118 protein-coding genes, 8 tRNA genes and 1 pseudogene (1 of these 127 running past the window's edge) are annotated in these 115,343 nt (G+C 29.9%); 74 read left to right on the forward strand and 53 right to left on the reverse strand.

Features of this window, described 5'->3' with window-relative positions:
* Positions 1–323 precede the first annotated feature (323 nt).
* Positions 324–737, forward strand: coding sequence for a hypothetical protein (locus CC87_RS02320; protein WP_156955564.1), 414 nt, complete (start codon positions 324–326; stop codon positions 735–737).
* Positions 718–1,395, forward strand: a complete 678-nt coding sequence (rpe, locus tag CC87_RS02325; protein WP_038055751.1) for a ribulose-phosphate 3-epimerase — start codon at positions 718–720, stop codon at positions 1,393–1,395. The genes CC87_RS02320 and rpe overlap by 20 nt, the downstream gene beginning before the upstream one ends.
* Here the strand turns inward: rpe and pgsA are convergent.
* Positions 1,361–2,224 carry a CDP-diacylglycerol--glycerol-3-phosphate 3-phosphatidyltransferase gene (gene pgsA, locus CC87_RS08560; protein ID WP_051920452.1) on the reverse strand — a complete coding sequence of 288 codons (864 nt, stop codon included), beginning with the start codon at positions 2,222–2,224 and terminating at the stop codon, positions 1,361–1,363. The two genes, rpe and pgsA, sit on opposite strands and share 35 nt — an antisense overlap.
* A gap of 81 nt (positions 2,225–2,305) precedes the next feature.
* On the opposite strand from pgsA, the gene CC87_RS02335 reads away from it, so the two are divergent.
* Genes CC87_RS02335 through hisH form a run of 4 tightly spaced genes read left to right on the forward strand, consistent with a single transcriptional unit; the run spans position 2,306 to position 4,873 of the window.
* Positions 2,306–3,250, forward strand: coding sequence for a radical SAM protein (locus CC87_RS02335; protein WP_038055754.1), 945 nt, complete (start codon positions 2,306–2,308; stop codon positions 3,248–3,250).
* A gap of 2 nt (positions 3,251–3,252) precedes the next feature.
* On the forward strand, positions 3,253–3,789 hold the full coding sequence (scpB, locus tag CC87_RS02340; RefSeq protein ID WP_038055760.1) for an SMC-Scp complex subunit ScpB: 537 nt from the start codon (positions 3,253–3,255) through the stop codon (positions 3,787–3,789).
* Entirely contained in the window at positions 3,789–4,250 is a 462-nt protein-coding gene (locus CC87_RS08565) for a hypothetical protein (RefSeq protein ID WP_051920454.1), read from the forward strand. The genes scpB and CC87_RS08565 overlap by 1 nt, the downstream gene beginning before the upstream one ends.
* The gene (gene hisH, locus CC87_RS02350; RefSeq protein ID WP_038055762.1) at positions 4,247–4,873 is read left to right on the forward strand and encodes an imidazole glycerol phosphate synthase subunit HisH; all 627 of its coding nucleotides are present in this window, start codon (positions 4,247–4,249) and stop codon (positions 4,871–4,873) included. The genes CC87_RS08565 and hisH overlap by 4 nt, the downstream gene beginning before the upstream one ends.
* 2 nt (positions 4,874–4,875) lie before the next feature.
* Here the strand turns inward: hisH and infC are convergent, their stop codons facing one another.
* The 3 genes from infC to CC87_RS02365 form a co-directional block, all read right to left on the reverse strand.
* Positions 4,876–5,403: a translation initiation factor IF-3 gene (infC, locus tag CC87_RS02355; protein WP_038055764.1), complete on the reverse strand. Its 528-nt coding sequence runs from the start codon at positions 5,401–5,403 to the stop codon at positions 4,876–4,878.
* A gap of 88 nt (positions 5,404–5,491) precedes the next feature.
* Positions 5,492–7,423 carry a threonine--tRNA ligase gene (gene thrS, locus CC87_RS02360; protein ID WP_084222166.1) on the reverse strand — a complete coding sequence of 644 codons (1,932 nt, stop codon included), beginning with the start codon at positions 7,421–7,423 and terminating at the stop codon, positions 5,492–5,494.
* A gap of 33 nt (positions 7,424–7,456) precedes the next feature.
* A tRNA-Val gene (locus CC87_RS02365) sits at positions 7,457–7,531 on the reverse strand.
* A 104-nt stretch (positions 7,532–7,635) separates the two neighbouring features.
* Between CC87_RS02365 and polA the strand changes: the two genes are divergently transcribed.
* Positions 7,636–10,227 (forward strand): DNA polymerase I, encoded by a 2,592-nt coding sequence (gene polA, locus CC87_RS02370; RefSeq protein ID WP_038055770.1) that lies wholly within the window; start codon positions 7,636–7,638, stop codon positions 10,225–10,227.
* Positions 10,228–10,233: 6 nt separating this feature from the next.
* Positions 10,234–10,950, forward strand: coding sequence for a pseudouridine synthase (locus CC87_RS02375; protein ID WP_038055771.1), 717 nt, complete (start codon positions 10,234–10,236; stop codon positions 10,948–10,950).
* A 9-nt stretch (positions 10,951–10,959) separates the two neighbouring features.
* Here CC87_RS02375 and CC87_RS02380 read toward each other — a convergent pair whose 3' ends face one another.
* From CC87_RS02380 to CC87_RS02395, 4 genes are all read right to left on the reverse strand, one after another.
* The gene (locus tag CC87_RS02380) at positions 10,960–12,840 is read right to left on the reverse strand and encodes a sensor histidine kinase (protein ID WP_169740253.1); all 1,881 of its coding nucleotides are present in this window, start codon (positions 12,838–12,840) and stop codon (positions 10,960–10,962) included.
* 187 nt (positions 12,841–13,027) lie between these two features.
* On the reverse strand, positions 13,028–13,588 hold the full coding sequence (locus tag CC87_RS02385; protein WP_156955565.1) for a hypothetical protein: 561 nt from the start codon (positions 13,586–13,588) through the stop codon (positions 13,028–13,030).
* Between the two features lie 37 nt (positions 13,589–13,625).
* Positions 13,626–14,099, reverse strand: a complete 474-nt coding sequence (gene ahbB / locus CC87_RS02390) for a siroheme decarboxylase subunit beta (protein WP_038055776.1) — start codon at positions 14,097–14,099, stop codon at positions 13,626–13,628.
* A 3-nt stretch (positions 14,100–14,102) separates the two neighbouring features.
* Complete coding sequence (locus CC87_RS02395) at positions 14,103–14,756, reverse strand: MarC family protein (RefSeq protein WP_038056251.1); 654 nt, start codon at positions 14,754–14,756, stop codon at positions 14,103–14,105.
* 125 nt (positions 14,757–14,881) lie between these two features.
* On the opposite strand from CC87_RS02395, the gene rpsU reads away from it, so the two are divergent.
* The 5 genes from rpsU (at position 14,882) to ahbA (ending at position 21,915) form a co-directional block, all read left to right on the forward strand.
* Positions 14,882–15,094, forward strand: coding sequence for a 30S ribosomal protein S21 (gene rpsU / locus CC87_RS02400; protein WP_038055786.1), 213 nt, complete (start codon positions 14,882–14,884; stop codon positions 15,092–15,094).
* A gap of 28 nt (positions 15,095–15,122) precedes the next feature.
* Positions 15,123–17,432 carry an endonuclease MutS2 gene (locus CC87_RS02405; RefSeq protein ID WP_038055790.1) on the forward strand — a complete coding sequence of 770 codons (2,310 nt, stop codon included), beginning with the start codon at positions 15,123–15,125 and terminating at the stop codon, positions 17,430–17,432.
* A gap of 174 nt (positions 17,433–17,606) precedes the next feature.
* Positions 17,607–19,358 carry a DNA primase gene (gene dnaG / locus CC87_RS08570; RefSeq protein ID WP_051920456.1) on the forward strand — a complete coding sequence of 584 codons (1,752 nt, stop codon included), beginning with the start codon at positions 17,607–17,609 and terminating at the stop codon, positions 19,356–19,358.
* Positions 19,359–19,370: 12 nt separating this feature from the next.
* Positions 19,371–20,912: a sigma-70 family RNA polymerase sigma factor gene (locus CC87_RS02415; RefSeq protein WP_051920458.1), complete on the forward strand. Its 1,542-nt coding sequence runs from the start codon at positions 19,371–19,373 to the stop codon at positions 20,910–20,912.
* Positions 20,902–21,915 (forward strand): siroheme decarboxylase subunit alpha, encoded by a 1,014-nt coding sequence (gene ahbA, locus CC87_RS02420; RefSeq protein WP_038055794.1) that lies wholly within the window; start codon positions 20,902–20,904, stop codon positions 21,913–21,915. The genes CC87_RS02415 and ahbA overlap by 11 nt, the downstream gene beginning before the upstream one ends.
* On the opposite strand, the gene CC87_RS02425 is transcribed toward ahbA, so the two are convergent.
* Together CC87_RS02425 and CC87_RS02430 are read right to left on the reverse strand one after the other, a co-directional pair.
* Positions 21,888–22,763 carry a sulfite exporter TauE/SafE family protein gene (locus tag CC87_RS02425; RefSeq protein ID WP_038055797.1) on the reverse strand — a complete coding sequence of 292 codons (876 nt, stop codon included), beginning with the start codon at positions 22,761–22,763 and terminating at the stop codon, positions 21,888–21,890. The two genes, ahbA and CC87_RS02425, sit on opposite strands and share 28 nt — an antisense overlap.
* 28 nt (positions 22,764–22,791) lie before the next feature.
* Positions 22,792–24,072 carry a beta-barrel assembly-enhancing protease gene (locus CC87_RS02430; protein WP_038055799.1) on the reverse strand — a complete coding sequence of 427 codons (1,281 nt, stop codon included), beginning with the start codon at positions 24,070–24,072 and terminating at the stop codon, positions 22,792–22,794.
* A 225-nt stretch (positions 24,073–24,297) separates the two neighbouring features.
* On the opposite strand from CC87_RS02430, the gene speD reads away from it, so the two are divergent.
* The 21 genes from speD to holB are packed head-to-tail and all read left to right on the forward strand — an operon-like array spanning position 24,298 to position 43,968.
* The gene (gene speD, locus CC87_RS02435; RefSeq protein WP_038055801.1) at positions 24,298–24,744 is read left to right on the forward strand and encodes an adenosylmethionine decarboxylase; all 447 of its coding nucleotides are present in this window, start codon (positions 24,298–24,300) and stop codon (positions 24,742–24,744) included.
* 7 nt (positions 24,745–24,751) lie between these two features.
* Positions 24,752–25,615, forward strand: coding sequence for an agmatinase (speB, locus tag CC87_RS02440; RefSeq protein ID WP_038055803.1), 864 nt, complete (start codon positions 24,752–24,754; stop codon positions 25,613–25,615).
* Positions 25,602–26,198, forward strand: a complete 597-nt coding sequence (locus tag CC87_RS02445; RefSeq protein WP_038055805.1) for an HD domain-containing protein — start codon at positions 25,602–25,604, stop codon at positions 26,196–26,198. Before speB ends, CC87_RS02445 begins: the two co-directional genes overlap by 14 nt.
* The gene (locus CC87_RS02450) at positions 26,167–27,213 is read left to right on the forward strand and encodes a (Fe-S)-binding protein (RefSeq protein WP_038055807.1); all 1,047 of its coding nucleotides are present in this window, start codon (positions 26,167–26,169) and stop codon (positions 27,211–27,213) included. Before CC87_RS02445 ends, CC87_RS02450 begins: the two co-directional genes overlap by 32 nt.
* Positions 27,210–28,133 (forward strand): radical SAM protein, encoded by a 924-nt coding sequence (locus tag CC87_RS02455; RefSeq protein WP_038055809.1) that lies wholly within the window; start codon positions 27,210–27,212, stop codon positions 28,131–28,133. Before CC87_RS02450 ends, CC87_RS02455 begins: the two co-directional genes overlap by 4 nt.
* A complete protein-coding gene (locus CC87_RS02460) occupies positions 28,108–28,773 on the forward strand; it encodes a metallophosphoesterase family protein (protein WP_038055812.1) in 666 nt (221 codons plus the stop codon). Before CC87_RS02455 ends, CC87_RS02460 begins: the two co-directional genes overlap by 26 nt.
* Entirely contained in the window at positions 28,773–29,267 is a 495-nt protein-coding gene (locus CC87_RS02465; RefSeq protein ID WP_038055814.1) for a hypothetical protein, read from the forward strand. Before CC87_RS02460 ends, CC87_RS02465 begins: the two co-directional genes overlap by 1 nt.
* A 31-nt stretch (positions 29,268–29,298) precedes the next feature.
* Complete coding sequence (locus CC87_RS02470; RefSeq protein WP_038055817.1) at positions 29,299–29,823, forward strand: ferritin; 525 nt, start codon at positions 29,299–29,301, stop codon at positions 29,821–29,823.
* 21 nt (positions 29,824–29,844) lie between these two features.
* Positions 29,845–30,726 carry a site-specific tyrosine recombinase XerD gene (gene xerD / locus CC87_RS02475; RefSeq protein WP_038055822.1) on the forward strand — a complete coding sequence of 294 codons (882 nt, stop codon included), beginning with the start codon at positions 29,845–29,847 and terminating at the stop codon, positions 30,724–30,726.
* Positions 30,701–32,014, forward strand: a complete 1,314-nt coding sequence (locus CC87_RS02480; RefSeq protein ID WP_038055825.1) for a tRNA nucleotidyltransferase/poly(A) polymerase family protein — start codon at positions 30,701–30,703, stop codon at positions 32,012–32,014. The genes xerD and CC87_RS02480 overlap by 26 nt, the downstream gene beginning before the upstream one ends.
* Positions 32,015–32,063: 49 nt before the next feature.
* Positions 32,064–33,752 carry a S1 RNA-binding domain-containing protein gene (locus CC87_RS02485; protein WP_038055827.1) on the forward strand — a complete coding sequence of 563 codons (1,689 nt, stop codon included), beginning with the start codon at positions 32,064–32,066 and terminating at the stop codon, positions 33,750–33,752.
* Positions 33,753–33,761: 9 nt separating this feature from the next.
* A complete protein-coding gene (gene sppA / locus CC87_RS02490; RefSeq protein WP_038055829.1) occupies positions 33,762–34,625 on the forward strand; it encodes a signal peptide peptidase SppA in 864 nt (287 codons plus the stop codon).
* A gap of 6 nt (positions 34,626–34,631) precedes the next feature.
* A complete protein-coding gene (locus tag CC87_RS02495) occupies positions 34,632–35,831 on the forward strand; it encodes a Ppx/GppA phosphatase family protein (protein ID WP_038055831.1) in 1,200 nt (399 codons plus the stop codon).
* 35 nt (positions 35,832–35,866) lie between these two features.
* Complete coding sequence (gene guaB, locus CC87_RS02500) at positions 35,867–37,336, forward strand: IMP dehydrogenase (RefSeq protein WP_038055833.1); 1,470 nt, start codon at positions 35,867–35,869, stop codon at positions 37,334–37,336.
* Position 37,337: 1 nt separating this feature from the next.
* The gene (locus CC87_RS02505; RefSeq protein WP_038055836.1) at positions 37,338–38,549 is read left to right on the forward strand and encodes a type II secretion system F family protein; all 1,212 of its coding nucleotides are present in this window, start codon (positions 37,338–37,340) and stop codon (positions 38,547–38,549) included.
* Between the two features lie 19 nt (positions 38,550–38,568).
* Entirely contained in the window at positions 38,569–39,525 is a 957-nt protein-coding gene (locus CC87_RS02510) for a magnesium transporter CorA family protein (protein WP_038055838.1), read from the forward strand.
* Between the two features lie 11 nt (positions 39,526–39,536).
* Entirely contained in the window at positions 39,537–40,280 is a 744-nt protein-coding gene (locus tag CC87_RS02515; RefSeq protein ID WP_038055844.1) for an undecaprenyl-diphosphate phosphatase, read from the forward strand.
* A 19-nt stretch (positions 40,281–40,299) separates the two neighbouring features.
* The gene (locus tag CC87_RS02520) at positions 40,300–40,944 is read left to right on the forward strand and encodes a class I SAM-dependent methyltransferase (RefSeq protein ID WP_051920460.1); all 645 of its coding nucleotides are present in this window, start codon (positions 40,300–40,302) and stop codon (positions 40,942–40,944) included.
* Complete coding sequence (gene prmC, locus CC87_RS02525; protein WP_038055846.1) at positions 40,944–41,783, forward strand: peptide chain release factor N(5)-glutamine methyltransferase; 840 nt, start codon at positions 40,944–40,946, stop codon at positions 41,781–41,783. Before CC87_RS02520 ends, prmC begins: the two co-directional genes overlap by 1 nt.
* Positions 41,765–43,027, forward strand: a complete 1,263-nt coding sequence (gene murA / locus CC87_RS02530; RefSeq protein WP_038055849.1) for a UDP-N-acetylglucosamine 1-carboxyvinyltransferase — start codon at positions 41,765–41,767, stop codon at positions 43,025–43,027. The genes prmC and murA overlap by 19 nt, the downstream gene beginning before the upstream one ends.
* Entirely contained in the window at positions 43,024–43,968 is a 945-nt protein-coding gene (gene holB, locus CC87_RS02535) for a DNA polymerase III subunit delta' (protein WP_051920462.1), read from the forward strand. The genes murA and holB overlap by 4 nt, the downstream gene beginning before the upstream one ends.
* Here the strand turns inward: holB and CC87_RS02540 are convergent.
* Positions 43,960–44,343, reverse strand: a complete 384-nt coding sequence (locus CC87_RS02540; protein ID WP_038055851.1) for a CGGC domain-containing protein — start codon at positions 44,341–44,343, stop codon at positions 43,960–43,962. The genes holB and CC87_RS02540 overlap by 9 nt on opposite strands.
* 262 nt (positions 44,344–44,605) lie before the next feature.
* Here CC87_RS02540 and exbB point away from each other — a divergent pair, with 262 nt between their 5' ends.
* Genes exbB through CC87_RS08575 form a run of 3 tightly spaced genes read left to right on the forward strand, consistent with a single transcriptional unit; the run spans position 44,606 to position 46,180 of the window.
* The gene (gene exbB / locus CC87_RS02545) at positions 44,606–45,040 is read left to right on the forward strand and encodes a TonB-system energizer ExbB (protein ID WP_038055853.1); all 435 of its coding nucleotides are present in this window, start codon (positions 44,606–44,608) and stop codon (positions 45,038–45,040) included.
* Positions 45,021–45,401, forward strand: a complete 381-nt coding sequence (locus CC87_RS02550; protein ID WP_038055855.1) for an ExbD/TolR family protein — start codon at positions 45,021–45,023, stop codon at positions 45,399–45,401. Before exbB ends, CC87_RS02550 begins: the two co-directional genes overlap by 20 nt.
* Entirely contained in the window at positions 45,398–46,180 is a 783-nt protein-coding gene (locus CC87_RS08575) for an energy transducer TonB (protein WP_051920464.1), read from the forward strand. Before CC87_RS02550 ends, CC87_RS08575 begins: the two co-directional genes overlap by 4 nt.
* A gap of 5 nt (positions 46,181–46,185) precedes the next feature.
* On the opposite strand, the gene rho is transcribed toward CC87_RS08575, so the two are convergent.
* Positions 46,186–47,520, reverse strand: coding sequence for a transcription termination factor Rho (gene rho / locus CC87_RS02560; protein WP_038055857.1), 1,335 nt, complete (start codon positions 47,518–47,520; stop codon positions 46,186–46,188).
* A gap of 124 nt (positions 47,521–47,644) precedes the next feature.
* Positions 47,645–47,717, reverse strand: a tRNA-Asn gene (locus CC87_RS02565).
* A 243-nt stretch (positions 47,718–47,960) separates the two neighbouring features.
* On the opposite strand from CC87_RS02565, the gene CC87_RS02570 reads away from it, so the two are divergent.
* The 4 genes from CC87_RS02570 to CC87_RS02585 all read left to right on the forward strand — a co-directional run bounded on the left by CC87_RS02570 (position 47,961) and on the right by CC87_RS02585 (position 51,345).
* Entirely contained in the window at positions 47,961–48,416 is a 456-nt protein-coding gene (locus tag CC87_RS02570) for an RrF2 family transcriptional regulator (RefSeq protein WP_038055859.1), read from the forward strand.
* Complete coding sequence (locus CC87_RS02575; protein WP_038055861.1) at positions 48,416–48,976, forward strand: FumA C-terminus/TtdB family hydratase beta subunit; 561 nt, start codon at positions 48,416–48,418, stop codon at positions 48,974–48,976. The genes CC87_RS02570 and CC87_RS02575 overlap by 1 nt, the downstream gene beginning before the upstream one ends.
* Positions 48,977–48,982: 6 nt before the next feature.
* Positions 48,983–49,723, forward strand: a complete 741-nt coding sequence (locus CC87_RS02580; RefSeq protein ID WP_051920466.1) for a UPF0280 family protein — start codon at positions 48,983–48,985, stop codon at positions 49,721–49,723.
* 311 nt (positions 49,724–50,034) lie between these two features.
* The gene (locus tag CC87_RS02585; protein WP_038055863.1) at positions 50,035–51,345 is read left to right on the forward strand and encodes a hypothetical protein; all 1,311 of its coding nucleotides are present in this window, start codon (positions 50,035–50,037) and stop codon (positions 51,343–51,345) included.
* A gap of 75 nt (positions 51,346–51,420) precedes the next feature.
* On the opposite strand, the gene CC87_RS02590 is transcribed toward CC87_RS02585, so the two are convergent.
* A complete protein-coding gene (locus tag CC87_RS02590; RefSeq protein ID WP_038055865.1) occupies positions 51,421–52,056 on the reverse strand; it encodes a transposase in 636 nt (211 codons plus the stop codon).
* A 109-nt stretch (positions 52,057–52,165) separates the two neighbouring features.
* Here CC87_RS02590 and argH point away from each other — a divergent pair, with 109 nt between their 5' ends.
* The 10 genes from argH (at position 52,166) to CC87_RS02640 (ending at position 60,900) form a co-directional block, all read left to right on the forward strand.
* Entirely contained in the window at positions 52,166–53,554 is a 1,389-nt protein-coding gene (gene argH, locus CC87_RS02595) for an argininosuccinate lyase (protein ID WP_038055866.1), read from the forward strand.
* On the forward strand, positions 53,544–54,476 hold the full coding sequence (locus tag CC87_RS02600) for a universal stress protein (RefSeq protein ID WP_038055869.1): 933 nt from the start codon (positions 53,544–53,546) through the stop codon (positions 54,474–54,476). The genes argH and CC87_RS02600 overlap by 11 nt, the downstream gene beginning before the upstream one ends.
* A complete protein-coding gene (locus CC87_RS02605) occupies positions 54,461–54,655 on the forward strand; it encodes a DNA gyrase inhibitor YacG (protein ID WP_038055871.1) in 195 nt (64 codons plus the stop codon). Before CC87_RS02600 ends, CC87_RS02605 begins: the two co-directional genes overlap by 16 nt.
* Positions 54,652–55,554 (forward strand): NAD(P)/FAD-dependent oxidoreductase, encoded by a 903-nt coding sequence (locus tag CC87_RS02610; protein ID WP_038055873.1) that lies wholly within the window; start codon positions 54,652–54,654, stop codon positions 55,552–55,554. Before CC87_RS02605 ends, CC87_RS02610 begins: the two co-directional genes overlap by 4 nt.
* A gap of 39 nt (positions 55,555–55,593) precedes the next feature.
* Positions 55,594–56,682, forward strand: a complete 1,089-nt coding sequence (alr, locus tag CC87_RS02615; RefSeq protein ID WP_245605485.1) for an alanine racemase — start codon at positions 55,594–55,596, stop codon at positions 56,680–56,682.
* The gene (gene tatB, locus CC87_RS02620; RefSeq protein ID WP_038055877.1) at positions 56,675–56,965 is read left to right on the forward strand and encodes a Sec-independent protein translocase protein TatB; all 291 of its coding nucleotides are present in this window, start codon (positions 56,675–56,677) and stop codon (positions 56,963–56,965) included. Before alr ends, tatB begins: the two co-directional genes overlap by 8 nt.
* Complete coding sequence (locus CC87_RS02625) at positions 56,943–57,656, forward strand: twin-arginine translocase subunit TatC (RefSeq protein ID WP_038055879.1); 714 nt, start codon at positions 56,943–56,945, stop codon at positions 57,654–57,656. Before tatB ends, CC87_RS02625 begins: the two co-directional genes overlap by 23 nt.
* Positions 57,657–57,668: 12 nt before the next feature.
* Positions 57,669–58,988 carry a cofactor-independent phosphoglycerate mutase gene (locus tag CC87_RS02630; RefSeq protein WP_051920468.1) on the forward strand — a complete coding sequence of 440 codons (1,320 nt, stop codon included), beginning with the start codon at positions 57,669–57,671 and terminating at the stop codon, positions 58,986–58,988.
* 19 nt (positions 58,989–59,007) lie between these two features.
* Complete coding sequence (nadB, locus tag CC87_RS02635) at positions 59,008–60,609, forward strand: L-aspartate oxidase (protein WP_038055881.1); 1,602 nt, start codon at positions 59,008–59,010, stop codon at positions 60,607–60,609.
* Positions 60,610–60,696: 87 nt separating this feature from the next.
* Positions 60,697–60,900 (forward strand): hypothetical protein, encoded by a 204-nt coding sequence (locus tag CC87_RS02640; protein WP_038055883.1) that lies wholly within the window; start codon positions 60,697–60,699, stop codon positions 60,898–60,900.
* 5 nt (positions 60,901–60,905) lie between these two features.
* Here the strand turns inward: CC87_RS02640 and CC87_RS02645 are convergent, their stop codons facing one another.
* From CC87_RS02645 to CC87_RS02720, 16 genes are all read right to left on the reverse strand, one after another.
* The gene (locus tag CC87_RS02645; RefSeq protein WP_051920470.1) at positions 60,906–61,535 is read right to left on the reverse strand and encodes an L-threonylcarbamoyladenylate synthase; all 630 of its coding nucleotides are present in this window, start codon (positions 61,533–61,535) and stop codon (positions 60,906–60,908) included.
* Positions 61,536–61,553: 18 nt separating this feature from the next.
* Positions 61,554–62,339 carry a zinc ribbon domain-containing protein gene (locus CC87_RS02650; protein ID WP_038055885.1) on the reverse strand — a complete coding sequence of 262 codons (786 nt, stop codon included), beginning with the start codon at positions 62,337–62,339 and terminating at the stop codon, positions 61,554–61,556.
* A complete protein-coding gene (locus CC87_RS08845; protein WP_084222169.1) occupies positions 62,340–63,158 on the reverse strand; it encodes a Nif3-like dinuclear metal center hexameric protein in 819 nt (272 codons plus the stop codon).
* Positions 63,159–63,169: 11 nt separating this feature from the next.
* A tRNA-Ile gene (locus CC87_RS02660) sits at positions 63,170–63,243 on the reverse strand.
* Between the two features lie 63 nt (positions 63,244–63,306).
* Entirely contained in the window at positions 63,307–63,717 is a 411-nt protein-coding gene (locus CC87_RS02665; RefSeq protein WP_038055889.1) for a Fur family transcriptional regulator, read from the reverse strand.
* A gap of 33 nt (positions 63,718–63,750) precedes the next feature.
* Positions 63,751–64,146, reverse strand: coding sequence for a YkgJ family cysteine cluster protein (locus tag CC87_RS02670; protein ID WP_038055891.1), 396 nt, complete (start codon positions 64,144–64,146; stop codon positions 63,751–63,753).
* Positions 64,133–64,801, reverse strand: coding sequence for a 7-cyano-7-deazaguanine synthase QueC (gene queC, locus CC87_RS02675; protein WP_038056270.1), 669 nt, complete (start codon positions 64,799–64,801; stop codon positions 64,133–64,135). Before queC ends, CC87_RS02670 begins: the two co-directional genes overlap by 14 nt.
* Before the next feature lie 40 nt (positions 64,802–64,841).
* Positions 64,842–64,916 (reverse strand) — tRNA-Glu (locus CC87_RS02680).
* Positions 64,917–64,928: 12 nt separating this feature from the next.
* Positions 64,929–65,001, reverse strand: a tRNA-Lys gene (locus CC87_RS02685).
* A gap of 30 nt (positions 65,002–65,031) precedes the next feature.
* A complete protein-coding gene (locus tag CC87_RS02690; RefSeq protein WP_038055893.1) occupies positions 65,032–65,742 on the reverse strand; it encodes a molybdopterin-guanine dinucleotide biosynthesis protein B in 711 nt (236 codons plus the stop codon).
* A 10-nt stretch (positions 65,743–65,752) separates the two neighbouring features.
* A complete protein-coding gene (locus tag CC87_RS02695; RefSeq protein WP_038056272.1) occupies positions 65,753–66,439 on the reverse strand; it encodes a metal-dependent hydrolase in 687 nt (228 codons plus the stop codon).
* A 27-nt stretch (positions 66,440–66,466) separates the two neighbouring features.
* A tRNA-Gly gene (locus CC87_RS02700) sits at positions 66,467–66,540 on the reverse strand.
* Between the two features lie 64 nt (positions 66,541–66,604).
* The gene (porB, locus tag CC87_RS02705; RefSeq protein WP_038055896.1) at positions 66,605–67,555 is read right to left on the reverse strand and encodes a pyruvate synthase subunit PorB; all 951 of its coding nucleotides are present in this window, start codon (positions 67,553–67,555) and stop codon (positions 66,605–66,607) included.
* A 4-nt stretch (positions 67,556–67,559) separates the two neighbouring features.
* A complete protein-coding gene (gene porA, locus CC87_RS02710; RefSeq protein WP_038055899.1) occupies positions 67,560–68,729 on the reverse strand; it encodes a pyruvate ferredoxin oxidoreductase in 1,170 nt (389 codons plus the stop codon).
* 1 nt (position 68,730) lies between these two features.
* Positions 68,731–69,024: a 4Fe-4S binding protein gene (locus tag CC87_RS02715; RefSeq protein WP_038055901.1), complete on the reverse strand. Its 294-nt coding sequence runs from the start codon at positions 69,022–69,024 to the stop codon at positions 68,731–68,733.
* An 11-nt stretch (positions 69,025–69,035) separates the two neighbouring features.
* On the reverse strand, positions 69,036–69,587 hold the full coding sequence (locus CC87_RS02720) for a pyruvate ferredoxin oxidoreductase subunit gamma (RefSeq protein WP_038055903.1): 552 nt from the start codon (positions 69,585–69,587) through the stop codon (positions 69,036–69,038).
* A 136-nt stretch (positions 69,588–69,723) separates the two neighbouring features.
* Between CC87_RS02720 and fabG the strand changes: the two genes are divergently transcribed.
* Positions 69,724–70,473, forward strand: a complete 750-nt coding sequence (gene fabG, locus CC87_RS02725) for a 3-oxoacyl-[acyl-carrier-protein] reductase (protein WP_038055909.1) — start codon at positions 69,724–69,726, stop codon at positions 70,471–70,473.
* 42 nt (positions 70,474–70,515) lie between these two features.
* Here the strand turns inward: fabG and CC87_RS02730 are convergent, their stop codons facing one another.
* Entirely contained in the window at positions 70,516–72,279 is a 1,764-nt protein-coding gene (locus CC87_RS02730; protein WP_038055911.1) for a TonB-dependent receptor plug domain-containing protein, read from the reverse strand.
* Between the two features lie 299 nt (positions 72,280–72,578).
* Here CC87_RS02730 and CC87_RS02735 point away from each other — a divergent pair, with 299 nt between their 5' ends.
* Complete coding sequence (locus CC87_RS02735) at positions 72,579–73,961, forward strand: sigma-54-dependent transcriptional regulator (RefSeq protein WP_038055914.1); 1,383 nt, start codon at positions 72,579–72,581, stop codon at positions 73,959–73,961.
* Here the strand turns inward: CC87_RS02735 and tsaD are convergent.
* From tsaD to CC87_RS02755, 4 genes are all read right to left on the reverse strand, one after another.
* Complete coding sequence (gene tsaD / locus CC87_RS02740; RefSeq protein WP_038055916.1) at positions 73,958–74,959, reverse strand: tRNA (adenosine(37)-N6)-threonylcarbamoyltransferase complex transferase subunit TsaD; 1,002 nt, start codon at positions 74,957–74,959, stop codon at positions 73,958–73,960. The two genes, CC87_RS02735 and tsaD, sit on opposite strands and share 4 nt — an antisense overlap.
* A 2-nt stretch (positions 74,960–74,961) precedes the next feature.
* Positions 74,962–75,543 (reverse strand): D-sedoheptulose-7-phosphate isomerase, encoded by a 582-nt coding sequence (locus CC87_RS02745; protein ID WP_156955566.1) that lies wholly within the window; start codon positions 75,541–75,543, stop codon positions 74,962–74,964.
* Between the two features lie 10 nt (positions 75,544–75,553).
* Positions 75,554–76,348, reverse strand: a complete 795-nt coding sequence (locus CC87_RS02750) for a YdcF family protein (protein WP_038055918.1) — start codon at positions 76,346–76,348, stop codon at positions 75,554–75,556.
* A gap of 14 nt (positions 76,349–76,362) precedes the next feature.
* Positions 76,363–76,440: transfer RNA gene (locus CC87_RS02755), tRNA-Asp, on the reverse strand.
* A gap of 240 nt (positions 76,441–76,680) precedes the next feature.
* Between CC87_RS02755 and CC87_RS02760 the strand changes: the two genes are divergently transcribed.
* From CC87_RS02760 to CC87_RS02775, 4 genes are read left to right on the forward strand one after another with little or no spacing between them, the layout of a single operon-like run.
* Complete coding sequence (locus tag CC87_RS02760) at positions 76,681–77,847, forward strand: ABC transporter substrate-binding protein (protein ID WP_169740254.1); 1,167 nt, start codon at positions 76,681–76,683, stop codon at positions 77,845–77,847.
* Complete coding sequence (locus CC87_RS08580) at positions 77,831–80,914, forward strand: PAS domain-containing hybrid sensor histidine kinase/response regulator (RefSeq protein ID WP_051920473.1); 3,084 nt, start codon at positions 77,831–77,833, stop codon at positions 80,912–80,914. Before CC87_RS02760 ends, CC87_RS08580 begins: the two co-directional genes overlap by 17 nt.
* A gap of 17 nt (positions 80,915–80,931) precedes the next feature.
* A complete protein-coding gene (locus CC87_RS02770; protein ID WP_038055920.1) occupies positions 80,932–81,258 on the forward strand; it encodes an Hpt domain-containing protein in 327 nt (108 codons plus the stop codon).
* Between the two features lie 36 nt (positions 81,259–81,294).
* Positions 81,295–82,281 (forward strand): GGDEF domain-containing response regulator, encoded by a 987-nt coding sequence (locus CC87_RS02775; RefSeq protein WP_051920475.1) that lies wholly within the window; start codon positions 81,295–81,297, stop codon positions 82,279–82,281.
* Between the two features lie 9 nt (positions 82,282–82,290).
* On the opposite strand, the gene CC87_RS02780 is transcribed toward CC87_RS02775, so the two are convergent.
* From CC87_RS02780 to CC87_RS09180, 3 genes are all read right to left on the reverse strand, one after another.
* Positions 82,291–82,362: transfer RNA gene (locus tag CC87_RS02780), tRNA-Val, on the reverse strand.
* A 71-nt stretch (positions 82,363–82,433) separates the two neighbouring features.
* On the reverse strand, positions 82,434–82,751 hold the full coding sequence (locus CC87_RS09175) for a hypothetical protein (protein ID WP_211248384.1): 318 nt from the start codon (positions 82,749–82,751) through the stop codon (positions 82,434–82,436).
* An 83-nt stretch (positions 82,752–82,834) separates the two neighbouring features.
* Positions 82,835–82,978 carry a hypothetical protein gene (locus CC87_RS09180; RefSeq protein ID WP_211248385.1) on the reverse strand — a complete coding sequence of 48 codons (144 nt, stop codon included), beginning with the start codon at positions 82,976–82,978 and terminating at the stop codon, positions 82,835–82,837.
* Positions 82,979–83,167: 189 nt separating this feature from the next.
* On the opposite strand from CC87_RS09180, the gene def reads away from it, so the two are divergent.
* The gene (gene def / locus CC87_RS02790; RefSeq protein WP_211248386.1) at positions 83,168–83,674 is read left to right on the forward strand and encodes a peptide deformylase; all 507 of its coding nucleotides are present in this window, start codon (positions 83,168–83,170) and stop codon (positions 83,672–83,674) included.
* 2 nt (positions 83,675–83,676) lie between these two features.
* Here the strand turns inward: def and CC87_RS02795 are convergent, their stop codons facing one another.
* The 12 genes from CC87_RS02795 to ispD all read right to left on the reverse strand — a co-directional run bounded on the left by CC87_RS02795 (position 83,677) and on the right by ispD (position 95,898).
* A complete protein-coding gene (locus tag CC87_RS02795; RefSeq protein WP_038056282.1) occupies positions 83,677–84,453 on the reverse strand; it encodes a TIGR00282 family metallophosphoesterase in 777 nt (258 codons plus the stop codon).
* A gap of 23 nt (positions 84,454–84,476) precedes the next feature.
* A complete protein-coding gene (rny, locus tag CC87_RS02800) occupies positions 84,477–86,081 on the reverse strand; it encodes a ribonuclease Y (RefSeq protein WP_038055924.1) in 1,605 nt (534 codons plus the stop codon).
* A 234-nt stretch (positions 86,082–86,315) separates the two neighbouring features.
* Positions 86,316–86,624: a cell division protein ZapA gene (locus CC87_RS02805; protein WP_038055925.1), complete on the reverse strand. Its 309-nt coding sequence runs from the start codon at positions 86,622–86,624 to the stop codon at positions 86,316–86,318.
* A gap of 17 nt (positions 86,625–86,641) precedes the next feature.
* On the reverse strand, positions 86,642–86,860 hold the full coding sequence (gene zapB, locus CC87_RS02810; protein WP_038055927.1) for a cell division protein ZapB: 219 nt from the start codon (positions 86,858–86,860) through the stop codon (positions 86,642–86,644).
* A gap of 109 nt (positions 86,861–86,969) precedes the next feature.
* On the reverse strand, positions 86,970–87,884 hold the full coding sequence (gene nadA, locus CC87_RS02815; protein WP_038055929.1) for a quinolinate synthase NadA: 915 nt from the start codon (positions 87,882–87,884) through the stop codon (positions 86,970–86,972).
* 21 nt (positions 87,885–87,905) lie between these two features.
* On the reverse strand, positions 87,906–88,751 hold the full coding sequence (locus CC87_RS02820; protein ID WP_038055931.1) for a PHP domain-containing protein: 846 nt from the start codon (positions 88,749–88,751) through the stop codon (positions 87,906–87,908).
* 2 nt (positions 88,752–88,753) lie between these two features.
* Positions 88,754–90,424, reverse strand: a complete 1,671-nt coding sequence (locus CC87_RS02825) for a CTP synthase (protein ID WP_038056284.1) — start codon at positions 90,422–90,424, stop codon at positions 88,754–88,756.
* Positions 90,425–90,440: 16 nt separating this feature from the next.
* Positions 90,441–91,604, reverse strand: coding sequence for a M24 family metallopeptidase (locus CC87_RS02830; RefSeq protein ID WP_038055933.1), 1,164 nt, complete (start codon positions 91,602–91,604; stop codon positions 90,441–90,443).
* 16 nt (positions 91,605–91,620) lie between these two features.
* Positions 91,621–92,595, reverse strand: coding sequence for a lytic murein transglycosylase (locus CC87_RS02835; protein ID WP_245605483.1), 975 nt, complete (start codon positions 92,593–92,595; stop codon positions 91,621–91,623).
* The gene (locus CC87_RS02840; RefSeq protein WP_038055935.1) at positions 92,550–94,490 is read right to left on the reverse strand and encodes an aconitate hydratase; all 1,941 of its coding nucleotides are present in this window, start codon (positions 94,488–94,490) and stop codon (positions 92,550–92,552) included. Before CC87_RS02840 ends, CC87_RS02835 begins: the two co-directional genes overlap by 46 nt.
* A gap of 21 nt (positions 94,491–94,511) precedes the next feature.
* Positions 94,512–95,186 (reverse strand): hypothetical protein, encoded by a 675-nt coding sequence (locus tag CC87_RS02845; RefSeq protein ID WP_038055937.1) that lies wholly within the window; start codon positions 95,184–95,186, stop codon positions 94,512–94,514.
* A 13-nt stretch (positions 95,187–95,199) separates the two neighbouring features.
* On the reverse strand, positions 95,200–95,898 hold the full coding sequence (gene ispD, locus CC87_RS02850; protein WP_038055939.1) for a 2-C-methyl-D-erythritol 4-phosphate cytidylyltransferase: 699 nt from the start codon (positions 95,896–95,898) through the stop codon (positions 95,200–95,202).
* A gap of 155 nt (positions 95,899–96,053) precedes the next feature.
* Between ispD and aroC the strand changes: the two genes are divergently transcribed.
* Positions 96,054–97,154 (forward strand): chorismate synthase, encoded by a 1,101-nt coding sequence (aroC, locus tag CC87_RS02855; protein ID WP_038055941.1) that lies wholly within the window; start codon positions 96,054–96,056, stop codon positions 97,152–97,154.
* Here the strand turns inward: aroC and ppcA are convergent.
* From ppcA to CC87_RS02870, 3 genes and pseudogenes are all read right to left on the reverse strand, one after another.
* Positions 97,146–98,626, reverse strand: a pseudogene (ppcA, locus tag CC87_RS09405) (phosphoenolpyruvate carboxylase). The gene aroC and the pseudogene ppcA overlap by 9 nt on opposite strands.
* 48 nt (positions 98,627–98,674) lie before the next feature.
* Positions 98,675–98,899 carry a DUF4911 domain-containing protein gene (locus tag CC87_RS02865; protein WP_038055943.1) on the reverse strand — a complete coding sequence of 75 codons (225 nt, stop codon included), beginning with the start codon at positions 98,897–98,899 and terminating at the stop codon, positions 98,675–98,677.
* A 60-nt stretch (positions 98,900–98,959) separates the two neighbouring features.
* Complete coding sequence (locus tag CC87_RS02870; protein ID WP_038055945.1) at positions 98,960–99,202, reverse strand: cold-shock protein; 243 nt, start codon at positions 99,200–99,202, stop codon at positions 98,960–98,962.
* Positions 99,203–99,440: 238 nt separating this feature from the next.
* Here CC87_RS02870 and CC87_RS02875 point away from each other — a divergent pair, with 238 nt between their 5' ends.
* The 15 genes from CC87_RS02875 to flgK all read left to right on the forward strand — a co-directional run.
* Positions 99,441–100,682, forward strand: a complete 1,242-nt coding sequence (locus tag CC87_RS02875; RefSeq protein WP_038055947.1) for an MFS transporter — start codon at positions 99,441–99,443, stop codon at positions 100,680–100,682.
* 39 nt (positions 100,683–100,721) lie between these two features.
* A complete protein-coding gene (locus CC87_RS02880; RefSeq protein ID WP_038055950.1) occupies positions 100,722–102,476 on the forward strand; it encodes an ATP-binding protein in 1,755 nt (584 codons plus the stop codon).
* Positions 102,473–103,369, forward strand: a complete 897-nt coding sequence (xerC, locus tag CC87_RS02885; protein WP_038055953.1) for a tyrosine recombinase XerC — start codon at positions 102,473–102,475, stop codon at positions 103,367–103,369. The genes CC87_RS02880 and xerC overlap by 4 nt, the downstream gene beginning before the upstream one ends.
* A gap of 69 nt (positions 103,370–103,438) precedes the next feature.
* The gene (gene lysS / locus CC87_RS02890) at positions 103,439–104,932 is read left to right on the forward strand and encodes a lysine--tRNA ligase (protein WP_038055955.1); all 1,494 of its coding nucleotides are present in this window, start codon (positions 103,439–103,441) and stop codon (positions 104,930–104,932) included.
* Entirely contained in the window at positions 104,933–106,171 is a 1,239-nt protein-coding gene (locus CC87_RS02895; RefSeq protein WP_038055957.1) for an FtsX-like permease family protein, read from the forward strand. It begins immediately after the preceding gene.
* Complete coding sequence (locus tag CC87_RS02900; RefSeq protein WP_038055959.1) at positions 106,164–106,856, forward strand: ABC transporter ATP-binding protein; 693 nt, start codon at positions 106,164–106,166, stop codon at positions 106,854–106,856. The genes CC87_RS02895 and CC87_RS02900 overlap by 8 nt, the downstream gene beginning before the upstream one ends.
* A gap of 21 nt (positions 106,857–106,877) precedes the next feature.
* Positions 106,878–109,526 carry an outer membrane protein assembly factor BamA gene (gene bamA, locus CC87_RS02905; RefSeq protein ID WP_038055961.1) on the forward strand — a complete coding sequence of 883 codons (2,649 nt, stop codon included), beginning with the start codon at positions 106,878–106,880 and terminating at the stop codon, positions 109,524–109,526.
* A gap of 192 nt (positions 109,527–109,718) precedes the next feature.
* Positions 109,719–110,483 (forward strand): flagellar basal-body rod protein FlgF, encoded by a 765-nt coding sequence (flgF, locus tag CC87_RS02910; protein ID WP_038055968.1) that lies wholly within the window; start codon positions 109,719–109,721, stop codon positions 110,481–110,483.
* 11 nt (positions 110,484–110,494) lie between these two features.
* A complete protein-coding gene (gene flgG, locus CC87_RS02915; protein ID WP_038055969.1) occupies positions 110,495–111,277 on the forward strand; it encodes a flagellar basal-body rod protein FlgG in 783 nt (260 codons plus the stop codon).
* Positions 111,278–111,289: 12 nt separating this feature from the next.
* Positions 111,290–111,994, forward strand: coding sequence for a flagellar basal body P-ring formation chaperone FlgA (flgA, locus tag CC87_RS08585; protein ID WP_051920477.1), 705 nt, complete (start codon positions 111,290–111,292; stop codon positions 111,992–111,994).
* Positions 111,994–112,692, forward strand: coding sequence for a flagellar basal body L-ring protein FlgH (locus CC87_RS02925; protein WP_051920479.1), 699 nt, complete (start codon positions 111,994–111,996; stop codon positions 112,690–112,692). The genes flgA and CC87_RS02925 overlap by 1 nt, the downstream gene beginning before the upstream one ends.
* Before the next feature lie 10 nt (positions 112,693–112,702).
* Complete coding sequence (locus tag CC87_RS02930; RefSeq protein ID WP_084222172.1) at positions 112,703–113,797, forward strand: flagellar basal body P-ring protein FlgI; 1,095 nt, start codon at positions 112,703–112,705, stop codon at positions 113,795–113,797.
* A gap of 11 nt (positions 113,798–113,808) precedes the next feature.
* Entirely contained in the window at positions 113,809–114,138 is a 330-nt protein-coding gene (locus CC87_RS02935; RefSeq protein WP_038055970.1) for a rod-binding protein, read from the forward strand.
* 20 nt (positions 114,139–114,158) lie between these two features.
* Complete coding sequence (locus tag CC87_RS02940) at positions 114,159–114,485, forward strand: hypothetical protein (RefSeq protein ID WP_038055973.1); 327 nt, start codon at positions 114,159–114,161, stop codon at positions 114,483–114,485.
* Between the two features lie 12 nt (positions 114,486–114,497).
* Positions 114,498–115,343, forward strand: partial view of a flagellar hook-associated protein FlgK gene (gene flgK / locus CC87_RS02945; RefSeq protein ID WP_038055976.1) — the 5' end (the start) only. Its footprint extends 2,457 nt past the window's final position; the window shows 846 of its 3,303 coding nt (coding positions 1–846); the start codon lies at positions 114,498–114,500; the stop codon falls past the right edge of the window.

Below are 115,343 nucleotides of genomic sequence, written 5' to 3' on the forward strand. Positions count from 1 at the left end.
GAGATAGTGAGAATCAGAAGGACCTCTATTGCGTTGTTTGAGCTTTATGTTTTGATCGAGGAGTTTGGGGAGACCGAGATATGAAGCGAAACGAGCGAGAAAAGTAATGCCACCTTTTGAGGTAAGAAGTTCATCAGTGAAGTCAATTTCAGGTTTTGGTGGTATAATATTCATAGGGGCACCTCCTGGGTGAAAGGTGTTATTTGGCTATATAATAATTTATACCCCAGGTTTGGTGCCCTTCCAACCTATTTTATCAGGGAATTTTGGATAATATCTAACAAGACTTGAGAAAAAAGAAAAAAAGACTAAAATTTAAAGATATGAGTGAACAACCTATTGCTAAAAAACCTGTTTTATTTCAAACCCATACAGGTCTTTTTATAGGTTTGGTTTGTTTTAATCCTTTATATGAAACCTTAAAATTTGTTTTAGAAAAAAGAGAATTTTTTGAAGTGGAATGGCCTGCTTTAGTCAGTTTTGAAGAAAAAGGTTTAATTCCTATTTTACTAGGTTTACCTTATTTTACTGTTCAAAGACTACAAATTATATGGTACACTTTACAGATTCCAGAAAATTTATTAAAACATTATCAAAGCTTTATACCTCATATATTTAATAATATTCCTTTACATGATACACCTTCTCAAGGTAAAATGTCTTCTCAAAGCACTTCTAAAACTGATAAAAAAATAATACCTTTTCCCTTTAAAAGAGATGATACCCAAGGTAAATAAAGAAATTTTAATAGCTCCTTCTTTGCTTTCTGCAGATTTTTCATGTTTAGCAGAGGAGGTAAAAGCTGTAGAAAAAGCAGGAGCAGATCTTTTACATTTAGATGTAATGGATGGTATATTTGTTCCTAATATAACTTTTGGACCTTTAGTCATTTCTGCTCTGCGTCCTCATTCTAATTTAATATTTGATGTGCATTTAATGATAGAAGCTCCTGAGAGATATATTAAAGAATTTGCAGAAGCAGGAGCTGATTGGATTTCTATTCATGCTGAAGCTACCAAGCATTTACACAGAGCTGTCTGGAAAATAAAAGAATTTAATAAAAAAGCAGGTGTAGCCTTAAATCCTCATACTCCTGTAGAAATAATAGAATATATTTTAGAAGACCTTGATTTTGTGCTGATTATGACAGTTAATCCAGGTTTTGGTGGACAGAAGTTTATCAAAAATTGTCTTCCTAAAATAAAAAAACTAAAGGATATGATTGAAAATAAAGGTTTAGAAGTGTTGATTGAGGTAGATGGAGGTATAAATAAAGATACTGCACCCTTAGTTGTTTCTGAAGGAGCTCAGGTTTTGGTAGCTGGTTCTGCTGTGTTTGGTAAAGATGATTATAAAAGAGCTATTGAAATCTTAAAATTTTCCAGGCAAGCTTAAGACTTCTAATCCCGTCTGTAACAAAGCTAAAAACTAAAACACTCCACAAAGAAAAATAAAGTTTTTTAAAAAAATAAAATTCTAATATAAGCCCTAAAATAATTAATAAATGTATTAAAGATTTTTTGTGAGCCCATTTAGGAGAACTTTTAGCAAGCCCTTTTCTAAAAAAGAAAAAGCAAAGAGCTATAATATTTATCCAGAACAAATTTCCTGCTAAAGGAAAAATTAGAATTAAACTTACAGCATATCCCAAGGAATATAAAGATTCAAAAAAATAACCTAAATTGGTTTTAAATTTTTTAATAGTTTTAAATACTTTATAAAAATAATTAAAAGCGCTTAAATAAGAAAAAATAGCTACAAACCAGAGAAAATAATTTATAAAATAAAAGGTTTTCTGAAAGAAAATGTCAAAAATAATCACCAAGATTGCCAAGCTCATTTGAAGCAAAGTTTTAAGTTTGGCGATTTTTTGAACTTTTGTTTCTTCAGGGAACCAGGCTCTTAAATAGGATATTAAGATTTCTCTTAATATAATAAAAAATACAGGCCAAAAGGCAAAATATTTTAAATAAACTAAAGTTAAATATATAGACACAACGAAAATTTTATCTGCTACAGGATCTAATATAGTTCCTAAGGAAGAAACTTTTTTATACTTTCTTGCTAAGATTCCATCTAAATAGTCTGTTAAAGCTAAAGAGCTCAAGATAAATAAAGCTATAATTTTAGCAGATAAAGAATTCAAAAAAAGAAGAGCACAGGGAAAAGGTAAGAAAAGGATTCTTAAAAGTGTTAAGAAATTAGGGCTTATTTTTTCTGTCATAAAAATAAAAGGCTCTTTTTATTTAAACAAACAATATTATACTATTTTTATCCCAAAAATCCAAATAATTTGGAGGAGAAAATGAGAAAGACTTTACTTTTTGGGCCTGTAAAATCAAGAAGATTGAGAAGATCTTTGGGAATTGAAATGGTTCCCAGAAAGGTATGCACCATGGATTGTATTTATTGTGAGGTTGGAAAAACCATTTTACATACTTCAGAAAGAAAGGATTATTATACTTGGGATTTAATAGAAAAGTCCATTCTTGAAGCTAAAGAAAAAGAGGAAATTTTTGATGTATTTACTTTTACAGGAAGTGGAGAGCCTACTCTTAATATTCATTTTGAAAAAGCAGTAGAACTTTCTAAAAAGATAATTAATAAACCCATAGCAGTTTTAACTAATAGTACTTTATTATATATAGAATCTATTAGAAAAGCTTTGGCAAAGGTTGATATTGTTCTCCCTTCTCTTGATGCTGTAAAAGAAGGATCCTTTAGAAAAATAAACCGAGCCTTACCGGAATTCAAACCAGAGGAAATAGTTAAAAATCTAAAAAAACTTAGAGAGGAAATGCAAGGAGAAATGTGGTTAGAAGTTCTTATAGTAGAAGGAATAAATGATAATAAAGAGGATTTAGAAGCTTTAAAAAAGGCTATAGAAGAGATCAACCCCCACAAAGTTCAGCTTAATACTGTAGTAAGGCCTGCTGCTTATAGCATTGCTAAACCTGTATCTTTTAAAAAATTGCAAGAAATAGCTAAATTTTGGGGAAATAAAGTTGAGATTATTGTAAATAAAGAAAGACTTGATAAAATAATAGCAATAAAACAAACTCTTGAAAAAGAAAAATTAGAAGAGGAAGTTATAAATTATGTAAAAAGAAGACCAGCAACTTTAGAAGAATTATCTCAAGCTTTTGTTTTAGATGAAAAAGCCTTTCAGATGCTTTTGGATGAACTGTTATCTCAAGGTAAAATCCAAACCACTATACATGAAAATAAGGTCTATTATATAGCAAATTAAACATGCAAAAAGATGATGTATTTTATAAAAAAGTTATAGAGGCACTTTTGTTTTGTGCTGGAAAGTCTTTAAAGCCAAAAGAAATTTCCAAAATATGTGATAATATTCCCACTTTCAAAATAAAAGAAATTATAGAAGAATTAAAGAAAGAATACAAAAATAGAGGTATTAGAATAGCAGAGGTAGGAGAAGGTTATAGAATAGAGACTATACCTGAGGTAGCAGAATATTTAAAAAAATTTTTTAAACCAAGAGGATTTAGATGGACTAAAGCTCTTTTAGAGACCCTTGCTATTGTAGCTTATTTTCAACCTATTACCAGAGCGGAGATTTCTGCTAAAAGAGGAGGAATAGATGTAAGTGGAACTCTTAAAGTTCTTTTAGAAAATGGTTTTATAGAAGTAATAGGAAGAAAAGAAGTTCCAGGACGTCCTCTTTTATATGGAACTTCTCAATTTTTTTTAGAATATTTTGGATTAAAGTCCATAAAAGATTTACCCCCCTTAGATGAAATTAAAAATTTGGCAGGGAAAGTTTAATGGATGCAAAGGGTATTAAAAAGGAAGTTTTACAGGAAGTAGAGTTTATTTTATATGAAGGTGGAGAAATTCCAGAAGTTCGTTTCTGGAATAGCTATTTTTATTTAACTTCATCTCCTCCTGATGGTTTAGGATTATCTTTAACAGAAGAGGATTTAAATTCATTAAAAAAAGCAGTAATAGATAGATATCTTTTAATTATTGAAAGAGATTTAACTTCAGATTTTATAGATAAACCATTTTATAGAGGAATTTCCAGAGCTATTGTAAATGTAAAAAGATTAAATAAATTTTTAGAAAATACAGGGTTAAAAGAAAGATATGCTAATATTATAAAAAGAAAAATAAAAAGAATGTTTAAAAAATTTCAAGAGGAGCTAAAAAAGCAGGGTAGGGATATAAATGAATTAGCAAGTAAAGAGGAATTAAAAGAATTTAAAAAGACACTGGAGGAGCTATGATAGGGATTATTGATTATTTGGCTGGAAATCTTACAAGTGTAGCCAGAGCCTTGTCTTATTTTGGGTATAAATGGATTATTTCTTCTGATATCTCTGAACTAAAAAAAGCAGAAAGGATTATTTTTCCAGGAGTAGGTGCAGCTAAAAGCGCTATGGAAAGCTTAAAAAAATTCGGTTTAGATGAGTTTTTGAAAGAGTCCTTTTTAAAAGGTACCCCTATTTTAGGAATATGTCTGGGAACTCAGATTATTTTTGAAGAAAGTAAAGAAGACGGAGGCACTAAAACCTTAGGAATTTTAAAAGGTAAAGTGGTTAGATTTCCAGATCCTTTAATCTCTAATGGAGAAAAGTTAAAAGTTCCTCATATGGGATGGAATAAAGTAATATGGAAAAAAAGTCATCCTGTCTTTGCTAATCTTGATCCAGATTATGAATATTATTTTGTGCATAGTTATTATGTTTTACCTGAAGATAAAGAAATTATCTTGGGAACCACTTTTTATGGTATAGAATTTTCTTCAGTTATAGGGTATAAAAATTTAGTAGCTGTCCAATTCCATCCAGAAAAAAGCGGTAAACCAGGACTTCAGATTTTAAAACAATTTTGTGAATGGAAACCTTAAAATTATTTCTTGGTGATAGGAGCTAAAATAGTAATTAATTGTCTTCCTTCCATCTTAGGAGCTAATTCTATATGAGCTTTATCTTTTACAGCTTCAAATATGGGTTGAAGAACTCTATCTGCTAATTCAGGATGAGCAAGTTCTCTTCCTTTAAAAACAATCCTTATTTTAACCTTATTTTTATCCTCTAAAAATCTTAAAATATGTTTAATTTTTACTTCCAAATCATGTTTATCTGTTTTTGGACTTAATTTAATTTCCTTAAGTTCAACTTGAGCCTGTTTTTTCTTGGCCTCCTTAGCTTTTTTGGCTTGCTGATATAAAAATTCTCCAAAATCCATAATTTTACACACAGGAGGTTTAGCAGTAGGAGCTATTTCTACCAAATCCAAACCATAATCTTCTGCATATCTTAAAGCTTCAGACAAAGGAACTATACCTATTTGTTTTCCATCTGGACTTATTAGTCTTACTTCTTTAGCCCTAATTTGTTCATTAATTCTGTATTTTTTCTTAAAATCCTTTTGCATTGATTAGACTCCTCCTTTGTTTAAAATTATTAAAGATGAAAATAGATTCAAAAAGAAAAAATTGCAGAAAATTGCTTTGAATTTAAGATCACTCATTCAATAAAAAATCTGGTTGATTTTCTTTTTTAAGTTGATTAACAAAATCTCTTAATTTGATATTATTTAAAACTTCACCCTTTCTTGTTCTTACACTTATGACTTCTTCTTGTTCCTCTTTATCTCCAAGAATTACCATATAAGGAACTTTCTCTTGCTGAGCTATTCTTATTTTATAATTAAGCTTTTCATTTCTAAAATCAGTTTCCACTCTAAAACCTTCTTTTATAAGTGCCTGAGCAATTTTTTCTCCATAAGAAACAGTTCTATCAGTAATGGTAAGGACTTTTATCTGCACAGGAGAGATCCAGAAAGGAAAAGCTCCTGCATAGTTTTCAATAAGAACACCTAAGAACCTTTCTAAAGAGCCAAGTAAAGCTCTGTGAATCATGATAGGTCTATAAAATTTGTTATCTTCTCCTACATATACAATGTTAAATCTTTCAGGAAGATTAAAATCTACCTGAATAGTTGAACATTGCCAGAATCGCCCTAAAACATCTTTAATTTTCAAATCAATTTTAGGGCCATAAAAAACACCTTCTCCTGGATCTATTTCATATTCTAAACCTTTATTTTCCAAAGCTTTTTTAAGAGCATCTTCAGCTTTGTCCCAGATTTCAGGTGAACCTACAAATTTATCAGGCCTGGTTGAGACAAAAATTTTATATTCGTTAAATCCAAAAACTTTTAAAAAATAAATAACCAAATCTAAAACCTTAGTTAATTCATCTTCTAATTGATCTTCTCTGCAAAATATATGGGCATCATCCTGAGTAAAACCTCTCACTCTTAAAAGGCCATGTAAAACACCACTTCTTTCAAAGCGGTAAACTGTTCCAAGTTCACAATATCTTATAGGAAGTTCTCTATAACTTCTTCTTTTTTGATTGTAAACATAGATATGGAAAGGACAATTCATAGGTTTTAATTGATAAACTCTATTTTCAAGTTCCATAGGAGGAAACATATTTTCTGCATAAAAATCTAAATGACCTGAAATTCTCCAAAGATCTCTTAAGGCTATATGAGGAGTATAAACTAATTGATAACCATATTTATTATGTTGCTCTATCCAAAAATTTTCAATAATATTTCTTATTATTGCACCCTTAGGGAGCCAAATTACTAATCCTGGACCTATACCTTCCTCTATAGTAAAAAGTTCTAATTCTTTACCTAATTTTCTATGATCTCTTTTTTTAATTTCTTCCAGTCTATCCAGATATGCCTTAAGTTCCTCCTTAGAGAAAAAGGCAGTACCATATATACGCCATAGCATAGGATTTTTTTCATTACCCTTCCAATAGGCACCAGAAATAGAAAGAAGTTTAATAGCCTTTATATCACCAGTAGAAAGAACATGAGGACCTTTACAGAGATCTATGAAATTTCCCTGTTTATAAATGGAAACTTTTTCATCTGGTATTTCATTTAGAAGTTCTAATTTAAAATCCTCTTTTAATTCTTGAAAAAGCTTTTTAGCTTCTTCTTTAGAAAGTTTTTCTCTTTCTAAGGGAAGTTTCTTTTTTATGATTTCTTTAATTTTCTTTTCAATTTTTTGTAGATCTTCCTCAGTAAAAGGGTGTTTATAATAGATATCATAATAAAAACCTTCTTCAGTAGCAGGACCTATTCCTAATTTTGCTTCAGGAAAAAGCTCTTTTACTGCCTGAGCTAAAACATGGGCAGCAGTATGACGTAAAAAATAAAGAGCTTCTTTGTTCTTTTTAAAAATAGGTTCTAATTCTATACTTTCAGAATTCAAATTACTAAAGCTGTGATGCCAGTCTATTAATTCGTTATTGTATTTAAAACCTATAGGAATTTCCTTAAAGCTTTTTTTGATTTCTGGAATAAGAGATTTTAAAGATAAAGAAGGATCTAATTCAAACTCTCCAATATTTTTGATTTTTATTTTCAAAATTTAACCCTATATCTCCTGATAAAATAAAAATGGTAGGCGCGGGCGGGATCGAACCGCCGACCTCTTGCGCGTCAAGCAAGCGCTCTCCCACTGAGCTACGCGCCTATATTCCTATTTATCATTAAAATAACAAAATTTTTAGTTATGTCAAGGGATAATCTTGAAGAAATGCTCCTTGATTTTTTTAAGTTTTGTTTTAAAAAAGAGATATGCTCAAAAAACTTATAGATAAAAACTGGATATTTCTTATTGATGGATCTTCTTTTGTTTATAGAGCCTATTTTGCTATTCCTGGATATTTAGCTACTACTAAGGGATTTCCTACTAAAGCTATTTTTGGTGTTACTCAAATGATCCTAAAAATTCTAAAAGAATGGGATCCAGAATATATTATCTGGTTTATGGATGAAAAAGAACCTACTTTTAGACATATAGCCTATGAAAATTATAAAGCTACCCGTCCAGGAATGCCAGAGGATCTGAAAATCCAGATTCCTTATATTAAAAAAATTATACCAGCCCTCGGAATACCTGTTATTTCCTGCCCCGGATATGAGGCAGATGATCTTATTGCAACTTTTGTCCATAAAATAATTAAAAAATTAGATAAATCGGCTATTATTGTGGCAGGAGATAAAGATCTTTATTCTCTTGTTTCAGAAAAGGTTTGTATTTATGATCCTGTTAGAGAGAAACTTTTAGATAAAGAAGCTTTTTTTAAAAAATATGGTTTTGATCCTACTATTTTTCCAGAATTCCGTGCTTTGACCGGAGATAAAAGTGATAATATTCCTGGTGTCCCGGGAGTGGGAGAAAAAACCGCTAAAAATCTTATTGGAAAATTTAAGAATCTGAATAATCTTTATGCTAATATTTCAAAACTAACCCCTTTAAAACTTAGAGAAAACCTTTTAAAATACAAAGAACAGGTTTTAAATAATGTAGCTCTCCTTACTCTTAATTTTAATGCTCCCCTCCCTTCAGAAAGTCTTGAATACTACGAAAGAAAAGATCCGGATTACAATTTTCTAAAAAAACTTTTTAAAGAATTGGAATTTAGAAAATTTTTAACAGAATTAAAAATTCCTTCTGCAGAACTTAAAGCAAGATTAGTTGAAGAAAAAATAGATCTTGAAAAGCTTAAAAAAGCAGAAATTTTAAGTATTTTACCTTTTAAAATTCAGGGAAACCTCTTTTCCTTAACCAATCCTGAAGAATTAACAGTTGCCTCTGATGAAAAAGAGGCTTATAAACTTTCTGTTGAAGTTTTTAAAAATCTAAAGAAAAATACTAAGTCTGAATTTATTCTTCATGATTATAAAAGTTTTCTAAAAAATTACGAAATTTTTTTAGATTTTCTTTTTGATACCAAATTAGCAGCTTATCTTCTTAATCCATCTCTTAAGAATTATGATTTAGATTTTCTTTTGCAGGAGCATTTAGATATTAATTTAAACTCTTTAAAAGCCTCTAAAAATGAATTGCAGGCTATAAAAACATGCGGGCTTTATTTGTTAGGAAAGGATTTAAAGAAAAAAGTGGAAGAAGAGAATTTAACCACTTGGCTTAAAAAAGTAGAGATTCCTTTGAGTGAAGTCCTTTTTGAGATGGAAAAAAAGGGTTTTAAAATTGACATAGAATATGTAAGAGAACTTAACCAGAGATATCAGAAAAGACTAAAAGAAATAGAAGAAAAGCTTTTTGAAATAGCAGGTTTTAGATTTAATCCTCGTTCCAGTAGAGAGGTAGGAGTTATTCTTTTTGAAAAACTTAAACTCCCTATGATAAAAAAAACACCCAAAAGTTCTTTACCCTCTACAGATGCAGAAGTTTTGGAAGAACTTGCTCCTCTTCATCCCTTTGTAAAGCTCCTTCTTCAATATAGGACTTTATATAAAATAAAAAGCACTTATTTAGAAGCTTTTTTAAAATATGTTTCTTCTTCTGATTGGCGTTTACATACTGAATTCAATCAAACTGGAACAGCCACAGGGAGGCTTAGTTCTCAAAATCCTAATTTACAAAATATTCCTATAAAAGGTGATGAAGGATTAGCTATAAGAAGGGTTTTTATCTCAGAAGAAGGGTATTTACTGTGTAGTTTGGATTATTCACAAATAGAATTAAGAATTCTTGCTCATTTCTCAGAAGATGAGAATCTTATTAGAGCTTTTGAAAGAGGGGAGGATATTCATACTTTTACTGCTTGTGAGGTTTTTGGTGTGCCCCTTGAAAAGGTTACTCCAGAAATGAGAAGAATGAGTAAGGCTATTAATTTTGGCATAGCCTATGGAATGAGTGCTTATGGTTTAAGTAAAGAATTAAGAATAAGTGTAAAAGAAGCAGAGGCTATAATTAACAGATATTTTAGCAGATATCCTAAAATTAAAGAGTATATAGAGAAAACTATAGAATTTGCCAGAGAAAATGGTTATGTGAAAACTCTGGCAGGAAGAAAGCGTTATATTCCTGAAATATTTAGTCCTAATAAAACTGTAAAGGAGCTGGGGCAGAGAATAGCAGTAAATACACCTATTCAGGGCTCAGCCTCTGATCTTATAAAGTGTGCTATGGTGGCTCTTTATAAAGAACTTAAAAAACAAAATCTAAAAACCTCTATTATATTACAAATTCATGATGAACTTATTCTGGAGGTTCCTAAGGAGGAAGTTGAAATTGTAAAAGAAGTTGCACCTAAAATAATGGAAAGTCCCTTTAAATATTTAGGGTTTGATTATAAACTCAAAGTTCCTATTAAAGTTAATATGACCTTTGGTAAAAACTGGGCAGAATGCAAGTAAATTTTTATGAGATTAGACAAATTTTTAAGTCAAGCAGGATTAGGATCTCGTAGACAAACATGGAAACTTGTTAGAAAGGGAAAGGTAAAAGTTAATTCTCGGATAATAAAAGACCCTGCTTTTAAAATAGATCCTGAAAAAGATTTGATAGAAATAAATAATCAAATTTTATATTTAACATCTCAGTTTTATTATTATAAATTTTACAAACCCAAGGGTTATATAACTTCAACTAAGGATTTACAGCCTACTGTTATGGATCTAATTCCCAAAGAGTTACCAGGTTTTTCAAAAATTTTTCCTGTAGGAAGACTTGATAAAGATGCAGAGGGTCTTTTAATTTTAACCAATGATGGAAGTTTAGCCCACAGATTGCTTCATCCTAAATGGAAATTATCCAAAACTTATGAGTTAAAAATAACTCCAAGACTTAAGGAAGAGGATAAAGAGTTTTTGGAAAAGGGGATAGAACTTTCAGAAGGGAAAACCAAACCCTGCCAAATTGAATTTCTAAACAAAGATAAAGATTTTTTAAAAATCACGGTTTTTGAAGGAAGATATCATCTTTTAAAAAGAATGTTTGGTAAATTAGGATACAAGGTTTTACATATCAGAAGAATTGCCATCGGTCCAGTAAAATTAGAAAACTTAAAACCTGGAGAAATTAGAAAGCTTTCTCACAGCGAAATAGAGGCTATAAAAAGCCTTTTAAAATGCCTTTAATTTCCAAAATTAAACTTTATTAGGTTTGCAGGGTAAAGTGATAATAAAATGAGTTCCCTTAGGATGGTTTTTTTTCACTTGAAATGTTCCATGATGAAGCTTAATAATAGAATAAACCATAATAAGACCTGTGCCAAGTTCTTTTAATTTTATTATATCTCCTTTGGCTATTTTTTCCTGAATTTCTTCAGAAATTCCTTCTCCTGTATCTTTAATTTCAATTATAACCTCATTATTTTTCCTGTTTATTAAAATATCTATAATTCCTTCTCCATTCATGGCTTTTATGCAATTATCAATCAAGTTTATCCAGATTCTTTTGAATTGAAATTTATCAAAAAAACACTCTGCATCATCTTCTGCTCTTATATTAAAATTAACCTTTGGATAAGCAAATTCATAGAGATCTATCACTTCAATGAGGCTTTCAAGCAAATTCCATTTTTCTAAATTAAGAGGAGGTGTTTTAGAAAAATAATAAAAATCTGTGGCAAGCTTTTTCAATTCTTCTATATATTTTTCTATAGTATAAGTAGTTTTCAAAAGTATTTCTTTTTTTTCTCCTTCAAGATTTTTTTCTAATTGTTTTTTTAATCTTTCTACAGAAAGTTTAATAGGTGTTAAAGGATTTTTTATCTCATGAGCAATTCTTAGTGCTACTTCTTTCCACAGAGAAAGCTTTTTAAGATTTTCTTTTTCCTCAAGATTTTCTATAATAAACATAAACTCCAATTCCTTAGATTCCAGTTTTATAACAGTTATCCCTAAGAAGATTTCTTTATCATTTTTAGTTAATTCAAAACTTTTATAAAAGGGTATTGTCAAATCAACAGAACTGATTAATTCTCTAAGATTTAAAAGTTCTAAAAAATGATCTATATCTTCAAAATCATAGGTTTTTAATAAATTTTTTAAACTTTCATTAAAATATTTTATTTGAAGATTTTTATTAAAAATAAGAATTCCTATAGGGAGATGATTTAGTATAGTAATGAGATAATCATTATACCTTTTTAATTCATCTTCATACTCTTTTATTTTTTTGGCCATATCTTTAAAAGATTTTATGAGCATTCCTATTTCATCTTCAGAAATTTCACCCAAAGGCAGGTTTTCCAATTGATAATCCTTTTGAGATATTTTTTGAGTGGCCAATAATAAATTCTGCAAAGGTTCAGTAAGATTTCTACCAATTTTACTCCCAACCCAAATACCTATAAAAATTATGAGAAGAAGAACAGAGAAGCCTGCTAACATTAAAAATTTCTTAAAAATTTTTAGATATTTCTTTTCTGGGATTCCTTGATTATTAGAAAATTTGCTTAAATCTAAGATTTTTCCTGTAGCTAATATGAAATTTTTACCATTTTTATCTTTACAGGGTATAAAAACTCTAATTAAAATTTTGGAATCTATAGTGGATATTTGAGTTTGAGGTATCTGTTCATTTTTAATTTTATCTAAAATGGAAGGAGGTATACCAAGTTTTTCTTTTATATCTGAAGAATAAGTTTTTTTGTAGAGATCTCCTGAATATGTATAAACTTCTATAGAATCAAGATCAGAAAAATAACGATACCTTTCCCTGAGAACTTTACTTTTTACTCTTTTGGTTTTAGAAATATAATTTTTTATTATATTTTGCCCTTTTATTAAAAGTTCTCTTTCAGTATCTTTATAATAGTCTTCAGCTTTCATAAATTGTGTTATAAACTTTTCTTCAATGTATTCTTTTATCCAATAATCAAGCGTCTTTTTAAAAAAGAAAAAGCTTCCAAGAACAAGTATGATAGATGGAAATATAATAGAAAGGAAATAAGTGGTAAAAAGTTTTATTTTTATGCTTTTGGATATTTTTTTAACCTTTATTTCCCAGAAAATTTTAAGCAAATATCTAAAAATAAAATAAAGTAAAACCAGGATAAAAATAAGATTTAGTTGAAATAACAGGAAAAGAAGAACATTTTTTTGAGATACACTTAAAAAGGAAAGGTCAAATACATTAAATTCTAACCAGACAAAGAAAATTATTAAAGGAAAAAATATAAAAAAGAGTTTATATTTTTTTAAAAGTTGTTTAAGGTTTTGCCAGAATTTCATCTAATTCAAAGGTTTTAGAAATTTTTAAAACTTTAGTGTGTATTTTTTTTGTATATCTAAGATCATTTGATAAATGGGTTTTGTAATTAATGTCAACTTTTACTTTTAAATAAAGTGAATTATTCTCAGGAGGAAGTTTAAATTTTAAAGGATAAGATTCTAATTTAACCGTTTTAAGAACGGCTTTTTCTGCCTTATCAAAAGAGATAAGATTTGAATTATCTTCCAAAAAATAAAGATTTTTTTCTGGATCATAGAAAAGTTTCTGAGAATAAAGTTCTTTGTATAAAAGGACATCTTTCAAAATAAAGAAACGTCTTTTATAAATTTCAAAATCATAATTAATAAAAATAGGATATTTTTGTTCTTTTAAGGCTAAAATCAACTTTTGCAAAGGGAATTCTTTATAAAAGATATTAATTAATAAATAAGTTTTATAAGGATAAATAATAGTTTTTTTTATTTCCCAAGCTCTTGCAAAAGATATTAAAAACAAAACAGCAGATAAAAAAGCTATAAAGATTTTTAAGAATTTCATAAATTTATAATAACAACTCTTGGTTTTAAAAACAAGATTATAATAAATATTGAGCATGCTTTCTTACTATTTCTTTTTTAGTAAATAATACTTCATATTCAAATAATTTAAACTTTTCAGAAATGTTTTGAATCAATTTAAATAGCTCTTCCTTATTCTTGGCATGTAACATAGTATAAAGATTATAAGGCCAATCTTCATAGGTTTTTCTCAAATAACAATGAGACACAAAAGGAAGAGAAGCTAAGGCATTTCCTACTTCTTCTACTTTTTCTTCGGGAACTTTCCAGGCAACCATAGCATTCCCTTCTATTCCTGCAAGGTTGTGTCTTAAAGTTATCCCTAATCTTCTTATAATTTTTTTTTCTATAAGGGATTTTATAATATTTAAAACTTCTTCTTCAGAAAGATCCAGATTTTGAGCTATTTTATAATAAGGCCTTTCACAAATAGGAAGACCATTTATTAAAATTTTTAAAACTTTTTTTTCTTTTTCTGTTAAATCTAACATAGATTAAACTCCTGCTATTTTTTTACTAATTTGAAGAATTATATCTGTGGTTCCCTCTATGATCATCTGAACAGCAACTACAGCAAGAATAAGCCCCATAAGACGGGTCATTACTCCAATAGCTGAGGGACGAAGTTTTTTAGTTAAAAGATCTCCATAAATAAAGCAAAAATAAGTGATCAAACATACAATACCAAAAATGAAAATTACCATTAAAATAGTAAAAGGATCGCTTTTTCTTCCTACTAAGGAAAGAGCGGTTGTGATAGTTCCTGGTCCTGCGAGGATAGGTGTAGCTAAAGGGGTAATAGCAATATTTTCAATGTCTTCTTCAATTTCTTCTTCAGTAGGGTGATGTTGGTAAGATTTTTTAGCTCTGAGCAAATTACGAGCTATCATAAAAACCAAAATCCCGCCTGCAATTCTAAAAGCAGGTAAAGTGATACCAAAAAGCCTAAAAATAAGGTTTCCTCCTAAGGTGAAAAGTAGAACTATTAAAAAAGCTGTTAGAACTCCTATCAATGCTACTTTACGGTGATCTGCTTCAGGAAGATTACTAACTAAGGAAAGAAAAATAGGAGTGTTTCCTATAGGATTCATAATAGCTAAAAAGGAAAAAAAAGTTTGTAAGATAAAACCTATATTTAGAAATTCCATAATCATAAATATAAAAAATTTTTAAAATAAATCAATTTTACTATATTAGAAGCAGAAAAATCTTCTTGACAAATTTAGAAAAAACGTTAGACTTAACCAAAAATCTAAAAAGGAGGGATTTTCTTTTGGCTGGAATTATAGTAAGAGAAGGAGAATCTTTGGAACAGGCTTTAAAAAGATTTAAAAGACTGGTTGAAAAAACAAAAATACTTTCTGAAGTTAAAAAAAGAGAGTTTTATGAAAAACCCGGAGTGAGACGCAGAAAAAAAATGCAAGCTGCTCGTAAGAAACTTCTTAAGAAGTTGAAAAAACTCCAGCAAAAAATGAAAGAAAGATAAGATTCAGTTAAGATAGTTTTTTGAAATAGTGCTTAAATCTTTATCAAAATTAGATTGGGATAAGTTATTAGTCTATTTAGAATTATCTTTATCTTCAGATTTTTCTAAAAAGGTTTGTAAAGATTTAATACCTAATTTTAATTTTGAAAAAGCTAAATTATTACAAGAAAGATCCAAATATCTTTGGAATCTCTTTGAAAAAGGTAAAAATATAGATCTCCCTGTCCTTAAATCTTTGAAAGAACTTTTTAATAAAGCTTATAAAAGAGGTTTATTTTTACCTGTAGATCTTGTTGAAATAAAAAAGTGGTTTTTAACTCTTAAAAAAATATGTCCTCTTCTTGAGGATTCTATTTTTTCATCCTTAATAAATCTTTATAAAGAACTGAAGGATTTAGAGCTCCAACTTGATAGAATTTTAGATTATGAAAGAGGAGAAGTAAAAGATAATGCATCCTATCAACTTTATATTATTAGAAAAAGAATCAGAGAAGCTCAAGAACTTCTACTTTCTAAATTAGAAAAAATAAAAGAACATTTTTATAAAAAAGGATATCTTCAGGATAATCTCTTTACTCAGAGAGAAGGAAGGTATGTTTTACCTGTTAAAGCAGAGTATAAAAATAAAGTAAGAGGAATTTTGCATGAAGTTTCTCAAAGTGGTGCTACAGCTTTTATAGAACCTGTAGGAATTGTAGCTCTAAGTAATGAAATAGAAGATCTTAAATATAAAGAACAGAGAGAAATTATTAAAATTTTAAAAGAAATCTCGGAAGAACTTTTTCATAGGGCTTATGAATTTTGTCAATTAGAAGAGGAATATATTGATTTTGAAATAACCGTAGCTAAGGTTAAATTAGGCAGATCCTATAGAGGAATTTTTCCTGAGCTAAAAGAAAAGGGAATTTTTAAAATAATTTCGGGAGTGCATCCTCTTTTGGTTTTAAAAAAGGAAAAAAATAAAAATTCCCAACCGGTATATAATGATTTTCTTATAGAACAAGGGCTTCTTATTTCAGGACCTAATCTTGGTGGTAAAACAGTTTCTTTAAAAACTATAGGTTTACTTGCTCTCATGGCTCAAACAGGATTCCTTATACCAGCTAAATCTGCTGAACTCCCTGTTTTTTCTCAAATTTTTGTAGATATGGGAGATGATCAGGATATCCTGCAAGGGGAATCTTCTTTTTCCTCTCATCTTAAAAATTTAAAAGAGATTCTTGACAAAGCTGACCATAAATCATTGGTTTTATTGGATGAACCTGGTAAAGGTACCAATCCTGAAGAAGGAATGGCTTTGATCTCTGCTGTGGTGGAAGAACTTCTGAATAGAAATACCAAAGTGGTTTTAACAACACATTCTCAATTTCTTAAAACTGTGGCTTTAAAAATAGGTAAATTAAAAATAGCTACTATGGAATATAATTTTCAAACTAAAGAGCCTATATATCGTTTAATTTATGGAATTTGGGGTGAATCCTTAGCTTTTGATTTGGCTAAAAAAGTAGGATTTCCAGATGAAATTCTTGTTAGAGCCTCGGTTTATTTAGAAAATAAAGAATACTGGGAATGGTATAAAGTTTTAGAAAAAGAAATAAAAAAGGTTGAAAAATTAAAAGAAGAGTTAGATAACAATTTGAAAGAATTACAGAAAGAAAAAGAGATTTTAGAAAAGGAGAGAGAAAAAATAAAAGAACTTTATCAAAAAAGACTGGAAGAAAGGATAAATCTATGGAACAAGGAATTTAAAGAACTTATAAAAGAAATTAAGAGTAAAAAAATCAGTTCTAAAAAGGTTTTAGAAGAATTTGATAAATTTGTTAAAAAAGTTTTAGAAGAATCAGTAGTAGAAGAAGATATTAAAGAAATAAAAGAGGGAGATAGAGTTCAGGTTTTACCTTTTAAAAAAGAAGGGGAAGTTTTGAAAGTTAAGGAAAAGACCATAGAAGTAAAAATGGGCTCTCTAAAAATAGAAGTTTCCAAAGAAAATGTGATAAAAATTATTCCTGAAAGAATTTCTCAGGTTGTTTCTGCTCAAATAAAATCAGATCTTGATAAACATAAAGAGAAATTGAAGAGATCTTTTAAAAAAGAAAGAATAAAATTATTAGGTCTTACTGTAGATGAAGCTTTAATAGAAGTAGAGAAAAAATTAAACAAAGCTTTTTTAGAAGGGATTGAAAAAGTTTATTTAATTCATGGTCATGGTTCTGGAAAATTAAGAGAAGCTGTAAGAAATTATCTCCAAAAACATCCTTTGGTAAAAAATTTTGAATTTGCTGAGCCTTGGGAAGGTGGAACAGGTGTTACAATAGTTTATTTAGAAGAAAAAAATTAAATTTTATATACTCTTGAATAATTTAAAAAGTGAGTTATAAAATAAAAGAATTCGGATATTTAAATCGCTAAGGTTTTTCTTATGGAATTTTTAAAGAGATTTATTTCTCGGGTAAAGCTCTCTCAGCTCTTCTGAAGTTTAAAAATTGTTTTATTAAAAATTTATATTAAAGGTATGCCTTTGAATGATCTTTTTGAACAAGTAAAAAATAGTTATGATATCGTAGAGGTAGTTTCAAATTATGTTAAGCTTAAAAGGGTTGGTAGAAATTTTGTAGGTCTTTGTCCTTTTCATTCTGAAAAAACTCCCTCCTTTGTAGTAAGTCCTGAAAAACAGATTTTCAAATGTTTTGGTTGTGGTATTGCTGGAGATGTAGTAACCTTTTATATGAAAATAAAAGGTATAAGTTTTAAAGAGGCACTTTTAAATCTTGCTGAAAAAGCTGGTATACATGTAGATAATAGGGTTTTTATTGAAAAAAAGAGGCAAAGCGAATTAGTAGAAATAAATTATAAAATAGCTAAATTTTATCACCATCTTTTATATTTTCATGAATCTTCAGAAAAAGCAAGGGAGTATCTAAAAGAAAGAGGAATAAGCGAAGAAACTATAAAAATTTTTCTTTTAGGTTTTGCACCTTATGAAGGAAGAGTTTTATCAGGATATCTTCGTTCTTTTAAAGAAGAATTAAAAAAAGGGGAAGAGCTTGGAGTTATAAAAAAGGGTGCTGATGGATCCTATATAGATCTGTTTAGAGGTAGAATTGTTTTCCCTATATTTAATACCAAGGGAGAATGTGTAGGGTTTGGAGGAAGAGCTTTAGAAAAGGATGAAGAGCCTAAGTATCTAAATACCCCGGAATCCAAAATTTATAAAAAATCAGAGGTTTTATATGGACTTTATCAGGCTAAAGAATTTATAAAAAAGGAAAACATAGGTTTTTTAGTAGAAGGATATTTTGATTTTCTTAGTCTATGGGAAAAAGGAATAAGGAATGTAGTAGCTACCTGTGGAACAGCTTTAACAGAAAGGCATGTAAAGATTCTTAAAAAACTTAGTGAAAACTGGATTATATTTTATGATGGAGATTTAGCAGGAAAAAAAGCCACTTTAAGAGCAATCTCTTTGTTTTTAAAAGAGTCCATTTTTCCAAGGTGTGTAGTCCTTTCTGAAGAAGATGATCCTGATTCTTGGGTAAGAAAAAAGGGTCTTAAAGAAAAGGAACTCTTAAATGAGCTTCAAAACATGAGCACAGATGCCATTTCTTTTGTTCTTTCTTTTTATAAAAAAGATTATCAAATAAACCCATCCAAAACTTTTAAAGAAATGATAGAAATTTTTAAACCTGTAGAAGATCCTATTTTGAAAAACCAGATAGTAAAAGAATTAAGTTTTCAATTAGGCCTTCCAGAGAATGAAATTTTTAAGTGTTTTTCTCAAAAAACACCTGTTTTAAAAGAACAGTCCTTGGAAGAAAATTCAGAAATATCAGAAAGTAAAGAAGATATTTGTTTTAAAATCATAGCTCAATATCTTGTAAATTATCCTGAAGATTTTCCGATTTTAGAAGAAGTAGGATTGACAAAGTTGCTTGAGTATAATAATTTTTCTAAATATACTAAATTTTTAAAATATTTAATAGAAGAGTTAAAGAAAAAGGAGCCGAAAATAGATTATGTTCCTGATTTAGAGTTTCAGGAGATTTTAAGTGATATTCTTTTAAATCCACCTTTTGAAGAAAAGGAGGAAGTTTTAGAACAAATTAAAAGATTTATTTCCAGAGAACTTGCTAAAAAAGAGCTTAAAAAAATAGCTGAAAATTTAAAAATTTTCCAATCTCAAGGAGCTAAAGAGGAAATAGAGAAATATCTCTGGCTTTTAAAAAATTCTTTAGCAAATAAAAGAAATAGCCATATAAATAGCTAAAAGGAGGAAATAATGAGCCTCCAAAGCAAAAAAAATTTTTGTTTATTTGATGAAGAAGAAATGGTTTTAGAGGAGGTTTCAGAAAATGACGATTGGGTTGAAGAAGATGTAGGAAGTCTTAAGAAAAAGAAATCAGCAGATCCCATAAAAATTTATTTTAAAGAAGTTTTTTCTCATAAACTTTTAACTAAAGAGGATGAAGTTAGAATTGGACAAACTATAGAAAAAAATGAGAAAATAATTTTAAATGAAATCTTAAATTTCTATTCTTCTACAGCTAAATTTTATCATCTACTAATTCAATCTGAAAGACGTAAGAAATTAGCTTTGCTTTTTAAAGATTGGGAAGAATTGGAAAAAGACGAAAATAAATCTAAGGAATGGTTAGAAAAACTAAAACAAATTTTAGCAGAAAGTTTGGATAATTCCAATAATAAATATAATTTGAAATTAAAGGCCAAAGCTATAGATTTGATTTATGAAGTACGACCTACCAAGATTCTTTTAGATGAATTAGCCTGTGAAATTTTGGAAACATATGAAAAAATAAAAAATTTTAATAATTTAAAACTAAAAATTCAGAAAAAATATCTTCTTGATGAAAAGGATTTGGATAATATATTTTCTCTAAATGGAAGTTTTTCCAAAATAGAAAAGTATGCTCAAAATTTTTCCATAACAAAAAGTGATTTAGAGAAAATTAAAAGAAGTTTATTTGAATATAAAAAATTTTTAAAGCGTTTTAATGAGTTTTTTGGAGAGCCTTTAGAAGAAGTTTATAATAGTGGAGAAAAGATTTATCAGGCTTTTCAAGAGATCAAGAAGTGTAAAGAAGAGCTTGTTAAATCCAATCTTAGATTAATAATATCATTGGCAAGAAAATATTCTCCTAAGGGAATGTTTTTAGCTGATCTTATCCAAGAAGGAAATATAGGTCTTCTGAAAGCTATAGAAAAATTTGATTATAGGAAAGGATTTAAATTTAGCACTTATGCTACTTGGTGGATAAGACAAAGTATCACCAGATATTTAGCTGAAAATACTCGGACTATAAGAATTCCTTTGCATATAATTGAAACCATTTATAAAATTAGCAAAGTTATTTCTACAAAGTTTTATCAGGAATATGGAAGAGATCCTACCTTAGATGAACTCGCTAAGGAGACAGGGCTTTCTATAGAAAAGTTAAATTATGTTTTTAAAGTTATGAAACAACCTGTTTCATTAGAAACCACAGTAGGAGATGAAGAGGATACAACTTTAAGAGATTTCATAGAGGATCAAAATGCTGTAAAACCTGATGAAGCAGCTTTTAATATGGCTCTTTCTGAAAAAATAAGAGAATTATTAAAAACCCTTTCTCCTCGTGAAGAAAAAATTATTAGACTAAGGTTTGGTATAGGGGAGAAGGAATCTTGCACCTTGGAAGAGGTGTGTAATAAATTTGGAGTAACCAAAGAAAGAATTAGACAAATAGAAAGTATAGCTTTGAGAAAATTAAAACATCCTAATAGAATAAAATTATTAAAGAATTTTTTAATATATGGATCATAATAAAATACTTACTGCTAAATTAAAAAAGAAGTTTCTAAATTTCATACAAAAAGATTTTCCTCTTGATAAGCGTCCCTTTTTAAAAATAGCTAAAAAATTTGATTTAGAAGAAAAGGATGTAATAAAAATAATTAAAGAACTTCAGGAAAAAAAAATTATAAGACAAATTTCAGCTATATTTAATCCTCAATTTTTTGGACATAAATCTGGTTTGTTTGCCTTTAAAGTTCCAGAAGAAAGGCTTTCAGAAATTATAGAGATTATAAACAGCCATCCAGGTGTAAGTCATAATTATTTAAGAAATCACCTTTATAACCTTTGGTTTATTTTGGTTGCTCTTCCTGAAAAAAATTTATTAGAAGAAGCCCAAGCCTTAGCAGAAAAATGCGGTATAAAAGAATATTTATATCTCCCAGCTTTAAGGATATTTAAAATTTCTACAATATTAAATCTTGGGGATGCCAAGAGTTTTAGTAATGAACAAGGAGAATTCGTAAATTCGCAAGATTGTAATTTAATATTCACCGAATTTGATAAAAAACTTGTTAAGGCTTTACAAGAGCCTCTTAAATTAGAAAAAACCCCTTTTAAAGATATAGCAGAATCTTTAAAGATTTCAGAGGAAGAGCTTTTTGATTGGATAAAAAAAATGAAGAAAAAAGGAGCTTTAAGAAGATTTGGAGCTTTGATTAAGCATGATAAAGTAGGATATAAGATAAATGTAATGGTTGCTTGGGAGGTAAATAAGGATAGGCTGGAGTCTATAGCTAAAGAATTAATTAAAAAACCTTTTATTACCCATTGTTATGAAAGAAAAACTTATCCTAATTGGCAATACAATCTTTATACTATGTGTCATTTCAAAGAGGAAAGAGAAAAAGAAATAATTCCTGCTTTAGCTAAAAAATATGAGATTGAGAATTATCTTATGTTAGAAACTTTAAAAGAATTTAAAAAGGTTAGACTAAAACTATTTTACGATTTAAAAAAGGATGTTACATAGTTATAACCTATAAAAAGAACACCAGCTGTAATTATAATTCTTATTAATTTTTGAGGCATGTATTTTTGAAGTCTTGCACCAAAAAAAAGACCCAAAGCACCACCTATTCCAAAAAGTAGTCCCAATAACCAATCTGGCTGATGTCCACCTAAGGTAAAAATGATTACTCCCACTATAGAGGTTATGCATGTTCCTGCCAGTGTTGCCCCTGCAAAAACATAGGCTGGAATTCTAAAGAAGGCAAGTAAAATGGGAGCCATTAATGCTCCTCCACCAATTCCATAAATTCCTCCAATTATTCCAATAAAAAAAGCAATAAATGTAATAAGAAAAGAGTTGAGTTTAAATATTTCTTGAGAATATACAAATTTTAAAGTCTTCCAGTTAAAAATTAATGTTTTCGGAGGTTCTGAAGAAAACCTGATCTCTTTTTTAACCGCAAAAATTTCGTATATTAATCTCATAGCTATACTTAGAAGAACCAATCCTACTAATAATTTAAATCTTTTCAATTCTTCAAAAAAGGAAATCCTTAAGAAATAACCTACGATTACTCCAGGAAGGGTTCCCAGAATAATTATTAAAGTGAGGGGCAGGAAAAATCTTTTTTCTTTCCAGTATCTGTAAACTCCAAAAGGTATGGAAAAGACATTATAGAGATGATTGGTAGCACTTACAGAAGGTGTAGTAAATCCAAAAATACTTACTTGAAAGGGAAGAAGTAAAAAGGCACCACTTACCCCTCCAGAAGCACACAAAAAGGCTATTAAAAAGGTAACAAGAGGAGGTATTAAGATAGAGGTGGTAACCTTAGAGATAGGAAATGTATAGAGCAAAGGCAGATTCATTACTACCCTCCTCCTGCAATTTTTTATGTTACTCCTCCTTAAGTTTGTTATATCTATAATAACAATCTCTATACCATGATGCATTTTTAGGTCCTATTTCCAGAGCTTTTTTGTAATTTTTCAAAGCTAATTGATATTTTTCTTCTTTTTCATAAATTCTGCCTATGTAATAATAAGAGATTCCATTAAAAGGCACCAATTCTTTGGCTTTTTCAAAAAATTTTAGAGAATCATCAAATTTTTTGAGTTTAAAATAAGTAATTCCTGCTAAAATATTAGCAGAAAAGAAATTTGGATCATAAATGAGTGCTTTATTAATATATTTTTGAGCATCTTTAAATTTTTTTTCTTTTAATTTAATAGAGGTTAAATAAACATAAGCAACAGTATTTTTAGAATAAAGTTCTGTAGCTTTTTTAAAATAGAATTCAGCTTTTTTATAATCTAAATTTTTATAGGCTTTTTTTCCTTTTTCTACATAATCGTAAGAACTTTTTGTTTGGAGTAAAAGTTTTTTAATTTTGTGGAACTCAGCAGTGTCTTTTATAAGAACACCTGAGGGTTTTAAAAGGGCAATATATTTTTTGGCTTCTTTTATTCTTGTTTCTGGAAGAGGATGGGTGGATAACCATTCTGGTGGTCTGTATTTTTCCAATTTTTTAAATTTTTTAAAAATTTTTATTATTCCTTCAGGGGAATAGCCAGCTTTATAAGCAAAAAAGATTCCATATCTATCTGCTTCTCTTTCTTGATTTCTGCTAAACTTGAGAGTTAAAAGAGTAGCTGAAATTTGCCCTAATTTAAATAAGGCCTCACCAGATAAATCCTTAGGAAGGAAAATACTTCCAATTTGCAATATTAAACTTAGGGCTAATTCTTTTTCTAAAAATTTTACGTGGTGTCTTGCATTTATATGAGCAAGTTCATGTCCTAATACACAAGCTAATTGACTTTCATTGTCAAGTTGCAATAAAAGTCCTCTGGTGATAATTACAGGTCCTCCTGGTAAAGCAAAACTGTTAATGACTCCAGAATTCACTACATAAAATCTATAAGGTAGATTTTTTCTAAAAACAACTTTTGTCAGTTTATAGCCTATAAAAGATACATAATTTTGAACTTCTTTTTCAGGATAAAGTCCTTCGTATTCATCTATAGAAGAATAAGTATAGAGCTTTCCTAATTGAATTTCTTTTTCTTCAGGAATAAGATCAAATAAAGTTCCTTTTGAACCAGTATAAGGAGTACAGGAGGATAATAAAAGAGAAAAGAAAACTAACAAAAAAACTTTTATAAAAAATCTATTCATTTTGTAAAAAACTTTATTATATTTTATAAAAAAAAAGAAGACAAGTTTTATTTTGTATAAAAAAATAAGAAAAAACTTTATAAAAATAAAAATTTTGCAAATTTTAACTAAAAGATTTTGGTTAATTTAAAAATTTTTTAAAATTTTAAGGAAAAAACTTGACAAAAAATTTTTCTGATATATTTTAAAACCCGTTCCTAAAATCTTCTATAAGGGGGGATAAAAATGAAAAATACAGAAAAGTTTGAGTATGGTTTTGGTCAGCATTTGATTATTGATGGTTATGGAGCTAACCGTGAGAAATTAATGGATTTAGATTTTATATATAACTTCTTAAGCAAATATCCAGAAGAGATAGAGATGACAAAAATTATGCCCCCTTATGTATTTAAATATTATGCTCCTGTACCAGAAGATTGGGGAATTTCTGGATTTGTAATAATAGCTGAAAGCCATATTAGTATTCATACTTTTCCTGAAAAACTTTATTTAAGTGTAGATGTATTTTCCTGCAAGCCTTTTAATGCTGACAAGGCTATTGCTGATATTACTCGTATTTTTGAAATTAAGAAAAGTGAAATTAAATTCTTTGATAGAGGTTTAGAATTTCCCCGTTCTATCAGAGCAGTAGAAAATTTTGTTCGTATGGAAAGAAAAAACTTAATTTTGTAAAGAAGAGATGAAGCTCACATTTTTAGGGCTACCTGATCATCCTCAAGCACGGGTAGCCCTTATTCCAGCTCCTTTAGAGCTTACTACCTCTTGGAAAAAAGGAACTAAAGAAGCACCTATAGAAATTCTTAAAGTAAGTCCTAATATGGAATTTTTTGATGAAGAGGTTTTTTTAAATCCCTATGAAAAATTAGGTTTTTTTACTTATCCTGTTCCTGAACTTTCCTTTGAAATAGAAATGGCTTTAAAAAAAATTTCTCAATATGTAAGAGACACTCTTAATTTAAAAAGGTTTCCTATAATCATAGGAGGAGAACATACCGTTACTTTAAGTAGCATCAAGGTTATTAAAGAATTTTATCCTGATTTAAAAATTTTGCATTTAGATGCTCATTTAGATCTTAGAGATGAATATAATGGCACTAAAATTAATCATGCTACAGTAATGAGAAGAATTTATGAAATGGGAATTCCTATTTTAAGTGTAGGCATAAGAACTTTATCCGAGGAAGAATATGAATTTATCAGAAAAGAAAATTATCCTTTAATTTGGTCTAAAGATTTTAAAGAAAATCCTTCTCAAAGCTTAAAAGTTATAGAAAATTTTATAAAAGAGGGAAATATATATTTATCTCTGGACATAGATGTTTTGGATCCCTCTCTTGCACCAGGGGTAGGTACTCCTGAACCTGGAGGATTGAACTGGTTTGAAATTTTGCAAATACTTAAATCAGTGGTTAAATATAATCTGATTGGTATGGATTTAGTAGAGGTGAAACCCGATCATATTAATCCTATTACAGAATATATAGCAAGTAAGATAATTTTTAAAGTTTTGGCTTATTTAGCAAAGAAATATGAAACAGCTTAATAAATATGCAGATCTTCTTTTTGAAGTGGCATTTCTTAAAAGAATAGAAAGGACTGGTTATCCCTATTTAGGAACAGGAAAAGAAAATATAGCATCTCATTCCTTTGGAGTGGCTTTTTGTGCTTGGATTTTAGCAGAGCTTTCTGGAGAAAAGGTAAATAAAGAGAAACTTCTTAAAATGGCTTTAATTCATGATCTTCATGAGACACGCACAGGGGATTTTAATGCAGTAAATAAACTTTATAACAAAGCTGATGAAAAAAGAGCATTTGAAGATGCTTTTGAAGGTATTCATCTAAAAGAGGAAGTTTTAACTCTGTGGAAAGAATATAGAGATATGGAAACCCTTGAAGCAAAATTAGTGCATGATGCAGATGTAATAGATTTAATTATACAGTTAAAAGAACAAAAAGATTTAAATAACCCCTATGCAGAAAAATGGATAGAATATGCCAAACCAAGGCTTGTTACTCCAATTGCCAAAAAGCTGTTAGAGGCTATTTTAAATACAGAATGGTGTGCTTGGTGGTATAATTTTTTAATAAAGAAGAATGCCAATAAAAACTATAAAAGAATTTCTTAAATTCTGCACTCGTTGTGGCAAATGTGTTCCTCTATGTCCTTCTTATCAGGTTTTTAAAGAAGAAATTTTTTCTCCAAGAGGAAGAATTTTTTATCTTTTGCAAGATACTTTTCATAAAAGTTTTGATTTTTGTCTTATGTGCGGAATATGCGAAAGAAATTGCCCTAATGAAGTAAGTTTTCCTGAAGCTTATTTAGAAATTTTAAAGGAAAAAAAAGAAAATTCTATTTCTAAAGAATTTTTAAAAAAATTTGCTTCAGATCCTTTAAAAATATTTTTAGAAATTAACAATTGGTTACATTTAATTTCCGTAGAAAATAGAAAAATAAATTCCAAACTTAAGGAAAGATTTTCTAAGCAAGGAGATATAGTTATTTATTATTCATGTGATTTAAAATATTTTTATCCCCAAGTTTTAAGAAATTTTGGTTCAATTTTGGAAAAATATAACTTAAATGCTTACATGCCTTTGGAAGTAGAGTGTTGTGGCGCTCCTTTTTTAAATTTGGGTTACATATCTTTACTAAAAGAAAAGGCACTTAAGAACTTAGAGGTTCTGGAAAAAACGAAAGGTTTTTTAATCATGTTTTGTGCTACTTGTTTATGGATTTTTAAAAAAATTTATCCTCAAATTTTCAAAGGGAGTGTTTACGAAGATAGATTTAAAAGACTTGCTGAGAGAGTTATATCTGGTTATAGATTTTTATCAGATTTTGCAGAAGAAGAAATAGAAAAATTAAAAAATCAAAAAAAAGATGTGATTTTTCATCTTCCTTGCCACTTGACAGAAGATTTTAATCTGGTAAAAAATAAATTAGATATAAAAGATTTTTGCTGTGGTTCTCCAAAAGCTTCTCTTTGGTTGGAAGGTTTTCAAAGAAGGTTTAAAAAGAATTGGGTAAAAAATTTAGAAAATATTGATATTTTAGCTACTTTTTGTGCAGGTTGTTATTTAAATTTTAATTTACTATTGAAAAGACCTCCTCAAATAAAACACTGGTTTGAGCTTTTATGAATAAATATCCTTCTTATTTAGACCTTTTAGAAACAGGAGAGCTTGACAAAAGAATAGAAATTTTGTATGAAAAATTTAGGTCTTGTGATCTTTGTCCTAATAACTGTAAGGTAAACCGTTTAGAAGGAGAAAAAGGTTTTTGTAGAGTGACTAATAAACCGATAATAGCAAGCTATGGTCCTCATTTTGGAGAGGAAAGGCCTTTAGTGGGACAAAATGGTTCTGGAGCTATATTTTTTACTTATTGCAATATGGCTTGTGTTTATTGTCAAAACTGGGAAATTAGCCATTTAGGAGAAGGAGATATTATAGAAGTTGAAGATCTTGCTAAGATCATGATAATTTTACAAGTCTGGGGCTGTCATAATATTAATTTAGTTACTCCTACTCATCAAATTCCTTTTATTGTAAAAGCAATAAAAATAGCTGCGGAAATGGGTTTAAATCTCCCTATTGTTTACAATTGTGGTGGCTATGAATCCTTAGAGACTTTAAAACTTCTTGATGGAATAATAGATATCTATATGCCTGATATTAAGTATATGGATGATAAGGTAGCTTTAAAGCTTTCTAAAGTTAAAAATTATTCCAAAGTAGTAAAAGAGGCAGTTAAAGAAATGCATAGACAGGTAGGAGATCTAATTATAGAAAATGGTATAGCTAAAAGAGGATTGATTATCAGGCATTTAGTTTTACCAGGAGACCTTTCCCAAACAGAAGAAGTGATTAAATTTATATCAGAAGAAATTTCTAAGGATACATATTTAAATCTCATGGATCAATATAGGCCCTGTGGAGATGCTTGGAAATATCCACCTCTTGATAGAATGATTACTAAAGATGAATGGGAAAAAGCACTGAATTTAGCTTATAAATATGGTATTAAAAGGCTTGATGATAGAAGAGCCCGTTTCTTATAATAAAATTTTTGCAATTGGAGATATTCACGGTTGTTTAGATAGCTTGGAAGCACTTTTGGATATTCTTCCTGTGAATTGGGGAAGAGATTTAGTAATTTTTTTAGGAGATTATATTGATAGAGGGCCATCTCCCAGAGGTGTGATAGAAAAAATCATAAAACTAAAGAAAAATTATCCTCAGCATATTATTACTCTTAAAGGAAATCATGAATGGCTTTTTGAAAGATTTTTAAAAGGAAAAGATGTGGATATCTTTTTGTATAATGGAGGAAATGTAACTTTAAGAGATTATTATAAAAATGGATATTTAGAAATCCCTGAGGAACACCTTAAATTTTTAAAAGAACTTAAACTATTTTATGAAGTTGAAAATTATCTTTTTGTGCATGCTGGAATAAACCCTCAAAAAGATTTGAAAAACCAGACAGAAGAAGATTTACTTTGGATAAGAGGAAGTTTTTATTATGCTAATGTTAGATTTTCCAAAATTGTTGTTTTTGGACATACTCCATTTAGTGAACCTTTTGTAAAAGAAGATAGAATAGGTATTGATACAGGATGTGTTTATGGAGGAAAACTTACTGCAGTTATGTTGCCAGATAAAAAATTTTACCAAGTAAAATGTAGGAGGAGGTTTTAATGCCAAGAGATGATGAAAGAAAAAGATTATCTTGGAGAGAAATTGATAAACTGAAGGATCAAAGTGGTTTTAGTAAAATTAGAAAAAAACTTGAACGTTCAGAAAGATCAGGTCATAAAGAGGACTTTAAAGCAAAGGAAAAATACTTGAAAGAACTGGAAAAGCTTTTTATAGATAAAACTGAATTAGAAAAACAAGAGTTTTTAGAAAATTTGCATAAAAGTTATGGCACAAGAAATTTTAAGAAACTTGCTAAAGAATTTGTAGAAAAATATGGTATGCCACAGGATTGGAGAACTTTGATTTTGTTTTTAGATCTTGATGATAAAAAACTTGTTTTAGCCGCTTTAGAAAAATTAAAAGAAGATTTTCCTAATAGGAATATTTCTGAAAAACAAGGTATAATTTCTAAATTAAAAACTTTAGCCCTTACTTCTAAGGATGAAACCATAGGATTTAAAGTAGAAAAGACTTTAAAAGAACTGACTTTATAGATCGGAAAAAAAATTAAAAAGGAGGTTTATCGTGTTTACAGAGGTTTTAGAAAAAGCTTTTAATGAACAGTTAAAATGGGAAATTTATTCAGCTTATCTTTATATTGGTATGGCAGCTTATTTTGAAGAAAAAAGTTTAGATGGTTTTGCTCATTGGTTTAAAGCTCAGGCTGCTGAAGAGCTAATGCATGCCTCTAAATTTTATAAATTTATATTAGAAAGAGGAGGAAAAGTAATTTTAGAAGAAATCCCCAAACCTCCCTTTGGTTTTTCCACACCTTTTGAAGTTTTTGAATATGCCTTAAATCATGAAAAGGAAGTAACCAAACGAATTAATGATCTTATGGAATTGGCTAAAGAAGAAAAGGACAATGCTAGTCAAATCTTTTTACAATGGTTTATAACAGAACAAGTTGAAGAAGAAGCTTCTTTTAATAATATAGTAGAAAAGCTTAAAATAGCTGGGGATAATCTTCAAAGTCTGGTATTTTTAGATAAAGAACTATCTCAAAGACCCTTAGATTTAAATCAGATTTTTCTTTTAACAAAAGCATAAATTTATTAAAATTTGTTAAAAATGGATAATTTGATAGATGAATTTTTAGGTTATTTGATTTCTGTTAAAAATTATTCTTATAACACACTTTTATCTTATAGTTTTGATCTAAAAGATTTTGGGGATTTTTGTGAAAAAAGAGGACATAAAAAATTAGAAGACGTTATTGTAGTAAAAGAATATCTGGAAGAATTAAAAAAAAGAGGTTACAATCCTTTTACTATAGCGAGAAAACTTTCAAGTTTAAAAAGTTTTTTTAAGTTTCTTGAGTTGGAAAAGGGTATAAATACCCAAATTTTTTTATTTTTAGAATCTCCCAAATTACCTATAAGACTGCCCAAAGTTTTGAGTCTGGAAGAAATAGAAAAGCTTTTATCTGTTCCTGATCTTAATACTCCATTAGGATATAGAGATAGAACCATGCTTGAGGTTTTATATGCTACAGGGCTAAGAGTTTCTGAACTGGTAAATTTAAAATTAGAAAATTTTAATTTAGAGCTTGGTTTAGTAAAGGTTTTAGGAAAAGGATCTAAGGAAAGACTTATACCCTTAGGTGATTATGCTTTAAATTTTTTAAAAAACTATTTAGAAAATATTAGGCCTAAATTTTTAAGTTCTAAAAGTAAAAATTTTGTTTTTCTTAACATAAGAGGAGGAGCTTTAACCAGACAGAGATTTTGGCAGATTATAAAAGGGTATGCTAAAAAATGTGGTCTTGAGGATAAAGTTACACCTCATGTAATAAGACATTCCTTTGCCACTCATCTTTTACAGGGTGGAGCAGATTTAAGAGCCCTTCAAATGATGCTTGGTCATAGCAGTTTAGCTACTACACAAATTTATACCCATCTGGATTATAAAAAATTAAAGGAAATCTATGATAAATTCCATCCCAGAGCTTAGGATTTTAAAAATAGATCTAAATGATTTTTTAAATTTTGTAGCTCCTCAAAAAGAGCTTAAAGAGATTCTTTTGAGATCAGCAGAGCTTGCTAAAAAAAGAGGAGAGTTTTTATATTTTGCTGGAGGAGTGGTAAGAGATTATTTTTATTTCCAAAAAATTACCAGTTTTAAAAAAGAAACTATTAAAGATCTGGATATAGTTTTGCAAGGAAATTTGGAAGAGTTTTTAAAAGAGTTTTTGCAAGGAATAAAAGGAAAAATCATTTTTAAATCTCAATTTTTGACTTATAAAGTAAAAATTGCTCTGGATTCTCAAGAGGTTTTTATTGATTTTATTACTGCAAGAAAAGAAACTTACGAAGGCATAGCTCAGTTACCTAAGGTAACCCCTTCTAATTTTAAAGATGATATTTTAAGAAGAGACTTTACTATAAATACTCTTATAATAGGACTTTCTCCACCTTATGAGGGATATTTGATAGACTTGTTAAAAGGATTAAGAGATTTAGAAAAAGGCATAATAAGACCTTTATATTTAGATTCCTTTGTTGATGATCCTACCAGAATATTTAGAGGAATAAGATATAAGGTAAGATTTGATTTTGGGTTCTCTAAGGAATTTAAAGAGGCATTAAAAAGATGTTTTGAAAAAGAGGCTTTAAAAAAACTTACTCCTGCAAGACTTTCTAATGAATTAAAACTTTTTTTAAATAAAGAACCAAGAGAAAAATTAAAAGAACTTTTACAGGTTACTCAAGATTTAAAAATTTTAGAAAAAGCTGGTATTAAGGTTAATGAAAATATAGATTTAATGATAGAAATTTTAAAAAAAATGGAAAAAAGGCTGAATTCAAAGGAAAAAGAGAAATTTTTTCTTTTAGGTTTGATTGATTTTCGTGATTTAGAATCTGTTGAGCTTTTAGGTTTTGCTAAAAGTGAAATAGAAGATTTGAAAAAATATTTTAAAAGATTTGAAGAATATTATAAAAATTGGGAAAACTTAACTTTGGAAGAAAAAATAGAATTTTTAGAAAAACTACCTGTTTATTTTATGCTGAGTTTAGCTGTTAATTTTTCAAAAATCAAAGATGATGTCTTAAAATATTTAAAGGTGTATTCCAGAATCAAGCCAGAGCTTGGAGGAAAGGATTTAAAAAAATTGGGTATAAAAGAAGGAAAAAGGATAGGAGAGATTTTAAGGCTCTTGAGATTTAAAAAAATAAAAGGAGATCTTAAAAACAAAGAGGATGAAATAGAATTTGTTAAAGAATTTCTCTTGAAGAAATGAGAAATTTAATTTAAAATGTTTAAAATTCTTTAAAAAGGAGTTTTATTTTATGGAAAATTGGGTTCAAGAATTAGAAAATTATCTCAATAAATTTTCTGCTGATATTTCCATAGGGAGTGTTGTTTCTGGAAAGGTAGTAAAAATTTCAGAAGATTATGTTTTTATAGATATTGGTTTAAAAGGAGAAGCCCTTCTTCCTGTTTCTGATGTTAAAACAGAGGAAGGAAATTTATTAATAAAAGAAGATGACCATATTCAAGCTTTAGTAGTAGGGAGATCACAAAGTGATGGATCTTTTATTTTATCCTTTAAAAGATTAAAAGAAAAGGAGCTATGGGAAGAAATAAAGAATTTTTTTAAAGAAAAAAAGTCTATTATGGTAAAAGTAATTTCTGAAATTAAAGGAGGCTATCAAGTAAAGTATAAAGAATTAATAACAGGTTTTTTACCTTATTCTCAATCTTATTTTAGAAAAAAAACTGAAACTTCACAGGAGCTTGTGGGTAAAGTTTTAGAAGTGGATATTCTTAAAATAGAAAACAGAAGTTTTATAGTATCAAGAAGAAAACTTTTGGAAAGGGAATATAAAAAGAAAAAAGAGAATTTAATAGAGAAGATAAAAAAAGAAAGTGTTTTAGAGGGATCAGTTAAAGATGTTATAAAAGGAGGATTTTTGGTTGATTTAGAAGGGGTTTTAACAGGCTATTTACCTTTTAAAGAGCTTTCTTGGCAAAAACTTGATGATCCCAAAAATTATTTAAAAAAAGGAGATAAGATAAGAGTAAAAGTTATTTCCTTTGATCCTGTTAAAGAAAGAATAAAACTTAGTATAAAAGCCTTAATTCCTGATCCTTGGGAAAAAGTGGGAGAAAAATATCAAGAAGGTCAAAAGGTAAGAGGTAAGATCACCAAGATATTCAATTTTGGTGCTTTTTTAGAGGTTGAGCCTGGTGTAGAAGGTTTAATTCCTAAAAGCGAAATCACATGGAATAAAAAAGTTAAAATAGAAGAGGTTTTAAAAGAAGGGGATTTAGTTGAGGCCTTAATTTTTGATTTAAGACCTTCTGAAAGAAAAATGCTTCTTAGTTTAAGGAAGCTTGAGCCAAGTCCCTGGGAAAAACTTGCTTCTGAAGTAAAAGTAGGAGATATAATCTCGGGAAAAATAAAAAATATAATAGATTTTGGTATATTTGTAGAAATAAAAGAAGGAATAGATGGTTTTATCCATATCTCTAATATCTCCTGGAATAGAATAGAAGACCTTTCAAAAGTTTTCAATGAGGGAGAGGAAATACAGGCTAAGGTGTTAGAAATTGATCCAGAAAAAAGGAGGTTACAGTTAAGTCTTAAACATTTAAAACCTGATCCTATGGAAGAAGTTTTAAAAAAATACAAAGTAGGAGATGTGTTAGAGGGTGTTATTAAAAAAGTTCTTTCCACAGGATTAATAGTAGAGATTTTACCTGAAGTTCAGGCTTTTATCCCTTTAAAAGAATTAATAGAAGATTCTACAAAATTTAAAAAGTCTGATAAGTTGTTAGAAAATTATAAAGAAGGAGAAAAGATAAAAGGTAAAATAATCCTTTTAGATCAAGAAAAAAGACGCATCCATTTGTCATATCAAAGGTATTTAAAAGATTTGGAAAACAAGGAAATAGAAGCTTACAAGGTTTATTTTCAGAAGACTACAGGTATAACCTTGGGAGAGCTTCTTTCTAAAAAATTAAAAATAAATTAAGGTGCTAATATGAAAAGACCATGGCTGGTGTATGGATTAGCTTTTATAGGAGGTTTGGTAGTATTTTTTATTACAATTAGTTTTTTGGTATCTTTATTAGTTATTTTTAAAAATAAAGATTTAGGAAAACCCAAGATAGGTGTTTTAAAAATTAAAGGAATTATAACAGACTCAGAAGAGTATCTTCAGAACATTAGAGAATTTGAAAAGAGAGGCGATATAAAGGCAGTAGTAGCAAGAATAGATTCTCCGGGAGGTTCAGTAGGAGCTTCTCAGGAAATCTTTGAGGAATTGCAAAAACTCAGAAAGATCAAACCAGTAATAGTTTCTATGGGGAATATAGCTACTTCAGGAGGTTTTTATATTGCTTTAGGAGGTAATAAAATTTTTGCTTCTCCAGGAACTATAACAGGAAGTATAGGGGTGGTGTTACAGATTCCCAATTTACAAAAACTTTTGAAAAAGCTTGGTATAGAAGCAGAAACCATAAAAAGCGGGGCTTTTAAAGATACAGGATCTATTTACAGACCCCTTACTCCTGAAGAAAGAAAATATTTAAGCAAAAAGATAAAAATAGTACATGAACAATTTATAAGAGCTGTTTCTAAAGAGAGGAAAATTCCTATAGAAAAAGTAAAAGAAATTGCTGATGGAAGGATCTTTACAGGAGAAGAAGCTTTTAAATTGGGATTAATAGATAAAATAGGAAACTTTTGGGATGCTGTAGAAGAAGCTAAAAAAATAACTAAAATTAAAAAAGCTATATTAGTTTATTTACCTGAAAAAAAAGGATTTTTATCCAGACTTTTAGAGGAAAAAGTCTCATCTATTACTGAAAATTTATCTTACAAACCTTGGTATATTGTTAATTAAAAAAATATGAATCGTAAAAGTTTAGTAGAAAGATTAAGTTACAAATTTCCAGATTTAGAGAAAGAGGATCTGGATTATATTGTAACCTTATTTTTTGAGCTTCTTAAAGATGAGTTGATAAAAGGTAATAGGATAGAATTTAGAGATTTTGGTGTTTTCTATACTAAAAAAAATAAAGGGGTTATTTTTAAAAATCCCAAGAATAATCAGAGCTATTATATAAAAGAAAAAATCAGAGTTTTATTTAAATTGGGTAAGGAATTTAAAGAACGTTTAAATACTCCTTTTATTGCTTCTCTGGATTTGGGTACTCAGAGTTTTAGACTTTGCTTAGGGAAATTTTTTAATAAAAGAGTTTATTTTTTAATTAGAGAAAAAGAAAATGTTAGATTAGGAGAAGGATTAAGTATAAATGGGAAGATTTCTCCACAAGCTTTTGAAAAAGGGTTAAAGAGTTTAAAGAAGTTTAAAGAAGTTTTAGATAAATACGAGGTTAAAACTTATAAAGCTATAGGAACAGCTATTTTTAGAAAGGCGGAGAATAAAGAGGAATTTATTAAAAAAGTTAAAAAAGAAATAGGAATTGATATAAAAATAATATCTCCTGAAAAAGAAGCAGAGATTTCTTTTAAGGGTATAAAATATGGTTTAGAAGGGTTAAGATTAAATATAAAAAATTTTCTTACTATTGATGTAGGAGGAGGATCCTCAGAGTTTAGTTATATAAAAAACGGAGAAAAGGTGAGTGTGAAAAGTTTAGATTTAGGGGTAGTAACTTTAAAAGATATTTTTAATTTAAGGTACCCAGTTAATCACAGAGCTGTCAAATCTATAAAAGAGTATATAAAAGAAAAGCTTTCAGAGCTTCCTAAAACAGAATTAGAAGAAATAATTATTACAGGAGGTTCTGCCAGTTTATTAGGTAGTCTTGATTTAAAGCTTAAATCTTATGTATTGGAAAGGTTGCATGGGCATAGAGTTACTAAGGAACGTTTAGAAGCTTTGATAAAAAAACTTAGTAGTTCTGATTTAGAAAGGCTTAAAAGGATTAAGGGTATGGAAAAAGGTAGGGAAGATATAGCTCTTCCTGGTCTTTTAATATACTCTTGTATTTTAGATCATTTTCAGAAAGATTCTTTGGTATTAAGCGAGTATGGAATCTTGGAAGGAGCTTTACTTTCTTTAATTGAGGAGTATAATTACTGAAAAATTACCAATTTTTAATAGAAAGGAGTTTCTACATGTTAGAAATCCTTTACGAAGCTTATACTTTTGATGATTTATTACTTGTTCCTTCTTATTCTGAAGTTTTACCAAAAGAAGTAGATGTAACAACTTATGTCACTCCTAAAATCAAACTTAATATACCTTTAATTTCTGCTGCTATGGATACAGTTACTGAAAGTCGCATGGCTATCAGTATGGCAAGAGAGGGTGGTTTAGGGGTTATTCATAGAAATATGAGTTTAGAGGAGCAGGTTAAAGAGGTGGAAAAGGTTAAGAAATCCGAAAGTGGTATGATTTATGATCCTGTTACTGTAACTCCTGATACCCCTATTAAAGAGGTTTTAAATTTAATGGCAGAATACAAAATTTCTGGAATTCCTGTAGTAGAGGGCTCAAATAAGAAATTAGTAGGAATTATTACTAATAGAGATTTGAGATTTGAGACCAATTTTGATAAACCTGTTAAAGAAGTAATGACCAAAGAAAATTTAATAACAGCTAAACCTGGTATAAGTTTAGAAGAAGCTATAAAAATTTTACATGCTCAAAGGATTGAAAAGCTTTTAATAGTAGATGATGATTATTGTTTAAAAGGATTAATTACTATTAAAGATATAGAAAAAATAAAAAAATATCCCAATGCTTGTAAGGATGAGCTTGGAAGGCTTAGAGTTGGAGCAGCTATAGGAGTGAGTAAGAACAGGTTAGAGCAGGCAGAAAAACTTCTTAAAGCAGGGGCAGATGTTCTTTTTATAGATTCTGCACATGGACACTCTAAAAATGTTATAGAAACTATTATAGAGATAAAATATCATTTTCCTGATTGTCAGTTAGTAGCAGGTAATGTAGCAACTCCTGAAGGAGCAGAGGCTTTAATAAAAGCTGGAGCAGATGGGATAAAAGTAGGAATAGGTCCTGGTTCTATTTGCACTACAAGAGTTGTAGCAGGAGCAGGTGTTCCTCAACTAACAGCTATTCACAATTGCACTGTAATAGCTGAAAAGTATGGAGTTCCTGTCATTGCTGATGGAGGTATTAGATTTTCAGGAGATGTAGTAAAAGCTATAGCTGCTGGAGCTCATGTTGTTATGATAGGAAATCTTTTTGCTGGAACAGAGGAAGCTCCAGGAGAAACTATTCTTTATGAAGGAAGAACCTATAAAATTTATAGAGGTATGGGTTCTTTATCTGCTATGCAAAAAAGAGGAGGAAGAGAAAGGTACGGTCAAGAAGCTGAGGATTTATCCAAATTTGTTCCAGAAGGTATAGAAGGTAAAGTCCCTTATAGAGGACCTGTTTCAAATATGATTTATCAATTAATAGGTGGCTTAAGATCAGGAATGGGATATTGTGGTTGCAAAAATATAGAAGAGCTCAGGAAAAAAGCTAAATTTGTAAAAATTACACCTGCTGGGTATAGAGAAAGCCATGTTCATGATGTTATTATTATAAGAGAAGCACCTAATTATTGGATAGGAAAATAATATGCCTTTGTATGAATGGCGTGGAAAATCCGCCACAGGTGAAATAAGAAAAGGGGTTTTAGAAGCACCTAATCCACAGCTTGTAGAAGTCTATTTAAGACGCCTTAATATTACTCCTATAAAAATTAATATTAAAAAAGAATCCTTTTTTCGTGCTTTATTTAGAAGAAAAAGGGTCTCTGATAGAGACTTAACTGTTTTTACACGCCAGTTTTCTGTTATTCTTGAAGCAGGATTACCTATTGTAAAAAGTTTAGAGGTTTTGGTAGAACAGCAAAAGAATCCTTATTTTAAAGAAGTTTTAAAGGATATAAAAACAAAAGTTGAAACAGGTAGTAGTTTAAGTGATGCTTTAGCAGAATATCCTAAAGTTTTTGATAAGCTTTATATACAGATGGTTAAATCAGGAGAATCAAGTGGTAATTTAGATGAGGTTCTTAAAAGATTGGCGCTTCATTTAGAAAAAATTATGGCTATAAAAAGTAAAGTTAAACATGCTATGGTTTATCCTTCTGTAATTATGGCAGTTACTATAACAGTTATTTCTATCATTATGATCTTTGTTATTCCTAAATTTGCAGAAATATATGAATCTGCAGGACATGCTTTACCCTTACCTACCCAGATTTTAATTAATATTAGCAGGAATTTTGGTAAAATTTTGATGTTTTTTATCATTTTGGCTATAGGTTCATTTTTAGGAATAAGGTATTATCGTAATACTGAGAAAGGAAGATATAATACTGATAAAATTTTGCTACATTTACCTTTGATAGGAGAATTATTTCATAAATCAGCAGTAGCAAGAGTTGCCAGAACCTTAGCTAATTTGGTAGGAGGAGGGGTTCCTTTATTACAGGCTATTAATATTGCTGGAGAAACCTCAGGAAACATGGTTATAGCAAAAGCTATGGAAGAGATCAGAATAAATGTTTCAGCTGGTCAGTCTATAGCTGATCCTATGTTTTATACAGGGGTTTTCCCTTATTTGATGGTAGAAATGGTAAGAGTAGGAGAACTTTCAGGTAAATTGGAAGATATGTTAAATAAAGTTGCAGACTTTTTTGAAGATGAAGTGGATAGAATGGTAAATACTTTATCTACTTTGATAGAGCCTATTTTAATTGTGGTTCTTGGAGTGGTGGTAGGTGGAATATTGATAGCTCTTTATTTACCTATTTTCAAACTTGGAGAAGTAATCGGAGGAATGTAATAATTTTCCAGAGGTTTTTATGTTCAGAATTTATAAATCTGAAAACGGAATTTTACTTCCCGCTGAAAAGTTCATGCCTTATACCTGGATATGTTTATTCAACCCTTCAGAGGAAGAGTTATCTTATATAGAAAGAAAATTTCAAATTTTTCCTGAATTTTTAAGATATCCTTTGGATGAAGAAGAAAGATCACGAATAGAAAAAGAGGAACAGCAAATTTTAATAATTTTAAGAGTTCCTGAGGTAATTTCTAAGGGTCTGTTTGTTAAATATGAGACTATTCCTATTGGTATTATTTTAACAGAAGAAAATATTATAACAGTATGCTTAAAGGATCATCCTATTTTTGATGAGGTTATTGCTTTGGCTAATAAAAGCAAAATTTTTGATTTAAAAAATCCTGTTCATTTTCTTTTAAATTTTATGTTAGCAGTGAGTTCCCTTTATATTAAATTTTTAAGACAGATTGACAAGGTTTTAGAAGAGTATGAAGAAGAAATTTTTAAATCCATAGAAAATGAAGAAATTTTAAAAATGCTTAGTATTGAAAAAACACTTACTTATTTTAACACTTCTTTGCAGGGAAATGACACAGTTCTCACTAAAATTCAGAGTGGAAGATACATTCGTTTAACAGAAGATGATATGGAGTTATTAGAGGATGTTCAAATAGAAACCAAACAGGCTATAGAAATGACTAAAATATTTTTAAATATTGTTTCAGGAACAATGGATGCCTATGCCTCAGTTATTAATAATAATCTCAATGTTGTTATGAAATTTTTAACAAGTATAGCTATATTGTTCTCTATTCCTAATATTATTTATGGCATGTATGGAATGAATATACCTCTCCCGTTTCAAGACTTGCCCCCTTTAAAAGGAACTCCTTATGCTTTTTATATAATCAATATTTTTCTTTTAGTATTAATTATAGGTTTATTTATTATATTTAGAAAAAAGAAATATATTTAAGGATTATATGAATGACTTTCTTAGGTATTTTTATTTTGGGATTAATTCAAGGTTTAACTGAATTCCTTCCGATTTCAAGCACTGGACATTTAATTTTAGCAGAAAAGTTTTTTCATATCAGTTCTAATCTATCTGTAGATGCTTTTATGCATCTTGGCTCTTTTTTAGCAATTCTGGTTTATTTTTGGAGGGATTTAAAAGAAATATGGGATTATAAATGGTTTATTTTATTAGCAGCTATTCCCGGTGGTATTGCAGGTTTAGCTTTGGAACACTTTGTTGAAACCTATTTGAGAATACCTATAATAGTAGCTTTTAGTTTGATTATTATGAGTATTCCTATGATTTTAGGAGAAATTTTAGGAAAAAAACAAGAAGATATAAAAGACTTAAATTATAAAAAAGCTTTATTTATAGGATGTGCGCAGGCTTTAGCTTTGATTCCTGGAACTTCAAGAAGTGGTATTACTATTTCAGCAGGTCTTTTAACTGGATTGAGAAGAGATATAGCAGCTAAATTCTCATTTTTAGCGGGTGCTCCTCTTATTTTAGGAGCAGGTTTATATGAAGGCCTGAAACTGCTTAAAACTAACACTATTTCTTTAGATTTAGCTCTAACTGGCTTTATTTCTTCAACTATCTGGAGTTTCTTAGCTATAGCCTTTTTAATTCCCTTTTTAAAACGTTATTCTCTTTATTCTTTTGTAATTTACAGAATAATCTTAGGAACTATAATATTGGTATTATTAATTTAAAAAAATTTTAGGAGGAAAAATGGTTGATATTAGCAAAATTACCTTAGAAAAAGAAAAAGTTACTATAAGAGGAAAAACTTTTGAGATTGTGCGACCTTCTAAACTTGAAGATATATTTCAGGGAGATCCATTTTTAGAAGTAGAAAAATTTCCTTTTTGGTTTAAGGTTTGGGAGGCAAGCCTTGTTTTAGCAGATTATATAGCTACCTTAGAGCCTTCAAAAAAAATTTTAGAACTGGGAGCTGGTCTTGGAATCCCCAGTATTGTAGGTGCAGGTTTTGGACATAAAGTATTAGCTACAGACTATGAAGAAATGCCTTTAAAATTTATAGAATTATCAGCTAAGGAAAACAATTTAGAAATTGAAACCGAAATCTTAGACTGGAGAAATCCTAAACTTTCAGGAAAATATGATATTATTATAGGAGCAGAAGTAGTATTTAAAAAAAGCTTATTCCAACCTTTAATAAATCTTTTTAAAACATATCTTTCTGATCAGGGAGAGGTTATTTTATCTCATTCTTCTGATAGGAAAAGAGTGCTTGTTCCTTTTTTATATTATGCTCAGCAGGATTTTGAAATTTTGACCAGTATAAGAAAAATTAAAGGAGAAGATGGCACTACAGAAATAATTCTTAACAAGCTTATTTTTAAAAAGAATTAATGAAAGTTTCTTCAGCTCTTAGGCATGCTCAAGAAATTCTTTCTAAAATAGAAGATGAAGATTATGCTAAATGGGAAGCTCTTTTAATTTTAGCTTATATTTTAAAAGTAGCTCCTTTACAGGTTTATCTTTATTTAGATAAAGAGATATCTGAAGAAAAGTTTTTTAAAATTCTTAAAGAAAGACAAAATAAAAAACCCTTACCTTATATTTTAAAAGAAGTCTATTTCTGGGGAAGAAAATTTCATATAGAGGAAGGAGTTCTTATTCCAAGACAGGATACAGAGATATTAATTCAGGCGTTTTTAGATTTAAATATAAAAAAAGGTAGAATCTTGGAGCTTGGTATAGGTTCAGGTATAATCTCTATCACCTTGCTTCTGGAAAGACCTGAAATCCAAGCTTTTGGGATAGATATAAATTTTAAGGCTTTAAAATTAAGCAGAAAAAATGCCTTAGAATATAAAGTAGAAAAGAGATTGTCTTTAATAAAAGGAAACTGGTTTAATCCTATAGGAGAAAGATGTAAATTCAAGGTTATAATATCAAATCCACCTTATCTTTCTGAAAAAGAATGGAAGGATTTAGAAAAGGAGGTTAAATTTTTTGAGCCAAAAGAAGCCCTGATTGCAGGTGAAAAAGGAACAGAATATCAAGAAATGCTTTTAAAAAAATCTCATGACTATTTAGAAAATAACGGTTTTTTAATTTTTGAAATGGGATATAATCAATCAGAAGAGATACAGGGGCTTTTAAAAAAGTATAATTGGAAATATAAATTTCATAGAGATTTAAGAAATTACAAGAGGGTGGTTGTGGCATGGAAAGAAAGTATATAGTAAAAGGGCAAAAACCTTTAAAAGGAGAAATAGAAGTAAGTGGAGCTAAAAACGCTGTATTACCAGCTATTTCTGCTACACTTTTAGCTCCTGGTATTTATAAATTAAAAAAGGTTCCTAAGGTAAGAGATGTATTTTGTATGTTAAAAATTTTAAAACACTTAGGAGCTGATTTTAATTTTGAAAAGGATGAATTAAAAATTAATACTCAAAATATAAATAATGTTTCTGTACCTTATGAACTTGCCAGTCAGATAAGAGCTTCTGTTTTATTTTTGGGTTCCTTAGTAAGTGCTTTTGGAGAAGCTGAAGTTCCTCTTCCAGGAGGTTGTAAAATAGGAAAAAGACCTATAGATTTCCATGAAAAGGGTCTTACTCTTATGGGAGCAGATATAAAATTAAAACATGGAAATTTGATTGTTAAATCAAATAAATTAAAAGGTTGTGAGATAGTTTTAGATTTTCCTTCTGTAACAGCTACTGAAAATCTTATGATGGCAGCAACCTTAGCTGAAGGAGAAACTGTTATAAAAAACGCTGCAAAAGAACCTGAAGTGGTATTTTTAGGGAAAATGTTAAAAAAAATGGGAGCTGATATAAAAGGCTGTGGAGAGGATACAATATATATTAGAGGAAAAAAGAAATTAAAACCAGTTAATATAGAAATTATTCCGGATAGAATAGAAGCAGGAACTTATTTGGTATTAGGAGCACTTTTAGAAGAAAATGAAGTGGTAGTTAAGAATGTCAAAAAAGAATACTTAGAGACTCCACTTTTGAAATTGCAAGAAATAGGGATAACTATAAAAGAAATAGATAAAAGATCCATTTTAGTAAAAAGAAAGGGAATTTTAAATCCTTGTAAGATAATTACTGCACCTTATCCGGGTTTTCCTACAGATTTGCAGCCTATTTTTGCAGTCCTTTTGACCCAAGCTCAAGGACTCTCTTTTATTACAGAGAATCTTTTTGAAAATAGATTTCTTTATGTATATGAACTTAATCGTATGGGAGCTAATATTAAGGTTGAGGATAGAACTGCTATTATTACAGGCCCTACACCTTTAGCAGGCTCTCCTGTAAAAGCTACAGATTTAAGAGCAGGAGCTGCTTTATTTTTAGCAGGTCTTTGTGCAGATAATACAACTACTATCTATAATGTAGAACTTATAGAAAGAGGTTATGAAAATATAATAGAAAAACTTTCTAAATTAGGAGCAGATATAAAAATTGAAGTGATATGAAGGTAAAAAATTTAAAAGACATTTTTAATCAAGGTCCAGCTGTTAATCTTTTATCTTTAGCTTTAAAAAAGGGTCGTCTTTCTCATGCCTATCTTTTTACAGGTCCTAAAGGAGTAGGAAAAGAAACAACTGCTTGGGCTTTTTTATTTCATCTTTTTTGCAAAGAAAATAAGGAGAATCCTTGTGGGACTTGCTTGAGTTGTAAAAAAATAGATAAAGAAATACATCCTGATATTTTGAAAATTTTTCCTGAAAAAAGAGAAATAACTATTAAACAGATAAGAGAAATAATCAATTTTATTAAATATAGACCTTTAGAAGCAGAATATAAAGTAATATTTATAAAAGAAGCAGAAAAAATGAATTTAGAAGCAGCTAATGCTTTATTAAAGTCCTTGGAAGAACCTCCTTCTTATGTGATTTTTATTTTATTGTCAGAAAATTTTACTCAGCTTTTACCTACTATAGTTTCTCGTTCCCAAATAGTAAAATTTAGAAGTTTACCAAAAACAACAATTGCTAAGGTTCTAAAAAAGAGGTTTTTTTTTGAAGAAAAAGTAGCTGAAACATTAGCAGATATTTCTCAGGGTAGCTTAGGTAGAGCCATAGAAATTGCAGAGAAAGGTGTTTTAGAGGAATTAAATAGTTTTGTTAAAGCTGGTTTTTCAGAAAATGCCATATTAAAATTTAGAGTAGCAGAAAGATTAGCAAGTTATAATCTGCAAGATTTGGAGGCTTTTTTTTATGTAATTTCTGTATGGATTTGGAGATCCTATTTAAAAGAAAAAATAAACTATCCCTATCCTCAAGCTTTTCCTGAAGAAATTTATACAAAAAACCCCTATAATGCTTTACAAATAATTTACGAAACTAAAAAAGCTTTAGAAAAATACGCTAAGCCTGAATTAACCTTTTACAATCTTATTCTTCAGTTATTTTAAATCTCCAAATATAGAAGCAGGTGCATAAGGATGGGATCCTTCTATTACCTCAACCCCTGCTTTTTCTTTTATAGCTGCAATTAAGTCATCTTTTCTTTTACAGAACTTCATAATACATGTTCCAATATGCACAGCATCAACTTTTTCTCCTAAAGCAGCTAACTGTAGTTTTACAAGAGCTAAACTACAAATTACTCTATTTTTGTTCCCCTCACATCCTCCACAATCTACAATTCCTACTATTTCAGCTCCTTCATCCTTATATCTCGCAAATTCTCCTTCTTTACGACTCAAAGCTACAAAACATTTTGCATCTCCTGGACATAAATTTTGGTCAGAAATCATTTTGCATTTGACAAGAACTATCTTTTTCATCTCTATACCTCCTTTACAAATTTAATTTAAAATAGTTCTAATAATCAATTTTAATAGACTTGTATAAAAAATCAAGCAAAATTTAGAAAAATTTTTAATGAAATAAAATTAAATAACAAAAAACTTTAAAAAATATTCCTAAAATAATAAAAAATTTGCACAATTAAAAAATAATATGATAAAATTTTTAGAAAATTATTGATAAAAACAAAACTTATGTTACAAACATAAAATTATATCAGATACAAAAAGGAGTAAGAGGATGGAGTATTTAAAGCTTTTAGTTGATTATGGAGTTATCGGAGTTTTAATTTTGATGAGTATAATTTCTGTAGCTATAGGTATAGAAAGAATAGGATATTACAAAAAGATAGATATTAAAAATTTTACCTCAGTTAAAGAGTTAGAAATTGATCTTACTAAAGGTCTTTATATTATAGCTACTATAGGAGCCAATGCTCCTTATATAGGACTTCTTGGAACAGTTCTCGGTATAATGCTTACCTTTTATACTATAGGACAGCAAGGTCTTGTTGACAGTAAAAAAATTATGGTGGGTTTAGCTTTGGCTTTAAAAGCTACTGCTGTAGGATTATTGGTAGCAATCCCATCTACAGCTTTGTATAATTATCTTTTAAGAAAAGTAAAAGAAAAAATAGCTCTCTGGGAGATAGAAAATGGAAGAAAAAGAGTTTGATTATATAAATGTTATTCCTTTAGTAGATATAATGTTAGTTCTTTTAACTATTGTTTTAGTTACAGCAACTTTTATTGTGCAAGGAAGTATTCCTGTTAGTTTACCCCAATCTAAATATGCAGAAACTAAAAATGTCAAAGCTTATCAAATAACTTTAACCAAAACAGGAGAGATTTATTTTGAAAAGAGAAAACTTGACTTAAATGGATTAGATCAGGTGATAGCAAGTTTGGATAAAGAATCTCAAATCTCTATCTTTGCTGATAAATCAGCCAAAATTCAGAAATTAGTGGAAATTTTGGATATTTTAAAAAAACACGAATTAAAGAGAGTTCTTATAAAAACAGAATTAACGAAATGATAAAGTTAAAATATTTAAGTTTTTCCATATTTATTCATTTTTCTTTAATCTTTTTATTTATTCTTTTAGTTAAAGCACAAGTTAATAATGTTTCTTCTAAATATATTGAGCTAAATCTGGAATTGTTTTCTGTTTTAAAAGATAAGTCTCAGGGATCAGGAAGAGGGAAAAGACAGTTTAAAAGAAAAAAAATTGTAAAAAAAGAAAAGCTTAAAAAAGTATCTAAAAAAAACACCTTTATGAAACAGGCTTTTTTAAAACCCAGGCCTATAGCAAAGAAGCAAATTGTAATTAAAGAAAAACCTAAAGTTGGATATATAAAAAAGAGTCTCACTTCTAATTCTATATCTAAGGGAGTAGAAGCAAATCCCCATTCGGATAAAAGCGTGACAGATTTAAAAGAAAATTCAGGAGTTTCAGAAACAGGAAATGAAACTGGTTCAGAAAAAAATATAGGAGGGGGTAAAGGTAAAAAGAGTAGAGCAAAAGGAATAGGTGATAGATTTTTATTGGAAAAATTTCATATCATTTCTAAAATTGTTCAAAAAAATATAAAATATCCTTTTGTTGCTCGCAGAATGGGCTGGGAAGGAAAGGTGTTAATCTCTTTTTTGTTAACAAGAAATGGTGAAATAAAATATTTAAAAGTGGAAAAATCTTCAGGTTATAAAATACTGGATGAGAATGCTTTAAAAACTATTAAAAGATGTTCCAAATATTTTCCTGTTCCACCTGTAGATGTAAAAATAAAATTACCAATAATTTATAAATTAGAATAGAGATTTTACTGATTCATTTTGCTTAAGAATTCTTCATTATTTTTGGTATCTTTCATTTTTTCAATTAAAAATTCCATACACTCTACAGGACTTAAAGGTGAAAGGACTTTTCTTAACAACCATACTTTATGAAGTATATCAGAAGGTAAAAGAAGTTCTTCCTTTCTGGTTCCACTTAGATGGATATCAATAGCAGGCCATATTCTTCTATCTGCAAGTCTTCTGTCTAATACTATTTCCATATTTCCTGTTCCTTTAAACTCTTCAAAAATCACCTCATCCATTCTGCTACCAGTATCAATCAAACAGGTAGCTATGATGGTTAAGCTACCGCCTTCTTCTATATTACGAGCTGCTCCAAAAAATCTTTTAGGTTTGTGTAATGCATTGGCATCAATTCCACCAGAAAGGAGTTTTCCACTGGAAGGAACAACTACATTGTAAGCCCTTGTAAGACGGGTCAAACTATCAAGAAGTATTACCACATCATATTTGCATTCTACTAATCTTTTAGCTTTTTCAATAACAATTTCAGCCACCTGAGTATGTTTTTGAGGTGGTTCATCAAAAGTAGAACTTATAATTTCAGCTCTTGGAACAATTCTTTGCATTTCTGTAACTTCTTCAGGTCTTTCATCAATAAGAAGAATGATAAGATGAATATCAGGATAATTATTGACAATACCATTAGCTATATTTTGTAGAAGAACAGTTTTACCTGTTCTTGGAGGGGCTACAATTAAACCTCTTTGACCTTTACCAATAGGAACAAAAAGGTCTATTATTCTTGTAGAATAATTATCAGGCGCGGTTTCAAGGCGTAACCATTCATTAGGATGTACAGGAGTTAAATGATCAAAGGGGGTTCTTGTTCTAACAATCTCCGGAGGAAAATAATTAACCTTTTCTATCTTTGCTAATGCAAAGTATTTTTCTCCTTCTTTGGGTTGACGAATATAACCAAAAATAGTATCCCCTGTTTTCAAACCAAATTTTCTTATTTGAGGAGGGGAAACATAGATATCTTCAGAGCTTGGAAGATAATTATAATCATTAAATCTGAGAAATCCAAAGCCTTCAGGAAGAACTTCCAAAACACCTTCTACTATAACCTCCACTCCTTTATTAAGTAAAGTACTTATAATTTGATAAATAACATCTGATTTTTTGTAAAAATTGTAAATATTTTCTATGCCTAATTTTTCTCCTAATTTGTATAACTCTGTTAAAGTTTTTCTTCTTAATTCAGAAAGATATACAGGGGTTCCAAGTTCTTCTAAAACCTCTTCAGTCAAAATTTCAATATTTAATTTATCTTTTTCATTTTGAACTTCAGTCATACTTAGCTCCTTTTGTGATTTATTTGCTTTATATTAAAAATTTAGAAAGCTTTTTAGACATTTGAGAACCTTAAAGTAAGGATTATCTGTTCAAGATAAAATTTCTTAATAAGATTTTTAAAAGCTCCCCGGGCAGGACTCGAACCTGCAACCTATGGGTTAACAGCCCACCGCTCTGCCGATTGAGCTACCGGGGAATTTTAGCTACATTAAAATAATAAAATGTTTTCTTTTTTTGTCAAGAGGTCGCAGAATTACAATTTTAATTTTAAAAATTTGAAAATTAAACCTCTTGCTAAAATCCAAATTAATATTATACTTTAGTCCATTTTAGAAAATAAAAAATTAAAAAATTTTCAAAATATCTTGATATATTTTAAATTTATATTAAAATAAGATAAGTATATAAAATAAGAAAAAAACTAAAAAAGGGGAGGGTTATGTTTAAACTTTCAACAAAAGGTAGATATGCAGTTAGAGCTATGTATGAAATTGCCAAAGCATACCCTAATGGAGTTACCTTAGAGGAAATTTCAGTAAATCAAAACATTTCTCGTGTTTATTTAGCACAAATTTTAAACCGTTTAAGGCAAGCAAGGCTTATTAAATCTTCTCGTGGTCCTGGTGGGGGGTATGTTTTAAGAAAAGATCCTTCAGAGATTTCTCTTTATGACATTTTGGAGCCTCTTGAAGGTCCTGTTTGTATTGCCTCCTGTATTGACCCAGGCGAAGGATGTGATGAAGTAGAGGAATGTGTAGCTTATCCTATCTGGAAAAAGATAGCTCAGTATATTGAATGTTTATTAAAACAGGTTAGATTAGGGGATCTTTTAAAAGTAGAAACTGAAAAAGATAAAAAGAAACTTATAGAAACTATTACTGCAGGTTGTTGTTAATGTCTCTAAGCTCTTATAAAGAGCTATTTGACAAAGCCTACAAACTAAAATTTCCTTTAGAAGATAAGAATGTTTTGCAGGATCTCCGGGCAGGAGATCCTGTTCTTATTTCAGGTTGGGTCCTTTGTGGAAGAGATGCTACCCATCGCAAACTTATACAGGCTATAAAGAATGGTTCTTTTTCTTTTGATTTTGTAAATCAAGCTATTTATTATGTAGGTCCAACTCCTCCTCCACCTGGAAAAATCATCGGTTCTGCAGGCCCTACCACTTCAGGTAGAATGGATGCTTATATGGAGTTTTTTTTAAAACTTGGTTTGGCAGCAACTATTGGAAAAGGTAAAAGATCACCTCAGGTAATAGAACTTCTGAAGAAATATAAAGCTGTTTATTTTGCCACTTTTGGAGGAGCAGGTGCTTTTCTCTCTCAATTTATTGAAAAAATAGAACCTCTTGCTTGGTCTGATCTCGGTCCTGAAGCCTTTTTTCGCATAAAAGTGGAAAGATTTCCTGCTATAGTAATCAATTCTGTTTATGGTGATGATTTCTATTCTGTATAATTTTCTATGAATAAATATTCAGCTATTCCTTTTTATCGCACCTTAGTTTCTACACCTCTCAAAAAGTTCCGTGTAGTTTATAAAGAAACAGATCTGCAGATTTTAGCAGAAAAAGAACTCGTTTCTGAAGCCCTTTCTATAATAAAAGAAATCCGTTTCCCTCTTGAAGCCTATATAATTAAAAATCCTGAATTTTTAAAATCTCTAATCCCTTTGCCTTTTGATCCTAAAGCCCCTGAAATTGTTAAGATCATGCTTAAAGCTGGGAAAATTGCAAAGGTTGGCCCTATGGCTTCTGTAGCAGGAGCGATCGCAGAGAGAGTGGGAAAAATGTTATTAGAAAATAGACTTACTTCTCAGGTAGCAGTAGAAAATGGCGGTGATATTTTTTTATCACTTAAAAAGGACGCAAAGGTTGCTTTGTTTGCAGGGGATTCTCCCTTTTCTGGGAAAATTGCTCTGTTGATTAAAAAAGAGCTTATGCCCTGTGGAGTTTGCACTTCCTCAGCTAAAATAGGGCATAGTCTCAGTTTGGGTAAAGCAGATGCTTTAACAGTTGTTCATAAAGATACTGCTATAGCAGATGCCCTTGCCACTTCTTTTGGAAATGTTTTTAAAAGAGCTGAGGATTTTAAAAAAATTTTGACAAGAGCTGAGAAAATAGGAGATTTGCTGGGAATAGTGGGTATTTTAAATGATAAGGTTTTTATCTGGGGAAAGCATATTCGTTTAGAATCTTTAATCTAAAAGTATTTATAAAAATTTTTTTACATTTCTAAATTATAGTAATTTTTAGATAAAAAACAAAAAAATTCAATTTTTAAGAATAAAAAAGAAGAAAAAGTCCAAAATAAGCTAATTTTTGTAAAATTTAGATTTTATCGGTCTTGACAAAATTAAATAAATAAAGATAATCAATTTTTAAATTAAAAAGTTTTGTTTAAATTGTAAGATTTTAAGGAGATTTTACAAAAATTAGTCTTGACAAAAAAAAAGAGATGATTAAAATCTCTTTGTTAGAAGTAAATTTAAAAAGAAAAAAATAAAGGAGGTGTGGTATGAAGGTAGCTAAATGGAAGGTTTTAACAGTTGCAGGAGCTTTGGTTCTTGGTTATGCTGTTTCTTCACAGGCAGTTCAATTAAAGGTTGATGATGACACCTTTGCAAACTTCGGCTTTTGGACAAAGGTCAGGTATAACAACTTTGATGACAGAGCAAAAGATGATCAATATGGAATTGATTACAACAGAAATGTATTTGATGTTGTTGATGCAAGATTTAACATTGAGGGTCAGATTAACAACATTGTTCAGTTCTACGGTGAAATTGTAACAAGTGGTTCTTATGATAAAGAGGTATACGAGAATGTAGGGCTTTCTCGTGACAGTAAGGCAAAGTTTTCTGAGGGTGGTATCAATTTAGTGTTTTTACCTGAGCTTCAGTTAAGACTTGGAAAGATTCGTATCCCATTCACCAGAGACCAGCAGGAAGCCCGTTATTCCTACATTGTCCAGACAGACTGGCTCTATGACCCACAAGGTCTCTTTAAATACTGGAAAAAAGGACTCTTAAGACTTGCTGAAGGTGGAGCGGTTCTTCATGGAGAAATTGCAAAGGGAATGTTTAGATACGATGCTGGTGTGTTCAATCAGGCTTCAGATGACGAGCCATTAAAAAACGTTGCCTGGGCAGCAAGAGTAGAGTTCACACCAACCATGCTTGGCTTTAACGCCGAAACCAAGACATCGGCAAGAGGATGGTTGCATGACACCTATCTTGGTAAAAAAGGAGACATTTTAAGCATTGGTGTAGGATATTTTACTCAGGATGTGTCAGTTAGTGGCCCACAATCTATTACTTTCTCAACAGGTAAGTCAGGAATCATAGGTTCAACAGGAGATGTTTTGGGAGGAGCTTTACTTCCTGGTGGAGATTATGAAGAACTTGATGTTGATGCTTGGACTGTTGATGCTTACTTGGAGAAGAGATTTGGCTGTGCAGTTATTAACCTTGAAGGAGCCTATGTAAACTGGAATGACAGCCATATAGGTTCTAATAGTAAAAAAGAAGATTCCTACTACTGGTATGCTAAGGGACAGATCCTTTACGACCAGGTTATAGGAATTGGAAAACCCGCTCTCTATGTAAAGTATGACTACATTGAAGCAGATAAGATGTATAACAACGACGATTTTGAAGCGACCCGCTGGGGAGTTGGAGTAAACTACTACATTGTAGGAAATGCCGCTCGCTTGACTGTCGGAATGGATAATGTTAACTATGATGATGGTGCTTCAGATTATTTAGATGATAATGGTCTGGAAGATAATATTACTGACTGGTTTGTCCAGGCTCAGATAATGTTCTAAACTTTCAAGAAAAAAAAGGGGGCTCAAGAGAGCCCCTTTTTCTTACCTACAAATTACCACTTCGTAAGTGGAACTTTAGAGGTCTTCTAAAATCAAATGTTTGATAATTTCTAAAGATCTCTGATAATCAATCCTATCCTCTACAAATTTTTTATATTCTTTTTTTGAAAAATCAAAAAATTTATTTATTATACATATTCTTTTATCTTCAAGTCCTATGTATTCTCTATAAGAAGAATATTTCCAGTCTTCAGGTTTTTCCACCAGACCTGCACTAGTAGGATTTAAATGTACATATCTTGTTAAATGTAAGAGCTGTTCATCAGATAACACCGGTACTTTTTTAATCCTTCCTTCCCAAAGTGGTCCTTTTCTTTTAATTTTTTTATTAAAATACCTGGTATAGCTATCTAAAACCTTTCTCATATATTCAGAGATTCCCATTTCTGAAAGTTCTTCTAATACTAAATGAATATGTGTAGGCATAATACAATAGGCAATAATATTAACTAAAGGATTTTTACTTTTTGATTGGTTATAATAATTTTTAATTTTATTTTTAAGACGTTCATAATAGGAAAATTTAATTTTGGGATTGAATTGATAAAACCTTAGGAGTTTTAATATTCTTCTATAATCAGCATCATTTAGAAAAATTTTAAATCCAGCAATACTTTTGGTATAAACATGATATATTTTCCCTTCTTCCATATTTACCTCCTTTAAATCTTTAATTTATCTTACCTACAAATTACCACTTCGCAAGTGGTAATTTATGGTAATTTGTAATTTTTTTAAAAAAGGTTAAAATGTAAAAACTATGGATGAAAAAAAGCCTTGGGGCGGACGATTTCAGGAAGAAACAGATAAGTTTTTTGAAGATTTCAGCGAATCTGTATCTTTTGATTATAAGTTAGCTCTTTATGAAGTAAAAGCAAGCCTTGCTTATGCCCAAGCATTAACAGAAATCAAAATTCTCTCAGACTCAGAATATAAACTCATTTATAAAGGACTTAAAGAAATAGAAGATGAAATAAAAAAAGGAGTCTTTATTTTTCGTAAGGAATATGAAGATGTTCATATGAATATAGAAAAAGCTCTTTTTGAAAAGATCGGAGAGGTGGCTTATAAGCTTCATACAGGAAGAAGTAGAAATGAACAAGTAGTCACAGACTTAAGGCTTTTTTTAATAGATAAAGCTGAAGAATTAAAGTGGTCTCTTAAAAACTTAATGAAAACTATAATAGATAAAGCAGAAGAATATTATGGAATTATAATACCTGGTTTTACCCATCTTCAACATGCTCAACCTGTTCTTTTTTCACACTGGATTATGGCTTATTATGAAATGATGAGGCTTCATTTACAAAGACTTGAAGATTATGAGAAAAGGCTAAAACTTTGTCCTCTTGGAAGTTCGGCTTTTGCAGGTTGTGGTTTTAATTTGAATAGAAAAAAAATTGCTAAAAATCTTGGTTTTAATGAACCTACCAGAAATAGTGTTTTTGCAGTAAGTTCCAGAGATTTTATTTTGGAATTGGCTTTTATTTTGAGTCTTATTATGCTTGATCTGTCAAGATGGTGTGAAGAGCTTATTATATGGATGAGTCAAGAATTTGATTTTATAGATCTTCCTGATAGGTATTGTACAGGTAGTTCTCTTATGCCTCAAAAGAAAAATCCTGATGGAGCAGAATTGATAAGAGGAAAAAGCTCTATAGCTGTGGGTGATCTTATTAAACTTATGGTTTTAATTAAAGGTCTTCCTTTAAGCTATAATAGAGATTTACAGGAGGATAAACCTCCTATTTTTGAATCCTTAGATACAGTTATAAATTCTATAAAAATGATGGCTTTAATGATACAAGGTTTAAAAATTAAAAAAGAAAATATAGAAAAATATCTTAATAAAGGTTATCTCCTTGCTACAGAACTTGCAGATTATTTAGTAACTAAGGGAATTCCTTTTAGAAAAGCACATTATATTACTGGGCAGATTGTTCTTTATGCTGAAAAAAGAGGTAAAAAACTTGAAAAATTAACCTTAGAGGAGTTTCAAAGGTTTTCAAATGTTATTGAAGAGGATGTTTACAAGTGGTTAACCATAGAAAATGCAATTAAAAGAAGAGAAATTTTTGGTGGAACAGGATTTAAAAGTGTAAAAAAAGAAATAGACAAGGCTAAAAAAGAAATAGGTTATGAAAATTGATTCCAAAATAAATCCTCATTTTCTTTTATGTTATGACAATAGTGCCTCGAGTGCCAAGGCTTTATTTTATTTAAAATCTGTTTTTGAGAATACCTATGTAGATGTAACCTTATTAAAAATAATTGAACATCCAGAGATTCATGTTTTACAGGAAAGCAAACTTATTAAGAAATTAATACATGAGGAAGAAATAGAGAAAAGAGCTAAAGAAGATTATTTAAGAACAGAAGCAGAACTTAAAGAGGTTGCAGAGAGTTTGAAAGCTAAAATAAAAGGAAATTGCTATATCAAAGTTATTTTTAAATACTCAGATGTTGTTCAAGATATACTTAGAATAGCCTGTGATAATTTATATGATGCTATAATTGTTGGAAAAAGAGGACTTTCTAAAATCAGCACATACATTTTAGGAGGGGTTACTCATAAACTTATCAATATAAGCTGTGTTCCTGTATGGTTGATAAGAGGAGAAAAATGGAATAAAAAGTTTTTGGTAGCTTTAGATTTAGGAGAAACAGGATTAAAAGTAGCAGATTATGTGAGCTTTATTTTATCATTTCATAAAGATGCTACTATTACATTTTTTCATAATTTTTATCCTTTTTCAAATATAAAAGAATTTGAAGGTAATATAGAAGAACTTTTAAAAATTACTAAAAATCCAGAGTATAAAGAGTATTTTTTAAAATTAAAAAATGTTTTGAAAGAGAATAAAATATTCTGTGAAAGAATTCAATTAGTTTTAAAAAGAGGGATATTTGGTCCTGCTGGAGAGATTATAAGATTTGCTAAAAAAAATGATTATTCTAATATAATAATTGGAAGAAGAGGTAGAAGCGGTTTAAAAGAATTATTGTTGGGTTCAGTGAGTCAAAAAATAATTTCTTATTTTGAAGATAGGGCAATATGGGTAATAAGTTAATAAAAATTAAATGTCCTGTTTGTGGGAAAAGGACTCAGTGGGAAAACAATCCTTATAGACCTTTTTGTTCTAAAAAATGTAAACTTGCAGATCTTTATGGCTGGTTAAGTGAAGAATATAGGATAAAGATAAATCCTGATGAGATAGAAGATGAATATATAGAGGAGGTAGAAAGATGAGCTGGGATTATGAGATAGCTATTTTAGGTATGGGACCAGCTGGAATTCAGGCAGGTATCCATGCAGGAAGAAGAAAACATAAAGTTATAATATTTGGAAAACCTTATAAAAGTGCTTTAGCTCAGGCTTATATTGAAAATTATTTTGGTTTTAAAGAAAAAATAAAAGGAAAAGCTCTTTTAGAAATAGGTATGGAACAACTTAAAAGATTTGAAGTAAGAATTTTAGAAGAGGATATCGTAAAAATAGAACCATTAGAATCAGGTTATAAACTTATTACAGAAAAAGAAAAAGAAATAACAGCTTTATCTCTTATACTTGCTTTGGGAGTTAAAAGACCAAAAAAAATCTTTAAAGATGAAGATAAATTTATAGGAAAAGGACTATCTTATTGTATAGATTGCGATGCCTGGTTTTATAAAGAAAAAAAAGTAGCAGTTATAGGAGATGGTAGTGCTGCTATTCATGGTGCTAAATTATTAACCAATTTTGCCAAAGAGGTCTATTTTTATCCTTTAAAAGATTTAACAGAAGATGACAAAAATAGTCTTATTAATAAAAACATTAGTATTCTTGAGAAAAAGCCTATTGATATAATAGGAAAAGAAGAAGTAAAAGGATTAAAATTAGAAGATGAAACTATATTGGAGCTGGATGGTATATTTATAGAAATAGGAGCTAAAGGTCCTTTGGAGCTTCTTGCTCCTATTGGAATAGAACTTGACCCTGAAACTTTTAGCTATGTAAAAGTTAATAGAAATATGGAAACAAATATGGAGGGTATTTTTGCTTGTGGAGATTTAACAGGACCTCCTTTACAACTAGCTAAAGCTGTAGGAGAAGGTTGTATAGCTGGACTTTCTGCTTCAGATTATATAAAAAGAATTTTAAAAGATTAAAAGGAGAGGATAAAGATTATTTGGTTTAAAAAATTAGAAATAAATCTTAATAACTTAAAAAAAAATTTAAGAGCTTTAAAAAAATTTTTACCAGAAGAAACTAAAATTTTGCCAGTTATCAAAAATGATGCTTATGGTCATGGTCTTTTAGAAGTAGCTAAAGCTCTTTCTACTGAAGGTATTTGGGGATGGGGGCTTTCTGAGCCAGAAGAAGCTCAAATTTTAAGAAAACAAGGATTTAAAGAACCCATTCTTCTTTTGTCAGGTTTTGAAAAAGATTGGATAGAAGAATTAATCAGGCTTGATATAACACCTGTAATAGTTAGTATAGAATCCTTAGAATGTTTAGAGAATTTTGCCAATAAAAAAAATATCAGACTTGAGTTTCATTTGAAAATTGATACAGGGATGCACAGGTTTGGTATTTCTTTAGAGGAACTTGATTTATTTATAGAAAAATATAAACAGATTTCAAGTTTAAAATTAATAGGAGTTATGACTCACTTTTCCTGCTCTGAAAAACCAGAACATGAATTAACTCAGCTTCAACTGAAAAAATTTAAGGATGCAATTTATATGTTAAACAAGCATAATATTAAACCTAAATATATTCATTTTGCTAATTCAGGTGGTATAATATTTTTATCAGAGAAAGGAAACTTGGTAAGACCAGGGATTAGTCTTTTTGGAGGGTATCCTAATAAAAAAGCTAAGGAAATTATAAAACTTTATCCAGTTATGACTTTCAAGTCCCGCATAATAGAGATAAAAAAAATAAAAAAAGGAGAATACGCAGGATATGGCCCCAATTTTTTGGCTAAGAGAGACACTATTTTAGGATTAATTCCAGTAGGATATGGAGATGGATATTTAAGAAGTTTAAGTAATAAAGGTTTTGCTTTTTATAAAGATAAAAGGGTTCCTATTGTTGGAAATATTTCTATGAAGGCTTTGTATTTAGATCTAACAGATGTAGAAAATCCTCAAATAGGAGATGAGGTTATCCTTCTTGGAGGAAAAAATGAAGAGGTTCCAGCTGATGAACTCGCAGATTTAGCTGGAACCATCAGTTATGAACTTTTTTGTAGCTTAGGCAAAAACATACCCAGAGAGTATTTAAATGTTTAATATTGGATTTTCTGAAGCTGTTATAATTTTTTTAGTTGCTCTTATTGTTCTTGGTCCTGAAAGACTTCCTGAAGTAGGGAAATATTTAGCCAGATTATCTATTGAATTAAGAAAAAGTATAGAAGAAATAAAAAGAGAACTTGAAATTGATGAAATAGGAAAAGACTTAAAAGAGGCAAAAAAGGAAATAGAAGAAATAAAAGAAGATACAACCAAATTGGCAGAAGAAGCTTTAAAAACTGAAGAGTCCTTGAAATCTGATGAGCAAACTAAACATTCCTAAAATATTCGCAGTAGATGTTCTTGGTAGAATAAGAAAAGAAATTATTATTTATTCTTTCCTTTTCCTTTTTTTGTGGTTTTTTATTTTTTTTACACTTCCTTATGTTTTCCCTTATCTGATGCTTCCTTATTTTAAATTCCTTAAAGGAGAACCTTTAGTTTTTACTTCTTTAGAAGAAGCTTTATTCGTTTTGTTAAGAGCATCTTTTTATATGGCTTTAATTATAACTTTTCCTTTTTTACTGATACGTTTATGGAAAGCTGTTTCTTCAGAATTTTATGAACCTGAAAAAAAACTTTTAAAAAAAATATTTACTTTATCCATTTTTCTTGGAATTTTAGGAATAATTGTGGGGTATTTTTTGTTTGTTCCTATTTTACTGAAAATTTTTTTGTATTTTGGTAAAAATTTTGAGGCTAATTTAAAGATTAATTATTTTTTATTTTTTATTTTAAGGGTTATTCTTTTTTCTGTTATTATATTTCAGATGCCTTTATTTTTAGCTCTTTTAATAAAAGAAGAATTTATTACTGAAGAAGTTTACAAAAAAAGAAGATTTTACTTTTTAGGTTTTTTTTATGCTATGTCAGTGCTTTTAGTTCCAACAGATTTTTTTTCTCAGATCTTGTTAACTTTGTTTTTTTTCTTATTTTTTAAATTAGCCTTTTTTTTAGCAAAGATCTTAAAATAAAAAGGAGGTCTTATGGGTAGAAGAAAGAAAAAAGAAACTATTTCTCAAATTATAGATGAACAAATACCATTTCAAAAAGAATCTTTTGTTCCTGAAGAAGGGATGAAGTATATTATGCTTATAGGAGATGGAATGGGAGATTTTCCTATGAAAGAACTTGAGGGAAAAACACCTTTAGAAGTGGCTATTACACCTGGTATGGATTTTATAGCTTCTTATGGAGAGATAGGAACTTGTCAGACAGTTCCACCTGGTATGCATCCTGGATCAGATGTAGCAATTATGGGACTTTTGGGATATTCTCCTGAAGAAAAATATACTGGAAGAGGTCCTATTGAAGCAGCGAGTCGTGGAATAATTTTAAGACCAGAAGATGTTGCTTATAGATGTAATTTAGTAACCTTAAAATTTGAGGGAAATGATCTAATAATGGAAGATTATTCTGCAGGGCATATTTCTACAGAAGAAGCTATACAATTAATAGAGGCAATAAATAGGTATGCAGCTACAGATAAAATAGAAATAATTCCTGGAGTAAGTTACAGACATATTTTGATATGGAGGGGAGGATCAGGAGGTCTTCATACTTATCCTCCTCATGATCTTTTAGGAAAAAGTGTCTGGTTTGCTTTTCAAGCTTATGATGAAGAACCTTATTTAAAAGAGTTTATTATTAAAGCTATAGAAATTCTGGAAAAACATCCCATTAATCAAAGGAGAAAAATAGAAAATAAACCCCCTGCGAATGCTATATGGCCTTGGGGACAGGGAAGAACCCCGGAGTTTGAACCATTTGAAGAAAGATGGGGACTTAAAGGAGCTGTTATTTCTGCAGTAGATTTAATAAAAGGTTTAGCTGTACTTGCTAATATGACAGTTATAGATGTTCCAGGAGCAACTGGATATTTAGATACTAATTACGAAGGTAAAGTTGATTATGCTATAGAAGCTTTAAAAGATCACGATTTTGTCTTAATTCATGTAGAAGCTCCAGATGAAGTTTCTCATGAAGGCTCTTTAGAACTTAAAATAAAAGCTATAAATGAATTTGATAGAAGAATAATTAGATATTTACTGGAAAAAATTATTGAAATTACTGATAAATATAGAATTTTGGTATGTTGTGATCATTTGACTCCTATTTCTATAAGAACTCATTCAGCCAAACCTGTTCCTGTAGCTATTTTTGATTCAGTAAAAGATAAAGATAAAAAGAGAGATATAAAATTCTGTGAAAGAGAAGCTTATCGTTCTTCTTTATTTTTTAAAAGTGGTCCAGAGCTTTTGCAATACTTTCTTCAAAGAAGACCAAAAATATTACAGCAATATTAAGTATTAAGGAGATTTTAAAATGGAAATCTCTAAAACAGATATTTTGATAATAGGTTCAGGTATAGCAGGATTAAGCTTAGCTTTGAAATTAAAAGACCTCGGAGATATTACCATTCTTGCTAAAAAACGCATGTTTGAAACTGCTACTACTTTAGCTCAAGGAGGAATTGCCTGTGTAATGGGAGAGGACGATAGTTTTGATTTTCATATTCAAGATACTCTTATAGCTGGAGATGGTCTTTGCAAAAGAGAAACTGTAAAGTTGGTTGTGAAAACAGCTCCTGAAAGAATAAAAGATTTAATAAACTGGGGAGTAAGTTTTGATAAAGACCCTGATAATCCTCAAAAGTTTCATTTAACTTTAGAAGGTGGTCATTCTAAAAAAAGAATCCTTCATGTAGGAGATTATACAGGAAGGGTTATTGAAAACACTCTTATAGAAAGAGTTTTGGAAACAAAAAATATAAAAATTCTGGAAAATCACTTTGTGGTTAAACTTATAGGGGACAAGAATAATTCAGAAAAGCCTTCTCAAGTGTTGGGAGCTCTTGCTCTTGATCTCACTCATGTTAAACCAATTATGTTTTTAGCCAAAGTAGTGGTTCTATGCACAGGTGGAGCAGGTAAGGTATATCTTTATACCAGTAATCCTGACACTTCTACAGGAGATGGTATAGCTTTGGCTTATAATTTAGGTTGTAGAATTGCTAATATGGAATTTATTCAATTTCATCCTACCTGTCTTTATCATCCCAAAGCTAAAAATTTTTTAATTTCTGAAGCTCTGAGAGGAGAAGGTGCTATATTGCTTAATGCTGAAGGAAGAAGATTTATGCATAAATATGATCCTGTAAGAAAAGAGCTTGCTCCAAGAGATATTGTTACCAGAGCTATTGATATGGAACTTAAAAAAACAGGTGCTGACTGTGTTTATTTAGATATTACCCATTTACCATCTGATTATATAAAAAAACGTTTCCCTTATATTTATGAAACATGCTTAAAATATGGAATAGATATAACATCTCAACCTATTCCAGTAGTTCCTGCTGCTCATTATCTTTGTGGAGGAATTTATACAAATCTATGGGGACAAACAGATATTTCAAACTTATTCGCTATAGGAGAATGTGCTTGCACAGGCTTACATGGTGCTAACAGATTAGCTTCTAATTCTTTATTAGAAGGTATATGCTTTGCTCATCAAGCCAGTTTAAAAATCAAGGAAATGTGGAAAAAATTAAAAGATCAACCCTTTAAGGAACCTAAAATAAAAGATCCTGTAATTAAAGAAATAAAAGATGAAAAAGTATTTATATCCCATAATTGGGATATTATAAGAAAAATTATGTGGGATTTTGTTGGAATAGTTAGAAGTTTAAAAATGCTTGAATTTGCTAAAAAAAGATTAGATTTTTTAAAAAAAGAAATAGAAGAAAACTGGAAAGGGATATACTTAGATTTAGATGTTATGGAACTTAAAAAAATAGCTTTGGTAGCAGAATTAATTATAGAATCTGCTCAAAAACGTTTAGAATCCAGAGGAACTCATTATTTGGTTGATTATCCTGAAAAAAAAGAAGAATTTTTAAAAGATACTGTAATTATCAAAAAGGTTTGAAAAATTTTTAAAAAATTTAAAAAAATTACTTTACAAAATAAGAATTTTTGATAAGATTAATATAAATTTGGTTTTTAGGAGGAAAGTGTGAAAGTTATTTTTGATCCAGATATACCTGAGGATCTTAGGGAAGATATTTTAGAAGCTATAAATGAAGAAAATATAGGAAATGCCTGTAAAATCTGTGGCTGTGACACTTTATATGTAGCTCTTTTAGAAAATATTTTAGATGTTAAATGTTATGAATGTGGGCATTCTTATTTAGAAATAGAAATAGCTGAAGAGGAATAATAAAATTATAAAAAAGATTCTAAAATTTCTTTAAAAGATATTGCTCCAATTCGTATTAAAGAGATATTATTATCCACTACAGAAATAATAGTAGAGGGAGCTGAGGTTTCAAGATGCCCCCCATTTAAAATAAAATCTAAGTCTTTTAATTGTTCTAAAATTTCCTGAGCACTTTTACAGGGTGGTTTGTTACTTATATTAGCACTTGTTCCTGTGACAGGATTGCCAAATATCTCTATGATTTTTTTTACAATAGGAGAAGAAGAAAGCCTTATTCCTATAGTATTAGTCCCAGATGTTAATAAAGAAGATAGATTTTCTTTAGCAGGAAAAACTATAGTTAAAGGTCCTGGCCAAAATTTTTCTATAAGTTTTTCTGCTACAGGAGGTATTTCTTTTACCAAAGAATAAAGTTGTTCTATATCAGAAATAAGTAAAAGAATAGGTTTATTTTTAGGGCGTTTTTTAAAAGAAATAAGCTTTTTTAAAGCCCTTTCTGAAAAGGGATTAGCTGCTAATCCATAAAAGGTTTCTGTAGGTATAGCTCCTACTTTATCTTTTTTTAAATAAAAAGCTATTTTTTCAGAAATTTCTTCTAAATTAGAAAGATCGGGTTTTAGCTTTAAATAATCCATTTTTTAAAAATTTTTTAACTAAGCAGCAGAGGCTTTTTCTTCAGAGATAGCTTTTTCTTCTGAAATTGCCTCCTCTTTTGGTTCTTCTTCAGATATGTAAATTTTTTTATAAAAAATGAGTCTTTTACAATGAGGGCACTCATAATACCGATTATCCTTCTGAATTTCATTGTAAAGTTGAGGAGGTATAGCCATGTGACAACCTTCACACACATAATTATCTACAGGAGCAATTCCAACTCCACCCTTTTTTTGTTTAAGAATTTCATATTTTTTTAATAAGTTAGAAGGAATTTCTTGAGCTATATTTTCTCTTTTTTTGAGAAGTTCAGCTTTATTATTAGAAAGTTCAGCACAAAAGGCTTCAAATTTTTGTTTTTCTTCATTAAAAATAGCTTCAATTTTATTTAATTCTTCTAACAACTTAGTTTTTTCTTGTTCCAGATTTTCTATTTCTTCCATTAATTTTAAAATTTCATCCTCCTTTTGTTTATTAGCTTTTTTAATTTCTTCAATTTCTCTTAAAAGAAGTTGATATTCTCTTGTTCCTCTAATTTGGATTAGACGAGCCTGAGTGCTTTTTAATCTTTGATATTCTTGCTTTAATTCTTCTTCAAAAAGATCTTTTTGCTTTTTCTTTTCTTCCAGAAGAGAAGAAAGTTCTTCTAACTTTTTTTGAATTTGATCTTTATCTTTCTGAGCCTTTTGAAGAGATTGAGGAATATCATTCATGGCTTTTTCAATTTTTAAAATTTCTAAATCAATTCTTTGTAATTCAATAAGTTTTAATATTTCTTCTTGCATCTAATCCCTCCTCTTATTTTTAAAAATTTTATATGGACTTGGTTCTTTATATATTTCTATAGGAAGAACTACATTTTTTTCAGAAAAAAATTTTTGTAATTTATCTTTAAGAACTGGTAAAATAAAACTTTCTGATAAGCCATGATCTATAATTATAAAATTGAAACCCTCTTCTAAGGAATCTTTTGCAGTATGATATTTCACATCAGAAGTAATTAAAGTATAAACTCCGATCTTTTTTAATTCATCTTTTAGAAAAGAACCTGAACCTCCGCAAAAACCAAAAGAGTTTATTGATGAATCTAAATCACCCACTACCATTATCCAACTGTCAATAATATGACTAATTTTTTCTGCTAAATCTTGCAGTTTAATAGATTTTTTTAAATATACAACCCTTCCAAGACCAAATTTTTGATTAAATTTTTCTTCTTTTATAATAAAATCTGAACTCTCAAAATTTAGAGCTTTTAAAAAAGCCTCTGATACCCCTTCAGAAATTTTATCTAAGGGTGTATGCCATGAAATTAGATTTAAATCGTGTTTTATAAGAAGATAAATAAGCTCTCCCTTAAGTTCATCTTTAAGGATGCAAGAAAGGGGATTAAATATCAAAGGATGATGGCTTATTATAAGATTTAAATTTTTTTCTAATGCATAAAAAATAGCATTTTTAGTTACATCTACTGTTAAAAGAATTCCAGAAACAGAACTATTATAAGAACCTATTTGTAATCCATTATTATCTCTGGGTTCAGCAATCTGAAGAGGAGCTAAATTTTCTAAAAATTTATATAAATCTTTTACTAATAAAGACATAAATAAACTAATGGGCCCGCCAGGATTCGAACCTGGGACCTTCCGGTTATGAGCCGGTGGCTCTAACCAACTGAGCTACGGGCCCCTCTTCACCTCTGCAAATATAAAAAATAATATACTTTAAAATTTTGTCAAGCCAATAAAAACTTTACTTAGACTCAGATTTGCACTCTGAACATAATCCATAAAAAATAATTTGAATATCTTCTATATCAAAACCTTTTAATTGCTCAGGCACAGAAATATTAATTTGATTATCTACATCTATAACCTTTTTGCATCTTTTGCAAAAGAAATGATGAGGATGTGTTGAAGGATCAAATCTTTTTCTTGTACTTTCTACATTTAATTCTTTAATTAATCCCTTTTTTACTAAAATCTCCAAAGTGTTATAAACAGTAGCAAAAGACATACTCGGAAATTTGGGTTTTAAAGCATTGTAAATATCCTCAGCCGAGGGATGCTCTTTGTTTCCCTCTAAATATTCTATAATGGCTAATCTTTGAGGTGTTAATTTTAATCCTAAACTTTTATAAAATTCCAACTTTTGTTTCTTCATTAGTTCCCCTCTTTATTTATTTTATATACGTTTTTATTTTAAAACATTTTTTTCTTTATTCAAGTTTTTACATAAAAGTTTTAAATCTTCCCAAGAAAAATTTTTTAGTCCTTGGCAAAATTGTCTAATAATGTAGAAATTTTCAGGATATTTAAAAATAGCAGAAACAAAAGGCCATTCTTTACATTTAGCAGGTTTTACAGGATGAATTTTACATAGTTTAGTTTCTTTATCAAAAAAAACACAATACCCATTTACAGTTTTCATTTCAATTCTGTATTTTCCTTTTTTAACAGTATAAAGTTTAAGAAATTTTTCTTCTGAAAGACCGAGAAATTTAGAAATATTTTTTATTTCTTCAATAGAGAGGCTAACTGTGCTTTCACCTTTACAACAAAATCCACATTTTTTGCACTCAAAAGTTTTCATAAGGTATAGGATCAGGAATGCCCGCCTCTTTAAAAGCTTTTAATCTTAATTTACAAGAGGCACATCTTCCGCAAGCTTTTTCTCCTTCTCTATAACAAGACCAGGTTAAATGAAAAGGTGTTCCAAGCTTGATACCTAATTCAACAATCTCTTTTTTAGAGAGTTTAATAAGAGGGGTCTCTATTTCTATTTGGGTCTCAGGTCTTGTGCCAAGGTTAATAGCTTGATTAAAAGTTTTAATAAAAGCTTCTCTGCAATCAGGGTAACCAGAGAAATCCACCTCATTGACTCCTATGAAGATTTTTTTTGCTCCTATAACTTCAGCCCAGGCAGTAGCTAAACTTAAAAATATACCATTTCTAAAGGGAACATAAGTAGATGGAATAGGAGCATTATCATCTTCAGGAATTTCAACATTTTCAGAAGTAAGACTTGAACCTCCGATCTCTTTAAGAAATGGAATATCAAGAATGTAATATTTTTCAGGTTTAAAATATTCTACTAATTTTTTAAAACACTCCAATTCTTTTTTATAAGACTTTTGTCCATATTGAAAATGTAAGAAAGCTAAACGATGATTTTGAGAAGCTATACTAGCACAGACTGCACTATCCATTCCAGAACTTAAAAGAACTATAGCTAAATTCTTGGACATTTTAAAAAATTTATAAAATTGAAAAAATATCATTCAAAAGCGCCCCCAAGGGGATTTGAACCCCTGTCGCCGGCGTGAAAGGCCGGTGTCCTGGACCTGGCTAGACGATGGGGGCATAAATAAAAAATGGGCCGGGCAGGACTCGAACCTGCGACTCTCGGCTTAAAAGGCCGATACTCTACCGACTGAGTTACCGGCCCATCCTTCTTATCAGTGATTTTAAATATAAACTATTTAACTTTTTTGTCAAGTATATTTGAAACATTAATTTTTATTTCTATATCAAAAATCTCTTCTGGTATACCTTTTAATGCTTTGATAAAACCTATCACAGGTAAAGCTAAAATATCTTCTACAAAATCTTTTAAAGGAATTTTATTTCCGTTTACTTTTAAGAGAACCCTTTTTTTATTTCTATTTATAAATTCTATAATAAAATTTAAAATTTCCTCCTTTTCATCCCAATCCCAAAATTTTTCGTCAGGATATCTTTTTTGCCATATTTTTTTATTTTTCACAACAAAACCTAATAAATTCCTTAGACAACTTTTTATTTCTTTTATATCCTCTGTCTCATCTCTGATAATCCAAATTTTAGGTAAAATGTCAAAATTTTTAAATCCTTCAAAAATAACAAGATCATAAACCCAAAAAAGTGATAGAAAATAACTATACCAATCTTTGTAGGAAAAAAAATTTAGTTTTTCTGGTTGAAGATAAAGAGTAAAAAACTTTTTTTGAAAAAGAGCCACTGCTGATGCTCCAGACTCTCTATAGTTCCAAGTATCTTTCTGAGGAATATCTGTTAAAATTTTCTCTTCATGACAGGATTTTACTACCCCTACTTTATAGCCAAGTTCTGTGAGCTTATTAACAAGATAAGTTCCTAAGATAGTTTTGCCAGCTTTACGGTATCCTGAAATAGCTAAAAAATAAGACATTTAACAATATTTATTTAAAAAATTCCTCTCCTGGATTTAAAGCAACAATAGTTAAAGGAAAATTGTATTTTTTTAATTCCTTTTCAAACTCTTCTACAGTTCCGCTAAGGATAGGAAAAGTTCCATAATGCATAGGAATAACAATTTCTGGTCTCAAAAGATCACAGGCCTTGGCTGCTTCTTTTGGACCCATAACATAATGATCTCCTATAGGTAAAATAGCAATCTTGGGAGAATATAGCTCTGCAATAAGCTTCATATCATAAAATAGACCCGTATCTCCAGTATGATAAATACTTATTCCATTCTCTAAGGTAATTACAAAGCCACAAGGATCACCACCATAACTTCCATCAGGAAAAGAAGAGCTATGGAAAGCAGGAACCATAGTGAATTTTAAATTTCCAACTCTGTAAGTTCCTCCTATATTCATTCCTGTAACTTTTGGGACACCATTTTTTAACAAAAATTGCTGAATTTCATGAATTGCAATAACTTCTGTTACTGAGGTTCTGGCAAGTTTAAGAACATCTCCTAAATGATCTCCATGAGCATGAGTAATCAAAATAAAATCATAAGGACCTAAATCCACATCTTTTGGGGTAGCAGGATTACTAATCCAAGGATCTATAAGAATCTTTTTGCCTTCTTCAGAAACAATTTTAAAACAGGAATGACCGTAAAAAACTATCTCCATTTTTGAACACCCTGTGATAAAATTAAGAGCGGGCGACGGGATTCGAACCCGCGACCTGCTGCATGGCAAGCAGCCGCTCTACCAGGCTGAGCCACGCCCGCTTTTTTACATTTATAAATAATATAACTTAAATTTTTTTACTGTCAAGAAATCCAAAATAATACATTAATCCTCAGGAGCAAAACACTCCGCAAGTTTTATCAATTTTTCATATTCTTCATCTACTCTTTTTTGAATATACTCTATTTGTTCAGATGTTAAATGTCTGAATCTTCTTTGAAGTTTTAAATATTCCTCTACAGGTTTAGGTTTTGTTATCCTTTTCACTATATATTTTCCATCTATTACTTCATAAAGAGGAAAAACTTTTGTTTCTACAGCTAATTTAGCTAATAAAATACTATCTTCTCCTTTACAACCCCAACCTGTAGGGCAAGGAGAAAAGACATGAATAAAAGCAGGACCATTGACCAAAGCTGCTTTTTTAACTTTATTCATAAGATCTGTAGGATAAGCAGGACTTGCTGTAGCAGCATAAGGAATGTTATGAGCAACTACAATTCCCATAAGATTTTTCTTCCAGGTAGTCTGTCCCTTTATAAGTGTTCCAGCAGGACTTGTTGTAGTATGAGCTCCATAAGGTGTAGCAGCAGATCTTTGAACACCTGTGTTCATATAAGCCTCATTATCTAAACATATATAGATAAAATCATGTCCTCTTTCCAAAGCTCCAGAAAGAAATTGCAAACCTATATCAAAAGTAGCTCCATCTCCTGCAAAAACCACTATGTTTATTTTCTGTTTACATCTTATTTTCCTTTTTCTTCTCAAAACTTTAATAGCAGCCTCAATTCCAGAAGCAACAGAAGCTGCATTTTCAAAAGCTACATGTATCCATGGTATTTTCCAAGAAGTATAAGGAAATGGCGAAGATATAATTTCCATACAGCCAGTAGCTGAAACTGCAATAGTATTAGGTCCTAAAGCTTTTAAAGCTAATCTAAGTGGTAAAACAGTTCCACATCCCTGACAGGCTCTATGTCCTGGAGCAAAACCTTCATATTCTGGTAATTTTTTCAAAGTAAAACCTTTAAACTTTTTTAACTCTGGTCTCATAGCTCTACTCCTTTACTCCATAAATTTCATAAGAAACCTTTAGTCTTTTACTTAAAGCTTCATAGGTTTTTTCAAAAAGCTCTATAAAATCTTCCTTTGTGACATCTCTTCCGCTGAGTCCTGCTATAAAATTGACCACTTTTGGTCTTTTATTAGATTGATATAAAGCTGAACGAACCTCTATACCTACAGGGCCACCTGTAGAACAATGACTTACAGCTCTATCAACCACTCCGAGAGCTTTAACCTTACCTATAGACTTAATGAAATCTCTTAAAGGAAAAGGTCTCCAGAGTCTAAATCTTACTAATCCTACCTTTTTACCTTTTCTTCTTAAATAATCTACTGCATTCATAGCAGTTTCAGCTAAACTTCCCATAATAATAAGTGCTACCTCAGCATCTTCCATCTCGTAAGTTTCTACAGACTGATACTTTCTTCCTGAAATTTTCTCAAATTGTCTCCAAGCATTGATTATGATCTTATAAGATGCCTTCAATGCTTCATCTTGAGCTTTTTTGGCTTCTGTATATATCTCAGGAATCCCGATAGCTCCAATACTAACAGGTTTTTTAGGATCTAATTTATATTTCATTCTCAGAGGTGGTATGTATTTATCAACCAAATCTTGGTCAAGCAGTTCTATAGGTTCTATAACATGAGAAAGAGTGAATCCATCTATATTTACAGCTACAGGTAAAAGGGTTTTCTCTGCGACTTTATAAGCATGATAGATCAAATCCACAGCTTCCTGGCCATTTTCAGCAAAAGTCTGAATCCATCCAGAATCTCTTATAGTCATTACATCAGAATGGTCATTCCAGATACTAATAGGTGCAGAAATAGATCTGTTAGCAATAACCATAACTATAGGAAGTCTAAGAGCAGAGGCTATAAAGAGGTTTTCATACATAAGAAGAAGACCCTGAGAAGCTGTAGAAGTGAAAGTTCTTGCACCTGCAGCAGAGGCACCTATGCAGGCACTCATAGCTGCATGTTCAGATTCAACCGGTATATACTCTGCATCAAGTTCTCCATTATTTACAAGCTCTGCTAAATGCTCTACTATATGAGTCTGCGGTGTAATAGGATAAGCTGAAATAACATCTACTTTACATTGAGCTACTGCATCAGCAATAGCAATGGAAACTTCTTTAGCAATCTTTTTCCCCATTTTAAGCCTCCTCTAAAACCATAGTAATAGCACCCTTAGGGCAATTAGCAGCGCAAATTCCGCAACCTTTACAGTAATAAAGATCTACTATAAAATAACCCTCTTCATCCTTTTTATAACATAAATCAGGACAAAAAATGTAACACATACCACATTTTATGCATTTTTCTTTATCAAGCACAGGTCTATAAGCCCTCCAGTCTCCTGTTTTGAATTTTACAGAATTGCCTGGTTCTAAAATATACATACCAGGAGCTAAATCTTTCCAGCTCACTAAACCTTGATCTTTTGGCATAGCTTTACTCCTTATTTATAGATTTTAATTTCTTTCATAGCTCTTTGTAAGGCTTTTATATTCTTTTCTGCTAATTTACCAAAACGGGCTTTCAAAGCCTCCTCCATATAAGAAGGTTCTATTAACCCTGTTACTTTTAAAAAAGCACCTAACATAGTGGTATTGGTGATAGGGAGACCAATTTCTTCTATAGCAATTTTTGTTGCATCAACCAAAGCTAAATTCCCTTTATAGTCTCCTAAGATTTCTCTAACTTCTTTTTCGCTATAATGAGAATTTAAAATAGCTATTCCATTTTCTTTTAGACCTGAGGTTACTTTAACTATCTTAGGTAAAGAGGGATCTAAAACTAAAATTATATCTGGATTATAGACTTTTTCTCTGGTGCGAACAGGAATATCGTCAATTCGTGCAAATGCTTGAACAGGAGCACCTCTTCTCTCAGGACCAAAGCTTGGAAAGGCTTGAGCAAATTTCCCTTGATTTATAGCTGCTATTGCTATAAGTTCAGCTGAAGTAACTGCTCCTTGCCCCCCTCGTCCATGCAATCTTATTTCTATCATAGATCACTCCTTTTTAACAAAATTTGTTTACTTTACTTAATTTTTGTGTATCATATATTAAGAAAAAAGTCAAGAGAATTGTTAATTTTTTCTTAAAGTTTTTACTTTTAAAATTATAATTTAAAAGGGGGGAAAAATGGCAGAATTAGAAGGAAAGCTTGCTTTAGTTACAGGAGCTTCCAGAGGAATTGGAAGGGCTATTGCTTATGAATTTGCTAAGGAAGGGGCTGATGTAATAATTAATTTTCGCGGTTCAGAGGATAAAGCTAAAGAATTGGCTCAGGAAATTGAAAAACTTGGCAAAAAAGCCTATCTTGCTAAATTTGATGTTTCTGATTTTGAAGAAGTGAAAAAAAATATAAAAAAAATAGAAGATAATATAGGAAATATTAATATTTTGGTTAATAATGCAGGAATTACCAGAGATACTTTATTTTTGAGAATGAAAGAAGATGACTGGGATAAAGTTTTAAAAACCAATTTATATTCTGTGTTTTATGTAACTCAGGCAGTTCTTCCTATGATGATGAAAGAGAGATGGGGAAGAATTATTAATATTTCTTCTGTAGTTGCTTTTACAGGAAATCCTGGACAGACAAATTATGCTGCAGCTAAAGCAGGTATTATAGGTTTTACCAAGGCTTTAGCTCTGGAAGTAGCTGGAAGAAATATAACTGTAAATGTGGTAGCTCCAGGTTATATAGAAACTGATATGACTGCTAACCTTCCGGATAAAGTAAAAAATGCCTTTATAGAAGGAATACCTTTAAAAAGACCAGGAACTCCTGAGGAAGTAGCTTACTTAGTTTCCTTCTTAGCAAGCCAAAAAGCAAATTATATTACTGGTTGCGTTTTTCATATAAACGGAGGTCTTTACAGAACCTAAAAATAAAATTAATAAAGGGGCTAAAAAAGCCCCTTTATTAATTTAAAATTTCACTTCTATATTAATCCCTATCCATTGTGGAATAGCTTTTACACCTTTAAATTCTTCATAATCTTCATCAAGTAAATTTTTTCCCCATAGACAAAGAGTGGTATGTTTGTAAAAAGTTTTTTGAATTTTGAAGTTTATTAGATATACTTCTTCACTTCTATAGTATTTTCTATAATTTAACTCTCCAGCCAGTTCCATATTGTATGGAAGATGAGCTAATACACCTAAAATAAAATTATGAGTTAAATATCTACCTGTATATCTGGCACTTGATAAATTTTCTGCAATCTGATTTAAGTATGTATAACTTATGAAAGGTTTTACCTTTGTAAAATTTATTTTTCCATCAATTGTAAATCCCAAAGTTTTTAGAGTTTCTATATTTTGTGCTTGTATTATATTGTCTGTTTTTATCCAATCTATAATATCTTTTCCGTATCGGTAAAATATAGTTCCAGAAAAAGTTAAAATATCTTTGCTATAATCAAAGCCAGCTTCTAAATTATAAGCCTTTTCAGGAGTTAAAGAAGAATTACCTTTAACAGTTGGAGAATCATAATAAAGCTCAGTAAAGCTCGGAATTCTGTAAGAAAAACCAAAAGAGCTTCTCAATTTTAAGGTAGAATTTAAAAGATATGCTAAACCCAAGTTGTAAGAAAAAATATCTTTATTTTTGGATATAGTATCATATCTAACCCCTACACTTGGAAAAACTTTATGATTTATTTTAGGATAAATCCATAAGTAGAAACCTACTTCTTGTCTTAAATGGTCTCCAAGCCTTGAGCTATCAAGCGTTTCATAAGAAAGTTCAGTTCCCAAAAGATAATCTGCAGGAGCTGTTTCGTATCTTAAAGGAAAATTCAAACGAAATACCTGGGATTTATGTTTATTTTTGTAAAAATCTGGATTATTTCTATCTAATACATAAGTATCGTAATTTACTCTATAAAGAAAAGCTGGCTCTACAAACCAGACATTTCCATAAAAATTCTTTTTAGCAAGAAAAATATGAGTTTTTGTACTTTCCCATTCTGGATATTTTCCTGTATAAAAATTTCTTGCTCCAAAATCTTTCTCTTGAAATCCGTAAAAAATGGTTTTTCTTTTATCTTTAGTATATAGATTGAAAGTTCTTATATCAAAATCTCTATCCCATATAAAACCATCAGCTTTTTGTTGGGAAAAGATGATGTTAATAGGAGAAAAAGGGCTGGAAAAACCCAGTTTTCCAAAAAAATCTTTATAATTATAACTTCCATATCCAATAGAAAATTTATATCCAGGAGAAGAAGGTTTGAGATTAAAGTTAACTTCTCCTCCAAATCCTCCTGGTCCATAAATAGCACTTGCTCCTCCTGGTAAAATTTCAACACTTTCTAAAATATCTTTTTCTAAAGGAAGATTCATTAAATGATGAGCTGTTTGAGGAGAAGAGACTCTTATTCCTTCAATGGTCACCAAATTTTCTTCAAAACTGCTTCCTCTAATAGAAAGATCCTGTTGAACCCCAAAAGCTCCTCTTTCATTTAACTTGAATGCTGAGAAGAGTTCAGGTCCAAAATACGAGAGAGTTTTCCCTTTTATTATTTTTACTTCTTGACTTATTTTTTCTAAATTTTGTGTTTTTGCTGGTGCAGTAACTTTAACTTCCTCTAAAAGATAAGAATTATTCATTGCCGCTAATGCATTTATGTTTACCATACTTGTAAATAAGGTTAACCCAAAAAACAAAATCCTGCTATTTTTATTCATAGCTTTCCCTCCTGTAATTGAAGCCTTCCTCCAGCTACTTTTATGTCTTTTTCAGGAAGTATTAATCTGAAAAGGTTAAAAATTTTTGTTCACTTTGTTAACCTATTCTACAAAAATAGGTTAACAGTTAATTTAAATATAAAAATTTAAAAAATCAAGCTTTTAATTTTAAAAATTTTTACCAAGAAAAAACAAAAATTAGCAAAAAACCAATTGTTCAGATTTAGAAAACCTATATTTTTAAATGGATTTTAAAAATAGTTGACAATTTAAAAGGCAGGAATATTATAATTTTTAATATGAAGCCTGAAGTTTGGATTTTGGATGATGAAAAGGGTATTTTAGATGTTTTAGAAGATATTTTAAGAGATGAAGGATATGCTGTAAAAACTTTTTTCTTAGCTAAAAATTTTCTTGAAGAGCTTCAGATAAAATCTCCTAAGATAATTCTTTTAGATCTTTGGTTAAAGGATAGAGATGGTCTTGAAGTATTGCAGGAAATAAAAAATTTATATCCTGAAATTCCAGTTATTATTATTTCAGGTCATGGAACTATTGAAACCGCAGTAAAAGCTATAAAAATGGGAGCATTTGATTTTATAGAAAAACCATTATCTTATGAAAGAGTAATCGTAACTATTGAAAATGCTCTTAAACTGATATCCTTAGAAGAAGAGAATAAAAGACTCAAAGAAAAAATTTTTGGTAGGATTCACCTTACAGGAGTATCTTCTGCAATTAAGCAGATAAGAGAATTGATTTTAAAAGTTGCTCCTACTGATACAACAGTTTTAATTCAGGGAGAATCAGGAGTAGGAAAGGAGCTTGTAGCCAAGCTTATACATTTACATTCAAAAAGAGTTAATGAACCTTTTGTAGAGGTAAATTGTGCTGCTATACCAGACACTCTTATAGAGGCAGAGCTTTTTGGATATGAAAAAGGGGCTTTTACAGGTGCTCAAACCTCTAAAAAAGGTAAATTTGAGATTGCTCATAAAGGAACTCTATTTTTAGATGAAATAGGTGATATGAGTCTTAGTGCTCAAGCTAAGGTCTTAAGAATTTTACAAGAAAAGAAAATTGAAAAACTGGGTAGCACCAAATCTATAGAGGTTGATGTAAGAATTATAGCAGCAACCAATAAAAATCTTCAAGAAGAGATTAGAAAAGGGAATTTTAGAGAAGATCTCTATTACAGATTAAATGTTTTTCCTATATATATACCTCCTTTAAGAGAAAGAAAAGAGGATATTCCTATTTTAGTAGAGGAATTTTTAGAAGAAATAGCTTTAAAAACAGGATTAGGAAGAAAGATTTTTAAAAAAGAAGCTTTAGAAGCTTTGATGAAATATAACTGGCCTGGAAATGTAAGAGAATTGAAAAATTTTATAGAAAGAGTAGTCATAATAAGCCCTGTGATAGAAATAAGCTATAAAGATCTTCCTTCTGATTTTAGAAATTTGATAGAAAACTATAAGGAATATTTTGTAGATTCTCAACCTTGGTTCAAAGAAAAGGATTATAAAACAGCTAAGATCCTTTTTGAAAAGGAGTTTTTAAAAAGAAAGCTTCTGGAATATAAGGGCAATATTTCTCAAACTGCTAGAGAGATAGGTTTGGAAAGGGCTTATTTGCAAAAGAAGATTAAAGAACTTGGTATAAAAGAAGATTTAAAAAATTAATTCTTACTATATCTTTTAAAAATAACCCTGGCATAGGGCTCGGTTTCTAAGTTAGCAAAGTCTTTTTTTTGCCATTTGTAATATCCTATTACTCCTACCATAGCAGCATTATCAGTGCAGTATTCAGGAGATGGAAAAAGGACTATTAACCCTTCTTTTTGAGCTTTTTTATAAAAAAGTTCTCTTAATCTTTTATTAGAAGCTACTCCTCCAGCTACTACTATACGATCAATTTGATACTGGTGAGAAGCTTTTATAGTCTTTTCAATAAGAACATCACAAATTGCATCTTCAAAGCTGGCACAAACATCTTCTATTTTGAAAGAAGGATTATTTTTTAAAAAATTTAAAACTGCAGTTTTTAAACCTGAAAAACTAAAATCTAAGGTTTCCTCTTCTAATAAGGGTCTGGGGAAAGGTATAGCTTTTCTATTACCAGTTTCAGCTAATTTACTTATAATGGGTCCTCCTGGATAACTAAGATTAAGAAGTTTAGCAACTTTGTCAAAGGCTTCTCCTGCTGCATCATCTCTGGTATGTCCTAAAAGCTTGAAATCTTCAAAGGAGTTTACTAAAAATAAAGCTGTATGTCCTCCTGAAACAAGAAGCCCTATAAAAGGAAACTTTACAGATCTTTCTAAAAAAATAGCAGAAAGATGAGCCTGCAAATGATCTACTGCTATAAGAGGAATTTTTAAAGCAAAACTTAAAGCTTTAGCAAAAGAAACTCCTACTAATAAAGAACCTATAAGACCAGGTCCAAAAGTAACTGCTACTGCTTTAATATCATGAGGGAAACACTGACATTCTTCTAAAAGTTTATGAATTAAAGGGGGTAAGACCTCTAATTGTTTCCGTGAAGCAATTTCAGGAACAATTCCTCCAAAAGGAGAATGGAGAGCAACTTGAGAATAAAGAAGGTGTTTAATTAAATCTCCATTTTTAGAAAATAAAGCTACTCCTGTTTCATCACAAGAAGTTTCTATAGCAAGAAGCATAATTAACCTGGAAATATCAAATCTTCTAAAAGTTCTGAGAATATATGTAAAAATAAAAGATGTCCTTCTTGAATTCTGGGAGTTTCTTTGCTTGGAACGAGTATCAAATAATCACAAAGATCTTTCATCAATCCACCATCTCCACCACTTAATCCTACAGTATAAAGACCTAATTCCTTAGAGACCTTGAGAGCATTTATTACATTAGGAGATTTTCCACTTGTGCTTATTCCTAAAGCTATATCTCCTCTTTTTCCAAGAGCTAAAATTTGTTTAGAAAAAATTTCTGAGAAATCATAATCATTGGCAATAGCTGTAAGAACAGAGGTGTCTGTAGTTAAGGCTATAGCTGGAAGTGGCTTTCTTTCTTTTTTAAAACGATTTACGAGCTCCCCTGCAAGATGCTGTGAATCAGCAGCACTTCCTCCATTTCCAAAAATAAGAATTTTTCCTCCACTTAAAATCACATCCTTAGCAAGTTGAGCTACTTTTACAATCTTTTCACTTTCAGATTTAATAAATTCTTCCTGAATTTTTCTTGAATTTTCAGCTATTTTTAAAATTTTATTTTGTAAAAACTCCATAAGAGCTCCTTTATTTTGCAATTGTGAATTTAATTTTATAAAAAATTAGACCTAAATATTCATGAAAAGCCATATTTGTGAAAGTAAGATAAAGGTCATTTGGTAAAAATTCTAAAATTGTAAAATTTGGTTTGCAGAGTTTATAATTATAATTGGTGGGATAAGGGATAGGATTGAGCCCTTGTTTTTTAAATAGATAAATAGCCCTGGGAAGATGATAAGCAGATGTCAAAAGTAAAAAAGGCTCTTTGAAATTACCTGTGGAATTAGAAAGATAATTTTTTAAGACCTTTGTACTGGTTATAGTATCTAAAGGAGTATCAAGTGCTTTAACTTTATAACCAAGTTTTTCTGCCAATTTTTTTAAATAAGAAGCACCTTTAAAATTTTCATCTTCATAGGAACCGCCTAAAACTATAATCTCTTTTTTAGGATATTGACGTTTTAGATCAAGAGCTTTTAAAAATCTAATTAAGGTTTCTCTGCTGAACCTTTCCTCTAAGCTCAAATTTTTTTCTCCGTAAATTCTACCTGTAAGAACAATAATTTTTTTGCATTTTTGAATTTCAGAAGGAGAGGGAATGGTATATTTCTTTTCAAGATGTTTAAGCATTAAATAAGGCAAAAAAGGAGTTGTAGATAAATAATATAAAAAGATAGCTAAAAACAAAAGCAGTCGTCTTCTGCCTCTTCTTTTATCAAGGACTACATATATAGAAACTAAAAAAAGGAAAATAAAAATTAAACTTGAAGGATAACAAAGAAATAAAATCAATTTTTTTAAGGAAAATAGAATATTTGGCATAAAGAAATATTAAGTGGCGGGGCTGACGGGACTTGAACCCGCGGCCTCCTGCGTGACAGGCAGGCGCTCTAACCGTGCTGAGCTACAGCCCCAAAAGTTTCATTTCTAAATATAACCTATTTTTTCTAATTTTCAATATCAGAAAATTTACACTAAAATTTTAAACCGTCAAGAGAATAAGGCATGAAATTTTTACAATTTTATACTAAAAAGGCAGTTTATAACATTTTTAATATTGACTTTTGGATATAAATATCTAAAATAAATTTTAGAAAAAGTTTGAATAAATTTTTATGTGTAAAAAAATTTTTTTATTTTTTTGTTTTTTCTATTTGTCTTTTTTTGTTAAAGGTATTTGTTCTCAACATAAGTCTAAAGATTCAAAAATACTTAAATTTGGAATGTCCACAGTGCTAACAGGTCCTAATGCCTCTATTGGAAAAGAGTTTTCTTTTGGAGTTAAAGCTCTTTTTGCAAAAATAAATAAAAAAGGAGGTATTCAAGGGAAAAAACTTAAGTTGATAGTACTTGATGATGGATATGATCCCAAGAGAACAATAAAAAATATGTATAAATTAATAAGAAAAGAAAAAGTCTTGGGAATTATAGGGAATGTAGGAACCCCTACAGGAGTAGTTGCAATGCCTATTGCTATACAAAATAAAATACTCTTTTTTGCTCCTTTTACAGGAGCTCAAGCTCTAAGACCAAATCCTCCTAATCGTTATGTTTTCCACTATCGGGCGAGTTATTATGAAGAAATAAAATGTTTACTTGATGGAATTTTTAAATATACCAATATAAAACCAGATGAAGTAGCTTTTTTTACACAAAAAGATGCCTATGGAGATGAAATCTTTAAAGCAGGAATAAAGGTCCTTAAAAAATATGGGTTTAAAAAAGAAGTAATACATGTTAGATATCTTAGAAATACCCTTTATGTAAAAGAAGCTGCAGCTATGTTATTAAGAATTAATCCGCCTCCCAAGGTAATTGTACTTGGGGGTACTTATAGCGCTTGTTCAAAGTTTATAAAAATTTTAAGAAAATATGGATTTAAAGGGATATTCGTTTCGGTTTCTTTTATAGGAAGTGAAGCTTTAGCTTCTATTGCAAAAAAGGATCCTTTAGCTGGAGAAGGAGTGATAATTTCTCAGGTAGTGCCTTTTTTCAATGAAAACTTGCCTCTTATTAAGCAATATTTAAAAGATATTTCATCTTTCAGGCCAGGAAAAAAACCAACTTTAATTTCTTTAGAAGGATATATAGCTGCTGATATTTTGGTGAAAGCCCTAAGAAAAATAAAAGGGGAAATCACTCGGGAAAGTATAATAGATGCCTTAGAAGGATTAGGAAGATTTGATATAGGAATTGGTGTTCCTCTTAAACTTTCTCCTAAGGATCATCAGGCTTCACATTATGTATGGATAACTATAATAAAAAATGGAAAACTAATGCCTTTTGATTTTAAGGAATTTTCTTATGAAATGGTTAACTAAAAATATAAATTTAATTTCCCAAAACTTTTTAAAAGAAAAAATAATTCTGTTAATATTAATTTTAAGTCTAATAGGTCTTTTTAGTGGTATATGTATAATAAGTATTACAGGAATAAATATTTTTAATTTAAAAAGAAAAATAAGAAATCTTAAAATTCAAAGAAATATTTTAGAAAGTAATAACTTTCTTTTTAAAAAGGTTATTGAAGAAATAAAAAGAGATATTTATGGAATTTTTAATCTGGAAAGTAGTGAATTAGAAACTTTAAATAAAGAACCAACCTGGGAAAAAGATGCTGAGATATTGGAAAAAGCTTTTTTAAAAAATAAAATTTTAGAAAAAATCGGGGAAATTTTTCAGAAAAAGAAAAACAAAACAATGGATCTAAGAAATAGAGTTTTAAATTGGAGAAAAAAATTTTTAAAAACTCTTCAAGAAGAAGATAGACTTTTGGAAAAAGGAAAAGTAAGCTTTTTAGATTTAGCTTATTTAATTTCTGATATAGAAGGAGATCTTGAATTAAAGAAGATTGCCTATCTTAAAAAGAGTAAAGAAAGTTTTATTAGATTTTATCAAAATAGAGATGTGGTTAGGTTAGAAATTTCTCTTAAAATATTAGAACGCCAATTAAGTATTCTTTATCCTGTAATTTATAAAATTTCCTATATAAAAGATGAAGCTTATTTAGATAATATAGAAAAAAATGAAATAGATCCCTGTTTACTTCAAGCAAGGTCTGCTGTCAAGCTTGTTGCTAAATTATGTAAGAATATCAATTTAGAAGGTGGAGATAAATTAGAACAAAAGTTTTTAAATTTTGAAAAATTAATTTTACAAATTTTAGAAATAGCTAAAAATAGAATTCTATTGAAAAATGAAGGAAAATTTTTAAAGCAAGAAACTGACAATTTAATAAAAGATCTCATAAAAACAGAGCAAGAGATAAACAAAATAATTCACAAAGAACTTCTCAATATTTCAAATGAATCAAAATTACTTTTTGAAAAAAACTTTAAGATTATAGTAGCAGTTGCTTTAATTACAGGAATGATATTTATAATTATTACTTTTAAGATTGCAAAGGCTGTTCAAAAAGAAATTCATAGACGTATTGAAGCTGAGACAAAAGTAGAAACTATAAAAAATATTATAGAAAACTTACCAGTAGGGGTTGTATTGGTTAATAAACAGCGAAAAATAATAGATATTAATACAGCAGCAGAGAAGTTATTGGGATATAGTAAAAAAGAAGCAATAGGTAACACTTGTGATTTGCTCTGTTCAAAAAAAGAAGAAAAATGTCCTATATTAGATTTAGGTAAAAAAGTATACAGAGGAGAAATGAAAATAATCAAGAAAGACGGAAAAGAGATTCCAGTATTAAAAAGTGTAATACCACTTAATTTATGGGGAGAAATTATTTTATTAGAAGCATTTACAGATATTTCTGAACAAGTTCGTGCAAGAGAAGAAGCAGAAAAATATGTTAAGGCTAAAAGCAATTTTCTTGCTAATATGAGTCATGAAATAAGAACACCTCTTAATGGAATAATAGGAATGCTTGAAATCTTGCTTGGAACTGATTTGGATCCTCAACAAAAGGAATATGTAGAGGTAGCAATGCGAGCAGGCAATCATTTGATAGAAATTATTAATAATATTTTAGATCTTTCTAAACTTGAAACAGGAAAAGTAGAGCTTGAAAAGATACCTTTTAATGTTCGTCAGATGGTAGAAGATGTGATGGAAATGTTTGTAGAAAAAGCAGATAAAAAAAGAATAGAACTTGGTTGTCTAATAGAAGCAGGGGTTCCTGAAATAGTGATAGGAGATCCTGGTAAAATTCGTCAGGTTTTAATTAATTTGGTAGGAAATGCAGTTAAATTTACAGAAAAGGGAGGAGTATATACTTATGTAAGATTAAAAGAAGAACTCAATGGAGATGTTAAACTTCTTTTTGAGGTTGAGGATACAGGCATAGGGATTAGTGAAGAAGCAAAAGATAAGATTTTTCAACCTTTTGAACAGATAGATGCTTCTACCACAAGACGTTTCGGTGGAACAGGTCTTGGACTTGCAATATGTAAACAATTAGTGGAAATTATGGGAGGAGAAATCGATTTTGAAAGTAAAGTAGGGAAGGGAACCAAATTTTTCTTCACTATTCCTTTACGCAAGGGTAAACCTGAAAAAATTACTCCTCGTTATAATTTAGAAGGTTTAAAAGTTCTCATAGTTGATGATAATGAAGTAAATCTTAAAATTTTAGAGTATTATGTAAAAAGTTGGGGTATGATAGCTGAGACAGCTTCAGATGCCAAGGAAGCTTTAGAAAAAGCGGTTCTTGCATCTGCTTCAGGAAAGCCTTTTGATGTAGCTATTATAGATTATATGATGCCTGTAGAAGATGGTTTTTCTTTAGCTAAAAAACTTAAAGCACAAGAAGCAACAGCTTCTATAAGACTTATTTTACTTACTTCTTTAACCAGAGTAGGTATTACAAATCATATTAAAGAAATAGGATTTGAGGCATTTATTACTAAACCTGTAAGACAATCTCAACTTTATGATTGTTTAGCTGTAGTAATGGGTTTGAAAAAAGAAAAGAAGGTAAAAGAAGAAGAAATACTTATTACTCAACAAGTAATCAAAGAGGTAAAAAGAGAAAAAAAGAGAGAAAAAAAGAAAAAAATTTTATTGGTAGAGGATAATCCAGTAAATCAAAAAGTAGCAGCTGTTATACTTGAAAAATTGGGATATAGTGTAGATATAGCAAGTAATGGAAAAGAAGCAATAGAAGCGGTAAAGAATAATACCTATGATCTAATCCTTATGGATTGTCAACTGCCGGAAATGGATGGTTATGAAGCTACTAAAGAAATTAGAAAACTTGAAGGAAATAAAAGACATACACCTATTATTGCTATGACAGCACACGCTTTAGAAGGAGATAAAGAGAAATGTTTGATGGCTGGAATGGATGATTATATTTCCAAACCTGTTCGTAAAGAGAAATTAGAAGAGGTACTTAAAAAATGGCTTAAAGAAGAAAAAAAACAGAAATAGAAAAATAGGAGAGAAGTATGAAGGGAATTATAAAAAAAGTTGAACAAGTTCTTTCTAAGGAATTAGACTTGGAAGAGGATGAATTAAAAGAATTTATTCAGCTTGCAAAGGATAGTTTAAAAAGCAATTTTTCTGAATTAGATATGGCTTTAAATAAAGATGATAAAGAAATGATTGCAAAAAAGGCTCATACTATAAAAGGAGTTTTATTGAATTTAGGTTTGGAAGAAGAAGCAAATTTAGCAAAAAAGATAGAACTTGAAGCTAAAAGCAATGTAAATAAAGAGAAAATTGAAAAAATGATAGAAAAATTAAAAGAAGCATTAAAAGAGTTGATAAATTAAAAAAACAGAAGCTATAAATACGGGCTTTATTATAGTGTGAATTATTTAAAGATTGAAGAGCTAATAAAAAAAATCTCAAAAGAGATAATAATTTTGGTAGCAGAAGATGATAATTTTATTAGGAGAATAATAGCAAAAATTTTAAAAAAATGGAACTTAAAAGTAATTGAAGCTAAGGATGGAAAAGAAGCATGGGAGAAATTTAAAGAGAATTATAAAAATATAGGGATAGTGCTTTTAGACTGGATTATGCCTGAAATGGATGGCTTAAAGGTATGTCAGTTAATAAGAAAATTTAATATGGAACATTATGTATATGTTATTTTTTTATCTTCTATTGAAGAAAAAGAAAAAATTGCAGAATGTTTAGAAGTAGGAGCAGATGATTATATAATTAAACCTATTCATGAAAAAGAATTTTTAGCAAGAATAAAATCAGCTTTAAGGATTATTGCTTTAGAAAGGGAGTTAACAGAAGCAAATCAAAAACTTGAAAAACTTGCTACTTTTGACGAATTAACAGGAGCTTTAAACAGACGGGCTTTATATGAGGAATTGAAGAAAAATGCCTATAGAGCTTTGAGAGAAGGAAAAAATCTTTATATTTTAATGGTTGATATAGATCATTTTAAAAAAGTAAATGATACTTATGGGCATCAAATAGGAGATGAGGTTTTAAAAGAAGTGGTAAAAAGATTTAAACTTCTACTTCGTCCTTATGATATAATAGGACGTTACGGAGGAGAAGAATTTTTAATAGCTTTTATAAATGAAAAAGAAACTAATGCTGTGGAAGTAGCAGAAAGATTAAGAAAAGTTATAGCTAAAACTCCATTTCAAATTTCTAAGGATATATGCTTATTTATTACTATTAGCTTGGGAGTATCAGTTTTTAAGCCAACTGAAGTAAATTCTAATGAAAAAGAAATAATGAGCCAGTTAGAAGAAGCTATAAAATTGGCGGACAAGGCTCTTTATGAAGCTAAAAATCAAGGGAGAAATAAAGTAATAGCCTATTTTTAAAATGACAAATGGGCGGAAGAGGATTTGAACCTCTGACCCCCGGCTTGTAAGGCCGATGCTCTCCCCCTGAGCTATCCGCCCATTCAAAATCAGTTATTTAAAATAATATATTTTTTTCTTTTGTCAAGCTTTTTATAAAATTATCTTTTCCTTTAATGTTTTGGATTATAAGGAAAAGAAGAATGATGAAGAATAATTACTAATCTTCCATCCTTAGCACGCTTATAACCAAATGAATACTCAGCTTTTACTTCTTTACCAGTATTTGCATCTGTAAAATAATAATTACCCATAGTTACTGCTAAATCTTTTCCTATAACAAACCCAGCAGGTTCAAAACGAACTTTTGACCAAGGCTGCAAAGCAAAGCCATGATCTTCAGGAACTACACCACCTACAAAATAAGATATAGCTTCTTCTTTAGTTAAACGAAATTGTTTTACAGAGGCTTTGGTTGGTTTGAAAAGCACTACACCTTCATCATACCCATAAAGTTCACTTACACATTTTTCAGCTATTGCTTTGTAATCTTTTCCTTCGGTATAAGCTTTTCCTATTTTAATAATACAATCTCCCCATTTTTTTGAGCAAGCTCAATTTCTTTAATAGTAATCTTTTTAGAAGCACAGGCATTTAAAGCAAAAGTAAATAAAGAAATTAAAAAACATAAAAAACCAACACCAGACTTAAATCTCATACTTCCCCTCCTTTTTTATTATTTTTTAAAAATAAAAATTTATAATTAAAAAATAAATTAAAAAAATAATTTATGAAAAAAATATACGATTTCTGTAAAAGTCTATTTTAAAAAATAATTTAAAATAAAAAAACAAATCTTGAAAAAATTTAAAAAAATTTTAAATTGAAATCAAAAAAGGTGATGAAAATGGAAATTGTAATTTTAGGACATCCAGCACTTAGAGAAAAAGCAGAACCTGTTAAAGATATTAATGGTGAGCTAAAAGAATTTATAGATAAAATGGCTGAAACTATGTATAAAGCCAAAGGTTTAGGGCTTGCTGCTAATCAAGTAGGCGTTTTAAGAAGAGTTTTTATCATTGATATTTCTCAAAAAGAAGGTAAACCCAAATTAGAAGTATATATTAATCCTGAAATTCTATCTGCTGAAGGGCATACAACTCATGAAGAAGGTTGTTTAAGTATACCTGGATATTATAGTAAAGTGGATAGGTATGCTAAGCTTTATATAAAAGCTTATGATATTAATGGAAATCCTTTTGAAAGAGAATTAACAGGTCTTCATGCTATAGCTTTTCAACATGAATATGATCATTTAAATGGAATTTTGTTCATAGATAGATTATCACCTTTAAAAAAACAATTGTTTAAAAAGTGGTGGAAAAAACATCAGAGAGAACTACAGAAGAAATAAAATTAAGAGGAGATCAATCTAAAACTTTCTATAACCTCCGCTTTACCTTTGGAATTCAACTCCAAGAAGACCCCTTCTAATTTTAATTTGCCAGATTTTTCTACTTCTAATTTTCTTGGAACCATGGATATATACATTTCCAAAGCCTGATCCACTTTCATTCCTATAACGCTTTCTAAAGCTCCGCACATTCCTACATCAGTAATATAACCTGTTCCATTAGCAAGAATTCTAGCATCTGAGGTTTGCACATGCGTATGAGTTCCTATTACTGCTGAAACCAAGCCATCTAAAAAATATCCTAATCCTATTTTTTCAGAAGTAGCCTCTGCATGAAAATCTACTATAATAAAGGGAGTTTCTTTTTTGAGTTCCTCTGCCAAAGATTTACCCACTAAAAAAGGATTTTCCAGAGGACGCATAAAAATACGTCCTTCTAAATTTATAATACCTATTTTGATATTATTCTTAGTGTAAATAGTCCAGCCTTTTCCTGGAGCTCCTGGACCATAATTGGCAGGTCTTATAACCCTTTCAGTTTTTTGTAAATAAGGATAAAATTCTCTTTTCCAGATATGATTTCCAGAGGTAATAACATCAACTCCATAAGAAAAAAGCTCTTCTGCAATTTTTTCTGTAAGTCCATAACCACCTGCTGCATTTTCTCCATTTGCTATAATAAAATCACTTTTATATTTTTTATTAAGTTCTGGAAGCAGCATTTTTACTGCTTTTCTTCCAGATTTTCCCACAATATCACCTAAAAAAATTATTTTTATTTTTTCAACCACTGCTTTACTCCTTATTTAGCATATTCAATAACTCTTGTTTCTCTAATAACTGTTACTCTTATTATTCCAGGATAGGTAAGCTCTTTTTCAATTTTTTGAGCAATTTCTCTTGCTAAAACATAAGCCTGTTCATCACTAATTTTTTTATCATCTACAATAACTCTTACTTCTCTTCCTGCTTGAATAGCAAAAGCTTTTTCTACCCCCTCAAAAGAATAAGCTATTGCTTCAAGTTCTTTAATCCTTTTAATATAAGCTTCAAGTAATTCTCTTCTGGCTCCCGGTCTTGCTCCAGAAATAGCATCTGCAATTTGCAAGATAATACCCAACATACTAGTAACAGGAATATCCTCATGGTGAGAAGCAATGGCATTTACAATTTCTTCATCTTCTCCGTATTTTCTTGCTATTTCAGCACCAATAAGTGCATGAGGTCCTTCCAATTCATAAGAGGCTGCTTTTCCTATATCATGAAGAAGAGCTGCTCTTTTAGCTTTTTTAACATCTATGCCAAGTTCTCCAGCTAAAGCGCCACATATAATAGCTGTTTCTATAGAATGCTGTAAAACATTTTGACTATAACTGGTTCTATACTTTAATTTACCAAGCATTTTAACAAGCTCTGGGTGAAGTCCATAAATTCCCAATTCAAAACAAGCTTTTTCCCCTACTTCAATTAAATGATGTTCCATTTCCTCCTCAACCTGTTTAACCACTTCTTCTATTCTGGTGGGATGAATTCTTCCATCAGCAATTAATCTTTCTAAAGCAATACGAGCTATTTCTCTTCTCAAAGGATCTACGCAGGATAAGACTACTACTTCTGGAGTATCATCAATTAAAAGATCTACACCTGTTAAAGTTTCAAAAGTTCTTATATTTCTGCCTTCTCTTCCTATAATTCTTCCTTTCATTTCTTCATTAGGAAGTTGAACTACTGAAACTGTTTTTTCTGTAATAAAAGGAATAGCTGCTTTAGCAATAGAATGCCCTAAAATTTCCTGTGCCTTTCTTTTAGCCTCTTCTTTAATTTCATTTTCTATTTTCATAATAGCTTTAGCTTTTTCTTCTATTAATTCTTCATCTAATTTTTTAAGAAGAAGTTCTTTAGCTTCTTTTTCAGAAAGGCCTGCTATCTTTTCCAGTTCTTCTTTAGCTTGTTTTAAAGTTTCTTCAATTTGTTTTTTTTCGGCTTCCATTAAAGCTTTTGTTTCTTCGATTTCCTGAAGTTTTCTTTCTAAATTTTCCTCTTTTTTAGAAAGAGCTTCTTCTTTTTTAGAAATATCAGCTTCTTTTTTAGAAAGATATTCTTCTTTATTGGAAAGTCTTTCTTCTTTTAAAGTTATTTCTTGAAGTTTTTTATTAAATTCTTGTTCTAACTTTTGTTTATGAGCAAGAATTTCTTCTTTAATTTGAATTTCAGCCTGTTGGATTTTAAACTTAGCTTCGTTTTCAGCTTTTTCTACAATCTCCTTAGCTTTTCTTTCTGCTTCTTTAATAATTTCTTCAGCGGTTTTTTTTATTTCTAATTCTTTCTTTTTTTGAAGAAAAAGATATCCTCCAAACACTATTAAAGCAACGATAAACCCTATAATCAACCCCAAAAGAAAATTCATGGAAAATCCCTCCTTTATATAAATTTTTGGAGGGAGAAGGAAAGAAGATATAAAGGGACTTTTTAAATTAAAGAAATATACAAACCCCAGGGTGCCGTGGGAGTTGCCTGCTCAAAGCTCTACATAAAAAACTTTCGGGGTGGGGTCTGGCTAACCCTCTACGCTCGTTGCCGAGCAAAAAGGCCCCAGATCCACCTTGCCCCAACTTTCCAATGGTGTTAGCTTGGCAGGCCATTACTCTTTCCACGAACACCCCAGGGTAATATTTTCTTTTTCTAAAAACTCTCCCAGCTTTGAAAGCTGACTTTTTAAATAGTTTTCTAAAACTTCCTTTTCTTTTTTTAATTTTATATAATCATGTGCTACTTGTAAAAGAAGCCAAATCGCTAATTTAAAGGTAGGCACCTTTTTAATTTTTTCTACTTCTTTTTTCTTTTCTTCTAAATAATTTAAAACCTCTTTTACTTCCTCTTCCGGTATATAAGCCCGGAAGATAAAAGTTTGACCTAAAAATTCAAAACTAACTTCCTTAGCAATTTGCATTTAAAAAAACCCTTACTTTATATTTGGGAGAGTTTCTCTATTAAACTACCTATTTTTTCTTTTAAAAGTCTTCTTTCCTCCTCCCTCCTGTTTATTTCTTCTTTTAATCTATCATTTTCTTCCTCTTTTTCTTTTAATTTATTAATCAATTCCTCTTTTTCATTTCTTAATTGAATCACCAAAGAAATAAGAGCATCTATCTTTTGCTCTAAGCTTGTAATCTCCTCAAAAGCCATTTTTATTTATCCTCCCTTTAAAATAATAAAAAATCTATTTATATAAAGTAAACTCTATTTTTGGGTTTTTGTCAAGATTGTAATTTTCAAATCTTTGAAAGTCCAAAATTTAGACAATTTCAAGCATTCTTTTTACTGCATTATAAGCTTTTTTAATAATTTCTTCCTCTAAAACCACTTCATATTCTAAATTTTCTAAGGCTCTAACTACATCTACTAAGGATATCTTTTTCATGGATTTACACAGCATTTTTTCTGGAGCAGGATGATAAAATTTTTTATCAGGGTTTTCTTTACTTAAAGGATAAAGAAGTCCTACTTCTGTTCCTATGATAAACTCTTTATTAGGTAATTTTTTTGCTAATTTAAGCATTCCGCTTGTTGAAGCAGCATATTCTGCAAGATCAATCACATCTGGTCTGCATTCAGGATGAGCTATAAAGATAGCTTCTGGGTGTTCTTGTTTACACTTAATAACCTCCTCAGGAGTTAAAAGATGATGAAAAGGGCAAAAACCTTCAAAATAAATAATTTCTTTATCTGGATAAAAACGCTGGGTATAGCGGGCTAAATTCATATCTGGAATCATAATAACTCTTTTTTCTTTTAAAGTCCCTACAACTTTTACTGAGTTAGCTGAAGTGCAACAAATATCACTCACAGCCTTTATTTCAGCATAAGAGTTTACATAAGTTACCACTGGGGCATCAGGATATTTTTCTTTTAAAGCCAGAACATCTTCTATTTTTATCATATCTGCCATATCACATGGAACTCCCTTTACAGGAAGAAGAACTTTCTTTTCCGGAGACACTATTTTAGCAGTTTCTGCCATAAAAATTACACCACAAAATACTATTACCTCTGCATCGGTTTTACTGGCTTTTAAACTTAATTCTAAAGAGTCACCTCTTAAATCTGCTATATCTTGAATTTCAGGAGGTTGATAATTGTGAGCCAGAATTATGGCCTTCCTTTTCCTTTTTAAATCTAAAATTTTTTCAATTAGCTTTTCTTTTTTCATAAATTACCTCGTCTCTCAAAATTATTGCATTTTTTCAAGAGTTTTTTTAAGTTTTTCATAACATTCAAAAGGAATGTTTAAATTACCAAAACCTTTTCCTAATTTAATATCAGGTTTATTAGCACCATGAAAATCACTCCCACCTGTAACTAAAAATTCAAACTCTTTAGCATATTCAAGTAAAATTTCTGTAAATTCTTTAGTATGTTCTGTATAATAAGCTTCTACCCCCATCAATCCAAATTTTTTTAATTCTTTTAAATAGTTTTTCAAATCAAAATAGCTTAATTTTAAGCTAACAGGATGGGCAAGAACAGGCACACCTTTAGCTTTAAGGACCAGATTTATAGCTTCTTCTGGAGATAAAAGCGCTTTTGGAACATAGGCTGGGGCTCCTTTTTTTAAATATTTATCAAAGGCTTCATTAAAATTTTTTACTACTCCCTTTTTTACTAATAAATTAGCTATATGAGGCCTTCCTATCTCTCCTTTAGCAATTTCTTTTAATTCTTCCATAGTAATAGGAATTCCTAAAGCTTGAAGTTTTTCTATCATTTTTTCATTTCTTTTATTCCTTGCCTCTTGAAGAAGTTTAAGAGTTGATTGTAATTCTGGAATTTCTGGTTTCAAAAAATATCCCAAAAGATGAAAATGGCCTGGGTTTTCATATTTTACACTAATCTCTATACCACATAAAAAAGGCAGATCTATTTTCAAGGCTGTTTCATAAGCCAGTTTTAATCCCTCTGTAGTATCATGATCAGTAAGTGCTAAAGCTTCTAAACCTTCTTTTTTAGCTAAAAGAACCAATTCCTCAGGAGTTAAAGTTCCATCTGAAGCTGTGGAGTGAGTATGTAAATCTATCAAATTTATCCTCCCTGTTTTTTATGCTCATAAGATGCTTTAATAAAAGCTTTAAATAAAGGATGAGGATTAATAGGTTTTGATTTAAATTCTGGATGAAACTGAACCCCTATAAACCAAGGATGATTCTCCAGTTCTACAATCTCTACTAACTGGTCATCTGGAGAAGTTCCTACTACTTTAAGACCGGCTTTTTCTATATCTTTTCTATAGGCATTATTGAACTCATAGCGATGACGATGTCTTTCAAAAATTTCATCCTTTTGATAAGCTTCCCAGACTTTAGAATTCTGTAAAAGTTTACAAGGATAAGCTCCTAAACGCATTGTTCCACCAAGATTACATTGTTCATCTCTTTTTTCTATGCAACCTTTGCGGTAATCATACCATTCTTTCATTAAATAAATCACAGGGTAGGGTGTATTTTTGTCAAATTCTGTAGAATTAGCTTCCTTCCAACCAAGCACATTTCTGGCAAATTCTATTACCGCAAGCTGCATCCCCAAGCATATTCCAAAAAAGGGTATCTTTTTTGTTCTTGCATAATTTATAGCAAGCAATTTCCCTTCCATCCCTCTTATTCCAAATCCCCCTGGTACAAGAATTCCATCAACATCTTTTAATTGCTTTTCTATGTTTTCTGGTGTTAATTCATCAGCATTGATAAATTTTAAATTTACTTTTAAATTATTAGCAAGTCCCCCATGCACCAAAGCTTCATTTAAAGATTTATATGAGTCTTTTAAATTTACATACTTACCCACTATAGCAATAGTAACCTCATCTTTTGGGTTTTTAAAAGTTTTTACTATATTTTCCCAGATGGATAAATCAGGTTCTCTTGCCCACATATTTAGATATTCCATAATTTTAGAATCAAGACCTTCTTGATGAAAAACTAAGGGAATTTCATAAATACATTCTACATCTTTTGCAGTAATAACTGCCTCCTCTTCTACATTGCAGAAAAGAGCAATTTTTTTCTTTATTTCAGGTGGTAAAAATCTATCAGTTCTGCAAAGAAGAATATCAGGCTGGATACCTATAGCTCTCAATTCTTTAACACTATGCTGAGTAGGTTTGGTTTTTAATTCTCCTGCAGTTTTAATATAAGGAACATAGGTAAGATGTATATAAAGAGCATTATCTTTACCAAGCTCATAGCCTAATTGTCTGATGGCTTCAAGAAAAGGAAGACTTTCTATATCTCCTACAGTTCCTCCTATTTCAATAATAGCAACGTCTATCTGAGAGCTGGCAAGATCTAAAATAGCTGCTTTAATTTCATCTGTAACATGGGGAATTATTTGTACAGTACCTCCTAAATAAACCCCTTTTCTTTCTTTGGTAATTACAGAATAATAGATTTTACCAGAAGTATAATTATTTTTAGCACTCATTTGAGCAGAGGTGAAACGTTCATAATGACCCAAATCAAGATCTGTTTCTGTTCCATCTTCAGTTACATAAACCTCTCCATGCTGGAAAGGATTCATAGTTCCTGGATCTACATTTATATAAGGATCTAATTTCTGAAGTGTTACTCTAAGTCCACGCGCTTCTAATAAAGCTCCTATAGAAGCAGCAGCAAGCCCTTTTCCTAAGGAGGATAGCACTCCTCCTGTAATAAAAATAAATTTGGTATGTAATTTTTTTTGATTTTTTGGAACTCGCATTTTTAAAAAACCCCTTTTATCTGATTTCAAGCCATTTTCTTGGAGTGGTATTTATTCTTTTTAAACCCTTAGATGTTATTACAAAAGTATCTTCTATTCCAATAACTCCTAAATTTGGTACATGGAATTTTGGTTCTAAAGCTATAACCATGTTCTCTTTAAGAATCTCTTTTTTATTTAAAGCTAAGGTTGGAGGTTCATCAATTTGTAATCCTACTCCATGCCCTACAAATTTAACATTTTCTCCATGATTCATAAAGTATTCTTGAAAACCTGCTTTTTGAGTAATAAAAAAAGCTTTTTCATAAACTTCACCACTAATTATACCAGGTTTAATTTCTTTTTCCAATGTTTTAATGATCTCTAAGGATATTTTAAAAAACTCCTTTGCCTCTTTAACAGGTTTAAAACTTGCCATTCTGGTTTGATCTATGTAATAACCTTCATAATATCCTGAAAAATCTATTAAAATAGGCTCAGAGACTTTTAATCTTTTAAAACTTGCTCCTCCTGGGAACCCTGGAACTCCAATTCCCCCTTGTCCAGTAATAAAATGGGTTGGCACAATAGCCTCTTTACCGGAGATTAAATATCCAAAGCTTAGCTCAAAACCAAATAAAGAGCGGGTAAAACCTGGATGCCCTCTTTGACGTAATTCCTTTTCCAAAATAGCACTTGCTTCTATTTCTTTCATACCAGGCTTCATTTGAGATAAAACTTTTTTGAAGGCTTTATCAAGATTTTTCCCTGCTTTAATAATACAGTCTATTTCATAGGCACTTTTGATTTTGCGAATATCAAAAATAAAAGAATCTATCTTTTTCAGATGATAATCTGAAAGAATCTCTTTAAACTTTTGAAAGAAATCATGATTAAGATGATGGGTTTCTATTCCAATCTTTTTAAAATTTCCAAGCTTCTTTATATATTGAGGTAATTTTTTTAAACTTGTTAAAGGTTCACAGGGTACAAAACTTTCTTTTTTAGCTCTTTCTAAAGGTCTATTTACTAAAAGTTTAACTTCAGAAAGGGAAATTACCAGAATACCTTTAACAAAAGTTCCAGTAAAGTAAAATATGTGTAAGGGATAGCTGATAATAGCAATCTCTAAATCATTAAGTTTTAACAGATTTCTAAAATTCTGAATACGAAAGTTTACTTCATCTTTATTTAATGCCATTTTTGATTAATATAGGTTAATTATTTTCAATATTTTGATTCCTTACTAAAACACTTTCTTGATTTTTTAATTTTTCTGCTATAGCAAGAACTGTATTAGCATAAGGTTCACTGATATTATATTTCATGATAACTTTTTTCTTTGTATTTTTATCTGCATCCATTTTATAGCCTTCGGTTTTAAGATAATTTGCTATACTTGCTAAGGCATCTGGGATACTATATAGATCTACTACTCCATCCCTATCCCAATCATATCCATAGATTAAGTAACTTTTAGGAACAAATTGAGGATAACCAAAAGCTCCAAAGATGGAACCTTTTATAGAAAAAGGATCCCACTTATTTTTATAAGCTATCTGAATAAGATATAAAAGTTCATTATATGCCCATTTACTTCTTTTTTCTATAACTTTATTAATTTTTTCATCTTTTAAAGATATATTTGGATCATTTATAAAATTTTTTAAAAGTTTTTTATTTCCAGAGAGAGCTAAACTAAAAAAGACATTAAAAACCGGAAATTTTCCTGTATTTTTCCCTAAATTAGTTTCTACTAAAAAAATAGCAGTAATTACCTCTTTATCTACACCAAAAACTTTTTCTATGTCTTCTAAAAGTTCTTTATGGTCGTTCATAAATTTCTTGGCTCTAAATATTCTGCTTTTTTCCAAAAATTGATCATAAGGAAGTTCAGCTTCTTTCCAGGTAAGCCTTTTTATCATTATATTAGGAAAATAGGCAAGCTCTGAAGAAGAAAAGATCTTATCTATATATTCTTCTGGAATTGTACCATTGAGATCCTTTTTAATAGAATTTTTAAGTTTCTCTACATAAGGTTTTATTAAAGGATCATCTGCATAGAGCTTAGAAGGTTTAAAAATAGAATGAAATAAGAAAAAAATTAATATGCCTAAAAATCCCAGTATGATTAATAAGCCTAAAATTAGTTTTCTTTGGCTAAGTTTAAAAGAGAACCTGCTAAAATGCAATTTCTCTCCCTCTCTGTAAATTCTGCAATTGCAAAAATTTCCCCTTTACCTTCAATTTCTATTTTTATTCTTCTTTCTCCATTGACTAAGGCTGATTTAATATTTTTAATAACAAATTTATCTCCACTTTCTATCTTATTATAATCTTCGGGATTTTCAAAAACCAGAGGTAAAATGCCAAAATTAATTAAATTACTTCTATGAATTCTGGCAAAGCTTTTAGCAATTTTTACTCTTACTCCCAAGTATCTTGGAGCTAAAGCTGCATGTTCTCTTGAAGACCCTTGACCGTAGTTTTCTCCTCCTACTATTCCTACTGCTAACCCCTGTTCTTTTAATTCTAAAGCCTTTTTAGCAAAATCAGGATCTACATTTTTATAAACATGTTGACTAATTGCAGGAAGATTACTTCTTAAAGGTAAAATTTGAGCTCCTGCAGGCATAATATGATCTGTAGTAATATTATCTTCAACTTTCAAAATAAATATACCTTTCAGATCTTCTGGTAAAGGATCAAAAGCTGGAAGAGGAACAATATTAGGTCCTCTTATAATTTTTACTTTTTTAGCCTCTTCTTCTGGCAAAGGAGGAAGAAGCAAAGTGTCATTTATAATAAATTTTTCAGGAAGTTCTATTTTAGGATATTCTCCAAGCTCTCTTGGATCTGTAATTACACCTTTTACAGCAGAAGCAACTGCTGTTTCAGGAGATACCAAATAAACAAAGTCAGGGATGGTTCCTGATCTTCCTGGAAAATTTCTGGTAAAGGTTCTTAAAGAAATAGCATTTGTTGGAGGAGCCTGCCCCATACCTATACATCCTAAGCATCCACTTTGATGAACTCTTGATCCTCCTTCCAAAATGGACTTAAAGGCTGATAAAGCTACTAAATTTTCAAGCACTTGAAGGGAGCCAGGATTAATCTCAAAACACACATCAGGATGAACTTTATATTTCTCAAGCACCTTAGCAACAATTAAAAGGTCTTTTAAAGAAGAATTAGCACAGGATCCTACAATTATCTGAGCTACAGGTTTACCAGCTTCTTCTTTTACTTTTTTAACATTATCCGGAGATGAGGGACAGGCACAAAGAGGTTCAAGTTTTGAAAGATCTATTTCAATAATTTCATCATATTTTGCATCTTCATCTGCAGATAAAGCTACGAAATCTTTTTCTCTGCCTTGAGCTTTAAGCCAGCTATAAGTAATTTCATCAGAAGGGAAAATACTGGTGGTAGCTCCCATTTCAGTTCCAAGATTACAAATTGTAGCTCTTTCAGGAACAGTTAAAGTTTTAACTCCTGGTCCAAAATATTCCAAAATTTTACCAAGGGCACCTTTTACTGTAAGCTTGGAGAGCAAATAAAGAGCTATATCCCTTGCTGAAACCCAGGGTTGAAGCTTTCCATAGAGATAAACTCCTAAAATCTTCGGCATTCTTAAATAAAAAGGTTGTCCTGCCATAGCCATAGCCACATCAAGTCCACCAGCACCTATAGCAATCATTCCACATCCACCAGCAGTAGGAGTATGACTATCAGAACCAAGAAGAGTTTTTCCAGGTTTAGCAAATCTTTCCAAATGAACCTGATGACAGATACCATTGCCAGGTTTGGAAAACCATATTCCATATCTTTTAGCTACACTCTGTAAAAATCTATGGTCATCTGCATTTTTAAAATCAGTCTGAAGTATATTATGATCTACATAAGATACAGAAAGCTCAGTTTTTACTCTGTTAAGCCCTATAGTTTCAAACTCTAAATAAGCCATAGTTCCTGTTGCATCCTGAGTAAGGGTTTGGTCAATCTTAATGGCAATTTCTTCTCCAGGGACAAGTTTTCCAGAAACTAAATGAGATTCAAGAATTTTATAAGCTAAGGTTAATCCCATCTATTAACCTCCTGCATAATTTTAAATTTCTCCAAAACAATCAGGAAATAAAACTTTAATACTCTCTAAAATACTATCCAACTCTTCTTTTAAAATATCTTTTTTTCTCAAATTTAAAGAAAATAAAACAAATTCAGAAATAGAAAGAGGTATAAAAACTTCATATTTATCATCTTTTTTCTTTAAAACATAGGGATTAGTAAGATAGGGAACTATAGAGATTATCTCTTCACAGGTTCCTTTTATTTCAAAGCTTAAAATAACATGTTTTGCTTTAAGAAAAGCAGGTAACTTTGCTTTCTCTTCTTCTGTGAGAAGATCAGCTAAAATGTCCTGAGAAGCTAAAATAGAATGCTTGGGTGTAGCCCCTTTTAAAAAATCCTTAGGAAGTTCCTTAGATAAAAGCAAGTAAAGATTTTTAACTAATCTTAAATCAAGATGTTCTTTTAAAAGCTCTCTCAGAGTGTAAACAGAAAGGGTTAATAAGTATTCTCTTTTATTTATTTCGTCAAATTTAATTCCATAAGGAATCCTTTCTAAAAATTTATAAATTGGACTATCACTCATAGCTTTCAATTTTAAAGTTATATAGTAAAGTTTTAAAGAATCTTCTAAAGGGTGATTTAAAATTTTTTTTGAGAAATGAAGAAAATCCTGAGGAGTAGAAGGTAAATTATTTAGCCATTTTATATACATATTTAATGACCTTTCAATTTTCTAATAATGTCTCTATTTTACAATCAATTAACTTTTCTGCAAGGAGCAGATCTTCAAAATAAGTAATTTTAAAATTTATGAAGGCACCATTCACTAAATGGACTTTATATCCGTAATATAGAAGAAGAGAGCTTTCATCAGAAAATACCAATTTTTGTTCTTGGGCTTTTTTCAAGCATTCTTTTAAGATTTCAGCTCTGACACCTTGAGGGGTTTGGATTTGAAAAAGCCCGGTTCTATCTATGTTTTGAAGGATTTTCCCTTTTGATGCCTTATTTAATGTATCTCTTACTGGAATGCCAGGCACCGCTGCTCCATATTTTATAGAAGCTTGGATTACGTCATTTATAATTTTAAAAGACACGAAAGGTCTTACAGCATCGTGTACTAAAATTATTTGGGCTTCTTCAGGACATGCTTTTACTCCATTATAAACAGATTCCTGTCTGGTTTTACCTCCTTCTACAATTTTTAAAACTTTTTTAAAATTGTATTTATTTATTAATTTTTCTATCAATTGAAAATAGTTGTAAGAAGTTGAGATAATAATTCCATCTATCTGTGGATGTTTTTCAAATTTAAAGAGAGTGTGAATGATAATGGGAATACCTTTTAGTTCTAAAAACTGTTTGGGTTTTTCTCCTCCAAGTCTTTTCCCTTTCCCAGCAGCAGGAATAATAGCTATAACCATTTTTAAAACTCCAACTTTTAAATGTATATCAGCTCATAACATAGTGTCAAGAAGTATTATAGCCTACTTTTTTATAAAAAAAATTAGGTTAATATAATACATAATGAGAGGTTATAACTGGAACGATATAGAAGTAAGCTTAAAGGAGCGGGCTTATGAGTGGAAATACTATTGGTCATCTTTTTAGAGTTACTACTTTTGGTGAATCCCATGGAAAAGCACTTGGGGCTATAGTTGATGGTTGTCCTCCAGGGCTTACCCTAAATGAGGAATATATTCAGAAAGAACTTGACAAAAGAAAACCAGGGCAATTTTTGGGACAAACTCCCAGAAAAGAAACAGATAAAGTAGAAATCCTTTCAGGGGTTTTTAATGGCTATACCATAGGAACTCCTATAGCTCTTTTAATCTACAATGTAGATGTCAAATCTTCTGCTTATGAGCCAATAAAAGATGTTTTCAGACCTGGGCATGCAGATTTTACTTATTTTATAAAATATGGAGGTTTTAGAGACTACAGAGGAGGAGGAAGAAGCAGTGGAAGAGAAACTGTTGCAAGAGTAGCTGCTGGAGCTATAGCTAAAAAAATTCTGGAAGAATATAATATTGATATAATAGCTTATACTATTGCTCTTGGGGGGATAGAAGCAAAAGAGAGGAATTTAGAAGTAATCTATCAAAATCGTTTATATTGTCCTGATATGGAGGCTTATCAAAAGATGTGTGAAAGAATAGAAGAAGTTAAAAAAGAAGGAGATTCCTTAGGGGGAGTAATTGAAGTTTTAATAAAAGGTGTTCCTGCAGGATTGGGAGAGCCTGTTTTTGATAAACTTGAAGCAGATTTGGCTAAAGCCCTTTTAAGCATAGGAGCAGTAAAAGCTATGGAAATAGGCTCAGGTTTTAAAGCGGCTTATATGAAAGGTTCTGAAAATAATGATCCCATAAGCTCTCAGGGCTTTTTAAAAAATGATGCAGGAGGAATCTTAGGGGGTATTTCTTCAGGTCAGGATATAATTATAAGAGTTGCAGTTAAACCTATTCCAAGTATAAGAAAAAACCAAAAAACTATTAGAGAAAATAAAGAAGAAGTAGAGATCTCCATAGGTGGAAGACATGATATTTCTGCTATTCCAAGAATTGTTCCAGTAGTAGAAGCTATGGTGAGAATAGTTTTAGCAGATCACCTTTTAAGACAACTTGCTAATTTAGCTTTTCAAAAGAGACTTAAATTTCCTGAATTTTTTGATTTATCCTAAAAATTTTCTTAAATAAGCAGCTTCTATCAAGAGATCTCCTAAATTAGAAGTTTTTCCTTTTTTTAACTTTTTAAGTAAATTATTGGTTACTTCTTTATGATTTAAATTAGATTCATATTTCAGGTTTAAATTGTTTAGTAATTCTAAAGATTTTATGATTTTATTTTTGATTTCTTCAGATAATAGTTCTAAACATTTGGGATTGAAATACTGTAAGGCTATGGATAAATTGTAATCCAAATTTTTGTAGATATTTTTAATTTCTACAAGGTCTTCCTTGGTTAAACAGCTCAAGCCCAGTATTTCAGGCGGTAGTCCTATAGAATAACATGCTGCACAAAAACTTATAACTCTTGGAAGAGTAATTCCTTTCACACTTCTTGCATATCCAAAAAGTCCTATATGAAGCTTTCTCATTCTTCTTCTGGGAACATATTTGGCGATTTCATTTATAGCAGGAGCAATAGAAACTATCACAGTGTGATAATCCTTTGAAACTTTTTCAATAATTTTTTTGCAAAAATTTTCATCAACTTCTCCCAAAGGATGGCGGATAAAAGTTTTAAGTTTTTTAATAGCGTTTATTACGTCTTCAATAGGAAAATCATATTTAAAAGCAGACTGAACAGTAAAAGTTTCTACAGATGGATATTCTGTAATTACTTTGTTTACTGTATATGGAGAAAGATTTCCTCTGAAAGGAGGGGTTCCTACTCCTAAAATAGGGTATATTTCTATTTCCAGATCATTAGAAAGTTTTTCTAATTTTTTTAAAGCTACTTTTATACCCAAAACAGCACTTATCATTCCATAATTCATAGCTGGATCTGAACGTGCTAAAAAACTCTTAGATATTTAAAATGTTTATCTTTTAAGTATTCCTTTAAAATTTTGTCTATATTAAAAAGGGAATTAAGATCTTCAAAAAGAGGAATTACATTTATAGTTTCTGGTAAAAATTCTCCTACCCATTCAGCAACTGTAATATCATTCTCGTAGATCTTATGATGTTGAATCCCGGAGATAAAATTTTTATAAAAATAATAAATGCGGTTCAATTCCTTAGCAGAAGTGGTCATAGGGAGTATAACTTCAAAAATAGGAGCTATAGAATCTCCATAAAAAATTTTAGCTACATCTAAAGAACGGGGAATGCTTTCTAAAGCCTCAACTAATATTTTAGCTTCTTCTTTTTCTACAGTTGGATTAGGAACTCTTAAGGTTAAAAATACATCTCTACCAAGTATTTTATTTTTAAAAAAGTGAGGATATTTTGTAAGTAGCTTTTTTACTACAAAATCATCTACTTCCTTTCCTTCACTATCCCACATTTGTTCATCACATCCCAGATGGGAAAAAGCATAATAAGCCTCTTGAATTTCATCTTCTCCTGACATATCACTATGCTCTGCAAAAAAGGGCACAGATACATTATCAGGATGTTGAGTTGACATAACCCTTGGGATCTTCATGCACTATTCCTAAAAGGAATATAAAATTTATAAAAATTAATAAATATTTTAAACTAATAGATCCAGAATTTCAATAGAACACTTTATTTTTAAATTATTTTGAAGTAGTTCTCTTAGGAATATGTAATTTTTAGGATGAAAATGGAGTTTGGCTAAACCAGTTTTACCATCTATTATAGTTAGAACAGCTAAATGATCATACCCTTCCAAAATGAATTTTAAAAAAGCAAGTTTAGAAGGATCAATTTTGATAATCAAAATTGAACTTTTCATAAAGGAAAGATATGAGAAAGGGAGGGAAAAATCCCTCCCAAATAGACTTAGTTAAAGAATTTAATCTTGCTCTTTTTTAGGTGATCTTCTGGGGTTACCACCACCAAGAACTTTAACCTTAGATGCCTGTTCACCCTTAGGACCCTGAACTACTTCAAATTCTACAGTTTGTCCTTCCTTAAGGGTTTTAAAACCAGGCATGTCAATGGCAGAGTAGTGCACAAACACATCTCCGCCATCATCCTTGGAAATAAAACCATACCCCTTCTTCTCATCAAACCACTTAACCTTACCTTTAAACATGTTACACAAACCTCCTTAAAATTTTTCTATTAAAATTAAACCTACCTCTAAAAATTTTTTTGTAAAGAGGTAATTTTAAAAATTTTTCAAAAAATTAAATTTTTAAAATTTTCATCTTAAATAATAGTTTTTAATTATTTGGTTTGAGATTTGAGAATTGATCAATTTGTTAGTAATTTAAAAAAAACAGTTTTTTAGAATTGTAACTTTCAAAAATAATATTATTTTACTAAAGGAAATGAAAATAAAAGAATATATTTCATTTAAAGATAATCCTTTAAAAATAAAAAACTTTCGTTTTTTTATTTTGGGACATTTTATTTCTTTCACAGGAACATGGATTCAAAATACAGCTCAAACCTGGTTAGTATATGAGTTAACCAAGTCTTCTTATTATTTAGGCTTATTTAATTTGATTAGCTCTTCTCCTATTATTTTTTTTAGCTTTTTATCTGGCTTGATTATAGATTTTTTTGATAGAAAAAAATTGCTTATCACCATCGTTTCATTAGCTATTTTTCCTTCCCTTATTTTGGGAATTTTGACTCAAACTGGAAAAATAACCTTCTGGATAATTACTTTTTTAAGCTTGTTTTCCACCTGTTTATCTGGTATAGATGTTCCTTTAAGACAGGTGTTTATTAGTGAAATAGTTCCTATGGAATATATTGTGAAAGCTATTTCTTTTCAGTCGTTATCTTTTAATACAGCACGCATGATAGGACCTTTTGTTGCTGGTTTAATAATTTCTTATATGAATTTATACGAATGTTTTTATATAAATGCCTTGAGTTTTGTCCCCTTTTTAATTTTTTTAATTTTTTGGATAAGACCTTTATCTAATCGTTCTTCAATTTCTAAGAAAAAGATGGAAATAAAAAAATCTTATAAAGAGCTTTTTCATTTTTTAAGGAAGAAAAAAAATATTTTGTCAGTTATTTTAACAGTATGTATTTTTACTTTTTTTGGAGCTTCAGTATTGGTTATACTTCCTGTAATAGTTTATAAATTCTATGAAGGTGGAGGAAAAGAATTTGGATTTTTATCTTCTATGATAGGGATAGGAGCTATTCTTGGTGCTACCTCTGTAATATTTAGAAAGGCTGTGGAAGATAAACTCTTTAATATTCTATTAGCCACCATTTTGCTTAGCATAAGCATTTTGGGGTTAAGTTGGATTACCAAATGGGTATTTACTACTATTTTCTGTATTTTTATAGGTTTTTCTTTTACTAATTTTTTCCCTGTGGCTAATAGCTATATTCAAGAAAATACACCTTCTGAATTGAGGGGAAGAGTTATAAGCCTTTTCACTTTATCCTTTTTAGGTATCTACCCTATAGGCAATTTTTTTATGGGTTTATTAGCCGAAAAATTTGATTTGCCTCTTCTTTTAACAATTTATGCAATTCTATTAATAAGTTTAAATTTCCCTTTGATAAAATTTGCTAAAAATAAAAGTTTAAAAATAAAAAGTTAACATTGATTAAATAAAAAAGCAAAGTAAAATAACATTTATATGGATCCTGTTGAGAAAAAAATTTTAGATAATTTAAATATAGGTATTTTATTAATTGATAATAATTTTGAAGTTCAATATACAAATAAAAAAGCTAAAGAGATTTTTAAAAAAGACTTTTTGGTAAGGCAGACCTGTTATTCTTTAATTTTTGATAGTGATCAACCCTGTGCTAATTGTTTGAAAAAGTATCTTTCTGGAGAAAAACCTAAAATTGTTTCTAATCTAAGTATATTAGGGAATTTATATATTGTAGAGTATAACTATTTAAATAAGAATGAGTTTCTGATTTTATTTAAAGAAATAGAAGATCATGAATATTATAAAAAAAGTTTTTTTGAATTATTAGATAAACTTCCTGTTCTGATAATTTTTTTAAAAAAAGGGAAAATTAAAAATGTTAACAAAGCTACCAAAGAGCTTTTAAATTATAAAAAAGATGAATTATTAGGTAAAAATTTTATAGATCTTTTAGCTTCTTCTGAAGAGAAGATGAAATTTGAAAAATGGTTTCATGATATATTAATTAAAGAAAATGAAACATGTAATTTTTTAATTTTAACCAAGGAAAATGAGACCAAATCTATTTTAGGAAGAGCTTTTTTATTGGAGGATATAGATAAAGAAAAAATTTTCGTAATAACAGGCATAGATGTTTCAGATATTATAGAATTAAAGAAAAAGGCTGAGGAACTTTATAAAAATCAAACTTTTTCAGATTTTTTAAAAAGTTTGATTCACGATTTTAACAATATTTTACAAATAACGAATAAATATATAAAAAATATAGAAAATAATCTGGAAAATCCAGAAGAAATAAAAAAATATGTTCTTTTAGCAGAAAAAACACTTGATTCATGGATAGATTTAAACAAGTTACTGTTGGATTATACCAAAGAAGTAAAAGACACTATATCTTCTAAAATAGAAATTATTTCATTTTTAAAGAATAATTTAGAATTATTTCAAATAATAGCAGGACCTAAAATTAATATTCTATTGGATTTTGATTATTTAATATCTGTATGGATCTCTGGAGATGAATCTTTTTGGCGTTATATATTTTTAAATTTTATAAACAATGCTAAGGATGCTATGGAAGGAGAAGGAGAGATTGAAATCAAATTGAGATCTCAAATAGAATCTGATAAAACTCAATATTTAGTAATCTGTATAAGAGATACAGGATGCGGTATACCAGAAGAGAATTTAGAAAAAATTTTTCAGCCCTATTTTACTACCAAAGAAAAAAGTAGTGGGTTAGGTTTATTTTTAATAAAAAATCATATAGAAAACATGGGAGGTAAAATAGAAGTTGAAAGCCAGGTAGGAAAAGGGACTGTTTTTAAAGTTTATATTCCGATTTTGAAAATAAAAAAGATAGGAAATAAAAAAATACGCAAACCAGAAGAAATTTCAATTATTTTAATAGAAGATGAAGAGGCTATTAGGAATAGCTTGGAAGAATTTTTGAAATTAGAGGGATATAAAGTGTATTCTTTTTCAAATTTCAAGGAATTCAAAGATAAGATGAAAAAAATTAAAAAAGTTGATTTGTTAATAAGTGATTTTCATTTACCTGATATAGAAGGACCAAGTTTTTACAGATTTTTAAAAGAAAAGTTTCCCGATGTAGAAGTAATTTTCCTTACAGGAGATATTTTGACTCTTGCAGAACTCCCAAGTTATAGAATGCTTTTAAAGCCTTTTAAATTAGAAGAAATAATTTTAAAAATAAAAGAAGTTCTCCAGTGATTCAAAGATTAAAGGCTTTTTTGAAATTTTTATCCACAGAAAGACAATATTCTTCTAATACTGTTAAAAGCTATGAAAGAGATTTAAAGAATTTTTTAAATTTTCTGAAAGATTTAAAGATTGAAAATTTAGAAGAGATACAAGTTATACATTTAAGGTATTATCAGCTTTATTTAAAAAAGAATAATTGCGAGCCAACTACTATAGCAAGAAAACTGAGTAGTTTAAGAAGTTTTTTTAAATTTCTTTATAAAAATCAACTAATAAAACAAAATTTAGCCAATTATTTAACTAATCCCAAGATACCTAAAAAGATACCTTCTATCCCTACTGAAGAAGAAATAAATAATTTTATTGAGGAAATAAAAGAAGAAGATTTTTTAAGTTTAAGAGACAGGGCTTTATTAGAATTAATTTATGGTTCAGGCCTTAGAGTAGGTGAAGTCTCAAATCTTACTATTGATCAAATAAATATAAAATTAAAGATAATAAGAGTTTTGGGAAAAGGTAAAAAAGAAAGGATTGTCCCTTTTGGTAAAAAAGCTTATGAAGCTTTAGAAAAATATTTGGTAGTTCGTCAAAGATTATTATCAAATTTAAAAAAGGATAATCCTTTTGTATTCTTAAATTTTAGAGGAGAAAAGCTTACAGATAGAGGAATTAGATATATTATTAAAAAATGGGGACAAAAAAAGGGAATATCATATTTACATCCTCACACCTTGAGGCATGCTTTTGCTACTCATCTTTTAAATGCAGGAGCAGATTTGAGAAGTATTCAGAAAATGCTTGGGCATTCTTCTTTAGTCACTACAGAGATTTATACCAAGGTCAATTATGAACATCTTCTTAAGATTTACATGAAAGCTCATCCAAGGGCTAAGGAAAAATAAAAATTCTCTTGGAAAAAGAAATTTTCGTAATAAAATAGGAGAGAAATTTTATTTAGGTGGGGGAACTTTATGATAGAGGAGTCTCAAGTCATAAAGGTTAGGCATGAAAAATTGCAAAAATTGAAAGAGATGGGATTAAAGCTTTATCCAAATGATTTTCGTCCCAAGGACAAAGCTAAGTATATAAAAGATATTTATAAAAATTTTACTCAGGAAGAGCTTGAGAAAAAAGAATATGAATTTTCCTTAGCTGGAAGATTAATGGCTAAAAGAGAAATGGGAAAGCTTATTTTTGCCCATATTCAGGATGAAACAGATAGAATTCAAATTTTGGTAGCAAAATCTGAAATTTCAGCAGAGGATTTCAAGTTTTTTAAAAAATTTGTAGATATAGGAGATATTATAGGAGTTAAAGGAAGATTAATAAAAACTAAAACAGGCGAGATAACTATTTTAGTAAAAGATCTAAAACTTCTTACCAAAGCTCTTAGACCTCTTCCTGAAAAATATCATGGTCTTAAAGACACAGAATTGAGATATAGAATGCGTTATGTGGATTTGATAATGAATCCAGAGGTTAGAGAGCTTTTTAAAACCAGAACCAGAATAATTCAATACATTAGAGATTATTTTATTTCTGAGGGTTTTTTAGAAGTAGAAACACCTATGATGCATCCTATTGCAGGTGGTGCTGCAGCCAGACCTTTTATCACTTATCATAATGCCTTAGATATGAATTTATATTTAAGAATAGCTCCAGAACTTTATTTAAAAAGGCTTATTGTAGGCGGGTTTGAGAAAGTTTTTGAATTGAATAGAAATTTCAGAAACGAAGGAGTTTCAAGCAGACATAATCCCGAATTTACTATGCTGGAATTTTACGAAGCTTATGCTACTTATGAAGATCTTATGAAAAGAACAGAAGAGCTTTTTTATAGTCTTGCTTTAGAAATTAAAGGAAGCGCTAAAATTACTTATCAAGATTATGAAATAGATTTTACTCCTCCTTGGCAGAGAGTAGAGTTTTTAAAAGCAATTACTGAACTTGGTGGAGTTCCTGAGGAAGTTTTATATAATAAAGAAAAACTGATAAATTTTGCTAAGGAAAAAGGGATAGAACTTAATCTAAAAGATCCAAGAATTGGAAAATGGTGGACCAAACTGTTTGAGGAACTGGTTGAACCAAAGCTTATTCAGCCGACTTTTGTGATAAAATTTCCTATAGAGGTTTCACCTCTTGCCAGAAGAAATGATGAAAATCCAGATTTTGCAGATAGATTTGAATTATATATTGCAGGGAAAGAAGTAGCAAATGCCTTTTCAGAGTTAAATGATCCTAAGGATCAAAGAATAAGATTTGAAGAACAATTAAAATTAAGAGAAGTAGATGAAGAAATTCCTCCTGAAATTGATGAAGATTTTATCCGAGCTTTAGAATATGGTATGCCTCCTTGTGCAGGAGAAGGTATAGGAATTGACAGGGTGGTAATGATTTTTACTGACAGCCCATCTATCAGAGAGGTAATATTATTTCCTCATTTAAGACGAAAAGAAGACTTATAAATGTTTTTTATAAAGCCCGATTTATATTGGGAATTTTGGATAGCTTTGAAATATGTTTTTTCTCCAAAGAGAGAAAAATTTACAGGTATAATTTCATTAATTGCTATTATAGGTGTTACTTTAAGTGTAGGTGCTTTAACTGTAGTAAATGCAGTAATTACAGGATTTAAAGAAGCTGTAACAGAAAAAATTTTAAGTCTAAATCCACATTTAAGTATCAGTTTTAGAGATAAAGATCTTAAACCAAAGATTTTGAAGATAATAAAAAAAGAAATACCTAAGAAAGAAATAGTAAGTATTCAGGAAACTTCAGCTCTTCAGGGTCTACTTCTTCCTTATGGACAACCTGTAGGAATAATTTTAAAAGCTGTATCTATTGAGGATTTAAAAAAAGAAAAAGGGTTTAAAGAATTAAAAATAAATGAAGAGGCTCTAAAAAATCAATCTGATAATTCCCTGCCTGTAATAATTGGAAAAAAATTGAAGGATAGATTAGGACTATTTTGGGGAGAAAAAATAACTTTTATGAGTGCTGAAGGAATTCATACTCCTTTTGGATTTTTTCCTAAAATAACTACTTTTAAAATTGTAGGATTTTTTGAAACAGGAGTATATGATTATGATTTGAACCTTGTTTTTACACCTTTATCTTCTTTTTTTAAAAAATTTAATCCTCAAAATTATTCTATAGAGATTAAACTGAAAGATCCTTTTAAATCAGAGATTTATAAAAAACGTATTGTGTCACATTTAGGTTTAGAAATCAATATATTTGATTGGCAGGAATGGAATAGAAATCTTTTTGCAGCTTTAAAAATGGAAAAAATGGGTTTATTTGTTGTATTGACTCTTATGATAATAGTTTCTCTTTTTAATATTATTGCTGCTATGACAATGCTTGTTTCAGAAAAGAAAATGGACATAGCTATTTTAAGATCCTTAGGGGTTTCTTCCCGAAGTATTTTAAAAATTTTTTTCTTTTGTGGAGTTATTTTGTCTTCTATAGGAGTAGGAATGGGGTTAATTTTGGGAAGTTCTTTATGTGTTTTCCTTTCTCATTATCCTATTATAAAATTACCCAGTGAGGTTTATCCTGTGGAATATATGCCAGTATTTTTAAGGTTTTTAGATATTGTAATAATAAGCATGGTTGCTGTAATTATAAGCATTTTAGCATGCTTGTATCCAGCTAAAAAAGCTTCAGAAATAATGCCTGCTGAAATTTTAAAACATGGATAAAGAAATTATTGTAGAGCTTAAAAACATTGCAAAAAGGTATTATAATCCTCAGGGTGAATTAGAAATTTTGAAAAAAATAGATTTACAGATTTTAAAAGGAGATAGAATTGCTATTTTGGGTCCTTCTGGAGTAGGGAAAACAACTTTACTTAATATTATAGGAACCCTGGATAAACCTACCTCTGGAGAGATTTATTATTTTGGTAAAGAACTTAATTGGGATAGAGAAGAAGATGTGTTGAAATTGAGAAGAGAAAAGATAGGATTTATTTTTCAGCTTCATTATTTAATTCCAGAATTTACAGTTATAGAGAATCTGATTTTACCAGGATTGATTTCTAAATGGAAAATAAAAGATTGTTTAAAAAGAGCTGAAGAAATACTGAACATCTTAAATTTATCTCAAAGAGCCCAACATAAACCCTATGCTCTTTCAGGAGGAGAAAGACAGAAAGTTGCTATTGGAAGAGCTATATTTTTAAATCCAGTTTTGTTATTGGCAGATGAACCTACAGGTAATTTAGATCCAGAAAGTGCAGAAGAAGTTGTAAATATATTTTTAAAAATAAACCAAACTTTTGGCACAACTATAGTAATGGTAACTCATAATTGGGAACTTGCTAAGAAAATGAAAAGGAATTATTTGCTAAAAAATGGATTTTTGGTAAAATTGGAGAAAATATAAATTTTATGGAGTTTTATAACTTTGAAAAAGTCCTTGTTTTATCTTTTAATAGTCTGGGCTTTCGTTAATTTAAATTTTTCTTTTGTTTTTGGAAAAGAGATAAAATTTCTTATTTACTCAACTCAGATTTTGGGGAATTCTTTTCAAAAAGATATACTTAATTTTTATTTAGAAAATTTGAGAAAATCAATTATTGAAGAGGGGATCTCCTTTGAAACCAAGTTTTTCTCTCCTACGGAAGCACGAGCTTTGCTTAAAGCAGGAGCTTATGAAGCTATTGCAGAATTAAAAACAATAAATATAGATGATAAAATAAGTTTGGAATGGAAATTAATTTTACCAGAAAGAGAAAATCCCTATTATTTTAGTGTTTATGGAGATAAAGATAAAATAGATCAGCTTGTAAAAGAAACTGTCAATATTTTAAAAAGCCTTTTAGAAAAAAAAGAATTAGTAGAAAAAATTAGGATAAAAGGGAATCTTAGAATAGGAGAAGATCTCATTTTATCACATATAAGCACCAAACCAGGAGATATTCTGGATTATAAAAAACTTGATCAAGATCTAAGGTCAATTTATAAAATGGGATATTTTGAAAATATTGAGATAAAGATAGATAAAGGTACCAAAGGTGCTATTGTAACTTTTGAGGTTAAGGAAAATTCTTCAGTAAAAGAGGTTGTTTTTAAAGGAAATAAAGAAGTTAAAACAGAAGATTTAAAAAAGATTGTTAATATAGAGGAAGGGAAAATAGTTACTTCTAAAGATTTAGATAAGGCTCTTGAAAATATCAAGGCTTATTATGAGCAATTGGGTTATTCTGGAACAAAGGTTGTTATTACTTCTGAAAAGGTTTCTTCTGCTCAAATAAGATTAATATTTAATATAAAAGAAGGCAAAAAGAAGTATATAAAAAGAATAGAATTTGTAGGAAATAAAGCTTTTTCTGACAAAGAATTAAAAAGTCTTTTATCTATTTCAGAAAAAAGTATCTTTTCTCCAGTAAAAAAAATAGTTAAATATTTAAGGGCAATTGTTAATCCTGAACCTATTGCTGAACCAGGGGTTTATAATGTGGCTTTTCTTTACAGAGATCTGGGTAAAATAGAGACTTTTTATAAAAATCATGGCTATATAGATGTTAAAATAGGTGATCCTATTATTAAAGAAGAGCCTGATGGAGTTATTATAAAGATTCCTATAGATGAGGGCCCTCAATATAAAGTTGGAGAGATAAAAATTGAACAAGATTTATTCCCAGAGGACAAGCTTTATAACAAAATAAGAACCTCTTCTGGAAAGGTTTTTAGTCTTAAGACTTTATTAGAGGATAAAAATATTCTTAATCATCTTTTTGCAGATTATGGATATGCCTATGTTAAAATAGATACAGATATTCAAAAAGATGTAGAACATAAATTGGTTAATGTTACTTTTAAAATAGATAAAGGTCCGGTTGTTTATATAAATAGAATTGAGATAGAGGGAAATACCAAAACTCGCGATAAAGTAATTAGACGCCAAATTAGATTAGCAGAAGGATGGCCATATAGTGCCAGTAGATTAGAGGATAGCGAAATTAGATTAAGGCGACTTGGATTTTTTAAAGATTTAAAAATTGAGAAGGAAAAAGGTGCTAAAGAAAATGAATTAAATCTTAAAGTAAAAGTAAAAGAAATGCTTACAGGGACTTTCGGAATAGGAGGTGGTTATAGTTCTTATGATAAATTTATCATTATGTTTGATATAACAGAAAGAAATTTTCTTGGAAAAGGGCAAAGGGTTAATTTATCTGGTAGACTTGGAACAAGATCAAGTAGATATTCAATAAATTTTTATGATCCCTATTTTAGAGATACACGTTATTCCTTGGGTTGGTCTTTATATAATTTTGAACTTGAGTATGATGATTTTACTAAGGATACCAAAGGTGGTTCTATAAGAATAGGATATGATTTTACATCTTTACTTTCTGGTTATATAGGCTTTAGATACGATGATACTAAATTAAAAGATTTAAGTGATAATGTAGCGGAGATCATTTTAAAATCTAAAGATATAAATATAACTACTGCTTTTCAAAGTGGAATAGCCTATGATTCAAGAAATAGGTATTTTATGCCGACCAAAGGATGGTATCATAGATTGGATTTGGAATATGCAGGAAAAATTTTGGGAGGAGAAAGCAATTATTTAAAAATTGAAGGAGAGCATAGTGTTTACATGCCTATTTATAAAAAATTAATAGGGCATATAAGATTGGGATATGGGTATCTTACTGAGGGAGGAGCTCATAAAATACCTGTTTTTGAGAGGTTTTATTTAGGGGGTATAAATTCTGTAAGAGGCTATCAATATGGGGATATTTCTCCAAAAGATCCTGTTACAGATGATAAAATTGGTGGAACAAGAAAATTTTTTGTTCAAACAGAAGCTATTTTCCCTTTAATTGGAAGTATTAATTTAAATGGTGTGATTTTTTTTGACATGGGAAATGTATGGGATAAGAAGACAGGTTTTAAAAGTGCTGATTTAAGAAAAAGTATAGGAATAGGACTGAGGTGGCTTTCTCCTTTTGGTCCTTTAAGAATAGAATGGGGATATAACATAGATAAAAAGCCAGGAGATGATTTAAGTAACTTTAATTTCCAAATAGGTGGCCAGTTTTAATTTTTAATATCTAAAATTTAACACTGTCATAATTTTGACAAGGAAAAAATTTCCTTTATTTTAAATTCAAAATTTTTTCCATAAGCCAATATTTCTAAAATCCTTATCATTACTAACCTTAATATTACCACTTACGAAGTGGTAATATTAAGGTTAGGTATAATTTTTGATACTTAATAAATAGGAGGAAAAATGAATGGAATAAAAATAAATCCCCAATTAGGTTTGCTTGAAGCTTTGGAAGCTGCCCAATTACTTGATAGAAAACTTACTGTTACTACCAATAATTTAGCTAATGTAGATACTCCGGGGTATAAAGAAGATAGGCTTGAGTTTAAAGAAGTTTTGATGAAAAAAATAGGACCTAAGTATAGAAGAATTTTTAAAGAAACTACCCCCTATATAAATTTTGAACAGGGGGAACTGGAACCTACTGGAAATCCATTACATTTTGCTATTGTAGGAGAAGGTTTTTTTAAAGTACAAACACCCAATGGAGTTGCCTATACCCGGGCAGGAAACTTTACTTTGGATAATCGCAGAAGATTAGTAACTCCTCGAGGTTATCCTGTACTTGCTAATGGTGCTCCTATTATTATAGATCCTGGTATGGCTAAAGGCGGTCTTATTACTATGGAAAACTTAAGACTTCAGGTTTCTCCTGATGGAATCTTATCCATAGATGGAACAGAAATAGGAAAAATTGATGTGGTTATCTTTGATAATTTAAATAAAATCAAAAAATTAGGAGAAAATCTTTATATTTCTAACGGAGCACATGAAGTACCTGCTACTAATTATGAAATAAAACAGGGGTTTATTGAAAAATCTAATGTTAATCCTATTAAAGAGATGGTTAATTTAATAGAAATTCACAGAACATTTCAATCTATTCAAAAGTTTATTCAAGGTTGGGATGAAGCAACAGAGAGATTATTAAACACTGCTAATAGATAAGGAGGTTAAACATGATAAGAGCCTTATGGAGTGCAGCAACAGGAATGCAAGGGCAGCAACTTCAATTGGATGTAATAGCTAATAACCTTGCTAATGTGAATACCCCGGGCTTTAAGAAAAGTAGAATAGATTTTGAAGATTTATTTTATCAGAACTTAAAATTAGCAGGAGCTTTAACTGCTGATGGAACCCAAGTTCCTGTAGGTATGCAAATAGGATTAGGAGTTAGACCTGTAGCAGTATCAAAAATATTTACTCAAGGAGAATATCAACAAACTAATCAGGAACTTGATTGGGCTATAGAAGGAAGAGGGTTTTTTAAAGTTATAATGGGAGGAGAAGAATATTATACAAGAGCCGGTAATTTTAAAATTGACAGGGATGGATATATTGTTACTCCCGATGGAGCGAGGCTCCAACCAGAATTTGCAGTTCCTCAAGGTACTGTAAGAATTGAAGTCACTCCAGATGGGATTATTACAGCTCTTGGTCCTAATGGAGAAACTTTGGCTCAGGCTCAGCTCACTTTATATGATTTTCCAAATCCTGCAGGACTTTATGCTGTGGGAAGAAATTTATTTAGAGCAACTGATGCTGCTGGCGATGTTATTGAAGGTAATCCAGGACAAAATGGCTTTGGAACCATTGCTCAAGGGTATTTAGAAATGTCCAATGTAGATATAGTAGAAGAAATGGTAAAAATGATTATTACTCAAAGGGCTTATGAATCTAATTCTAAAGGCGTTCTTACAGCAGATCAACTTTTGGAAATGGCAAATAATCTAAAAAGATAGGAGTTTTAAGAAATGCTCAGGCTATTAGTTTTAATTTTTATAACTTTCCTTTTTATTCCGAGCTATTCAAAGGCAGAAAAATTTTACACTTATAAAGATTTTAAAAATATATTTTTAACAAAAATAAAAAAAGAACTTAATTGGGTAAAAGGAGGTAAAATAATTCTTCAACAGTTTAGAATAGAACCAGAGAATATACAAATTCCTAAAAGTGCAATCTATAAGATTAAATTTTTTTCTTCTCCTCATATAGGTTCTAATTTTATGGTGATAGCTTTTTATAAAAATAGCAAAAAAATTGGTATTGTTAGACTTTGGGGGTATGTAGAGGCTGAAGTTCCAGTGGTTGTGATAACAAAACCTTTAAATAACAAAGATATTATTACAAAAGAAGATGTAGTTTTAAAACTTAAGCCCCTTTCAAGATTGCCTCAGGATGTAATTACAGATAAAACAGAAGCTATAGGTAAACAGACTAAAATGAGTTTAAAACCAGGAACAATTTTAAGAAAATCTTATATAGACCTTCCTATTTTAGTAAAAATAAATCAGGAAATAGATATTATAGCAAGAGGTAAATACTTTGTGGTTAAAGCTAAAGGAAAAGCCTTGCAAAACGGAAGAAAAGGAGATGTTATAAAGGTAAAAAATTTAAGCAGTAGAAAAATTATATGGGCTAAAGTAATTTCTCCAGAAGAAGTGGAGGTAAATTTTTAATGAAGGGAAAATTTTTCCTATTGACTTTAGTATTTTTAATTCTTTGTGGATGTTGGGAATTTAATCCTAAAACACCTCCTTCACCTCCGCCTCCACCCAAGGTCTCTATTCCTGTAGAGGAAAGTCATTATTTAACAAAGGGCTCCCTTTATAAAGAAAATAAATTTTTATATGCTTATACTGATAAAAGAGCAAGATATGTAGGGGATATTCTTACTGTAAAAATTGTAGAAAATTATCAGAGTTCTACTACTGTTAGTCAAAAGAGTAGTAAAAGCAGTTCTTCTTCAGCAGGAATTGGAGCCTTCTTAGGATATGAAAATAAAATTAATAAAATTTTCCCTAATGCTAATTCTTCTAAACTTTTTGAGGGTTCTATGAGTTCTTCTACCTCTGGTCAGGGACAAATTTCTATGCAAAGCAAAATTATAGCTACTATAAGTGCCAGAGTAATAAAAGTATTACCAAATGGAAATTTAGTTATTCAAGGAGTAAGAACTATAAAGAGAAATAGAGATTTGGAATATATAACTATTACAGGAATTGTAAGACCAGAAGATATTGCTCCTGATAATTCTATTCTTTCAACACAAATTTCAGATGCCTATATAGAGTATAGTGGAAAGGGGCCGAATAGTGAGGCTACCAGTGGAGCAGGTGTTATTACAAGACTTTTACAACTATTTTGGCTGTTTTAGAGGGGTAATTATGAAAAGGGCTATATTAATGATGATAATATTTTTAATAATAACAAACCAGGCTTTTGCTGTGAGACTTAAAGATATCATGGATATAGAGGGAGTAAGAGGAAATTATTTAGTAGGCTATGGTTTGGTAGTAGGGCTTAAACAAACAGGAGATGGTGATCAGACCAAATTTACAGTTCAATCCATAGTGAATATGCTGGAAAGATTTGGAATAGTAGTTCCCAAGGCACAGGTAAAGCTTAAAAACGTAGCAGCAGTAATGGTAACAGCCTATTTGCCACCTTATGTTAAACCTGGTCAAAAAATTGATGTAGAGGTTTCAACTATAGGAGATGCCAAAAGTCTTCAAGGAGGAACTTTACTTATGACACCTTTGAGAGGTCCTGATGGAAAGGTTTATGCTATAGCTCAAGGACCGGTTTCTATAGGTGGTTTTGGAGCACGGGGTGCAGGTGCTCAAGCTCAAGTTAATCACCTTACCGCTGGTAAAATTCCTAATGGAGCTATTGTAGAAAGAGAAGTTCCAATGGAAAATTTAAATAATTTAAATGTTATTAATATTTCTTTAAGAACAGATGATTTCACTACAACTTCTCAAATTGTAGATACCATTAATTCATATCTTAGAGGTAATTATGCCAAAGCTTTGGATCTTAGAAATATAGCATTAAGAGTACCGCCGGCTTATAAAAATAAAGTGGTTCAACTTCTTGGAGAAATCGGAGATCTGGAAGTAATACCAGATAGTCCTGCTAAGGTAGTGATAGATGAGAAGACTGGAACAGTAATAATAGGAGAAAATGTGAGAATTTCTAAGGTTGCTGTAGCTCATGGAAATCTCAGTGTAGAAATAAAAGAAACGCCAGAGGTATACCAACCTTATCCTTTATCTCCTGGTCAAACTGCGATAGTACCCAGAACACAGATTAAAGCCAAAGAACAAAAGGCTAAACTCGTTATTTTAGAAGAAGGAGCCACTTTGGGAGAACTGGTAAGAGCTTTAAATGCTGTTGGAGCTACAGCAAGAGATCTTATTGCAATACTCCAAGCTCTAAAAGCAGCTGGTGCTTTACATGCAGAATTAATAATTATTTAAGGTGAGATAAAATGAAAGATTATGTGATTTATTATACAAATTTAAATCAACTTATAACTTTAAGTAAAAAAAATCCCAAAAAAGCTTTAAAAGAAGTTTGTGATGAGTTTGAATCTTTAATATGGTATGAAATTCTAAAAAAAATGGAGAATTCGGTTTTAAAAAGTGATTTGTTTCCTGAGACTTTGGAAAAGAAATTTTATCAAGATTATCTTTATCAGGAAATTGCTCGCTCTATATCCGGCCATCCAGGAAGTTTAGGAGACTACTTGTATAAAAGTTTTTTAAAAAGCAATTATTTTAAAAATTTTAAGAAAGTTATTAATTCATCCGATAAATAATATAAGGAGGGTAATTTTTTATGGTTAGAAGAGAACTTTTAGAACTTAGAGAGGTTTTAGAAGCAGAAAAAAAAGCTCTTATGAAAGGTGCTGTGGAAGAAATTCTTAAATGGGCTTCTTATAAAGCTCGCTTAGCTAATTTTTTAAAGGATAAAAATCTTACTCCTGAAGAGGAGGAGATACTAAAAGAAATTGCTGAAATAAATGAAAGAAATAAATTGATAATAGAAGCTGGATTAACTTTTGTAGAAGAGGCTTATAAATTTTTAACTCAGCTTTTATATAATAAAGAAAACTATGGGAATAATTTAGAAAATAGTCCAAGAGTTCTTTCTAAATCAGCTTAAGAGAGAAAGTATATGGCAGGATTGACAGGTGCATTAAATATTGCAAAAAATTCTTTACTTACTTTTCAGACTGCTTTGCAGACTATAAGCCATAATATTGCAAATGTTAATAATGAAAATTATAGTAGACAAAAAGTAGTGGAAACTACTTATCCTCCAAGTCCTTCTCCTGTAGGCCCTATCGGGTCTGGAGTGAAAATAGAAACTATAAAGCGTTATTTTGATTCTTTTTTAGAAAGAAATATTAACTTAAAGTTTACAGATTTTGGTCTGTATTCAGCTGAGGAGTCTGGGTTAACCATTTTGGAAAGTATTTTTAATGAGATAAAAGATGAATCAGGTCTTAGCAAGCTTTTGCAAAATTTTTGGAATTCTTGGCAGGCTCTTGCTGATAATCCAGAAAATCTGGCAGCACGCACACAAGTTGTAGAAAATGGAAAACTTATTACTGAAATTTTTAAAACCAAATTTCAAAGTTTAAAAGATCTGGAAAATCAAATTGGTCTGAAACTTAAAACTTTAGTAGATAGAATTAATAATATTGCTTCTGAGATTTCTAAACTTAATATTCAAATAACAGCCATGGAATCAGGTGGAAAATCAGCCAATGATTTGAGAGATCAAAGAGATGCTTTAATAAAGGAACTTTCTCAGCTTGCCTCTATTCAATACTTTGAAACTAAAGAAGGAGCTTTTAATGTAATTATTGGAAAGGGCTTCAATTTGGTAAACATAGATAGAACTTGGAAACTTGAGATTTCTGGAACAGATCTTTACTGGGTTTCTACTAATGGAGCTGAAATACCTTTAACAAGTAAAGAAATAAGCTCAGGAGAATTAGGAGGATGGTTAAGACTT

This window comes from Thermodesulfobacterium hydrogeniphilum (assembly GCF_000746255.1).
Taxonomy (GTDB): Bacteria; Desulfobacterota; Thermodesulfobacteria; order Thermodesulfobacteriales; family Thermodesulfobacteriaceae; genus Thermodesulfobacterium; species Thermodesulfobacterium hydrogeniphilum.

Bases quoted from the DNA above. Each gene is read 5' to 3' on its own strand.
- CC87_RS02320 (WP_156955564.1), top strand. From the start codon at position 324: ATGAGTGAACAACCTATTGCTAAAAAACCTGTTTTATTTCAAACCCAT.
- rpe (WP_038055751.1), top strand. From the start codon at position 718: ATGATACCCAAGGTAAATAAAGAAATTTTAATAGCTCCTTCTTTGCTT.
- pgsA (WP_051920452.1), bottom strand. From the start codon at position 2,224: ATGACAGAAAAAATAAGCCCTAATTTCTTAACACTTTTAAGAATCCTT.
- CC87_RS02335 (WP_038055754.1), top strand. From the start codon at position 2,306: ATGAGAAAGACTTTACTTTTTGGGCCTGTAAAATCAAGAAGATTGAGA.
- scpB (WP_038055760.1), top strand. From the start codon at position 3,253: ATGCAAAAAGATGATGTATTTTATAAAAAAGTTATAGAGGCACTTTTG.
- CC87_RS08565 (WP_051920454.1), top strand. From the start codon at position 3,789: ATGGATGCAAAGGGTATTAAAAAGGAAGTTTTACAGGAAGTAGAGTTT.
- hisH (WP_038055762.1), top strand. From the start codon at position 4,247: ATGATAGGGATTATTGATTATTTGGCTGGAAATCTTACAAGTGTAGCC.
- infC (WP_038055764.1), bottom strand. From the start codon at position 5,403: ATGCAAAAGGATTTTAAGAAAAAATACAGAATTAATGAACAAATTAGG.
- polA (WP_038055770.1), top strand. From the start codon at position 7,636: ATGCTCAAAAAACTTATAGATAAAAACTGGATATTTCTTATTGATGGA.
- CC87_RS02375 (WP_038055771.1), top strand. From the start codon at position 10,234: ATGAGATTAGACAAATTTTTAAGTCAAGCAGGATTAGGATCTCGTAGA.
- CC87_RS02385 (WP_156955565.1), bottom strand. From the start codon at position 13,588: ATGAAATTCTTAAAAATCTTTATAGCTTTTTTATCTGCTGTTTTGTTT.
- ahbB (WP_038055776.1), bottom strand. From the start codon at position 14,099: ATGTTAGATTTAACAGAAAAAGAAAAAAAAGTTTTAAAAATTTTAATA.
- CC87_RS02395 (WP_038056251.1), bottom strand. From the start codon at position 14,756: ATGGAATTTCTAAATATAGGTTTTATCTTACAAACTTTTTTTTCCTTT.
- dnaG (WP_051920456.1), top strand. From the start codon at position 17,607: ATGCCTTTGAATGATCTTTTTGAACAAGTAAAAAATAGTTATGATATC.
- CC87_RS02415 (WP_051920458.1), top strand. From the start codon at position 19,371: ATGAGCCTCCAAAGCAAAAAAAATTTTTGTTTATTTGATGAAGAAGAA.
- ahbA (WP_038055794.1), top strand. From the start codon at position 20,902: ATGGATCATAATAAAATACTTACTGCTAAATTAAAAAAGAAGTTTCTA.
- CC87_RS02425 (WP_038055797.1), bottom strand. From the start codon at position 22,763: ATGAATCTGCCTTTGCTCTATACATTTCCTATCTCTAAGGTTACCACC.
- CC87_RS02430 (WP_038055799.1), bottom strand. From the start codon at position 24,072: ATGAATAGATTTTTTATAAAAGTTTTTTTGTTAGTTTTCTTTTCTCTT.
- speD (WP_038055801.1), top strand. From the start codon at position 24,298: ATGAAAAATACAGAAAAGTTTGAGTATGGTTTTGGTCAGCATTTGATT.
- speB (WP_038055803.1), top strand. From the start codon at position 24,752: ATGAAGCTCACATTTTTAGGGCTACCTGATCATCCTCAAGCACGGGTA.
- CC87_RS02445 (WP_038055805.1), top strand. From the start codon at position 25,602: ATGAAACAGCTTAATAAATATGCAGATCTTCTTTTTGAAGTGGCATTT.
- CC87_RS02450 (WP_038055807.1), top strand. From the start codon at position 26,167: ATGCCAATAAAAACTATAAAAGAATTTCTTAAATTCTGCACTCGTTGT.
- CC87_RS02455 (WP_038055809.1), top strand. From the start codon at position 27,210: ATGAATAAATATCCTTCTTATTTAGACCTTTTAGAAACAGGAGAGCTT.
- CC87_RS02460 (WP_038055812.1), top strand. From the start codon at position 28,108: ATGATAGAAGAGCCCGTTTCTTATAATAAAATTTTTGCAATTGGAGAT.
- CC87_RS02465 (WP_038055814.1), top strand. From the start codon at position 28,773: ATGCCAAGAGATGATGAAAGAAAAAGATTATCTTGGAGAGAAATTGAT.
- xerD (WP_038055822.1), top strand. From the start codon at position 29,845: ATGGATAATTTGATAGATGAATTTTTAGGTTATTTGATTTCTGTTAAA.
- CC87_RS02480 (WP_038055825.1), top strand. From the start codon at position 30,701: ATGATAAATTCCATCCCAGAGCTTAGGATTTTAAAAATAGATCTAAAT.
- CC87_RS02485 (WP_038055827.1), top strand. From the start codon at position 32,064: ATGGAAAATTGGGTTCAAGAATTAGAAAATTATCTCAATAAATTTTCT.
- sppA (WP_038055829.1), top strand. From the start codon at position 33,762: ATGAAAAGACCATGGCTGGTGTATGGATTAGCTTTTATAGGAGGTTTG.
- CC87_RS02495 (WP_038055831.1), top strand. From the start codon at position 34,632: ATGAATCGTAAAAGTTTAGTAGAAAGATTAAGTTACAAATTTCCAGAT.
- guaB (WP_038055833.1), top strand. From the start codon at position 35,867: ATGTTAGAAATCCTTTACGAAGCTTATACTTTTGATGATTTATTACTT.
- CC87_RS02505 (WP_038055836.1), top strand. From the start codon at position 37,338: ATGCCTTTGTATGAATGGCGTGGAAAATCCGCCACAGGTGAAATAAGA.
- CC87_RS02510 (WP_038055838.1), top strand. From the start codon at position 38,569: ATGTTCAGAATTTATAAATCTGAAAACGGAATTTTACTTCCCGCTGAA.
- CC87_RS02515 (WP_038055844.1), top strand. From the start codon at position 39,537: ATGACTTTCTTAGGTATTTTTATTTTGGGATTAATTCAAGGTTTAACT.
- CC87_RS02520 (WP_051920460.1), top strand. From the start codon at position 40,300: ATGGTTGATATTAGCAAAATTACCTTAGAAAAAGAAAAAGTTACTATA.
- prmC (WP_038055846.1), top strand. From the start codon at position 40,944: ATGAAAGTTTCTTCAGCTCTTAGGCATGCTCAAGAAATTCTTTCTAAA.
- murA (WP_038055849.1), top strand. From the start codon at position 41,765: ATGGAAAGAAAGTATATAGTAAAAGGGCAAAAACCTTTAAAAGGAGAA.
- holB (WP_051920462.1), top strand. From the start codon at position 43,024: ATGAAGGTAAAAAATTTAAAAGACATTTTTAATCAAGGTCCAGCTGTT.
- CC87_RS02540 (WP_038055851.1), bottom strand. From the start codon at position 44,343: ATGAAAAAGATAGTTCTTGTCAAATGCAAAATGATTTCTGACCAAAAT.
- exbB (WP_038055853.1), top strand. From the start codon at position 44,606: ATGGAGTATTTAAAGCTTTTAGTTGATTATGGAGTTATCGGAGTTTTA.
- CC87_RS02550 (WP_038055855.1), top strand. From the start codon at position 45,021: ATGGAAGAAAAAGAGTTTGATTATATAAATGTTATTCCTTTAGTAGAT.
- CC87_RS08575 (WP_051920464.1), top strand. From the start codon at position 45,398: ATGATAAAGTTAAAATATTTAAGTTTTTCCATATTTATTCATTTTTCT.
- rho (WP_038055857.1), bottom strand. From the start codon at position 47,520: ATGACTGAAGTTCAAAATGAAAAAGATAAATTAAATATTGAAATTTTG.
- CC87_RS02570 (WP_038055859.1), top strand. From the start codon at position 47,961: ATGTTTAAACTTTCAACAAAAGGTAGATATGCAGTTAGAGCTATGTAT.
- CC87_RS02575 (WP_038055861.1), top strand. From the start codon at position 48,416: ATGTCTCTAAGCTCTTATAAAGAGCTATTTGACAAAGCCTACAAACTA.
- CC87_RS02580 (WP_051920466.1), top strand. From the start codon at position 48,983: ATGAATAAATATTCAGCTATTCCTTTTTATCGCACCTTAGTTTCTACA.
- CC87_RS02585 (WP_038055863.1), top strand. From the start codon at position 50,035: ATGAAGGTAGCTAAATGGAAGGTTTTAACAGTTGCAGGAGCTTTGGTT.
- CC87_RS02590 (WP_038055865.1), bottom strand. From the start codon at position 52,056: ATGGAAGAAGGGAAAATATATCATGTTTATACCAAAAGTATTGCTGGA.
- argH (WP_038055866.1), top strand. From the start codon at position 52,166: ATGGATGAAAAAAAGCCTTGGGGCGGACGATTTCAGGAAGAAACAGAT.
- CC87_RS02600 (WP_038055869.1), top strand. From the start codon at position 53,544: ATGAAAATTGATTCCAAAATAAATCCTCATTTTCTTTTATGTTATGAC.
- CC87_RS02605 (WP_038055871.1), top strand. From the start codon at position 54,461: ATGGGTAATAAGTTAATAAAAATTAAATGTCCTGTTTGTGGGAAAAGG.
- CC87_RS02610 (WP_038055873.1), top strand. From the start codon at position 54,652: ATGAGCTGGGATTATGAGATAGCTATTTTAGGTATGGGACCAGCTGGA.
- tatB (WP_038055877.1), top strand. From the start codon at position 56,675: ATGTTTAATATTGGATTTTCTGAAGCTGTTATAATTTTTTTAGTTGCT.
- CC87_RS02625 (WP_038055879.1), top strand. From the start codon at position 56,943: ATGAGCAAACTAAACATTCCTAAAATATTCGCAGTAGATGTTCTTGGT.
- CC87_RS02630 (WP_051920468.1), top strand. From the start codon at position 57,669: ATGGGTAGAAGAAAGAAAAAAGAAACTATTTCTCAAATTATAGATGAA.
- nadB (WP_038055881.1), top strand. From the start codon at position 59,008: ATGGAAATCTCTAAAACAGATATTTTGATAATAGGTTCAGGTATAGCA.
- CC87_RS02645 (WP_051920470.1), bottom strand. From the start codon at position 61,535: ATGGATTATTTAAAGCTAAAACCCGATCTTTCTAATTTAGAAGAAATT.
- CC87_RS02650 (WP_038055885.1), bottom strand. From the start codon at position 62,339: ATGCAAGAAGAAATATTAAAACTTATTGAATTACAAAGAATTGATTTA.
- CC87_RS08845 (WP_084222169.1), bottom strand. From the start codon at position 63,158: ATGTCTTTATTAGTAAAAGATTTATATAAATTTTTAGAAAATTTAGCT.
- CC87_RS02665 (WP_038055889.1), bottom strand. From the start codon at position 63,717: ATGAAGAAACAAAAGTTGGAATTTTATAAAAGTTTAGGATTAAAATTA.
- CC87_RS02670 (WP_038055891.1), bottom strand. From the start codon at position 64,146: ATGAAAACTTTTGAGTGCAAAAAATGTGGATTTTGTTGTAAAGGTGAA.
- queC (WP_038056270.1), bottom strand. From the start codon at position 64,801: ATGTCCAAGAATTTAGCTATAGTTCTTTTAAGTTCTGGAATGGATAGT.
- CC87_RS02690 (WP_038055893.1), bottom strand. From the start codon at position 65,742: ATGTCTTATTTTTTAGCTATTTCAGGATACCGTAAAGCTGGCAAAACT.
- CC87_RS02695 (WP_038056272.1), bottom strand. From the start codon at position 66,439: ATGGAGATAGTTTTTTACGGTCATTCCTGTTTTAAAATTGTTTCTGAA.
- porB (WP_038055896.1), bottom strand. From the start codon at position 67,555: ATGAGACCAGAGTTAAAAAAGTTTAAAGGTTTTACTTTGAAAAAATTA.
- porA (WP_038055899.1), bottom strand. From the start codon at position 68,729: ATGGGGAAAAAGATTGCTAAAGAAGTTTCCATTGCTATTGCTGATGCA.
- CC87_RS02715 (WP_038055901.1), bottom strand. From the start codon at position 69,024: ATGCCAAAAGATCAAGGTTTAGTGAGCTGGAAAGATTTAGCTCCTGGT.
- CC87_RS02720 (WP_038055903.1), bottom strand. From the start codon at position 69,587: ATGATAGAAATAAGATTGCATGGACGAGGGGGGCAAGGAGCAGTTACT.
- fabG (WP_038055909.1), top strand. From the start codon at position 69,724: ATGGCAGAATTAGAAGGAAAGCTTGCTTTAGTTACAGGAGCTTCCAGA.
- CC87_RS02730 (WP_038055911.1), bottom strand. From the start codon at position 72,279: ATGAATAAAAATAGCAGGATTTTGTTTTTTGGGTTAACCTTATTTACA.
- CC87_RS02735 (WP_038055914.1), top strand. From the start codon at position 72,579: ATGAAGCCTGAAGTTTGGATTTTGGATGATGAAAAGGGTATTTTAGAT.
- tsaD (WP_038055916.1), bottom strand. From the start codon at position 74,959: ATGCTTCTTGCTATAGAAACTTCTTGTGATGAAACAGGAGTAGCTTTA.
- CC87_RS02745 (WP_156955566.1), bottom strand. From the start codon at position 75,543: ATGGAGTTTTTACAAAATAAAATTTTAAAAATAGCTGAAAATTCAAGA.
- CC87_RS02750 (WP_038055918.1), bottom strand. From the start codon at position 76,348: ATGCCAAATATTCTATTTTCCTTAAAAAAATTGATTTTATTTCTTTGT.
- CC87_RS08580 (WP_051920473.1), top strand. From the start codon at position 77,831: ATGAAATGGTTAACTAAAAATATAAATTTAATTTCCCAAAACTTTTTA.
- CC87_RS02770 (WP_038055920.1), top strand. From the start codon at position 80,932: ATGAAGGGAATTATAAAAAAAGTTGAACAAGTTCTTTCTAAGGAATTA.
- CC87_RS09180 (WP_211248385.1), bottom strand. From the start codon at position 82,978: ATGAGATTTAAGTCTGGTGTTGGTTTTTTATGTTTTTTAATTTCTTTA.
- def (WP_211248386.1), top strand. From the start codon at position 83,168: ATGGAAATTGTAATTTTAGGACATCCAGCACTTAGAGAAAAAGCAGAA.
- rny (WP_038055924.1), bottom strand. From the start codon at position 86,081: ATGAATTTTCTTTTGGGGTTGATTATAGGGTTTATCGTTGCTTTAATA.
- CC87_RS02805 (WP_038055925.1), bottom strand. From the start codon at position 86,624: ATGCAAATTGCTAAGGAAGTTAGTTTTGAATTTTTAGGTCAAACTTTT.
- zapB (WP_038055927.1), bottom strand. From the start codon at position 86,860: ATGGCTTTTGAGGAGATTACAAGCTTAGAGCAAAAGATAGATGCTCTT.
- nadA (WP_038055929.1), bottom strand. From the start codon at position 87,884: ATGAAAAAAGAAAAGCTAATTGAAAAAATTTTAGATTTAAAAAGGAAA.
- CC87_RS02825 (WP_038056284.1), bottom strand. From the start codon at position 90,424: ATGCGAGTTCCAAAAAATCAAAAAAAATTACATACCAAATTTATTTTT.
- CC87_RS02830 (WP_038055933.1), bottom strand. From the start codon at position 91,604: ATGGCATTAAATAAAGATGAAGTAAACTTTCGTATTCAGAATTTTAGA.
- CC87_RS02840 (WP_038055935.1), bottom strand. From the start codon at position 94,490: ATGGGATTAACCTTAGCTTATAAAATTCTTGAATCTCATTTAGTTTCT.
- CC87_RS02845 (WP_038055937.1), bottom strand. From the start codon at position 95,186: ATGTATATAAAATGGCTAAATAATTTACCTTCTACTCCTCAGGATTTT.
- ispD (WP_038055939.1), bottom strand. From the start codon at position 95,898: ATGGTTATAGCTATTATTCCTGCTGCTGGGAAAGGGAAAAGACTTGGA.
- aroC (WP_038055941.1), top strand. From the start codon at position 96,054: ATGAGTGGAAATACTATTGGTCATCTTTTTAGAGTTACTACTTTTGGT.
- CC87_RS02865 (WP_038055943.1), bottom strand. From the start codon at position 98,899: ATGAAAAGTTCAATTTTGATTATCAAAATTGATCCTTCTAAACTTGCT.
- CC87_RS02870 (WP_038055945.1), bottom strand. From the start codon at position 99,202: ATGTTTAAAGGTAAGGTTAAGTGGTTTGATGAGAAGAAGGGGTATGGT.
- CC87_RS02875 (WP_038055947.1), top strand. From the start codon at position 99,441: ATGAAAATAAAAGAATATATTTCATTTAAAGATAATCCTTTAAAAATA.
- CC87_RS02880 (WP_038055950.1), top strand. From the start codon at position 100,722: ATGGATCCTGTTGAGAAAAAAATTTTAGATAATTTAAATATAGGTATT.
- lysS (WP_038055955.1), top strand. From the start codon at position 103,439: ATGATAGAGGAGTCTCAAGTCATAAAGGTTAGGCATGAAAAATTGCAA.
- CC87_RS02895 (WP_038055957.1), top strand. From the start codon at position 104,933: ATGTTTTTTATAAAGCCCGATTTATATTGGGAATTTTGGATAGCTTTG.
- CC87_RS02900 (WP_038055959.1), top strand. From the start codon at position 106,164: ATGGATAAAGAAATTATTGTAGAGCTTAAAAACATTGCAAAAAGGTAT.
- flgF (WP_038055968.1), top strand. From the start codon at position 109,719: ATGAATGGAATAAAAATAAATCCCCAATTAGGTTTGCTTGAAGCTTTG.
- flgG (WP_038055969.1), top strand. From the start codon at position 110,495: ATGATAAGAGCCTTATGGAGTGCAGCAACAGGAATGCAAGGGCAGCAA.
- flgA (WP_051920477.1), top strand. From the start codon at position 111,290: ATGCTCAGGCTATTAGTTTTAATTTTTATAACTTTCCTTTTTATTCCG.
- CC87_RS02925 (WP_051920479.1), top strand. From the start codon at position 111,994: ATGAAGGGAAAATTTTTCCTATTGACTTTAGTATTTTTAATTCTTTGT.
- CC87_RS02930 (WP_084222172.1), top strand. From the start codon at position 112,703: ATGAAAAGGGCTATATTAATGATGATAATATTTTTAATAATAACAAAC.
- CC87_RS02935 (WP_038055970.1), top strand. From the start codon at position 113,809: ATGAAAGATTATGTGATTTATTATACAAATTTAAATCAACTTATAACT.
- CC87_RS02940 (WP_038055973.1), top strand. From the start codon at position 114,159: ATGGTTAGAAGAGAACTTTTAGAACTTAGAGAGGTTTTAGAAGCAGAA.